General features: G+C 59.0%; 108 protein-coding genes and 1 pseudogene (2 of these 109 running past the window's edge). 19 read left to right on the top strand and 90 right to left on the bottom strand.

All coding sequences use genetic code 11. The features are described from left to right. The 9 genes from sucD to sdhC form a co-directional block, all read right to left on the bottom strand. Positions 1-562, bottom strand: partial view of a succinate--CoA ligase subunit alpha gene (gene sucD / locus BLW70_RS13480; protein WP_008148605.1) — the 5' portion only. 320 nt of this gene lie to the left of the window's left edge; only the first 562 of its 882 coding nucleotides appear in the window; its start codon is at positions 560-562; its stop codon lies off the left edge, out of view. Then, positions 562-1728, bottom strand: a complete 1167-nt coding sequence (gene sucC / locus BLW70_RS13475; RefSeq protein ID WP_008148602.1) for an ADP-forming succinate--CoA ligase subunit beta — start codon at positions 1726-1728, stop codon at positions 562-564. The genes sucD and sucC overlap by 1 nt, the downstream gene beginning before the upstream one ends. Before the next feature lie 200 nt (positions 1729-1928). Continuing rightward, a complete protein-coding gene (gene lpdA, locus BLW70_RS13470) occupies positions 1929-3365 on the bottom strand; it encodes a dihydrolipoyl dehydrogenase (protein WP_074874664.1) in 1437 nt (478 codons plus the stop codon). A gap of 110 nt (positions 3366-3475) precedes the next feature. Next, positions 3476-4696 (bottom strand): 2-oxoglutarate dehydrogenase complex dihydrolipoyllysine-residue succinyltransferase, encoded by a 1221-nt coding sequence (odhB, locus tag BLW70_RS13465; protein ID WP_074874662.1) that lies wholly within the window; start codon positions 4694-4696, stop codon positions 3476-3478. 42 nt (positions 4697-4738) lie between these two features. Further along, the gene (locus tag BLW70_RS13460) at positions 4739-7570 is read right to left on the bottom strand and encodes a 2-oxoglutarate dehydrogenase E1 component (RefSeq protein WP_074874658.1); all 2832 of its coding nucleotides are present in this window, start codon (positions 7568-7570) and stop codon (positions 4739-4741) included. A gap of 262 nt (positions 7571-7832) precedes the next feature. Continuing rightward, positions 7833-8537 carry a succinate dehydrogenase iron-sulfur subunit gene (locus tag BLW70_RS13455; RefSeq protein ID WP_074874656.1) on the bottom strand — a complete coding sequence of 235 codons (705 nt, stop codon included), beginning with the start codon at positions 8535-8537 and terminating at the stop codon, positions 7833-7835. An 11-nt stretch (positions 8538-8548) separates the two neighbouring features. Further along, positions 8549-10321, bottom strand: coding sequence for a succinate dehydrogenase flavoprotein subunit (gene sdhA / locus BLW70_RS13450; protein ID WP_074874654.1), 1773 nt, complete (start codon positions 10319-10321; stop codon positions 8549-8551). Positions 10322-10324: 3 nt separating this feature from the next. After that, on the bottom strand, positions 10325-10693 hold the full coding sequence (sdhD, locus tag BLW70_RS13445) for a succinate dehydrogenase, hydrophobic membrane anchor protein (RefSeq protein WP_007959040.1): 369 nt from the start codon (positions 10691-10693) through the stop codon (positions 10325-10327). Beyond that, the gene (gene sdhC / locus BLW70_RS13440) at positions 10687-11061 is read right to left on the bottom strand and encodes a succinate dehydrogenase, cytochrome b556 subunit (protein WP_074874652.1); all 375 of its coding nucleotides are present in this window, start codon (positions 11059-11061) and stop codon (positions 10687-10689) included. The genes sdhD and sdhC overlap by 7 nt, the downstream gene beginning before the upstream one ends. A 363-nt stretch (positions 11062-11424) precedes the next feature. Here sdhC and gltA point away from each other — a divergent pair, with 363 nt between their 5' ends. Continuing rightward, positions 11425-12714 carry a citrate synthase gene (gene gltA, locus BLW70_RS13435; RefSeq protein WP_008148584.1) on the top strand — a complete coding sequence of 430 codons (1290 nt, stop codon included), beginning with the start codon at positions 11425-11427 and terminating at the stop codon, positions 12712-12714. Positions 12715-13399: 685 nt separating this feature from the next. Here gltA and BLW70_RS13425 read toward each other — a convergent pair. The 3 genes from BLW70_RS13425 to BLW70_RS13415 all read right to left on the bottom strand — a co-directional run bounded on the left by BLW70_RS13425 (position 13400) and on the right by BLW70_RS13415 (position 16512). Then, complete coding sequence (locus tag BLW70_RS13425) at positions 13400-15058, bottom strand: cation acetate symporter (RefSeq protein WP_074874650.1); 1659 nt, start codon at positions 15056-15058, stop codon at positions 13400-13402. Beyond that, complete coding sequence (locus tag BLW70_RS13420) at positions 15055-15366, bottom strand: DUF485 domain-containing protein (RefSeq protein ID WP_017337238.1); 312 nt, start codon at positions 15364-15366, stop codon at positions 15055-15057. The genes BLW70_RS13425 and BLW70_RS13420 overlap by 4 nt, the downstream gene beginning before the upstream one ends. A gap of 294 nt (positions 15367-15660) precedes the next feature. Next, the gene (locus tag BLW70_RS13415; protein WP_074874649.1) at positions 15661-16512 is read right to left on the bottom strand and encodes a glycine betaine ABC transporter substrate-binding protein; all 852 of its coding nucleotides are present in this window, start codon (positions 16510-16512) and stop codon (positions 15661-15663) included. Positions 16513-16812: 300 nt separating this feature from the next. Here BLW70_RS13415 and BLW70_RS13405 point away from each other — a divergent pair, with 300 nt between their 5' ends. Next, entirely contained in the window at positions 16813-18408 is a 1596-nt protein-coding gene (locus tag BLW70_RS13405) for a glycoside hydrolase family 17 protein (protein ID WP_074880544.1), read from the top strand. A 123-nt stretch (positions 18409-18531) separates the two neighbouring features. On the opposite strand, the gene BLW70_RS13400 is transcribed toward BLW70_RS13405, so the two are convergent. Further along, positions 18532-18900 (bottom strand): hypothetical protein, encoded by a 369-nt coding sequence (locus BLW70_RS13400; protein ID WP_074874648.1) that lies wholly within the window; start codon positions 18898-18900, stop codon positions 18532-18534. A gap of 224 nt (positions 18901-19124) precedes the next feature. Here BLW70_RS13400 and BLW70_RS13395 point away from each other — a divergent pair, with 224 nt between their 5' ends. Both BLW70_RS13395 and BLW70_RS13390 read left to right on the top strand, forming a co-directional pair. After that, a complete protein-coding gene (locus tag BLW70_RS13395) occupies positions 19125-20423 on the top strand; it encodes a serine/threonine protein kinase (protein ID WP_074874647.1) in 1299 nt (432 codons plus the stop codon). Next, positions 20416-21204: an MlaA family lipoprotein gene (locus BLW70_RS13390; protein ID WP_074874646.1), complete on the top strand. Its 789-nt coding sequence runs from the start codon at positions 20416-20418 to the stop codon at positions 21202-21204. Before BLW70_RS13395 ends, BLW70_RS13390 begins: the two co-directional genes overlap by 8 nt. Before the next feature lie 63 nt (positions 21205-21267). On the opposite strand, the gene BLW70_RS13385 is transcribed toward BLW70_RS13390, so the two are convergent. Further along, positions 21268-21645: a DUF805 domain-containing protein gene (locus BLW70_RS13385; RefSeq protein ID WP_074874643.1), complete on the bottom strand. Its 378-nt coding sequence runs from the start codon at positions 21643-21645 to the stop codon at positions 21268-21270. A gap of 130 nt (positions 21646-21775) precedes the next feature. Continuing rightward, positions 21776-22690: a DUF808 domain-containing protein gene (locus BLW70_RS13380; RefSeq protein WP_074874641.1), complete on the bottom strand. Its 915-nt coding sequence runs from the start codon at positions 22688-22690 to the stop codon at positions 21776-21778. A gap of 135 nt (positions 22691-22825) precedes the next feature. On the opposite strand from BLW70_RS13380, the gene BLW70_RS13375 reads away from it, so the two are divergent. Continuing rightward, the gene (locus BLW70_RS13375) at positions 22826-23434 is read left to right on the top strand and encodes a TetR/AcrR family transcriptional regulator (RefSeq protein ID WP_074874639.1); all 609 of its coding nucleotides are present in this window, start codon (positions 22826-22828) and stop codon (positions 23432-23434) included. A gap of 137 nt (positions 23435-23571) precedes the next feature. Here the strand turns inward: BLW70_RS13375 and BLW70_RS13370 are convergent, their stop codons facing one another. Together BLW70_RS13370 and BLW70_RS13365 are read right to left on the bottom strand one after the other, a co-directional pair. Beyond that, positions 23572-24030, bottom strand: coding sequence for an REP-associated tyrosine transposase (locus tag BLW70_RS13370; RefSeq protein WP_074874636.1), 459 nt, complete (start codon positions 24028-24030; stop codon positions 23572-23574). A gap of 210 nt (positions 24031-24240) precedes the next feature. After that, on the bottom strand, positions 24241-24681 hold the full coding sequence (locus BLW70_RS13365) for a GlcG/HbpS family heme-binding protein (RefSeq protein WP_074874635.1): 441 nt from the start codon (positions 24679-24681) through the stop codon (positions 24241-24243). Positions 24682-24948: 267 nt separating this feature from the next. Between BLW70_RS13365 and gcl the strand changes: the two genes are divergently transcribed. The 9 genes from gcl to BLW70_RS13320 all read left to right on the top strand — a co-directional run bounded on the left by gcl (position 24949) and on the right by BLW70_RS13320 (position 36158). Then, positions 24949-26724, top strand: coding sequence for a glyoxylate carboligase (gcl, locus tag BLW70_RS13360; RefSeq protein ID WP_074874631.1), 1776 nt, complete (start codon positions 24949-24951; stop codon positions 26722-26724). Between the two features lie 141 nt (positions 26725-26865). Then, positions 26866-27648: a hydroxypyruvate isomerase gene (gene hyi, locus BLW70_RS13355; protein WP_074874629.1), complete on the top strand. Its 783-nt coding sequence runs from the start codon at positions 26866-26868 to the stop codon at positions 27646-27648. Between the two features lie 226 nt (positions 27649-27874). After that, positions 27875-28765, top strand: coding sequence for a 2-hydroxy-3-oxopropionate reductase (locus BLW70_RS13350; protein ID WP_074874627.1), 891 nt, complete (start codon positions 27875-27877; stop codon positions 28763-28765). 163 nt (positions 28766-28928) lie between these two features. Further along, positions 28929-30209, top strand: a complete 1281-nt coding sequence (locus BLW70_RS13345; RefSeq protein WP_074874625.1) for a glycerate kinase type-2 family protein — start codon at positions 28929-28931, stop codon at positions 30207-30209. After that, on the top strand, positions 30199-31614 hold the full coding sequence (pyk, locus tag BLW70_RS13340; protein WP_074874623.1) for a pyruvate kinase: 1416 nt from the start codon (positions 30199-30201) through the stop codon (positions 31612-31614). The genes BLW70_RS13345 and pyk overlap by 11 nt, the downstream gene beginning before the upstream one ends. A gap of 147 nt (positions 31615-31761) precedes the next feature. Beyond that, positions 31762-32676, top strand: a complete 915-nt coding sequence (locus BLW70_RS13335; RefSeq protein ID WP_074874617.1) for an urea transporter — start codon at positions 31762-31764, stop codon at positions 32674-32676. 21 nt (positions 32677-32697) lie between these two features. Then, entirely contained in the window at positions 32698-33522 is an 825-nt protein-coding gene (locus BLW70_RS13330) for an ion transporter (RefSeq protein ID WP_074874615.1), read from the top strand. A 103-nt stretch (positions 33523-33625) separates the two neighbouring features. Continuing rightward, entirely contained in the window at positions 33626-34624 is a 999-nt protein-coding gene (locus BLW70_RS13325; protein ID WP_074880541.1) for a sulfate ABC transporter substrate-binding protein, read from the top strand. A 328-nt stretch (positions 34625-34952) separates the two neighbouring features. Next, positions 34953-36158 carry an MFS transporter gene (locus BLW70_RS13320; RefSeq protein WP_074874613.1) on the top strand — a complete coding sequence of 402 codons (1206 nt, stop codon included), beginning with the start codon at positions 34953-34955 and terminating at the stop codon, positions 36156-36158. A 93-nt stretch (positions 36159-36251) separates the two neighbouring features. Here the strand turns inward: BLW70_RS13320 and BLW70_RS13315 are convergent, their stop codons facing one another. Further along, positions 36252-36656 carry a type II toxin-antitoxin system HicB family antitoxin gene (locus BLW70_RS13315; RefSeq protein WP_056742059.1) on the bottom strand — a complete coding sequence of 135 codons (405 nt, stop codon included), beginning with the start codon at positions 36654-36656 and terminating at the stop codon, positions 36252-36254. Then, positions 36656-36868 (bottom strand): type II toxin-antitoxin system HicA family toxin, encoded by a 213-nt coding sequence (locus BLW70_RS13310; RefSeq protein ID WP_074874611.1) that lies wholly within the window; start codon positions 36866-36868, stop codon positions 36656-36658. Before BLW70_RS13310 ends, BLW70_RS13315 begins: the two co-directional genes overlap by 1 nt. 154 nt (positions 36869-37022) lie before the next feature. On the opposite strand from BLW70_RS13310, the pseudogene BLW70_RS13305 reads away from it, so the two are divergent. Next, a pseudogene (locus BLW70_RS13305) lies at positions 37023-37280 on the top strand (LysR substrate-binding domain-containing protein); the annotation flags it as partial. A 47-nt stretch (positions 37281-37327) separates the two neighbouring features. On the opposite strand, the gene BLW70_RS13300 reads toward BLW70_RS13305, so the two are convergent. The 10 genes from BLW70_RS13300 to ccmA form a co-directional block, all read right to left on the bottom strand. After that, on the bottom strand, positions 37328-37732 hold the full coding sequence (locus BLW70_RS13300) for a hypothetical protein (protein ID WP_074874609.1): 405 nt from the start codon (positions 37730-37732) through the stop codon (positions 37328-37330). Positions 37733-37746: 14 nt separating this feature from the next. Then, positions 37747-38949: a c-type cytochrome biogenesis protein CcmI gene (gene ccmI, locus BLW70_RS13295; RefSeq protein ID WP_074874607.1), complete on the bottom strand. Its 1203-nt coding sequence runs from the start codon at positions 38947-38949 to the stop codon at positions 37747-37749. Further along, the gene (locus tag BLW70_RS13290) at positions 38942-39415 is read right to left on the bottom strand and encodes a cytochrome c-type biogenesis protein (protein ID WP_074874606.1); all 474 of its coding nucleotides are present in this window, start codon (positions 39413-39415) and stop codon (positions 38942-38944) included. Before BLW70_RS13290 ends, ccmI begins: the two co-directional genes overlap by 8 nt. Then, positions 39412-39948, bottom strand: coding sequence for a DsbE family thiol:disulfide interchange protein (locus tag BLW70_RS13285; protein ID WP_074874602.1), 537 nt, complete (start codon positions 39946-39948; stop codon positions 39412-39414). The genes BLW70_RS13290 and BLW70_RS13285 overlap by 4 nt, the downstream gene beginning before the upstream one ends. After that, on the bottom strand, positions 39945-41933 hold the full coding sequence (locus tag BLW70_RS13280) for a heme lyase CcmF/NrfE family subunit (protein WP_074874601.1): 1989 nt from the start codon (positions 41931-41933) through the stop codon (positions 39945-39947). The genes BLW70_RS13285 and BLW70_RS13280 overlap by 4 nt, the downstream gene beginning before the upstream one ends. Before the next feature lie 3 nt (positions 41934-41936). Beyond that, positions 41937-42392, bottom strand: coding sequence for a cytochrome c maturation protein CcmE (gene ccmE, locus BLW70_RS13275; RefSeq protein WP_074874600.1), 456 nt, complete (start codon positions 42390-42392; stop codon positions 41937-41939). After that, on the bottom strand, positions 42389-42565 hold the full coding sequence (ccmD, locus tag BLW70_RS13270) for a heme exporter protein CcmD (RefSeq protein WP_007894243.1): 177 nt from the start codon (positions 42563-42565) through the stop codon (positions 42389-42391). Before ccmD ends, ccmE begins: the two co-directional genes overlap by 4 nt. After that, the gene (locus BLW70_RS13265; protein ID WP_074874599.1) at positions 42562-43317 is read right to left on the bottom strand and encodes a heme ABC transporter permease; all 756 of its coding nucleotides are present in this window, start codon (positions 43315-43317) and stop codon (positions 42562-42564) included. The genes ccmD and BLW70_RS13265 overlap by 4 nt, the downstream gene beginning before the upstream one ends. Before the next feature lie 82 nt (positions 43318-43399). Beyond that, positions 43400-44068: a heme exporter protein CcmB gene (gene ccmB / locus BLW70_RS13260; protein WP_008155797.1), complete on the bottom strand. Its 669-nt coding sequence runs from the start codon at positions 44066-44068 to the stop codon at positions 43400-43402. Beyond that, positions 44065-44700 (bottom strand): cytochrome c biogenesis heme-transporting ATPase CcmA, encoded by a 636-nt coding sequence (gene ccmA / locus BLW70_RS13255; protein ID WP_074874598.1) that lies wholly within the window; start codon positions 44698-44700, stop codon positions 44065-44067. The genes ccmB and ccmA overlap by 4 nt, the downstream gene beginning before the upstream one ends. 197 nt (positions 44701-44897) lie before the next feature. Here ccmA and fliK point away from each other — a divergent pair, with 197 nt between their 5' ends. The 4 genes from fliK (at position 44898) to BLW70_RS13235 (ending at position 49366) form a co-directional block, all read left to right on the top strand. Further along, a complete protein-coding gene (fliK, locus tag BLW70_RS13250; RefSeq protein ID WP_074874597.1) occupies positions 44898-46472 on the top strand; it encodes a flagellar hook-length control protein FliK in 1575 nt (524 codons plus the stop codon). Further along, positions 46469-46798 (top strand): EscU/YscU/HrcU family type III secretion system export apparatus switch protein, encoded by a 330-nt coding sequence (locus tag BLW70_RS13245; RefSeq protein WP_074874596.1) that lies wholly within the window; start codon positions 46469-46471, stop codon positions 46796-46798. Before fliK ends, BLW70_RS13245 begins: the two co-directional genes overlap by 4 nt. Before the next feature lie 146 nt (positions 46799-46944). Then, positions 46945-48669, top strand: coding sequence for a hypothetical protein (locus BLW70_RS13240; RefSeq protein ID WP_074874594.1), 1725 nt, complete (start codon positions 46945-46947; stop codon positions 48667-48669). 49 nt (positions 48670-48718) lie between these two features. Beyond that, a complete protein-coding gene (locus BLW70_RS13235) occupies positions 48719-49366 on the top strand; it encodes a hypothetical protein (RefSeq protein ID WP_074874593.1) in 648 nt (215 codons plus the stop codon). Between the two features lie 89 nt (positions 49367-49455). Here the strand turns inward: BLW70_RS13235 and BLW70_RS13230 are convergent, their stop codons facing one another. The 61 genes from BLW70_RS13230 to flgJ form a co-directional block, all read right to left on the bottom strand. Next, positions 49456-51102 carry a hypothetical protein gene (locus tag BLW70_RS13230; RefSeq protein WP_074874591.1) on the bottom strand — a complete coding sequence of 549 codons (1647 nt, stop codon included), beginning with the start codon at positions 51100-51102 and terminating at the stop codon, positions 49456-49458. 269 nt (positions 51103-51371) lie between these two features. Next, positions 51372-51764, bottom strand: a complete 393-nt coding sequence (locus BLW70_RS13225) for a DUF2802 domain-containing protein (protein ID WP_074874590.1) — start codon at positions 51762-51764, stop codon at positions 51372-51374. Next, the gene (locus BLW70_RS13220) at positions 51765-52250 is read right to left on the bottom strand and encodes a chemotaxis protein CheW (RefSeq protein ID WP_008155806.1); all 486 of its coding nucleotides are present in this window, start codon (positions 52248-52250) and stop codon (positions 51765-51767) included. It abuts the gene before it with no gap. Between the two features lie 88 nt (positions 52251-52338). Continuing rightward, the gene (locus tag BLW70_RS13215) at positions 52339-53211 is read right to left on the bottom strand and encodes a CheW domain-containing protein (protein ID WP_074874588.1); all 873 of its coding nucleotides are present in this window, start codon (positions 53209-53211) and stop codon (positions 52339-52341) included. A 28-nt stretch (positions 53212-53239) separates the two neighbouring features. Beyond that, on the bottom strand, positions 53240-54028 hold the full coding sequence (locus tag BLW70_RS13210; RefSeq protein WP_074874587.1) for a ParA family protein: 789 nt from the start codon (positions 54026-54028) through the stop codon (positions 53240-53242). 42 nt (positions 54029-54070) lie between these two features. Further along, the gene (gene motD, locus BLW70_RS13205) at positions 54071-54961 is read right to left on the bottom strand and encodes a flagellar motor protein MotD (protein WP_074874586.1); all 891 of its coding nucleotides are present in this window, start codon (positions 54959-54961) and stop codon (positions 54071-54073) included. A gap of 15 nt (positions 54962-54976) precedes the next feature. Then, positions 54977-55717 carry a flagellar motor protein gene (locus tag BLW70_RS13200; protein ID WP_074874584.1) on the bottom strand — a complete coding sequence of 247 codons (741 nt, stop codon included), beginning with the start codon at positions 55715-55717 and terminating at the stop codon, positions 54977-54979. Then, positions 55717-56847, bottom strand: a complete 1131-nt coding sequence (locus tag BLW70_RS13195) for a protein-glutamate methylesterase/protein-glutamine glutaminase (protein ID WP_074874582.1) — start codon at positions 56845-56847, stop codon at positions 55717-55719. The genes BLW70_RS13200 and BLW70_RS13195 overlap by 1 nt, the downstream gene beginning before the upstream one ends. Positions 56848-56896: 49 nt before the next feature. Further along, positions 56897-59134, bottom strand: a complete 2238-nt coding sequence (locus BLW70_RS13190) for a chemotaxis protein CheA (protein ID WP_074874580.1) — start codon at positions 59132-59134, stop codon at positions 56897-56899. A gap of 14 nt (positions 59135-59148) precedes the next feature. Next, complete coding sequence (locus BLW70_RS13185) at positions 59149-59937, bottom strand: protein phosphatase CheZ (protein WP_074874578.1); 789 nt, start codon at positions 59935-59937, stop codon at positions 59149-59151. 22 nt (positions 59938-59959) lie between these two features. After that, complete coding sequence (locus tag BLW70_RS13180) at positions 59960-60331, bottom strand: chemotaxis response regulator CheY (RefSeq protein WP_008072643.1); 372 nt, start codon at positions 60329-60331, stop codon at positions 59960-59962. Between the two features lie 167 nt (positions 60332-60498). Next, complete coding sequence (gene fliA / locus BLW70_RS13175) at positions 60499-61239, bottom strand: RNA polymerase sigma factor FliA (RefSeq protein ID WP_074874576.1); 741 nt, start codon at positions 61237-61239, stop codon at positions 60499-60501. Next, on the bottom strand, positions 61236-62066 hold the full coding sequence (gene fleN / locus BLW70_RS13170; protein WP_008001746.1) for a flagellar synthesis regulator FleN: 831 nt from the start codon (positions 62064-62066) through the stop codon (positions 61236-61238). The genes fliA and fleN overlap by 4 nt, the downstream gene beginning before the upstream one ends. 114 nt (positions 62067-62180) lie before the next feature. Next, positions 62181-63509 (bottom strand): flagellar biosynthesis GTPase FlhF, encoded by a 1329-nt coding sequence (flhF, locus tag BLW70_RS13165; RefSeq protein ID WP_074874574.1) that lies wholly within the window; start codon positions 63507-63509, stop codon positions 62181-62183. 11 nt (positions 63510-63520) lie between these two features. Continuing rightward, positions 63521-65650, bottom strand: coding sequence for a flagellar biosynthesis protein FlhA (gene flhA, locus BLW70_RS13160; RefSeq protein ID WP_074874572.1), 2130 nt, complete (start codon positions 65648-65650; stop codon positions 63521-63523). A 268-nt stretch (positions 65651-65918) separates the two neighbouring features. Continuing rightward, positions 65919-67058, bottom strand: a complete 1140-nt coding sequence (gene flhB, locus BLW70_RS13155) for a flagellar biosynthesis protein FlhB (RefSeq protein WP_074874570.1) — start codon at positions 67056-67058, stop codon at positions 65919-65921. Between the two features lie 3 nt (positions 67059-67061). Continuing rightward, on the bottom strand, positions 67062-67844 hold the full coding sequence (gene fliR, locus BLW70_RS13150) for a flagellar biosynthetic protein FliR (protein ID WP_074874568.1): 783 nt from the start codon (positions 67842-67844) through the stop codon (positions 67062-67064). A gap of 3 nt (positions 67845-67847) precedes the next feature. Then, entirely contained in the window at positions 67848-68117 is a 270-nt protein-coding gene (fliQ, locus tag BLW70_RS13145; protein WP_007948918.1) for a flagellar biosynthesis protein FliQ, read from the bottom strand. Beyond that, entirely contained in the window at positions 68114-68872 is a 759-nt protein-coding gene (fliP, locus tag BLW70_RS13140) for a flagellar type III secretion system pore protein FliP (RefSeq protein WP_074874566.1), read from the bottom strand. The genes fliQ and fliP overlap by 4 nt, the downstream gene beginning before the upstream one ends. Beyond that, entirely contained in the window at positions 68872-69330 is a 459-nt protein-coding gene (gene fliO / locus BLW70_RS13135; RefSeq protein WP_074874564.1) for a flagellar biosynthetic protein FliO, read from the bottom strand. Before fliO ends, fliP begins: the two co-directional genes overlap by 1 nt. Beyond that, positions 69331-69789: a flagellar motor switch protein FliN gene (fliN, locus tag BLW70_RS13130; RefSeq protein WP_074880538.1), complete on the bottom strand. Its 459-nt coding sequence runs from the start codon at positions 69787-69789 to the stop codon at positions 69331-69333. It lies immediately after the preceding gene. Between the two features lie 72 nt (positions 69790-69861). Next, positions 69862-70830 carry a flagellar motor switch protein FliM gene (fliM, locus tag BLW70_RS13125; protein ID WP_008151077.1) on the bottom strand — a complete coding sequence of 323 codons (969 nt, stop codon included), beginning with the start codon at positions 70828-70830 and terminating at the stop codon, positions 69862-69864. 9 nt (positions 70831-70839) lie between these two features. Continuing rightward, a complete protein-coding gene (gene fliL / locus BLW70_RS13120) occupies positions 70840-71340 on the bottom strand; it encodes a flagellar basal body-associated protein FliL (protein WP_074874562.1) in 501 nt (166 codons plus the stop codon). Positions 71341-71568: 228 nt separating this feature from the next. Next, the gene (locus tag BLW70_RS13115) at positions 71569-72921 is read right to left on the bottom strand and encodes a flagellar hook-length control protein FliK (RefSeq protein WP_074874560.1); all 1353 of its coding nucleotides are present in this window, start codon (positions 72919-72921) and stop codon (positions 71569-71571) included. Positions 72922-73004: 83 nt separating this feature from the next. After that, positions 73005-73373 (bottom strand): Hpt domain-containing protein, encoded by a 369-nt coding sequence (locus tag BLW70_RS13110; RefSeq protein ID WP_074874558.1) that lies wholly within the window; start codon positions 73371-73373, stop codon positions 73005-73007. A gap of 30 nt (positions 73374-73403) precedes the next feature. Next, positions 73404-75110 carry an ATP-binding SpoIIE family protein phosphatase gene (locus BLW70_RS13105; RefSeq protein ID WP_074874556.1) on the bottom strand — a complete coding sequence of 569 codons (1707 nt, stop codon included), beginning with the start codon at positions 75108-75110 and terminating at the stop codon, positions 73404-73406. 5 nt (positions 75111-75115) lie between these two features. Further along, positions 75116-75415: an STAS domain-containing protein gene (locus BLW70_RS13100; RefSeq protein WP_074874554.1), complete on the bottom strand. Its 300-nt coding sequence runs from the start codon at positions 75413-75415 to the stop codon at positions 75116-75118. 193 nt (positions 75416-75608) lie between these two features. After that, positions 75609-76058 carry a flagellar export protein FliJ gene (fliJ, locus tag BLW70_RS13095; RefSeq protein WP_074874551.1) on the bottom strand — a complete coding sequence of 150 codons (450 nt, stop codon included), beginning with the start codon at positions 76056-76058 and terminating at the stop codon, positions 75609-75611. Positions 76059-76064: 6 nt separating this feature from the next. Next, complete coding sequence (gene fliI / locus BLW70_RS13090; RefSeq protein WP_074874549.1) at positions 76065-77423, bottom strand: flagellar protein export ATPase FliI; 1359 nt, start codon at positions 77421-77423, stop codon at positions 76065-76067. Further along, positions 77413-78213 (bottom strand): flagellar assembly protein FliH, encoded by an 801-nt coding sequence (gene fliH, locus BLW70_RS13085; RefSeq protein ID WP_074874547.1) that lies wholly within the window; start codon positions 78211-78213, stop codon positions 77413-77415. The genes fliI and fliH overlap by 11 nt, the downstream gene beginning before the upstream one ends. Before the next feature lie 7 nt (positions 78214-78220). Further along, positions 78221-79240: a flagellar motor switch protein FliG gene (fliG, locus tag BLW70_RS13080; RefSeq protein ID WP_007894195.1), complete on the bottom strand. Its 1020-nt coding sequence runs from the start codon at positions 79238-79240 to the stop codon at positions 78221-78223. Continuing rightward, the gene (gene fliF / locus BLW70_RS13075; protein WP_074874545.1) at positions 79233-81017 is read right to left on the bottom strand and encodes a flagellar basal-body MS-ring/collar protein FliF; all 1785 of its coding nucleotides are present in this window, start codon (positions 81015-81017) and stop codon (positions 79233-79235) included. Before fliF ends, fliG begins: the two co-directional genes overlap by 8 nt. A gap of 14 nt (positions 81018-81031) precedes the next feature. Beyond that, complete coding sequence (gene fliE, locus BLW70_RS13070; RefSeq protein ID WP_074874543.1) at positions 81032-81361, bottom strand: flagellar hook-basal body complex protein FliE; 330 nt, start codon at positions 81359-81361, stop codon at positions 81032-81034. Between the two features lie 271 nt (positions 81362-81632). Beyond that, the gene (locus BLW70_RS13065; protein ID WP_074874541.1) at positions 81633-83018 is read right to left on the bottom strand and encodes a sigma-54-dependent transcriptional regulator; all 1386 of its coding nucleotides are present in this window, start codon (positions 83016-83018) and stop codon (positions 81633-81635) included. Positions 83019-83023: 5 nt separating this feature from the next. Beyond that, entirely contained in the window at positions 83024-84229 is a 1206-nt protein-coding gene (locus tag BLW70_RS13060; RefSeq protein WP_162493969.1) for a sensor histidine kinase, read from the bottom strand. A gap of 128 nt (positions 84230-84357) precedes the next feature. Continuing rightward, the gene (locus tag BLW70_RS13055; RefSeq protein WP_074874537.1) at positions 84358-85833 is read right to left on the bottom strand and encodes a sigma-54 dependent transcriptional regulator; all 1476 of its coding nucleotides are present in this window, start codon (positions 85831-85833) and stop codon (positions 84358-84360) included. A 171-nt stretch (positions 85834-86004) separates the two neighbouring features. Then, entirely contained in the window at positions 86005-86301 is a 297-nt protein-coding gene (locus BLW70_RS13050; RefSeq protein ID WP_008151048.1) for a flagellar protein FliT, read from the bottom strand. A 10-nt stretch (positions 86302-86311) separates the two neighbouring features. Then, positions 86312-86707 (bottom strand): flagellar export chaperone FliS, encoded by a 396-nt coding sequence (gene fliS / locus BLW70_RS13045; RefSeq protein WP_074874536.1) that lies wholly within the window; start codon positions 86705-86707, stop codon positions 86312-86314. Between the two features lie 126 nt (positions 86708-86833). Then, positions 86834-88276 carry a flagellar filament capping protein FliD gene (gene fliD, locus BLW70_RS13040; RefSeq protein ID WP_074874533.1) on the bottom strand — a complete coding sequence of 481 codons (1443 nt, stop codon included), beginning with the start codon at positions 88274-88276 and terminating at the stop codon, positions 86834-86836. Between the two features lie 82 nt (positions 88277-88358). Then, entirely contained in the window at positions 88359-88727 is a 369-nt protein-coding gene (locus tag BLW70_RS13035) for a flagellar protein FlaG (protein WP_008151040.1), read from the bottom strand. A 72-nt stretch (positions 88728-88799) separates the two neighbouring features. Beyond that, positions 88800-89645, bottom strand: coding sequence for a flagellin domain-containing protein (locus BLW70_RS13030; protein WP_074874531.1), 846 nt, complete (start codon positions 89643-89645; stop codon positions 88800-88802). 248 nt (positions 89646-89893) lie between these two features. After that, the gene (locus BLW70_RS13025) at positions 89894-90160 is read right to left on the bottom strand and encodes a hypothetical protein (RefSeq protein ID WP_074874529.1); all 267 of its coding nucleotides are present in this window, start codon (positions 90158-90160) and stop codon (positions 89894-89896) included. Next, positions 90157-91449, bottom strand: coding sequence for a motility associated factor glycosyltransferase family protein (locus BLW70_RS13020; protein ID WP_074874527.1), 1293 nt, complete (start codon positions 91447-91449; stop codon positions 90157-90159). Before BLW70_RS13020 ends, BLW70_RS13025 begins: the two co-directional genes overlap by 4 nt. An 83-nt stretch (positions 91450-91532) precedes the next feature. Further along, positions 91533-92459, bottom strand: a complete 927-nt coding sequence (locus BLW70_RS13015) for a ketoacyl-ACP synthase III (RefSeq protein ID WP_074874525.1) — start codon at positions 92457-92459, stop codon at positions 91533-91535. Between the two features lie 228 nt (positions 92460-92687). Next, the gene (gene pseI, locus BLW70_RS13010) at positions 92688-93740 is read right to left on the bottom strand and encodes a pseudaminic acid synthase (RefSeq protein ID WP_074874523.1); all 1053 of its coding nucleotides are present in this window, start codon (positions 93738-93740) and stop codon (positions 92688-92690) included. After that, entirely contained in the window at positions 93733-95238 is a 1506-nt protein-coding gene (pseG, locus tag BLW70_RS13005) for a UDP-2,4-diacetamido-2,4,6-trideoxy-beta-L-altropyranose hydrolase (protein WP_074874521.1), read from the bottom strand. The genes pseI and pseG overlap by 8 nt, the downstream gene beginning before the upstream one ends. After that, positions 95235-95930: a pseudaminic acid cytidylyltransferase gene (gene pseF, locus BLW70_RS13000; protein ID WP_074874520.1), complete on the bottom strand. Its 696-nt coding sequence runs from the start codon at positions 95928-95930 to the stop codon at positions 95235-95237. Before pseF ends, pseG begins: the two co-directional genes overlap by 4 nt. A gap of 6 nt (positions 95931-95936) precedes the next feature. Further along, the gene (pseC, locus tag BLW70_RS12995) at positions 95937-97100 is read right to left on the bottom strand and encodes a UDP-4-amino-4,6-dideoxy-N-acetyl-beta-L-altrosamine transaminase (protein ID WP_074874518.1); all 1164 of its coding nucleotides are present in this window, start codon (positions 97098-97100) and stop codon (positions 95937-95939) included. Then, entirely contained in the window at positions 97097-98098 is a 1002-nt protein-coding gene (pseB, locus tag BLW70_RS12990) for a UDP-N-acetylglucosamine 4,6-dehydratase (inverting) (protein ID WP_074874516.1), read from the bottom strand. Before pseB ends, pseC begins: the two co-directional genes overlap by 4 nt. A 30-nt stretch (positions 98099-98128) precedes the next feature. After that, entirely contained in the window at positions 98129-101065 is a 2937-nt protein-coding gene (locus BLW70_RS12985; RefSeq protein WP_074874514.1) for a TIGR00180 family glycosyltransferase, read from the bottom strand. Positions 101066-101116: 51 nt separating this feature from the next. Beyond that, entirely contained in the window at positions 101117-101854 is a 738-nt protein-coding gene (locus BLW70_RS12980) for a cephalosporin hydroxylase family protein (protein WP_074874513.1), read from the bottom strand. 17 nt (positions 101855-101871) lie between these two features. Then, entirely contained in the window at positions 101872-102942 is a 1071-nt protein-coding gene (locus tag BLW70_RS12975) for a class I SAM-dependent methyltransferase (RefSeq protein ID WP_074874511.1), read from the bottom strand. Next, complete coding sequence (locus tag BLW70_RS12970; protein ID WP_074874508.1) at positions 102932-103789, bottom strand: NAD-dependent epimerase/dehydratase family protein; 858 nt, start codon at positions 103787-103789, stop codon at positions 102932-102934. Before BLW70_RS12970 ends, BLW70_RS12975 begins: the two co-directional genes overlap by 11 nt. Further along, positions 103786-105012, bottom strand: a complete 1227-nt coding sequence (locus BLW70_RS12965) for a class I SAM-dependent methyltransferase (RefSeq protein WP_074874506.1) — start codon at positions 105010-105012, stop codon at positions 103786-103788. Before BLW70_RS12965 ends, BLW70_RS12970 begins: the two co-directional genes overlap by 4 nt. Then, the gene (locus BLW70_RS12960) at positions 105009-105569 is read right to left on the bottom strand and encodes a dTDP-4-dehydrorhamnose 3,5-epimerase family protein (RefSeq protein ID WP_074874504.1); all 561 of its coding nucleotides are present in this window, start codon (positions 105567-105569) and stop codon (positions 105009-105011) included. The genes BLW70_RS12965 and BLW70_RS12960 overlap by 4 nt, the downstream gene beginning before the upstream one ends. Further along, the gene (gene rfbG / locus BLW70_RS12955) at positions 105566-106648 is read right to left on the bottom strand and encodes a CDP-glucose 4,6-dehydratase (RefSeq protein WP_074874501.1); all 1083 of its coding nucleotides are present in this window, start codon (positions 106646-106648) and stop codon (positions 105566-105568) included. Before rfbG ends, BLW70_RS12960 begins: the two co-directional genes overlap by 4 nt. Further along, complete coding sequence (rfbF, locus tag BLW70_RS12950) at positions 106630-107403, bottom strand: glucose-1-phosphate cytidylyltransferase (protein ID WP_074874499.1); 774 nt, start codon at positions 107401-107403, stop codon at positions 106630-106632. Before rfbF ends, rfbG begins: the two co-directional genes overlap by 19 nt. A gap of 302 nt (positions 107404-107705) precedes the next feature. Further along, a complete protein-coding gene (locus BLW70_RS12945; RefSeq protein ID WP_074874497.1) occupies positions 107706-111278 on the bottom strand; it encodes a glycosyltransferase in 3573 nt (1190 codons plus the stop codon). A gap of 124 nt (positions 111279-111402) precedes the next feature. Next, complete coding sequence (locus BLW70_RS12940) at positions 111403-112971, bottom strand: flagellar hook-associated protein 3 (protein ID WP_074874495.1); 1569 nt, start codon at positions 112969-112971, stop codon at positions 111403-111405. 13 nt (positions 112972-112984) lie between these two features. Next, positions 112985-115054, bottom strand: a complete 2070-nt coding sequence (gene flgK / locus BLW70_RS12935) for a flagellar hook-associated protein FlgK (RefSeq protein WP_074874493.1) — start codon at positions 115052-115054, stop codon at positions 112985-112987. A 23-nt stretch (positions 115055-115077) separates the two neighbouring features. After that, positions 115078-115343, bottom strand: the 3' portion of a protein-coding gene (gene flgJ / locus BLW70_RS12930; RefSeq protein ID WP_074874491.1) for a flagellar assembly peptidoglycan hydrolase FlgJ. 1036 nt of this gene lie beyond the right edge of the window; 266 of the gene's 1302 nt are visible here — the last part of the coding sequence; its start codon lies beyond the right edge, outside the window; the stop codon is at positions 115078-115080.

Below are 115343 nucleotides of genomic sequence, written 5' to 3'. Positions count from 1 at the left end.
AGTTCGAACCCGGGATCGGGTCACCACCGATCCCGACGCAAGTCGACTGACCGAAACCGGCGTCAGTAGTTTGCTTCACAGCTTCGTAGGTCAGGGTGCCGGAACGGGAAACGATACCGACCTTGCCTGGCAAGTGAATGTGACCTGGCATGATGCCGATCTTGCATTCGCCTGGAGTGATCACGCCTGGGCAGTTAGGACCGATCAGGACTACGCCCAGCTCGTCGCACTTGACCTTGGCATCCAGCATATCCAAGGTAGGAATGCCTTCAGTGATGCAAACGATCAGCTTGATGCCGCCGAAGGCTGCTTCCAGGATGGAGTCCTTGCAGAAAGGAGCTGGAACGTAGATCACGCTGGCGGTGGCGCCAGTGGCAGCTACAGCATCTTTCACGGTGTTGAACACTGGCAGACCCAGATGCTCGGTGCCGCCTTTGCCTGGAGTTACGCCACCCACCATCTTGGTGCCGTATTCGATGGCTTGCTGGGTGTGGAAACTACCTTGCGAACCGGTAATACCCTGGCAGATAACTTTGGTGTCTTTATTGATCAGGACGCTCATTATTTGCCCTCCGCAGCTTTGACAACTTGTTGAGCAGCGTCGGTCAGGCTGGTAGCAGCGATGATGTTCAAACCGCTTTCTGCCAGTACTTTAGCGCCCAGCTCAGCGTTGTTGCCTTCAAGGCGAACAACAACCGGGATTTTCACGCCGACTTCTTTCACTGCGCCGATGATGCCTTCGGCAATCATGTCGCAACGAACGATGCCGCCGAAGATGTTGACCAATACTGCAGCGACGTTAGTGTCGGACAGGATGATCTTGAACGCTTCGGTAACGCGTTCTTTGGTAGCTCCGCCGCCCACGTCGAGGAAGTTGGCTGGTTTGCCGCCATGCAGGTTGACGATGTCCATGGTACCCATGGCCAGGCCAGCACCGTTGACCATGCAACCGATGTTGCCTTCCAGTGCTACGTAGTTCAGTTCGAACTTGGCAGCGTGCGCTTCGCGCGGATCGTCTTGCGACGGATCGTGGAAAGTCTTCAGCTTAGGCTGACGGTACATGGCGTTGGCGTCGATGTTGATCTTGGCGTCGAGGCAATGCAGATCGCCGTCAGCCTTGATCACCAGCGGGTTCACTTCCAGCAGAGCCAGGTCGTGATCCTTGAACAGCTTGGCCAGACCTACGAAGATCTTGGCGAACTGAGCAACTTGCTTGCCTTCCAGACCCAGCTGGAATGCCAGCTCGCGACCCTGGAATGGCTGAGCGCCAACCAGTGGATCGATAGTGGCCTTGAGGATTTTCTCAGGGGTGTCGTGAGCGATTTTCTCGATGTCCACGCCACCTTCGGTGGAAGCCATGAACACGATGCGACGGCTCGAACGGTCAACGACAGCGCCCAGGTACAGCTCTTTAGCGATATCAGTGCACGATTCAACCAGGATCTTGGTGACTGGCTGACCATTGGCATCAGTCTGGTAAGTCACCAGACGCTTGCCCAACCACTGTTGAGCGAATGCTTTGGCGTCTTCTTTGCTGCGAACCAGCTTAACGCCGCCCGCTTTACCGCGACCACCTGCGTGAACCTGGGCTTTGACAACCCATTCGGTCCCGCCGATCTTGTCGCACGCTTCTGCTGCTGCTTCCGGGGTGTCTACGGCGAAACCCTGGGATACTGGCAGGCCGTATTCAGCGAACAGCTGCTTACCCTGATACTCGTGAAGATTCATGCTTATTACCGTCTTCGTTAGGTACTGCGCATTCGGTGCTGCACTTGTTCAAGTGCCGCACCACCTGTGACTGCTGCTTGCGTAGGTGTTCCGGACAACCGGTGAGACTACGCAAGGCTGCGTCCGGCGGACATTCCGCGGTGAGTCTTGCACGCAAGGCTCACGACGGGCCTTCCGCCGTGGTTTCTTATTGTCTTGTCTTAACGCTTCTTGCGGTTGGCGATGTGGATGGCGCCGCCATTCACAGCCAGAGCTGCTTCGTGCAAGGCTTCGGACAGGGTCGGATGGGAGAAAACCATCATGCCCAGGTCTTCCGCGCTGGTGCCGAATTCCATACCGATCGCGCCCTGCTGAACCAGTTCTGCAGCGCTCGGGCCAATCACGTGGACGCCCAATACGCGGTCAGTCTTGGCATCGGCAATGACTTTCACGAAACCGCCGGTGTCGTTGGCTGCCATGGCACGGCCACTGGCTGCGAACGGGAAGGTGCCAACGTTAACTTCAACGCCTTCAGCCTTCAAGGCCTGCTCGGTTTTGCCGACCCACGCGATTTCCGGGTGAGTATAAATAACCGACGGGATCAAATCATAGTTCATCTGGGCTTTGTGGCCCTTGATGCGCTCGACGACCATGATGCCCTCTTCCGAGGCCTTGTGTGCCAGCATCATGCCGCGAACCACGTCGCCGATCGCGTAAACGCCCGGTACGGTGGTGGCGCAGTGATCGTCAACGTGCACGAAACCGCGCTCGTCCAGGGTCACGCCGCAATCAGCGGACAGCAGATCAGTGGTCACCGGACGGCGACCAACGGCTACGATCAGCTTGTCGAAAGTGATGTTCTGTTCGCCGTTGGCATCGGTGTAGTTCACGACTACTTCGTTGCCGTTCACTTTGGAACCGGTAACACGAGCGCCCAGCTTGATGTCCAGACCTTGTTTGGTCAGGGTTTTCAGCGCTTCCTTGGAAACGGCAGCGTCAGCGGCCATCAGGAAGGTGTCCAGCGCTTCAAGAACGGTGACTTCTGCGCCCAGACGGGACCAGACCGAACCCAGTTCCAGACCGATCACGCCAGCGCCGATCACGCCCAGACGTTTTGGAACCGATTGGAATTCCAGCGCGCCAGTCGAATCGACGATCACATTCTGGTCGACCGGAGCCGGCGGAATGTCGATCGGACGCGAACCTGGAGCCAGAATCACGTTCTCGGCTTCAATGATTTCTACCGAACCGTCTGGCTTGGTGACTTCGACTTTCTTGCCGGCCAGCAGTTTTCCGTGGCCCTGGATCGAGGTCACGCCGTTGGCTTTGAACAGGGTGGCAACACCCGACGTCAGGCCTTTGACGATGTTGGCTTTACGGCCGACCATTGCTGGCACGTCCATGGTCACGCCAGCGTGGTTGATACCGTGGATCGCGAAGCCGTCCTGGGCTTCGTGGAATTTCCAGGAGCTGTCCAGCAGCGCCTTGGATGGAATGCAACCGACGTTCAGGCAAGTACCGCCGAGGGCCAGTTTGCCTTCCTTGTCGGTGTATTTCTCGATGCAGGCAGTGGAGAGGCCCAGTTGCGCTGCTTTAATGGCAGCCACGTAGCCGCCAGGGCCCGCGCCAATCACTACCAGGTCGAATTTCTGAGTCATGTGTCATTCCTTCTCGAATCAAACCGGACAGTCCCTTTTGGGGACTGTCGTGGGACGAAGCTGGTCATTACAGGAGGACCGTCCATCACTGGACGGCCCGTGCAACGAAATCAGATATCCAGCAGCAAACGAGCCGGGTCTTCCAGCAGGTTCTTGATGGTAACCAGGAAGGTCACAGCTTCTTTGCCATCGATCAGACGGTGATCGTAGGACAGAGCCAGGTACATCATCGGACGGATAACAACCTGACCGTTGATCGCCATAGGACGCTGCAGAATGTTGTGCATGCCCAGGATGGCCGCTTGCGGCGGGTTGACGATCGGAGTCGACATCATCGAACCGAAAGTACCACCGTTGGTGATAGTGAACGTACCGCCGGTCATCTCGTCCATCGACAGTTTGCCGTCACGAGCCTTCTTGCCGAAGGTGGCGATGCCGCCTTCGATTTCAGCCAGGCTCATCAGTTCGGCGTTACGCAGAACCGGAACAACCAGGCCGCGGTCGCTGGAAACAGCAACACCGACGTCAGCGTAGCCGTGGTAAACGATGTCAGCACCGTCGATCGAGGCGTTGACAGCCGGGAAGCGTTTCAGCGCTTCGGTGGCCGCCTTGACGAAGAACGACATGAAGCCCAGGCGCACGCCGTTGTGGGACTTCTCAAACAGGTCCTTGTACTTCGAACGCAGGGCCATGACTTCAGTCATGTCGACTTCGTTGAAAGTGGTCAGCATCGCCATGTTCGATTGAGCTTCAACCAGACGCTTGGCGACAGTGGCCCGTACGCGGGTCATCGGTACGCGCTTCTCGATGCGATCGCCGGCAGCGAACACTGGAGCAGCAGCGGCAGGCGCAGCAGCCTTGGCAGGCGCGGCAGCCGGAGCGGCTTTCTTGGCAGCTACAGCGGCAACAACGTCTTCCTTGGTCACACGACCGCCTTTGCCGGTGCCGGCAACGGAAGCGATGTTGATGCTGTTTTCTTCAGCCAGCTTGCGAGCAGCCGGTGCAGCAACAGGATCATCTTCGCCTTCAGCGGCTGGAGCAGCAGCTTGTGCAGCGGCAGGAGCAGCGGCAGCAGCTGGAGCGGCAGCAGCGCCGCCCGCTTCGATGGAGCCCAGGACTTCGTCGGACAGAACGGTGTCGCCTTCGTTCTTGACGATAGCGCCCAGCACGCCATCAGCGGTAGCCAACACTTCCAATACGACTTTGTCAGTTTCGATGTCGACGATCAGGTCATCGCGCTTGACGGCGTCGCCCGGCTGTTTGTGCCAGGTGGCAACGGTGCCATCGGCAACCGATTCCGGGAAAGTGGGGGCTTTGATTTCGATAGCCATTATCTGTGGGTCCTTAAATTCGGTTTCAGGTGCGCGAAGGCGTTAAACAGTAAAGGCGTCTTGCAGCAGTTTTTCCTGCTGCTCAGCGTGCATCGATGCATAACCACAAGCAGGTGCAGCAGAAGCATCACGACCGGCGTACTCGAGGAAGAGTGCTTTGTTGTGATTGCCAACGATGCGGCGCATGTGGTGTTGGCTGCAGTACCAGGCACCCTGGTTCATCGGCTCTTCCTGACACCAAACGATATGTTTGAGGTTGGTGTACGGAGCCAGGACTTCGTTCAAGTCGTCCTCAGGGAATGGGTAAAGCTGCTCGATACGCACGATGGCGATGTCATCACGACCTTCGGCACGGCGTTTTTCCAGCAGGTCGTAGTAGACCTTGCCGCTACACAGAACAACGCGCTCGACCTTTTTCGGGTCCAGGGTATCGATTTCCGGGATAACGGTCTGGAACGAACCTTCAGCCAGATCTTCCAGGGTCGAGATCGCCAGTTTATGACGCAGCAGCGACTTCGGCGTCAGGACGATCAATGGCTTGCGCAGCGGGCGAATCACCTGACGACGCAGCAAGTGGTAGATCTGGGCCGGCGTAGTCGGTACCGCCACCTGAATGTTGTGCTCGGCGCACAGCTGCAGGTAACGCTCCAGACGAGCCGAAGAGTGCTCCGGACCCTGACCTTCATAACCGTGCGGCAGCAGCATGGTCAGACCGCAGAGGCGGCCCCACTTGTGCTCGCCACTGGTGATGAACTGGTCGATAACCACTTGGGCACCGTTGGCGAAGTCGCCGAACTGGGCTTCCCAGATCACCAGCGCCTCAGGCGTGGTGGTCGAGTAACCGTATTCGAACGCCAGCACGGCTTCTTCGGACAGGAACGAATCGTACAGGTCGAAACGTGGCTGGCCTTTGTACAGGTTTTGCAGCGGGATGTAGGTGCCCGCGTCTTTCTGGTTGTGCAAGACAGCGTGACGGTGCGAGAACGTACCGCGACCGATGTCCTGACCCGTCATGCGAATCGGGTGACCTTCGAACGCCAGGGTCGCATACGCCATGGTTTCGGCGTAACCCCAGTTGATCGGCAGGCCACCGGCTTGCATCTTCTGACGGTCTTCGTAGATTTTCGAGACCTGGCGCTGAACCACGAAGCCTTCCGGAATTTCCAGCAGCTTGGCGGACAGTTCCTGCAAGGTTTTCAGATCGAAGCGAGTGTCGTGACGTGCGGTCCAGGCGTGGCCCAGATACGGACGCCAGTCCACGAACAACTCTTTGTTCGGCTCTTTGACCAGGCTTTTTACAACATGCAGACCGTTGTCCAGCGCATTGCGATATTCATCGACTTTCGCCTGAACACGCTCTGCGTCCAGCACACCGCCCTGGGTCAGACGATCGGCATACAGCTCACGGGTGGTGCGCTGCTTGGTGATCTGCTGATACATGATTGGCTGTGTGCCGCTTGGCTCGTCGGCCTCGTTGTGGCCACGACGACGGTAGCAGACCAGATCGATCACCACGTCACGCTTGAACTGCATGCGGTAGTCGATGGCCAGCTGGGTCACGAACAATACGGCTTCCGGATCATCACCATTCACATGGAGGATCGGCGCCTGGATCATCTTCGCAACGTCGGTCGCGTACTCGGTGGAGCGCGAGTCCAGCGGGTTGCTGATGGTGAAACCGACCTGGTTGTTGATCACGATGTGCACGGTGCCGCCGGTCTTGAAACCGCGGGTCTGCGACATCTGGAAGGTTTCCATCACCACGCCTTGACCGGCAAATGCCGCGTCACCGTGGATGGAGATCGGCAGGACCTTCTCGCCGGTAGGGTCGTTACGACGATCCTGACGGGCGCGAACCGAACCCTCGACCACTGGAGAAACGATTTCCAGGTGGGACGGGTTGAATGCCATCGCCAGGTGAACTTCACCGCCGGTGGTCATCACGTTGGACGAGAAGCCCTGGTGATACTTCACGTCACCGGAACCCAGCTCGACCTTCTTCTTGCCTTCGAACTCGTCGAACAGCTCGCGCGGGTTCTTGCCGAAGGTGTTGACCAGTACGTTCAGACGACCACGGTGGGCCATGCCGATCACGATTTCCTTGGTGCCGTAGGAACCGGAACGCTGGATCAGCTCGTCGAGCATCGGAATCAGGCTCTCGCCGCCTTCCAGACCGAAACGCTTGGTACCCGGATATTTGGTACCCAGGTATTTTTCCAGGCCTTCGCCGGCGGTGACGCGCTCAAGCAGGTGGCTCTTGATGTCGGCGGAGTACGTCGGACGGCCACGCACGCTTTCCAGACGCTGCTGGAACCACTGGCGCTGCTCGGAATCGGTGATGTGCGTAAATTCAGCGCCGATGGTGCGGCAATATGTCTGCTGCAACGCTTCGTGAATTTCGCGTAGGCTCGCCTCCTCTTTGCCGATGAACAGGTCGCCGGCACGGAAGGTCGTATCAAGATCGGCATTGGTCAAGCCGTAATGATTGATCGACAGGTCTGCAGGTGCAGGACGCTGCCACAGCCCCAGCGGGTCAAGCTGGGCTGCCTGGTGGCCACGCATACGGTAGGCCTGGATCAATCGCAGCACTTCAACTTGCTTCTTCTCGTGCTCACTGCTCACGCTACCGGCGGAAACCGGTTGGGCGCGGCGCTGGTTCTTTGCCAGCAAGACGAAATGATCGCGAATTGTGGAGTGCGAAACATCGGTGGCAGGGTTGCCGTCAGCAGGCAACTTCTGGAAGTAGGTGCGCCACTCTTCTGGCACAGCGTTAGGGTCGTGCAGGTAGAGCTCGTAGAGCTCTTCCACATAGGCAGCGTTACTACCGGATAGGTAGGCGCTGTTCCACATGCGCTGCATCACGCTTTCTTGCATGCTTGGTCACCCTCGGTTAGGGGAACACCACCGGCGTCGACACCGAGCACACTTGCAGAAGTCCGAATGCAGCGACTAAAACAAGCCACTTAGGATCACGCTGATAGTCCGGGTACCAGCCCGGATGCCCCTGCTTGTCTCATTTCTTCAAAATAAGAGCCGCAGCCTTATAAGCTGCTGCTCAGGTTAAGACTACGGCGCCGGTTGAAGCCTGCGCCGTAGCATCTACGGGTACAGCGGTCTTGCGGGTACTACAGCTGAATCACACGCCGCTTTGCAGAAGCATGTTACGAATGTGACCGATGGCCTTAGTCGGGTTCAGGCCTTTCGGGCAAACGTTGACGCAGTTCATGATCCCGCGGCAGCGGAATACGCTGAACGGGTCATCCAGCGAAGCCAGACGCTCGGCAGTCTTGGTGTCGCGGCTGTCTGCCAGGAAGCGATACGCTTGCAGCAGAGCAGCTGGACCCAGGAACTTGTCCGGGTTCCACCAGAAGGATGGGCAAGAGGTCGAGCAGCAAGCGCACAGGATGCACTCGTACAGACCGTCGAGCTTTTCACGCTCTTCAGGGGTCTGCAGACGTTCGATGGCCGGAGCCGGCGTGTCGTTCTGCAGGTATGGCTTAACCTTTTCGTATTGCTTGTAGAAGATGCTCATATCGACGACCAGGTCACGGATAACCGGCAAACCTGGCAGAGGACGAACGATCAGCTTGTTACCTTTTACGACAGCAGATAGCGGCGTGACGCAGGCCAGACCGTTTTTGCCGTTGATGTTCATGCCGTCGGAACCGCAAACACCTTCACGGCAAGAGCGACGATAGGAGAAACCTTCGTCCTGCTCTTTGATCAGGGCCAGCACATCCAGCACCATCAGGTCTTTACCACCGGTATCGACCGAAAATTCCTGCATGAACGGCGTAGCGTCCTGATCAGGGTTGTAGCGATAAACACTGACTTGCAACATGGCGGCCACCCTTAATAAGTCCGAATCTTAGGTTCAAAAGTCGGAACAGTCTTCGGCGAGAAGTTCACAGCACGCTTGGTTACGCGCTTGTCACCCGGGAAGTACAGGGTGTGGCACAGCCAGTTTTCGTCGTCGCGATCTTCGTAGTCTTCACGGGCGTGAGCGCCGCGGGACTCTTTGCGGATCTCAGCGGCGATGGCGGTAGCTTCGGCCACTTCCAGCAGGTTCTGCAATTCCAGCGCTTCGATACGAGCGGTGTTGAACGCCTGGCTCTTGTCGTTGATCTTGACGTTGGCGATACGGCCACGCAGATCAGCCAGTTGAGCAATACCCTTCTGCATGTATTCGCCGGTACGGAACACACCGAAGTAGTTCTGCATGCAGCTTTGCAGTTCTTTACGCAGGGTGGCGACGTCTTCGCCTTCGGTACGCGAGTTCAGAGCGGACAAACGGGCCAGGGCCGTTTCAATGTTGGCGTCGGTGGCGTCGTCGTATTCGATGCCTTCAGTCAGCGCTTTTTCAAGGTGCAGACCAGCCGCGCGGCCGAACACAACCAGGTCGAGCAACGAGTTGCCGCCCAGACGGTTGGCACCGTGAACCGATACGCACGCCACTTCACCCACTGCGAACAGGCCAGGGATGATGGTGTCGACGCCGTCGGCATCCTGGGTGATCGCCTGGCCATGAATGTTGGTCGGAACGCCGCCCATCATATAGTGGCAAGTCGGAACGACCGGAACCGGAGCAACCACCGGGTCAACGTGAGCAAACGTCTTGGACAGTTCGCAGATGCCTGGCAGACGGCTGTGCAGTACTTCCTCGCCCAGGTGATCGAGCTTGAGCAGTACGTGGTCGCCATCCGGACCGCAACCGTTACCGGCGATGATTTCCTTAACCATCGAGCGGGCAACAACGTCACGACCGGCAAGGTCTTTGGCGTTCGGAGCGTAGCGCTCCATGAAACGCTCGCCGTGCTTGTTGATGAGGTAACCACCTTCACCACGGCAGCCTTCAGTAACCAGTACACCAGCGCCGGCGATGCCGGTCGGGTGGAACTGCCACATTTCGATGTCTTGCACCGGCACGCCAGCACGCAGAGCCATGCCGACGCCGTCACCGGTGTTGATCAAGGCGTTGGTGGTGGACGAGTAGATACGACCGGCACCGCCAGTGGCCAGAACGGTGGCCTTGGCGCGAATGTAGCTGGTTTCACCGGTTTCGATGCAGATGGCGATCACACCGACGAATGCGCCGTCCTGGTTTTTCACCAGATCAACAGCGTAGTACTCGTTCAGGAACGTGGTGCCGGCTTTCAGGTTGCCCTGATAAAGCGTGTGCAGCAGCGCGTGACCGGTACGGTCGGAGGCAGCGCAGGTACGGGCAGCCTGGCCACCCTTACCGTAATCCTTCGACTGACCGCCGAATGGACGCTGGTAGATACGACCTTGTTCGGTACGCGAGAACGGCAGACCCATGTGGTCCAGCTCGAACACCGCAGCCGGGCCTTCCTGACACATGTATTCGATAGCGTCCTGGTCACCGATATAGTCGGAACCCTTGACGGTATCGTACATGTGCCAGCGCCAGTCATCGTTCGGATCAGCCGAAGCGATCGCGCAGGTAATGCCGCCCTGAGCGGACACAGTGTGCGAACGGGTAGGGAAAACCTTGGTGATTACGGCAGTCTTGTGACCGCCCTGTGCCAGTTGCAGCGCTGCGCGCATGCCGGCACCGCCACCACCAATAATGATGGCGTCGAAAGAAATCGTTGGAATGTTAGCCATGAATCAGATACCCCAGAGAATCTGCACACCCCAGACGAAGTAAGCGAACATCGCAACGCCGCATACTGCCTGGAAAAGGAAACGTACTGCAGTCGCGGACTTGCCCAGCGCCATTGGCGTCAGGTAGTCGGTCGCGATGGTCCACATGCCGACCCAGGCGTGAGCGCCCAGGGCCACAAGGGCCAGCAGACTGAAGATACGCATCCCGTTGTGGGCGAACAGGCCATGCCATTGGTCATAGCCAATGCCCGGATTCGCTACAAGGTATCCGATCAGGAAGATGAAATAAGCCGCGAGAACGACCGCAGACACACGTTGCGCCATCCAGTCATAAAGACCGGAACGCGAAAGGTTCGTAACGCTGGTTACCATATCCAAACTCCTGCCAGAACGATCAGCACCACGGAAACGGCGATGATAATTTTCGAGCCCAGGCGGCCGCCTTCCAGCGTCTCACCGATGCCCATGTCCATGATCAAGTGGCGCACACCGGCTACCAGGTGATACAGAAGAGCGGACAGGAGGCCCCATGCTACGAACTTGGCCAGCGGGCTGGTCAAGCATGCCTTCACCTCGGCAAAACCTTCCTCAGAATCCAGAGACTTGCCCAATGCATAAAGCATGAAGCCAAGGCCCAGAAAGAGAATGATGCCGGAAACACGGTGAAGAAACGACGTAACGCCGGTGATGGGGAGTTTGATGGTCCTTAGGTCTAGGTTTACAGGTCGTTGGCTTTTCACGGCTTTTTTTTCACACTGAAGAGCCCCTAACAATCAGGGCAAAGTTGTTGGGGAGTGCACTGGTCAGGTAACCACCACCCAGGGATGCGACCCCCAATAAAGCAGGCCCAAAAGCCCCTGGCGGTCGGTGGCCGAGTATAGACAGTTAGGCTACTAATGACAACGCGTTCACCTTCCCCTAATAGCGCATTGCACAAGTCGGATAAAAGGCGTAAATGGCAGGCAATTTCGAGGAAAAAGTCCGGTTAAAGCCTTCTGGAGCAAGACTTTAGGCAAATTGACATTCGAATTTATCTCACTATAGTGGTGCGGGCCCTGCGTGGGGGGTCTGTCTGATGATTTCAAGCATAAATAGGAGGCCACATGGCTGACAAAAAAGCGCAGTTGATCATCGAGGGCGCAGCCCCCGTCGAGCTGCCCATTTTAACCGGCACCGTTGGTCCCGATGTTATCGATGTTCGGGGCCTGACGGCCACGGGCCGTTTCACCTTTGACCCTGGTTTCATGTCGACAGCTTCCTGCGAGTCGAAGATCACCTATATCGACGGCGACAACGGCATCCTGCTGCACCGCGGCTACCCGATCGAACAGCTGGCTGAAAAGTCGGACTACCTGGAAACCTGCTATCTGCTGCTCAACGGCGAATTGCCGACTGCAGAACAGAAGGCCCAGTTCGTCAGCACCGTAAAGAACCACACCATGGTTCACGAGCAGCTGAAGACGTTCTTCAACGGTTTCCGTCGCGACGCCCACCCAATGGCCGTCATGTGCGGTGTAGTCGGCGCCCTCTCGGCCTTCTACCACGACTCCCTGGACATCAATAACCCGCAGCATCGCGAAATCTCCGCGATCCGCCTGGTTGCCAAGATGCCGACCCTGGCAGCGATGGTTTACAAGTACTCGATGGGGCAACCCATGATGTACCCGCGCAACGACCTGACGTACGCGGAAAACTTCCTGCACATGATGTTCAACACCCCGTGCGAGATCAAACCGATCAGCCCGGTACTCGCCAACGCCATGGACAAGATCTTCATCCTCCATGCCGACCACGAGCAGAACGCATCGACTTCCACCGTACGCCTGGCCGGCTCTTCGGGTGCCAACCCGTTCGCCTGTATCGCCGCCGGTATCGCTGCACTGTGGGGCCCTGCCCACGGCGGCGCGAACGAAGCCGTTCTGACCATGCTCGATGAAATTGGCGATGTGTCGAACATCGACAAGTACATCGCCAAGGCCAAGGACAAGAACGATCCGTTCAAACTGATGGGCTTCGGTCACCGGGTTTACAAAAACCGCGACCCACGCGCAACAGTGATGAAGCAGACCTGCGACGAAGTACTGAAGGAACTGGGCATCACCAACGATCCGCAACTCGAACTGGCCATGCGCCTGGAAGAGATCGCCCTGACCGACCCGTACTTCATCGAACGCTCGCTGTACCCGAACGTCGACTTCTACTCGGGGATCATCCTCAAGGCGATCGGCATTCCAACCAGCATGTTCACCGTGATCTTCGCTTTGGCGCGGACTGTCGGCTGGATCTCCCACTGGAAAGAAATGCTCTCCAGCCCGTACAAGATTGGCCGCCCCCGCCAGCTGTACACCGGCTACGAGTCGCGTGACATCACCAAGCTGGAAGACCGCAAATAAGACCTGTCTTGCGATAACGTCTTAAAGTTGCACCGGGAACGGCCTCTATTTATATAGAGGCCGTTTTTGTTTGTGCGATGAACCTTATCGTTCCTACGCTCCGCGTGAGAATGCCGCCGGGAACGCTCCGCGTCCCGCCTTCCGGCGAGTTGAGTCCTACATATTGGTGACGCGGAGCGTCACGGGATGCATTCCCACGCGGAGCGTGGGAACGATCAGTGAGTGAGCGGTGGGGGCTGTTATCTTGCTTTGGCTTTGGCTTTGGCTTTGGCTTTGGCTTTGGCTTTGGCTTTGGCTTTGGCTTTGGCTTTGGCTTTTGATCTGCCCCGTCGGGAGGCCGAGTGGAGGTTCTGCGCAGTGGGCAGCTCGGCATGGATGCCGGGCTAGCCGCCCCCGGCCATGGATGGCCGATGGCGGCGGGCCCACGGAGCAGGACCGGAGCGAGGGCACCCTGAGCCTAGGCGAAGGGCCGTACGTCAGGGGCCAAGCGTTTTGGTTACTTTCCGCCGGGCCGCGCAGGCTCTTCCAAAGTGACCCGCTGTAAGAGCGGAACCATAGGTGGCCGTTACCGAAGAAACGGATATGTATGCAGTCAACAAGGGCCGATAACCGCAAAAAAAAATGCCCCGATCTCTCGACCGGGGCATTTCTGTTTAACGCAGCTTACATGGAGAAGCTCGAAGCCTTAGTGCGAAACCGCCCCACTCGCGCCCAAGCCCGTCTGCGAACGAACGAACTGAGGGAAGAACAGCGCCCGCTCATTAACGCCGGCCGTCGACTTGTCAGTGATCGAGAAGAACCAGATCCCGACAAACGCAATGGCCATGGAGAACAGCGCCGGGTACTCATACGGGAAGATAGCCTTCTCGTGATGCAGGATCTGCACCCAAATGGTTGGCCCAAGGACCATCAAACCAACGGCACTGATCAGCCCCAACCAGCCACCGATCATCGCACCACGTGTGGTCAGCTTCTTCCAGTACATCGAAAGCAGCAGCACCGGGAAGTTACAGCTCGCCGCGATGGAGAACGCCAGGCCCACCATGAACGCGATGTTCTGGCTTTCGAACAGAATGCCCAAGCCGATTGCCAACACACCCAGGCAGACGGTGGTGATTTTCGAAACGCGAATCTCGTCCTTGTCGTTGGCCTTGCCCTTCTTGATCACGCTGGCGTAAAGGTCGTGAGACACAGCCGTAGCGCCGGCGAGCGTCAAACCAGCCACTACAGCCAGGATGGTTGCGAACGCTACAGCCGAGATGAAGCCCAGGAAGATACTGCCACCCACCGCATTGGACAGGTGCACCGCCGCCATGTTGTTGCCGCCCAACAGCGCGCCAGCAGCATCTTTAAAGGCAGGGTTGGTGCTGACCAGCAAGATCGCGCCGAAGCCGATGATGAAGGTCAGAATGTAGAAGTAGCCGATGAAGCCGGTTGCATACAGCACGCTCTTGCGAGCTTCTTTCGCGTCACTCACGGTGAAGAAGCGCATCAGAATGTGCGGCAGGCCAGCGGTACCGAACATCAGCGCCAGACCAAGGGAGAATGCCGAGACCGGATCTTTCACCAGGCCGCCCGGGCTCATGATGGCTTCACCTTTAGGGTGAACCTTGATCGCCTCGGAAAACAGCAAGCTGAAGTCGAAGTTGACGTGCTTCATGACCATCAGCGCCATGAACGAAGCACCGGACAGCAGCAACACAGCCTTGATGATCTGCACCCAGGTGGTCGCCAGCATGCCGCCGAACAACACATACATGCACATCAGGATACCGACCAGGATTACGGCAACGTAGTAGTCGAGACCGAACAGCAGCTGGATCAGCTTGCCGGCACCGACCATTTGCGCGATCAGGTAGAACGCCACCACCACCAGCGAACCGCAAGCGGACAGCGTGCGGATCTGGGTCTGCCCAAGGCGGTAGGACGCCACGTCGGCAAAGGTGTATTTACCCAGGTTACGCAGGCGCTCGGCGATCAGGAACAGAATGATCGGCCAGCCCACCAGGAAGCCGATCGAGTAGATCAGGCCGTCGTAACCGGAAGTGAACACCAGAGCGGAAATACCCAGGAAGGACGCCGCCGACATGTAGTCACCGGCGATTGCCAGACCGTTCTGGAAGCCGGTGATCTTGCCACCCGCCGCATAGTAGTCAGCCGCCGAATTGTTGCGCTTGGAAGCCCAGTAGGTGATGCACAGGGTCAGGCCAACGAACGCGACGAACATCAGGATCGCGGAAACGTTGAGCGGTTGTTTGTGCACTTCGCCGGTCAGGGCTTCACCTGCCCAGGCGCCAGGTGCAAAGGCTGCGATGCTCAATAGAGCCATTAGACGCCGGATCATTGCTGAGCCTCCTTGAGAATCGCATTGTTCAGGTCATCAAATTCGCCATTGGCGCGTCGTACGTAGATTGCAGTCAGGATAAAGGCCGAGAGAATCAGCCCGACACCAATCGGTATTCCCCAGGTAATCGAAGACTCGGGGCTGATTTTTGCTCCCAGAATATGCGGCCCGTAAGCAATCAAAAGGATGAATCCGGAGTAAAGCCCAAGCATGATCGCCGAAAGAATCCAGGCGAACCTTTCTCGCTTACTAACCAGCTCCTTGAAGCGCGGGCTGTTTTGAATCGAGAGGTAAATGCTGTCGTTCATTGTTTTTATCCTCGCAGCACAGATGAAGTTGGAACGTTATCCACTCTATGCGGCTACGGAACTGGTTCCAGACGACCTTAGTATTAGAACGACATGACGGTTATGCCATTCTCCAGTCTGCATCAAACACTGTGGGAGCGAGCCTGCTCGCGATAGCGGTGTGTCAGTCAACTTCAATATCGACTGATACACCGCTATCGCGAGCAGGCTCGCTCCCACAAAGGAAAACAAAAGGCCGCTTGGCGGTTATGCCAAGCGGCCTTGAGAAGTGCTGACCAGACGCGTCAGCTCAAATCATTTAGTCCAATCTGCAACGCGTTCCGGGTGCTTGGCGACCCAATCCTTGGCGGCGGCTTCAGGTTTGGCACCATCCTGAATGGCCAACATGACTTCGCCGATTTCGTCTTTCGACGCCCACTGGAAGTTCTTCAGGAACTTGGCAACTTCCGGAGCCTTGGTTGCCAGTTCTTTGCTGCCGATGTTGTTTACAGTTTCTGCCGCGCCATAAACGCCTTTCGGGTCGTCCAGGAAGCGCAGTTTCCACTTGGCGAACATCCAGTGCGGCACCCAACCGGTGACAGCAATGGATTCGTTTTTCTTCTCGGCACGGGTCAGCTCGGCAATCATGCCGGCGCCGGAACTGGCCTTGAGTTGGTAACCGGTGAGATCGTAGTCCTTGATGGCCTGTTCGGACTTGATCATTACGCCCGAACCGGCGTCGATGCCGACGATGCGATTTTTGAAGCTGTCGTCGGTTTTCAGATCGGCAATACTTTTGGCTTTGACGTACTCCGGCACGATCAGGCCAATTCTTGCGTCCTTGAAGTTCGGACCGTAATCGACGACCTGGTCCTTGTTCTTGGTCCAGTATTCACCATGAGTCACAGGCAGCCACGCAGACATCATGGCATCGAGTTTGCCAGTGGCCACACCCTGCCACATGATCCCGGTGGCAACTGCTTGCAGTTTCACGTCATAACCGAGTTTCTGCCGGATCACTTCAGCAGCCACGTTGGTCGTGGCAACACTGTCCGACCAGCCGTCGACATAACCGATAGTCACTGCCTTGCCTTCGGCGCTGGCCAAAGTAGAGCTGATCGCCAGCACCAAAGCGGCACCTGCGCCCAAGAGTCGTCGCATCTTCATCGTTACTTCCCCGAAAGTGCTGCGCTCGACGGATGCCGAGTCGCGTCAACGTATTGTTATAGTGCACAGCGCGCCCATCACGCCCACCGCAAACTCATCCGAACATCAGCGCGATTTATCTATGAAAGCACTGACGCGTCGATAATCAACCTCAGGACAATGACGACCTTCTCTGCCAGCGACCTCAAGGCATCGAGAAACGACATCAGAACGCCATTAATCTAGACCACCGAAAGTCCGCCCGCCAATCCGCCCAAACTTTGCATGTCAAAAGTATGCAGGCCACCAGCCATGCCGCAAATGAAGGTAACATGCGCGGCTTTGCTCCCAGACGGCCTGACCATGCCCGCGACATCCCGCTTTCCTTTTTTTGCTTATCTATTCGCCTGCCTGCTGGGGCTTTTTGCCCTGGGTGGTTTCTGGTATGGCCTCGGTAAACCGGTGGTTCTGCCAGACGTGGCCAGTGCGACGCACAAGCTGCAATGCGCCTCCTACACCCCGTTCGACAAGGACCAATCACCGTTTGATCAGCCGTTCAAGCTGCGCCCCGAGCGCATGGACGCCGACCTCGCACTGCTGGCCAAAAGCTTCGAGTGCATCCGCACTTATTCCATGACCGGCCTCGAGGCCCTGCCCGACCTGGCGCGCAAGCACGGGCTGAAGCTGATGATCGGCGCCTGGGTCAACAGCAACGCGGTGGACACCGCCAAGGAAGTCGACCTGCTGATCGCCTCGGCCAACGCCAACGCGGACGTGGTGACCTCGGTGATCGTCGGCAATGAAACCCTGTTGCGCAAGGAAGTCACGGGCGCGCAACTGGTCAAGCTCATCAGTAAAGTCAAAAGCCAGGTCAAGCAACCCGTCACTTACGCGGACGTCTGGGAGTTCTGGCTCAAGCACCCGGAAATCGCCCCGGCGGTGGATTTCCTGACTATCCATTTGTTGCCGTACTGGGAAGATGACCCTTCGAATATCGACGCGGCCCTGCAGCATGTGGCCGAAGTACGTCAGGTATTCGGCAACAAGTTCGCCCCCAAGGACGTGATGATTGGTGAAACCGGCTGGCCCAGCGAAGGCCGTCAGCGTGAAACCGCCCTGCCGAGCCGGGTCAATGAAGCCAGGTTCATTCGTGCTTTTGTCATCATGGCGGAGCAGCAAGGCTGGCATTACAACCTGATCGAAGCCTTCGACCAGCCATGGAAACGCGCCAGCGAAGGTGCGGTCGGTGGTTACTGGGGGCTGTTCGATGCCGATCGCCAGGACAAGGGCGTGCTTGCCGGTCCGGTGTCGAACGTACCTTACTGGTCGCAGTGGCTGGCGGTGGGTGGTTTGATTTTCCTTGGCACGTTGATCCTCGGCGGCCGTGTACGCAGCACTCGCGCCGCGCTGGTTCTGCCGCTGCTCGGTGCGCTGGCCGCTTGCTCGATTGGCGCCTGGGGTGACCTGGCCCGTATCACCACGCGGTTTACCAGTGAATGGTTGTGGGTCGCTTTGCTGACGGCGTTGAATGTGTTGGTGCTGGCCCATGCGGCACTGACCCTGAGCCCTCGGGCCGGTTGGCGCGGACGGGCGTTCAATGCGCTGGAACGTCGGGCAGGCTGGCTGCTCGCGGTGGCCGGGTTTGCAGCTGCGGTGACCATGCTGGAGCTGGTGTTAGACCCGCGTTATCGCAGCTTCCCGAGCGTCGCGTTCATCCTGCCGGCGCTGGTTTATCTGTGCCGCCCGGTCAGTGTGCCGCGTCGGGAGATTGCCCTGTTGACCTTCATCATCGGTGCCGGCATTGCGCCGCAGCTTTACGGTGAAGGCTTGCAGAACCAGCAGGCCTGGGGTTGGGCGCTGGTGAGTGTATTGATGGTTGCAGCGTTGTGGCGCAGTTTGCGGGTTCGCAAGGGGTAATCCTCTGCGCAGCTACTGGCCTCATCGCGAGCAAGCTCGCTCCCACAGGGTTCTTCAGCGAATACAGAATTTGTGTACGACAAAGATCCCTGTGGGAGCGAGCTTGCTCGCGATGGCTGACTGTCAGACGCTGCGGGAAGCCCGGACCAGACGCAATCCAGCAAGCACCACCGCAAAAACAGCCAACGTCGTGTTGTACAACGCCAACGCCGGCAACCCGAACACCAGCGCCAGCACCGCCAACCACCACCCTGCCCGGCCCGGCAGCACAAACCCGATAACGGCTGCCGCCAATGCCGCGAAGCCCAATACCTTGAAGTGAATCATCAAGCCCAGGCTCGAACGAACCTGGCATTCCCAGCGGCTTGCTTCGTCCACGCAGATGCCGACCCATTGAGCATCCTCCATGAAGCCATACCGCGCGCCATAACTGGCGGCCAGCCATAACGGCAGGAGAACGAGCAGCAGAATCACAGGCAGACGGCGGGACATGAAGCACTCCAATCAACGAAATCGGCGGCCAGCTTAATCTCCCGCCAGCGCTAAGCAAGCGCATGTGACAGATAATTGGTCACGGAATCACTGCAAAGTGTATCGTCCAGCTACTATTACCCCGAAATTAGGCCTGATTGGTGCCGACTCATGGCACTTTGGCGCAAACCCCGTGGTCATAGCCTGCGAACTTCATTCGGCACCTTTCTCTAAGGGATCTAGTCATGCTCCGTTCCTTGCGCTTCGCCGCCTTGTTTGGCGGCCTTATTTTGAGTGCGTCCGCACTGGCGGTGGACATCGACGCCGCCAGTTATGGCTACCCCTTGACCAACCCGTTCGAGGCGACCATCGCAACGACACCGCCGGACCTTCGTCCGGAGTTGCCGCTGGACGACGACATCGATCAGCAAACCCGTAGCGTCAGGTTGCGCCCGGAGCGTGAATTCGATTTGCCGGACAACTTCTGGCCAGTGAAGAAACTCACCTACCGCATCGCCACCCAGGATAAAGCCGCTCCGCTGATTTTCCTGATCGCCGGCACCGGCGCGCGCTATGACAGCACCCATAACGAATACCTGAAGAAGCTCTACTACAAGGCCGGCTACCACGTGGTGCAACTGTCGTCGCCCACCAGCTTCGACTTCATGAGCGCCGCCTCACGCTTTGCCACACCCGGTATCACCAAGGAAGATGCCGAAGACATGTATCGGGTGATGCAGGCCGTGCGGGCACAAAACCCGAATGTCGACGTTACCGATTACTACCTGACCGGCTATAGCCTGGGCGCACTGGACGCAGCGTTCGTCGCGCATCTGGATGAAACCCGTCGCAGCTTCAACTTCAAGAAAGTCTTGCTGCTCAACCCGCCGGTCAACCTCTACACCTCGATCACCAACCTGGACAAGCTGGTCCAGACCGAGGTCAAGGGCATCAACAACAGCACCACGTTTTATGAGCTGGTGTTGGACAAACTGACCCGCTACTTCCAGCAGAAAGGCTACATCGACCTCAACGATGCGCTGCTCTACGACTTCCAGCAGTCCAAGCAGCACCTGAGCAACGAACAGATGGCCATGCTGATCGGCACTTCGTTCCGCTTCTCGGCAGCCGACATTGCCTTCACCTCGGACCTGATCAACCGTCGCGGCCTGATCATTCCACAGAAATTCCCGATCACCGAAGGCACTACCCTCACGCCGTTCCTCAAGCGCGCGCTGCAGTGCGACTTCGATTGCTACATCACCGAGCAAGTCATCCCTATGTGGCGCGCCCGTACCGACGGCGGCAGCCTGCTGCAACTGATCGACCAGGTGAGTTTATATGCACTCAAGGATTACCTGCGCGACAGCCCGAAAATCGCCGTCATGCACAACGCCGACGACGTGATTCTCGGCCCTGGCGACCTGGGTTTCCTGCGCAAGACCTTTGGTGATCGCTTGACCGTTTACCCACTGGGCGGCCATTGCGGCAACCTTAATTACCGCGTCAACAGCGACGCCATGCTGGAGTTTTTCCGTGGCTAAATACCTCCTGCTTATCGCAGCGCTACTCTGCGCAGGCGTCGCCAATGCCGACAACAGCAAAGCCAACGCACCGGTTGTGATTGACAGTGATGGCTTCAAGGAGCCGCTGAGCAAACTCAAATTCAACCCGGGACTGGATCAACGCGAGTTCGAACGCTCCACGCTTAACGCACTGAACGTCTACGACCCGTTGGAAGAGTGGAACCGCCGCGTCTACCACTTCAACTACCGCTTCGACCAATGGGTGTTCCTGCCAGTGGTCGACGGCTATCGCTACATCACGCCGAGTTTCCTGCGCACTGGCGTGAGCAACTTCTTCAATAACATTGGTGACGTGCCGAACCTGTTGAACAGCTTGCTGCAGTTCAAGGGGCAGCGTTCGATGGAAACCACCGCGCGCCTGCTGCTCAACACCACCGTCGGCATCGCCGGCCTGTGGGACCCGGCCACCGCCATGGGGCTGCCGCGCCAGAACGAAGACTTCGGCCAGACGCTGGGCTTCTACGGTGTACCGGGCGGCGCCTACTTCGTGTTGCCAATCCTCGGCCCATCGAACATCCGCGACACTGGCGGCCTGGTGGCGGACTTCAGCGCAGAATCGGCAATCAACTTCCTGAACGTCGCCGAGGTCAGCTCCAACCATCCTGAAGTCTTGATCTTGCGTTCCATCGACAAGCGCTATCAGACCGGCTTCCGCTATGGCCAACTGAACTCGCCGTTCGAGTACGAGAAAGTGCGCTACGTGTACACCGAGTCGCGCAAGTTGCAGATCGCCGAGTAATTCATCGGCAACAAAAAAGGCCATTCGATGCGAATCGAATGGCCTTTTTTTGAGCTAGGTCAGTTACCCATGAACAACTTGCGATTCCTTCGGATCCGCCCCGTAGTCATTTTCACCCTTATTTCCCCGTGTCCCCATTGAAATCAAAAACATGATAAATCCAATGAGAGGGATGATTAGCCAGAAGAAGTTGAGCCCGCTTTTGTTCAGGTCATGATACCGCCGCCAGGTAATCGCCAATCGAGGGCAAGCAGAGCAAAGCGCATAAACGGTGTAGATCAACAGATAAGCTCGCTCCCCCAACAACCCCAACCAAATCCCGATACCTAGCCAAAATGCAATTAAACAGTTATCAACGAGAAAAAACATCCAGAACTCTTTCCTGCTCGCTCTGCCTCCAAACGTTGCGTATTTCTTGAAAGCTTGCAAATACCACTTCATCCCTAAACCCCTTCACAATCAGAAAACCCATTCCGGCCATTACATCCCAAATAGGGAGGTGAAGTTTACGAGAACATCAAAAATGGGCTTGTAGGAACAATCTGAAAGAAATGTGGGTGTCTAGATTTTCTTAACCTTTCACAGCTTTCCAGAGCTTGCTGGCAACCATCACACCCGCCAACACCGCCGCCCCCGCCATAATCCCCGCCACCGCATTCAGCAATGTCGGCACGATAAACCCGGCACCGCCCGCCCCTGCGCTGACGCTCTCAATCCAGTGATGAACCACCGGCACGCCGTGGGTGAGAATCCCGCCACCCACCAGGAACATCGCCGCCGTGCCGATCACCGACAGGCTTTTCATCATGTACGGCGCCGCACGCAGAATCCCGGCGCCGATGCTTTTGGCCATCTGACCAGGCTTCTGGGTCAGCCACAAACCGAGGTCGTCGAGTTTGACGATGCCCGCCACCAGGCCATACACGCCAATGGTCATGACGATGGCGATGCCCGACAGCACGATGACTTGCTGGGTCAGCGAAGCATCCGCCACGGTACCCAGAGTGATCGCGATGATTTCCGCCGACAGAATGAAGTCCGTACGGATGGCCCCCTTGATCTTGTCTTTCTCGAACGCCACCAGATCGACCGCCGGATCAGCCACGGCTTCGACCAGCTCAGCATGTTCGGCCTGATCTTCAGCCTTGCTGTGCAGGAATTTGTGCGCCAGTTTTTCGAAACCTTCGAAACACAGGTAGGCGCCACCGACCATCAACAGCGGCGTGACCAGCCACGGAATGAACGCACTGATGGCCAAGGCCGAGGGCACCAGGATCAGCTTGTTCAGAAACGAGCCCTTGGCCACCGCCCACACGACCGGGATTTCCCGCTCGGCGCGCACGCCGGAAACCTGCTGGGCATTGAGCGCCAGATCGTCACCGAGCACGCCGGCAGTCTTCTTGGCGGCCATTTTGGTCATCAATGCCACGTCGTCGAGTACCGCGGCAATGTCGTCGATCAGCAACAGCAAACTGCTTCCTGCCATGAATCAGGTTTCCTTCGAATAGTGAATGCTGCGCAGCATAGCGCGGCCGAACGTGCTGCGGGGCATTCTTGAGCGCCGCGCGAGGCCGGTGCTACCATGCGCAACCGCCAGCACAGGCAAGGAACCACCTGGTTTATGAGCACTATCCGCGAGCGCAACAAAGAACTGATCCTGCGTGCCGCCAGCGAAGAATTTGCCGACAAGGGCTTCGCTGCGACCAAAACCAGTGACATCGCAGCCAAGGCGGGATTGCCCAAGCCCAACGTCTACTACTACTTCAAATCCAAGGAAAACCTCTACCGCGAGGTCCTGCAAAGCATCATCGAACCGATTCTGCAGGCCTCGACACCGTTCAACGCCGACGGCGTGCCCAGCGAAGTGCTGAGCGGCTACATCCGTTCGAAAATCCGCATCTCCCGCGACCTGCCCTTCGCCTCCAAGGTGTTTGCCAGCGAAATCATGCACGGTGCCCCGCACCTGAGCGCTGATCTGGTTGAACGGCTCAACGGCCAGGCCAAGCACAACATCGACTGCATCCAGACCTGGATCGACCGCGGCCAGATCGCCCCGATCGACCCCAACCACCTGATGTTCAGCATCTGGGCCGCGACCCAGACCTATGCTGATTTTGATTGGCAGATTTCCGCAGTGACCGGTAAAGCGAAGCTGGATGAGGCGGATTACGAGGCGGCGGCGCAGACGATTATCCGGTTGGTGCTCAAGGGGTGTGAGCCGGACCGGTAGACCGCGGCGCACCCTTCGCGAGCAAGCCCACTCCCACACGATCTGTGGTGACACAAAAGGTGTGAGCCCTCTCGAAACCTGTGGGAGCGGCGGTGCGGCGATCCGACTTGCCCGCGATGGCGGCGACTCGGATTTGATCAAAGCCAAATAGCATCCCACAGCGGATAGTCGCCCAGGTGTTCTACGAGCCCTGCCCGCAATGGGTTGGCTACAACGTACCGTGCCATCTTCACCAAGTCTTCCTCTCGCCTCAATGCCCGATCGTGATAGCCCTGCTGCCAGAGTGGCCCATTTCTATTACTGGAAAGGTTCACCTCTCGAGTACTCAATGACTTGGTTTGGCGCATCAGATTGCTGAGCGAACATTTTTCCAATTCGACCAGCCAGTGGAAGTGATCAGGCATAACTACCCAAGCCAGTGAATTCACTAACCCCAGATGTTGTGCTTGGCGAAATTGATGAACGACCAGTCTGCCAAAAGCAAAATCCTTAAAAACCGGTTCACGATCAAGTGTATTGGTGGTCAGCAAATAAACTCGATTGGGCTCGGCATAGCGGCCCGTTCGTAAGCGATGTGAAGCGGGTAAATCAGGCATTCCATTACCTCTCTCATGATTGGTTCATGAAAGGCTAGACCTGGAAATGCCGGGTGGTGATGCAGACTTTTAGCTGGATGTGTCTGGTAGATAGCTATCGCGGGCAAGCCCGCTCCCACAGGGCTGTTGGTGTACACAAAATATGTGAACGCCGTCGATCCTTGTGGGAGCGGGCTTGCCCGCGATAGCAATGGGTCAGGCACTACAAAATCAAGCAGTCACCCCCGCATCCGCCAGCAACCCCGCCGCCTCGATCGCAGTGATCGCACATTGCTCATCAACATCCGAAAGATCCCCGCTGATACCGACAGCCCCCAGCACGTTCCCGTCCTGATCCCGAATCAACACCCCACCCGGTGCCGGCACCACACTGCCCTGCCCCAGACTGTTCAAAGCGGCGATAAACGCCGGGCGTTGTTGTGCGTCCAGTGCCAGCAGGCGTGAGCCTTTACCCAGGGCAATGGCGCCCCAGGCTTTGCCGATGGCGATCTGCGGGCGCAGCAGGCTGGCGCCGTCTTCACGCTGCAGGGTGACCAAGTGTCCACCCGCATCCAGTACCGCGATGGTCAATGGAGCCGCCGAGATTGCACGCCCTGCGGAAATAGCCTGATTGGCCAGGTTGACTGCGACTTTCAAGGTTAAAGCGCTCATGGTGCCGTCCTCATTTTGTTATAGGGAAAGCTGCTGGACTGCGTTTTGTTCGACAGTCCGATGCAACAAATAGAACACAATGAGTTATTTTTTTGTATACAATAATTCTCGAAAAACGCCACATGCGACGAAAAGCCACAGTAGATTGGGCTTCCGACGAATGAAACGGCCGCTTGAGAAAATGGATTGACCTGCGCCGTCCGCCGTGAATACACTCTGCGCAAAGCCACTTGTATACAATTACAAAACGTAAGAGGCACCAAAACCATGAGCAAAATGAGAGCAATCGAAGCCGCCGTTCTGGTGATGCGCCGTGAAGGGGTTGATACCGCTTTTGGCATCCCGGGCGCCGCGATCAACCCGCTGTACTCCGCCTTGCAGAAGGTCGGTGGCATCGATCACGTCCTCGCTCGCCACGTTGAAGGCGCCTCGCACATGGCCGAGGGCTACACCCGCACCAAGGCCGGCAACATCGGCGTGTGCATCGGCACTTCGGGACCTGCCGGTACCGACATGGTCACCGGGCTCTACAGTGCCTCGGCCGACTCGATCCCGATTCTTTGCATTACCGGCCAGGCTCCCCGCGCGCGGATGCACAAGGAAGACTTCCAGGCCGTCGACATTACCTCGATCGTCAAGCCAGTGACCAAATGGGCAACCACCGTCATGGAACCGGGCCAGGTGCCTTACGCGTTCCAGAAAGCCTTCTACGAAATGCGCTCCGGCCGTCCAGGCCCGGTGCTGATCGATCTGCCGTTCGACGTGCAGATGGCTGAAATCGAATTCGACATCGACGCCTATGAACCACTGCCGCTGGCCAAGCCAACCGCGAACCGCGTGCAAATCGAGAAGGCCCTGGCCATGCTCGATCAGGCCGAGCGTCCGTTGCTGGTGGCCGGCGGCGGCATCATCAACGCCGACGCCAGCGAATTGCTGGTGGAATTTGCCGAGCTGACCGGTATTCCGGTGGTTCCGACTTTGATGGGCTGGGGCACCATCCCGGATGATCACCCGTTGATGGTCGGCATGGTCGGCCTGCAAACCTCGCACCGCTACGGCAACGCGACGATGCTCAAATCCGACCTGGTACTGGGTGTCGGTAACCGCTGGGCCAACCGTCACACCGGTTCGATCGACGTTTACACCGAAGGCCGCAAGTTCATCCACGTTGACATCGAACCGACCCAGATCGGCCGCGTGTTCACCCCGGACCTGGGCATCGTTTCCGATGCCGCTGCCGCCCTGACCGTGTTCATCGAAGTCGCTCGCGAATGGCAAGCCGCCGGCAAACTGAAAAACCGCAGTGGCTGGCTGCAAGACTGCCAGCAGCGCAAGTCCAGCCTGCAGCGCAAGACTCACTTCGACAACGTGCCGGTCAAGCCGCAACGCGTTTACGAAGAGATGAACCAGGTGTTCGGCAAAGACACGTGCTACGTCAGCACCATCGGTCTGTCGCAGATTGCCGGCGCGCAGTTCCTGCACGTCTACAAACCGCGTCACTGGATCAACTGTGGTCAAGCCGGTCCGTTGGGCTGGACCATTCCGGCAGCGCTGGGTGTGGTCAAGGCCGATCCGACCCGTAAAGTGGTAGCGTTGTCGGGCGACTATGACTTCCAGTTCATGATTGAAGAACTGGCGGTGGGCGCGCAGTTCAAGCTGCCGTACATCCACGTGGTGGTGAACAACTCGTACCTGGGGCTGATTCGTCAGGCTCAGCGCGGTTTCGACATGGACTACTGCGTGCAGCTGTCCTTCGACAACTTGAACGCTCCGGAACTCAACGGTTACGGTGTCGACCACGTCGCGGTCGCCGAAGGCCTGGGCTGCAAGGCGCTGCGTGTATTCGAACCGAGCCAGATCCAGCCTGCCCTGCGCAGGGCTCAGGAGCTGATCGAAGAGTTCAAGGTGCCGGTGATCGTTGAGATTATTCTGGAACGTGTGACCAACATTTCCATGGGCACCGAGATCAACGCCGTCAACGAATTCGAAGACCTGGCGCTGGTCGGCAACGATGCGCCAACGGCGATTTCGTTGCTTGATTAAGTTGACCTGATACCTGTAGCAGCTGCCGAGGTACGAGGCTGCGTTGCGTGTCCGCAGGACCGCTCGGGGGCCGCTTCGCAGCCCAACGCAGCCTCGTACCTCGGCAGCTGCTACAGGCACCTATTTTTACGGGAGACCACCATGCCGCGTTTCGCAGCCAACTTGTCCATGCTGTTCACCGAGCAGGATTTTCTTGCCCGTTTTGAAGCTGCCGCCAAGGCGGGCTTCAATGGTGTCGAATACCTGTTCCCTTACGATTTCAGCTCCGCCGAGATCAAAGCCAAGCTCGATGCCAATGGCTTGACCCAGGTGCTGTTCAACCTGCCGGCCGGTGACTGGGCCAAGGGCGAACGCGGTATCGCGTGCCTGCCGGACCGGGTTGAAGAGTTCCGCGCCGGTGTCGATCTGGCGATTGCCTACGCGAAAGTGTTGGGCAACACCCAGGTCAACTGCCTGGCCGGTATCCGTCCACAAGGCGTCGACGATGCCACCGTGGAAAAAACCTTCGTCGCCAACCTCAAGTACGCCGCCGACAAGCTGCAAGCGGCGGGCATCAAACTGGTGATGGAAGCGATCAACACCCGCGACATCCCGGGTTTCTACCTCAACAACACGGCGCAAGCCCTGTCGATTCGCGAACAGGTCGGCAGCGCCAACCTGTTTCTGCAATACGACATCTACCACATGCAAATCATGGAGGGCGACCTGGCCCGCACCATGGCTGCGCACCTGGGCGAGATCAACCACATCCAGTTGGCCGATAACCCTGGGCGCAACGAACCGGGCACCGGTGAGATCAACTACCGCTTCCTGTTCGAACACCTGGACCGCATCGGTTATGAGGGTTGGGTTGGCTGCGAATACAAGCCGCTGACCACCACTGAAGCGGGCCTGGGCTGGCTCAAAACCCACAACGCAATCTGACGCAGATCCCTGTGGGAGCGGGCTTTTGTGGTGAGGGGATTCATCGAATCGTCGCACCGCCCCGTTCGGCTGCGAAGCAGTCGTAAAACCAGCAAATGCGTTCTATCTGACCGACCGCGAAAAAACAATTGGGGCCGCTTCGCGACCCAACGGGGGCAAGCCCCCTCGCCACAAAGAGCTCATCGGTCCAGCGCCGGGAGCCACACAAAAACAAGAGGACTTTCTCATGGCTAAAATCGGATTTATCGGCACCGGCATCATGGGCCACCCAATGGCATTGAACCTGCAAAAAGCCGGTCACAGCCTGTTCCTGTCGGCGCACCACGACGCTGCACCTGCTGACCTGATTGCCGGTGGCGCCGTCGCCCTGGCGAACCCGAAAGAAGTCGCGCAAGAAGCCGAATTCATCATCGTCATGGTGCCGGATACCCCGCAGGTCGATGACGTGCTGTTCCGCGCCGACGGTGTTGCGGCCGGTGTTGGCAAGGGCAAGGTCGTGATCGACATGAGCTCGATCTCACCAACCGCCACCAAAGCCTTCGCCGCCAAAATCAATGAAAAAGGCGCTCAGTACCTCGACGCGCCGGTGTCCGGCGGTGAAGTCGGCGCCAAGGCCGCGACGCTGAGCATCATGGTCGGCGGTGAGGCCGATGCCTTCGAACGCGTTCTGCCACTGTTCCAGGCGATGGGCAAGAACATCACCCTGGTCGGCGGCAACGGCGATGGTCAAACCGCCAAAGTAGCGAACCAGATCATCGTGGCGCTGAACATCCAGGCCGTGGCCGAAGCCCTGCTGTTTGCATCAAAAAACGGTGCCGATCCGGCCAAGGTGCGCGAAGCACTGATGGGCGGCTTCGCCTCCTCGAAGATCCTCGAAGTGCACGGCGAACGCATGATCAAAGGCACCTTCGACCCAGGCTTCCGCATCAGCCTGCACCAGAAGGACCTGAACCTGGCCCTGGCCGGCGCACGCGAACTGGGCATCAACCTGCCGAACACCGCCAACACCCAGCAAGTGTTCAGCACCTGCGCGGCCATCGGTGGCAGCAACTGGGACCACTCGGCGCTGATCAAGGGCCTGGAACACATGGCGAATTTCTCGATTCGCGATAAGTAACACCCGCCTGTGCTGATCGTTCCCACGCTCCGCGTGGGAATGCAGCCCGGGACGCTCCGCGTCCCTGCCGAAGCGGACGCGGAGCGTCCATTGAGGCATTCCCACGCAGAGCGTGGGAACGATCATCTGCGTAAACCAAGAACAAAAAGATTGGGAGCCCGCCATGTCGGTCAATCCGCAACAATTCCTGCGCGAGCTGTTTGCCACAGCCATCGACGCGGCCCATCCGCAGCAAGTCCTCGAAGCCCATTTGCCCAAAGATCGCAGCGGTCGGGTGATCGTCATCGGCGCCGGCAAAGCCGCCGCGGCCATGGCTCAAGTGGTGGAGCGTTGCTGGCAGGGTGAAGTATCGGGTCTAGTGGTGACGCGTTACGGTCACGGCGCTCCGTGTGAAAAAATCGAAGTGGTCGAAGCCGCTCACCCGGTGCCTGACGCTGCCGGTCTGGCGGTGGCCAAACGCGTGTTGGAACTGGTCAGCAACCTGACTGAAGACGACCGTGTGATCTTCCTGCTCTCGGGCGGCGGCTCTGCCCTGCTGGCGTTGCCCGCGGCCGGCATCACCCTGGCCGACAAGCAGTCGATCAACAAAGCCCTGCTCAAATCCGGCGCCACCATCGGCGAGATGAATTGCGTGCGCAAGCACCTCTCGGCGATCAAGGGCGGCCGCCTCGGCAAAGCCTGCTGGCCTGCCACTGTTTATACCTATGCGATTTCCGATGTACCGGGCGACCTCGCCACGGTCATCGCCTCCGGCCCCACCGTGGCCGATCCGAGCACTTCCGGCGAAGCCCTGGCGATCCTCAAGCGTTACGCCATTGAAGTCCCGGCCTCGGTGCGCAACTGGCTGCAGAGCCCGGAGTCAGAGACGGTCAAACCCGGCGACCCGAGCCTGGCGCGCAGTCACTTCCAACTGATCGCCCGTCCGCAGCAGTCGCTTGAAGCCGCTGCGGTGAAAGCACGGCAGGCCGGTTTCAGCCCGCTGATACTCGGCGACCTGGAAGGCGAATCCCGCGAAGTGGCCAAGGTTCACGCCGGCATCGCCCGTCAGGTTGTGCTGCACGGTCAGCCATTGGCGGCGCCCTGCGTGATCCTCTCGGGCGGTGAAACCACGGTCACCGTACGCGGCAATGGCCGTGGCGGACGCAACGCCGAATTCCTGCTCAGCCTGACCGACAGCCTCAAAGGCCTGCCCGGCGTCTACGCGCTGGCTGGCGACACCGATGGCATCGATGGCTCCGAAGACAATGCCGGCGCAATCATGACTCCGGACAGCTACGCCCGCGCCGCCGCCCTCGGCCTGAGCGCCAGCGACGAGTTGGACAACAACAATGGCTACGGCTATTTCGAGGCGCTGGAAGCGCTGATCGTCACTGAACCGACCCGCACCAACGTCAACGACTTCCGTGCCATCCTGATTCTCGAGAGCCCTAAAAATGACGCCTGACAAGAAGGTTAAAATCCTCGCCACCCTCGGTCCTGCCACTCACGGGATCGACGACATCCGTGAGCTGGTGCAGGCCGGGGTCAACATCTTTCGCCTGAACTTCAGCCACGGCGATCACGCCGACCACGCTCAGCGCTATCAGTGGATTCGTGAAGTCGAGCGCCAGCTGAATTATCCGCTGGGCATTCTGATGGACCTGCAAGGTCCGAAACTGCGGGTTGGCAAATTCGCCGAGGGCAAGGTGCAATTGCATCGCGGTCAGGCGCTGCGTCTGGACCTGGACCCGACGCCGGGGGATGAGCGCCGGGTCAACTTGCCTCACCCGGAAATCATCGCGGCGCTCGAACCGGGCATGGACCTGCTGCTGGACGACGGCAAGCTGCGTCTTCGCGTGGTGACCAAGTACTCCGACGCCATCGACACCACGGTGCTGAATGGCGGCGAGCTGTCGGATCGCAAAGGCGTGAACGTGCCGCAAGCGGTGCTGGACCTGAGCCCGCTGACCGCCAAGGACCGTCGCGATCTGAGCTTCGGCCTGGAGCTGGGTGTGGACTGGGTCGCGCTGTCGTTTGTGCAGCGCCCGCAAGACATCCGCGAGGCGCGCGAACTGATCGGCGACAAAGCGTTTTTGATGGCCAAGATCGAGAAGCCTTCGGCCGTGACGCAACTGCGCGAGATCGCCGAATTGAGCGATGCGATCATGGTTGCTCGCGGTGACCTGGGCGTGGAAGTGCCGGCCGAAAGCGTGCCGCAGATTCAGAAAAACATCATCAGCATCTGCCGTCAGCTCGGCAAACCGGTGGTGGTGGCGACGCAGATGCTCGAGTCGATGCGCTTCTCCCCTGCCCCGACCCGTGCCGAGGTGACCGATGTTGCCAACGCCGTGGCCGAAGGTGCGGATGCGGTGATGCTGTCGGCGGAAACCGCGTCCGGTGAGTACCCGCTGGAAGCCGTGCAGATGATGAGCAAGATCATTCGTCAGGTAGAAAATGGTCCGGACTATCAGGCGCAACTGGACGTCAGCCGGCCCAAGGCTGAGGCGACGGTTTCCGATGCGATCAGCTGCGCGATTCGCCGCATCAGCAATGTGCTGCCGGTGGCGGTACTGGTGAATTACAGCGAATCCGGCACCTCGAGTTTGCGGGCGGCGCGGGAGCGGCCAACGGTGCCGATCCTCAACCTGACGCCAAACCTGCAAACCGCTCGCCGGTTGACGGTGGCCTGGGGCGTGCATTCGGTGGTCAATGATCGGCTGCGGCAGGTGGATGAGGTGTGCTCAACGGCGCTGGAGATTGCCCAGGCGCAGGGCATGGCCAAGCGTGGCGACACCTTGTTGATCACCGCGGGTGTGCCGTTTGGGCAGCCGGGGTCGACTAACTCCTTGCGTATCGAGACGTTGATCTAGAGCGCCCATACCGGCCTCATCGCCAGCAGGCTGGCTCCCACATTGGTTTTGTGCCGATCACGGAATCAATACTGAACTGAGATTCAGTGTGGGAGCCAGCCTGCTGGCGATGCGGGCGACTCGGTTTCACTGTCTTTCAGAACTGCCATGCCTGCCAACCACTTCAACACCCACTGCCCCGATTGGGCGACTGCCCTGCTCAACGGTTTCAGTCAGATCTTCCTCCAGCGCCATCCGCTGTGCGGTCTGCTGTGCCTGTTGGCCATTCTGTTCACCGCGCCCACCCTGCTCGGCGGTGCATTGCTGGGCGGTGTCGCCGGGTTGCTCACCGCGCAACGACGTGGCTATGCCAAGGCCGATCGACAGGCCGGGCTCTTCAGCTACAACGGTGTCTTGCTCGGTTTACTGCTGAGCCTCTACTTCCCCTGGTCCGCGCTGTTACCGCCGCTGATCATCGCTGTCGGCGGCCTGAGCGCGATGGTCACTCAGCAATGGCTCAAGCGCGTGCGGATCAGCCAATACCTGCCTGCCTATACGGCACCTTTCGTGGGATTGGGCTGGTTGTTGCTGTGCTTCGCCACGCCCTCGACAACTGCGCACGTGATCGAAATCAATACGCTGAACATGCTCGCCGCACCACTCAAAGGCCTCGGCCAGGTGATGTTCCTCGGTCATCCACTGGCCGGTGCGATGATTGCCACGGGTTTGCTGATCGCTGATCGCCGCGCATTCTGCTGGGCGTTGTTGGCGTCTGTCGCAGGCATGGGCTGGAGCATGCTGAATCACGACTTCTACACCGCATTGATCGGCCTCGGTGGCTATAACGCCGTACTCGCCGCCCTCGCCTTCAGCTCGCAGCGCCAGAAGCCTTGGCTGCCGCTCATCGGTATTGCATCAGCGCTGTTGCTGACGCCGGTGTTTGCCGCCATCGGTCTGCCAACGCTGACCGCGCCGTTCATCCTTTCCTGCTGGCTGATCCGCACGGTGGTTCAAATGCTCGGCAAGCCCCCTGTCACCCGTGCGCCTTGCACTCTGGAGGAGAATCAACCTAGGCTTCGCTGATCATTGGTTCAGGCGGTATCCATGGACAGCAACAGAAACTGGCGTGAAGAGCTTTACGTCATGGTTTTCCAGAGCGACACCAAGGCCGGGCGGCGCTTCGACGGCATACTGCTGTTGATCATTCTCGCCAGCATTGTGATCGTGATGCTCGACAGCATCGATTCCATTCACCAGAACTACGCCAATGTGCTGGCGTACATCGAGTGGGGCTTTACGGTTATCTTCGCCATCGAATACGGCCTGCGACTGTACTGTTCGCCCAAGCCGTTGCGCTACGCGTTCAGCTTCTATGGACTGGTGGATTTGCTGGCGATCGTGCCCGGCATTCTTGCGCTGTATTACGCCGATGCGCAGTACCTGCTGATTATCCGGATCATTCGGATGCTGCGGATTTTCCGCGTGCTCAAGCTGAGCCCGTACCTCAAGCAAGCCAACTATCTGATGTCCGCATTGCGCGGCAGCAAGCAGAAGATCGTGGTGTTTCTCGTCAGCGTCTGCACCCTGGTGACAGTGTTCGGTACGCTGATGTACGTGATCGAAGGCCCGGAGCACGGTTTCACCAGCATTCCCAAAGGCATCTATTGGGCTATCGTCACGCTGACCACCGTGGGCTTCGGCGACATCGTGCCGAAAACGCCGCTGGGCCAGGTGATTTCGTCGCTGGTGATGATCACCGGTTACTCGATCATCGCCGTGCCGACGGGAATTTTCACCGCCGAACTGGCCAACGCGATGCGCGGCGAACAACTGCAACATGACTGCCCGGTGTGCAAGAAAAACAACCACGAACATGGGGCGGCGTTCTGCTCGCGATGCGGGAATGCGTTGTTTAAGAAAACGGAATAAGCAAAGCACTTTTTAATCTTTAAAGGACTATGCGAGCCCCGTTATAGTCGCTGGCAATTTGCCTCACTTTTAAATAAAAACTTTTATGAACAAGGACTGCGCAGTGAAAAAACTCTTTGGCGCCTCACTTCTGGCCGCGGGCCTGGCACTGTCCAGCATGGCTCAGGCTGCACCGACTCTGCTTAACGTTTCCTATGACGTGATGCGCGATTTCTACAAGGACTACAACACTGCCTTCCAGAAACACTGGCAAGCCGAGCACAACGAAAACATCACCCTGCAGATGTCCTTCGGCGGCTCCAGCAAACAGGCGCGTTCAGTGATCGATGGCCTGCCGGCTGACGTCATCACCATGAACATGGCCACCGACATCAACGCCCTGGCGGACAACGGCAAACTGGTCCCGGATAACTGGGTCACACGCCTGCCGAACAACAGCGCGCCATTCACCTCGGCCACCGTGTTCATCGTCCGCAAAGGCAACCCGAAAGCCCTGAAAGACTGGCCTGACCTACTCAAGGACGGCGTGCAGGTGATCGTGCCAAACCCGAAAACTTCGGGTAACGGCCGCTACACCTACCTCTCGGCCTGGGGTTATGTGCTGAAAAACGGTGGTGACGAAAGCAAAGCCAAAGACTTCGTCGGCAAGCTGTTCAAACAAGCACCAGTGCTCGACACCGGTGGCCGCGCCGCCACGACGACCTTCATGACCAACCAGCTGGGTGATGTGCTGGTGACCTTCGAAAACGAAGCGGAAATGATTGCCCGTGAATTTGGTCGTGATCAGTTCGAAGTCATTTACCCAAGCGTCTCCGCCGAAGCCGAGCCGCCCGTGTCGGTGGTCGACAGAACCGTCGACAAGAAAGGCACCCGTGCGGTTGCCGAGGAATATCTGAAGTACCTGTGGTCGCCGCAAGGTCAGGAGATTGCGGCGGCGAACTACCTGCGTCCGCGTGATCCGGCGGTGCTGGCCAAGTACACCGATCGTTTCCCGAAAGTGGATTTCCTGTCGGTGGAGAAGACCTTTGGTGACTGGCGAACGGTGCAGAAGACTCACTTCAATGATGGCGGGGTCTTTGATCAGATCTACAGCGGCCAGTAATTGCTGAAGCCAATGAAAAAGGCGACCTGGGAAGGTCGCCTTTTTTGTCGCTCGTGTTCGCTGAAGATCCCCTGTGGGAGTGAGCCTGCTCGCGATGACATTTATCCATTCGATAAATGGGTTGCCTGACACGCCGCTATCGCGAGCAGGCTCACTCCCACAGGATTTGCGCCAAGCAGTTACATCGGCGACAAACGTCAGGATCTTGCAGCACATCCTCTGTCGCTCATTCCGCAACGGAATAATTGCTATCACTCCAAACCCTCTTCCGCCGTACGCGTCAGCCCTTTAGCCTGCGCGCATTCTCTTTTGCTCAGCGAGACCCGTTATGAACCCAGCGAACCCAGTGCCCCAGGGCACCGCGACAATGACCCGAGGCATGGTGCTGCTGTTTGCCTTCTGCTGCGGCGCCATCGTTGCCAACATCTACTACGCCCAACCGATCATCGGCCTGATCGCGCCGGACATCGGCTTGACCAGCACCATGGCCAGCCTGATCGTTTCGTTGACTCAGATCGGTTACGCATTGGGTCTGTTCTTCCTGGTGCCGCTGGGTGATTTGCTGGAAAACCGCCGATTGATGATCATCACCACCGTGGTGGCGATTGCCAGCCTGCTGGGCGCGGCGTTCACCGATCAGCCCAACGTGTTTTTGCTGATCTCGCTGCTGGTGGGGTTCAGTTCGGTGTCGGTGCAGATCCTGATTCCACTGGCTGCACATTTGGCGCCGGAAGAGTCTCGGGGCCGTGTGGTCGGCGGGATCATGGGCGGTTTGCTGTTGGGGATTCTGTTGGCGCGACCGGTGTCGAGCGTGGTGGCCGACCATTTTGGCTGGCGTGCGATGTTTGTGATTGCAGCGGTATTGATGGCGGCGATCAGCCTGGTATTGGCGCTGACGATTCCCAAGCGTCAGCCTGATCACAGCGCTTCTTATGGTCAACTGCTGGGGTCTTTGTGGACCCTGTTGCGTCAACAACCGGTGTTGCGTCAGCGGGCGTTTTACCAGGGTTGCATGTTCGCCAGCTTCAGCCTGTTCTGGACCGCTGTGCCACTGGAACTGGCGCGCAATCATGGCTTGTCGCAAACCCAGATCGCGATCTTCGCCCTGGTCGGGGCTATCGGCGCCATCGCCGCCCCCATTGCCGGTCGACTGGCTGATGCCGGCCACACCCGCATCGCCTCGTTGCTGGCCCTGCTGTTCGCCAGCCTGAGTTTTCTGCCCGCCTTCATCCATCCGGTCTACAGCGTCATTGGCCTCGCGGTCACCGGCGTGGTGCTTGATTTCTGTGTGCAGATGAACATGGTGCTCGGTCAACGCGCGGTCTACGCCCTCGACGCCAAAAGCCGCAGCCGCCTGAATGCGCTGTACATGACCAGCATATTCATCGGTGGCGCATTTGGCTCCTCGGTGGCCAGTGCGGTGTATGAACACGGCGGCTGGTTGTGGATTGTGATTGTGGGTAGCGCATTTCCTTTGTTGGCATTGCTGCGGTTTTTGAGTGTTTCGCAAAAGCGTTCGCTGGCGACGGCGTGAAGCTTTAAAAGCATCGCGGACGAATCGGATCGCCGCACCGTCTCGCGCCTATGGGACCGAGGTTGCCTGCGATGGCTGTGTGACTGACATCACTCAGTGCCGAACCAACTTCTCCATCGCCGCATCTGCCAGAAATGAAGAGCGGCTTTTGACATTGTGCTCGCGCACATAACGATCGATACGCTGAATCACATAGCCGGGCAGCGTCACATTGACCTTCTCGGTTTTGCCCATGTACGGCGCGATGTCCAGCTCCAGCATGCCCCAGCCCATGTCGGCGAAGTCCGGATTCCCACGGTGGGCAGCAGCAGAGGTAGGCATGGGAATCGACTCCCCGTCAGCCGCAATCTCCTGAAGCATGATGTGGGCAATCTCGACCGCCGCGTTGTAGGCGTCTTCAAACGTATCCCCGGCCGTTACGGCGCCTGGAATATCGGGGATCTGAATACCGATGGCGGTGTTCTCGTCGCCCCACTCGATACAGATTGGATATTGCATTATGGATCTCCTGCATGACTGGCTCCCGGGCAATACAACCCGGCTCGCCTCCTGATGCTTTTGACCGTCCCGATCGGCAAATCCTTTTTCGGATGAGGGACGGGTATCGTGTACGGGTTGTATCGGTGTTTGAAGAGGTGATGACTGCCGGTAATCCGATCCAGTATCCAGCCGGCCTCCTCCAACTCCTTGATCAATAGCCTGCTCTGCACCAATAGCCTCCTTGCTCAGGCCCAAACAAAAGTAACCCTAGAGTTATCTTTACTCAAGCACAAAAATCCGCAACGCGACGCTTGGTTGTTTTACAGGGTGTGATTGCGGACGGCGGCATACTTTCCAAGAATGAACACTTTCACTCAGCTAGAAGTGATCATCAACGGCCGAGTCAGCGTCAACGCCGCCGAAGGTCTGCGCGCAGCCGTGCTCGCCCATCAAGGGCTGACCATGGCGTCCGAATGGATGTTTGCCCCGTAACTGGCCAACGGCGCGGTCAGGGAGGTAATGAAGGATTGGACGTTGCCGAATCAGGACCTTTGGGCGGTGTTTCCCACGGGCAGAATGGCCAGCGCAAAGGCTCGGGCGTTTGTGGAGTATGTGCAGGGGTTGCTGACAAAGGAGGTCTGAAAAATGCACAAAAAACAAAACGGCGATCCAAGGATCGCCGTTTCTGTTTACTGCCCGAATTGTCGTCCCAACCCGCCCGGCACGCCCTGGATGTCGGTCTCTTCCCATGGCCCGTTCGGGCTGATCGACCGGCTCCAGCCGTTATTCCAGCGGTAGTACGTGCGCTGGCGGTAGAAGGTGTTGGTCTGATCATCGAGAACGTACACGCCGAGCTTGGCGTCCCAATGGCTGTTGCCACCCGGTGGCGGCGCGAAGCTGGCGGAGGTGCGTGGCAGCGGTTTGGCGGGCTTGGCCGGAATGTTCGGTTTGCTCGGAGTCGGTGTCGGGGACGGCGTCGGGCGCGGCTGCGACGGCGGGATCGGTGGCAGCCGTTCAGGCTGCTGCGGCTGGACCACGCAAGCGCTTAACCCCAAAACCATACTGAGCAGGGTGATACGAGCGATGGTGGTCATAGTGGCGATTCCTGTCATTTGTCCGGGCTGTCGATGGTCAGTGTTTGCTGCGCTGTGGTGCTGCTGGCCAGAGGCTGGCTGCGACCGATCCATTCGCCGGCAGTGGGTTTGCCGGCGCGGGAGATGCGCGCAACCAGTTGGACTTCAGGGAAGTTCGACAGTTTCAACTGCGGCATCATTGCATCGGCGTCGCCCAGCTCGACGGTCGCCGGCAAGTCGGCCACGGTCAGACGCTTAGCGGCCAATGGCGCAGGAGGCCCTGCGGTGGCGCGGGCGAAGATGAAGACGCTGTCGCCCGGCTGAACCTTGGCTTTCAGCTCGGGTGCCAGGTCCACTCGCACCTTGAGCACTGCCGCCACCTTGGCAGCCGGCGCCTGGGCCACCTTGCCGCCGCTGGCTTCAAGTTTCTCTGTGGCCCGAGTGATGCCGCCTTGCAGCGCGGCGCGGGAACCGTCTTCCGGCGGCAGTTGCACCAACAGGCGATTCCAATAGTCGATGGCGTCCTGATAACGCTGGCTTTCAAAGGCAGCGATACCGAGCAAGCCAAGGCTGGTGACTTCTTTCGGATCGGCTTTGAGCGCTTCGTCGGTCAGGGCCTGGACCTTGTCCGACCACTTCTTGCCGTCGGCGAAGTACTGGGCCTGCGCCCATTGACCCAACAGCTCCGGCTGACGACCGGCCAGGCTCACCGTGCGTTCGAAGATCTTCGCCGCGTCGCCAGGGCGATCCTGAGCCATGTACGTGCGACCGAGGAAATACAGGCCTTCAGCCGAATCCGGCTGAGCCGCGACCGCACGTTCCAGGCGACGGGTCATCTCTTCCATCGACTGCGGCGCCTGGGAGAATTCACGGGTCAGTTCGACCTTGTCGCTCGCCCCAAAATGCAGATAGAGGCCAAGACCCAACACCGGCACCAGAATCGCCGCCAGCAAGGGCCATGGTTTGCCCAGGCGGGACACCCGAGGCGCCTCGACGCCTTCAGTGTCGGCGAGCAATTCACGGGCAGCTTCGGCGCGACCGGTGTCCATTTGCGTGGCGTCGAGAACACCCTCTTCCTGCTGAGTCTGCAACTCAGCCACACGCTCCTGATACAGCGCGACGTTCAGCGCCGTACGGTCCTCTTCAAGCTGGGCGCGACGACCACGCAGAACGGGAATCAGCAGAAAACTCAGGGCAACCAGAAGCAGCAGACCTGCAGCGAGCCAGAAATCAATCATTCTTGGTTTTATCCAACAGGTGGTCGAGGCGCTCACGCTCCTCGGCAGAGAGCTCATCCTTGGTGTCAACGCGTTGCACGCGACGACGCCGGACGATCACGGCGATGATCACAAAACCGCCCAGCAGCAGGCCGGCAGGGCCGAACCAGAGCACAGCAGTCTTGGCGTTCAGAGCAGGCTTGTAACGGACGAAATCACCGTAGCGGTCGACCATGAAGTCGATGATCTGCTGGTTGTCCTTGCCCTCGCCGAGCATGCGAAAAATCTCTTTGCGCAGGTCGGCGGCGATCGGTGCGTTGGAATCGGCAATGTCCTGATTCTGGCACTTGGGGCAACGCAGCTCTTTGGTCAGCTCGCGAAAACGCTCGCGATCACCTTCTTTGGCGAATTCGTAAGTGTCGATGGCTGCGTGTGCCACGCCGGCCATGCTCAAACCCAATAACGCGGCGGCTATCCAGCGCTTCATGGCTTGGCCTCATCAACCAGCGCCTGATACTTGGCCGCCAGTTTTTCACGCCAGACCTGTTCGTCGATCACGCCAACGAACTTGTCGCGGATGATGCCCTTGGCGTCGATGAAGAAAGTTTCCGGGGCGCCATAAACGCCGAGGTTCAAACCCAAAGTGCCTTCGTCGTCACGGATGTCCAACTGGTACGGATTGTGGAATTCCGCCAGCCACTTCAAGGCGTCAGCGTTGATGTCCTTGTAGTTGATGCCGTAGATCACCACGCCTTTCTCGGCCAGTTTGTTCAGCACCGGATGCTCGACCCGGCAGGAAATGCACCAGGTGCCCCAGACGTTAACCAACGCTGGTTTACCCAAAATATCGTCCCGGGTCAGGGTTTTGTCGCCCTGCACCGCCGGCAGGGAAAACTCCGGGAACGGCTTGTTGATCATCGCCGAGGGCAACTCGGCCGGGTTCAGGAACAGACCGCGATAAAGGAAAACCGCCACCAGCAGGAAAATCGCCAGGGGCAACAGCATCAACCAACGTCTCATGCCGTGGCTCCCGTCATGCCCAGCGCTTCACGCACACGGCTGTTCACCTTGACCCGGTAACGGCGATCCAATGCCGCGAGCAACCCGCCCAAACCGGTGAGCAAACCACCGAACCAGATCCAGCGCACGAACGGTTTGACGTGAACGCGCACAGCCCAGGCGCCATCGCCCAACGGCTCGCCGAGTGCAACGTAGAGGTCGCGGGTGAAACCGGCGTCGATCCCGGCTTCGGTCATCACCGAGTTCTGCACGGTGTAGAGGCGTTTTTCCGGGTGTAGCACGCTGATTTCCTTGCCGTTGCGGATCACCCGAACGGTGCCTTTGTCGGAGGTGAAGTTCGGGCCTTCGAAATGCTTGGCGCCTTCGAATACGAACTGGTAACCGCCCAGGTCCATGGACTCACCCGGCGCCAGACGCAGGTCGCGCTCGGCACTGTTCTGGCTCGACAGCACGACGCCAAGGGCACACACGGCGATGCCGAGGTGGGCGACCTGCATGCCCCAATAACTGCGGGTCAGGGTCGGCAGGCCTTTGATCAGGCCTTTGTGGCGAGTCTTGTCGAAGATGTCACGCACACCGGCCAGCAATACCCAGGCAGCGAGCATGAACGTCGCAATCACTGCCCAGTTGAAATCGCCATAAGCGACACCGGCGACCACGGCCAGCGCGGCGCTGCCGAGCAACACCGGGGTCAGCATGCTCATCAGCCATTTGACCGGGGTGTCTTTCCAGCGCACCAACATGCCCACCGCCATCACCACCATCAGCAAGGCCATCAACGGAATGAACAGTGCGTTGAAGTACGGCGGGCCGACCGACAGCTTGGCGCCCGTCATTGCATCGAGGATCAGCGGATACAACGTGCCCAGCAGGATCATCGAGGCCGCCACCACCAGCACCAGGTTGTTACCCAGCAGCAGGGTTTCCCGGGACCAGAGGTTGAAGCCAACGTGGCTCTTCACCACCGGAGCGCGCAGGGCAAACAACGTCAGCGAACCACCGACCACAAACAGCAGGAAGATCAGGATGAACACGCCGCGCTCGGGGTCGGACGCAAAGGCGTGAACCGAGGTCAGCACGCCGGAACGCACCAGGAAGGTCCCCAGCAGGCTCAACGAGAAGGCAGCGATGGCCAGCAACACGGTCCAGCTCTTGAACACGCCACGTTTTTCCGTGACCGCCAACGAGTGAATCAGCGCCGTACCCACCAGCCATGGCATGAAGGAGGCGTTTTCCACCGGGTCCCAGAACCACCAGCCGCCCCAGCCGAGTTCGTAGTACGCCCACCATGAACCGAGAGTGATACCGATACCGAGGAAGGCCCAGGCGACGATGGTCCACGGACGGGACCAGCGAGCCCATGCCGCATCAAGCCGACCGCCCAGCAGTGCAGCGATGGCGAAAGCGAAGGCCACGGAGAAACCGACATAACCCATGTACAGCATCGGCGGGTGAACGATCAGGCCGATGTCTTGCAGCAGTGGGTTGAGATCGCGACCGTCCGTGGGAATCTGCGGAAGGATGCGGGCGAAAGGGTTCGAGGTGAGGATCAGGAACAGCAGGAAACCGGTGCTGATCATGCCCATCACCGCCAGCACGCGAGCCAGCATCACTTGCGGCAACTGCCGGGAGAACACCGACACCGCGAAGGTCCAGCCGCCGAGGATCAACGCCCACAGCAGCAACGATCCTTCGTGCGCGCCCCACACAGCGCTGAACTTGTAGTACCACGGCAAGGCACTGTTGGAGTTGCTGGCAACGTAGGCGACGGAGAAATCGTCGGCCATGAAGGCGTAGGTCAGGCAACCGAAGGCGAACAACAGAAACGCGAATTGCCCCCAGGCGGCCGGCTGGGCCAGGCTCATCCACAAGCGATCACCACGCCAGGCACCGAACAACGGCACCACGGCCTGAACCAGCGCGAAACACAGCGCCAGAATCATGGCCAGGTGGCCGAGTTCAGGAATAAACAGTCCGGACATCATCGATCAACCCTCCTTCGCGGGCGTTGGAGCAGATTGACCACTGTCTTTCAAAGCCTTGGTCACTTCCGGCGGCATGTACTTTTCATCGTGCTTGGCCAGCACTTCGTCGGCCACCACCACGCCGTCGGCGTTGAGCTTGCCCAGGGCAACGATGCCCTGCCCTTCGCGGAACAGGTCCGGAAGGATGCCGCGATAAGTGATGGTCACGGATTTACTGAAGTCAGTGACGACGAATTTCACGTCCAGCGAATCGCCGGAACGTTGCAGCGAACCTTTTTCGACCATGCCGCCAGCGCGGATGCGCGTGTCTTGCGGGGCTTCGCCGTTGGCGATCTGGGTCGGGGTGTAAAACAGATTGATGTTTTGCTGGAGGGCGCTCAGGGCCAGGCCGACGGCAGCGCCGACACCGACCAGGATCGCGAGAATGATGATAAGACGCTTTTTGCGCAGCGGATTCACTTGCCGTTCTCCCGGCGCAGACGACGCGCCTCTTGTTGCAGATACCGCTTGCGGGCCAGGATTGGCGCCGCCACGTTGAGGGCCAGCACCGCCAGGCTGATGCCATAGGCGGACCAGACATACAGGCCGTGATGGCCCATGGCGAGAAAGTCGCCGAATGAAGCGAAACTCATCGAGCGACCTCCAGACTGTTCTGCACTTCGGCCTTCACCCAGCTCGCCCGGGCTTCGCGCTTGAGCACTTCAAGGCGCATGCGCAGCAGCAACACCGCGCCGAAGAAACAGTAGAACCCCAGCGCCGTCAGCAGCAGTGGCAGCCACATCTCGACGGGCATTGCCGGTTTTTCGGTGAGGGTGAACGTCGCGCCCTGGTGCAGCGTGTTCCACCACTCCACCGAGTATTTGATGATCGGGATGTTGATCACGCCGACAATCGCCAATACCGCGCAGGCCTTGGCGGCACTGTCACGATTGCTGATCGCGTTGCCCAGCGCAATAAGACCGAAGTACAGAAACAGCAGAATAAGCATGGACGTAAGTCGTGCATCCCAGACCCACCACGAACCCCAGGTCGGTTTGCCCCAGATCGCGCCGGTAACCAGCGCCACGGCGGTCATCCAGGCGCCGATGGGCGCGGCGCATTGCAGGGCGACGTCGGCCAGTTTCATCTTCCACACCAGCCCGACGATGCCACAGATCGCCAGCATCACGTAGATGGACTGGGCCAGGATGGCAGCCGGAACGTGGATATAAATGATGCGAAAGCTGTTGCCTTGCTGGTAATCCGGCGGCGCAAAAGCCAGGCCCCACACGACACCAACGCTGATCAGCAGCAACGCCGCGACACTCAGCCACGGCAGCAGTTTGCCGCTGATGCCGTAAAACCATTTGGGCGAGCCAAGCTTATGAAACCAGGTCCAGTTCATTACTGTTTCCATCACGGTTGCTGCTCGCCATCACGAAGCAGCCAAAAAGGGTCTTTACTGGTTAAAAAATAACCAGACCTCATTATTCGCCGACGCTGATCTTCAGGCCAGCAGCGATTGCAAAAGGTGTCAGGGTTATCGCCAGGGCGGTCAGGCTACCAAGCCACAAGAGATAACCGGTCGCCGGCATGCCCTGCAATGCCGCCTGCAAGGCGCCACTGCCGAGAATCAACACCGGGATGTACAACGGCAGAATCAGCAGCGCCAGCAACAGGCCACCGCGCTTCAATCCCACCGTCAGGGCCGCGCCCACCGCACCGAGCAGGCTCAGCACCGGTGTACCCAGCAACAAGGAAAGCAGCAACACCGGCAGACAGGCGGTTGGCAAACCGAGCATCAATGCCAGTAATGGCGCGAGCAAAACCAGTGCCAGGCCAGAGAAGGACCAGTGTGCCAGTACCTTGGCCAAAACCAGAAGAGGCAGGGGGTGCGACGAAAGGACCCACTGTTCAAGCGATCCGTCTTCGAAATCACTGCGGAAAAGCCCGTCCAGCGAGAGCAAAACCGATAAAAGCGCTGCTACCCAGACCAGTCCCGGAGACAAGGTTTGCAACAATTGAGACTCGGGGCCGACCGCCAGCGGGAACAGGGAAACGACGATCGCGAAGAATACGAGCGGATTGGCCAACTCCGCCGGACGGCGGAACAACAATCGGGCTTCACGGGCGACCAACAGGCCGAAAACACTCATACGGCCCAATTCCCCAAGTCAATGTCGCGATAGCCGGCCGGCATCCGGGTCAGCGTGTGGTGAGTGGTCAAGACCACCATGCCGCCGCGCTCGCAGTGTGCGGCCAGATGTTCTTCGAGTTGCGCCACGCCTTGTTTGTCGAGCGCGGTGAATGGCTCATCGAGGATCCATAGCGGCGGGCTTTCCAGGTACAACCGCGCCAACGCGACCCGGCGTTGCTGCCCGGCAGACAGCGTATGGCAAGGAACATCCTCGAACCCCCGCAGTCCCACAGCCGCCAGCGCTTGCCAGATCGCCTCCTGGGAGGCAGGTTGATGCAAGGCGCACAGCCAACTCAGGTTTTCTTCCGGCGTCAGCAAATCCTTGATCCCGGCGGCATGGCCGATCCACAGCAGGTTGCGCGCCAGCTCAAAGCGTTGCTCGTTCAATGGCTGGCCGTTGAGCAGCACCTGGCCGGCAGTCGGCTGCATCAGCCCGCAAAGCAGGCGTAAAAGGCTGGTCTTGCCGCTGCCGTTGGGGCCGCTGATTTGCAACATTTCGCCACTGGCCAGTCTCAATTCGAGATTTTCGAAGAGCAGCCGAAGGTCTCGCTCACAGGCGAGGGCAACGGTTTGCAGGACTGGACTGGTCAAGAGATCACGGGCCTTTTGGGTTCAAGTCGGCAGTGGAGCAGCCGTTAAAGATATGCAGGATAAATGCATTGGCGGCCCGTTCTAAGGAGCTGGATCAAGTATTTGAAATGTTTTCAGCGCCCCGGATACAACGGGGCGGCATTATACATGCCATGCCCTACTCTAAAGAGGGCAATTTCCTCAGGTTGTGACCGCGTATGACAGGCGAAATGAACATCCTTCCGCTCCCGCAAACCACGCCCGCGACTTCGCGACCGCTGGTGGTGAGTGGCGACCTGCTGAAGTTACTGACGCCGATGGAGGGCCTGATCACGGCCGGTCAGACCGCCAAGGCCGAAGTGCTGTCGCTCAAGCAGGCGGATCAGACCTTTCAACTGTTGCTCAAGGTCACCCTCGACAGCGGCCGTCAGACCACGGTCCAGGCCACCAGCAGCCAACCACTGCCTCAGGGCACCAGCCTGGCGATCACTCAGCCGTCGGCGAGTAATCTGGCCGTTACCGTGCAACAGGCCATCGCCTCCAGCGTCGCCACGCTCACTCGTATCGACACGACACAACTGCCCGTCGGCACCCTGCTGCAAGGCAAAGTGCTGACCTCTCAGGTGTTGCCACAGGTGCCGGGCCAGCCGACGGTGTTTCGCTCGATGGTGAGTTTGCTCAACACCGCGTTGAGCGGCAGCACCCTGAACATCGACAGCCCCACGCCCCTGCGCATCGGCACCTTGCTGAGCGCGCTGGTGCAGGACACCCAGACATTGAAGTTCGTGCCGTTGAGCAGCCGCCAGGAGCAATTGGCGGTGAGCCAACAACTGGTCAGCCAACAGAGTCGTCAAGGCTCGCTGGATGGCCTGCTCAAACTCCTGCAAAACCTGCCGCCCTCGAACCAGACGTCCAGTGACCTTCGTGCCGCCGTCGACAAGTTGCTCGCCGGCCTGCCCGATGTTCAACAACTCAGCACGCCAAAGGGGCTGGCCCAGGCACTGGCCAATAGTGGGCTGTTCCTTGAAGCCAAATTGCTCAGCGGTCAGAACCCGGCGCTGGCCGCGGACATGAAAGGTGATCTGCTCAAGCTGATCGCACAATTGACCCCAAGCCTGCCGGCCAACACCAATCTCAACGCGATCATTGCCGCCAACACCCTGGCCCAGGCCATGCCGAACTTCGTGCGCAGTGCCCTCGGCATGCTCGGTCAGGTCAGCGCCAAACCGCAGCCAACCAGCTTCCCGCTGCCCGAGCGCCTGCTCAAAAGCTTGGACGGCGAAGGCGACCTCGAGCACTTGCTGCGTTTGGCAGCCGCGGCGGTTTCACGCCTGCAAAGCCATCAACTGTCGAGCCTGGAACAGACCGGCGTCACTGACGACGGTCGGTTGATGAGCACGTGGCAACTGGAAATCCCGATGCGCAATCTGCAGGACATCGTGCCGTTGCAGGTCAAGTTCCAGCGCGAAGAAGCACCCGAGAAAGAACAACAAAACGAACGCCGCGACGAGCGCGAACCCAAACAACAATTGTGGCGAGTGGACCTGGCGTTCGACATGGAGCCCTTGGGCCCATTGCAGATTCAGGCACAACTGATCAAAGGCAGCCTGTCCAGCCAGCTCTGGGCCGAACGCCCGTACACCGCCAGCCTGATCGAAAGTCATCTGGCCGAACTGCGCCAACGACTGCTGGCGTCCGGCCTGAATGTCGGCGATCTCGATTGCCACCTCGGCACACCGCCACAAGGCCCTCAAACCCGCCTCGAACAACGCTGGGTCGACGAAACCGCATGAAAAACCCCAACACCCCGCGCCAGGCCGTCGCCCTCAAATACGACGGCAGCCACGCCCCTACCCTCACGGCCAAAGGTGACGAAGCACTGGCCGAAGCCATCCTGAAGATTGCCCGCGAATGCGAGGTGCCGATCTACGAGAACCCCGAGTTGGTGAAACTGCTGGCGCGGATGGAATTGGGGGAGAGTATTCCGGAAGAGTTGTATCGCACGATTGCCGAGATTATTGCGTTTGCGTGGAATCTGAAGGGTAAGTTCCCGGCAGGGCATGATCCGGATACGCCGATGGTGGAGAAGGACATTACTGATCCCGGGGATGATTACTGACTCCAACTACACCTGAGTCAAGACTATTCTCCGCTATTTACCGCTCGTCGCGACTGTCAGATATGACAGTTGCGCAGAAACTCGCCGCTGTCGCCAGATGGGCCAACAGCGTCGACTCCCGGCGCTGCCCCAAACGGAGCGCTCCGATGAACTTAACCGTCAAAGCTGACGAGGACTCTGCGGACAGCAGTGTGCTGGCCCTGGGAGCCCCTCATATTCCCAAATGGGTTTCACCAATGGATGGCGATGAGGGTTACCACGGCGGCATTGGCGCTGAAGCCCTGAAAACCGATCTGCTCGTTATCGTTGATCCCTGGCTTAGCAGCGCGATAGGCCAAAGTTGCGCTCTCTTCTGGGATGACGACGTAAGCCCGATCCACACGGAAGTTATCGATACACCCGAAAAGCTCACCGAGCCTCTTCTATTTCATGTACCGGCAAGTCAAATCATGGATGGAAGCGCGTTCCCGGTTTTCTATCGTGTCATACGCTCCGGTGGTAACGAAGCCGACTCGTTCAAACTCAACGTTCTGGTCAAACGCTCTCTGCCGGGAGGCGAACTCGACAAACCCGAACCTCTCGGTCATCCCGGACTGCGTTACACCTTCATTCCAGATATCAAGGACGGCGTCGATGGCGAGATGGCAAAGCAAGGTGTTGCCATGCGTATCGAGCCCTATCAGCACATCACCGTGTTCGACCGCATCGTCGCGCGATGGGGGAAGGAAGAACAGGTGATCCACTATCCGGTCACACCTGAACAAATCAGCGATCCACAAAACCATCCGATTCTGATCATGTTCGATGAACAATTGATCAAGCGTGCGGGTGATGGCAAGCATTTGATCACTTATCAGGTAATCGACCGCTGTGGAAACCGTCCACATGCCTATGCCCCTTGGGCAATTCCCACTGAAGTCAGCGTCAATGTGAATCGCATACCCGCACCAACCGTAACAGGTGAGCAAGCTGGGGTGCTGGATCCTGCTTACGTCTCGAACGTTCAGGTTGTCGCTTCTGGTATCGGGCTGGCCGCTGGCGACAGCGTAAGCGCTCACTGGCAAGGGCGGATAGAGCGCGAGACAACAGCCAAGACCTACTCAGGAAGCGGAACGCTGGAGTTTCCGATACCGATCATCTGGGCCAATGAAAGCGACCAAAGCTCTGTCAGTGTCACCCTGCGCGTGGTACGTGCGGGCGCAAAACCTGTTTCCGAGTCTAAATCCTTCATGATCAAAACCACGATCAGCCTGAAGCCCCCCAAGGTTCTGGAGGCCTATGGCGCACAAGGCGATCGTTTGAAAATGTCCGATATCTATGAGGCCAGACACGTCACGGTTCAAATTCAACAATATGTGGGAATGGCTGTGGGGCAGACCATTCGTGTCCGCTGGGCATCTGCGCGGAAAATCTATGACAGCGCGATCACGACCGTGACGGCCGTCGGCACAATGGAGTTCCTCATTCCCCGCATGGAAGTGGTGGATTCAATCGGCAGTACTGTTCCCGTCAGTTTCACGGTACGTACCTTTCCCAGCGGCCCCCTGCACCGTTCTGATCCGCTACGGCTGGATGTTGATGCTCAAGCATTTGTCCTGCCCCCGCTACGAATCACCTCCGACCAATCCACAGTCACTGTCCGTTATCCGGCAATGGCCACCGGATACCACGCGCGCGTCCGCCTGGATGGAGTTTCTACTCGTTATACGCAATGGCAAGACATGAAAACTGGTGTTACCGCAGAGTTTTCAATCTTGGAAAGCTGGATAGCTGAAAACAAGGGGAAAACCGTGTTGATCAATTACAGCGTCAATCGACCCGGTATAGCCGAGCAGAGCCAGTTCTCTCAAGTATTAAGAGTAGAACTATAACCCGCGTCACCCATTGACTACTCACTAGAACTCTAAAGGAGTTAAAGACATGACCGCTGAGCTGAAAACATTTAATCTTGTCGCACCCAAGGTTCTTGAGGCCTCTGGCGCTGACGGAAAACGCTTGAACTTCAACGATGTCTATAACAGCACCCACGTCAATGTCCAAGTGCCACATTACGTGGGCATGCTCAATGGACATGAAGTGAGGGTACGCTGGACAAATGGTCGCTATAAATATGATAGCGAGACATTGACCGTCGGCACCCCGGGCCTTCTGAACTTCAAAATCCCTCGACTTGAAGTGATCGATTCAATTGACTCCCTTGTGACGGTCAACTACAGCGTTCGCCTCAATCCAGATGTGCCGCTGATTATTTCGAAATCACTGTCCTTAAATGTTGACGAGCAAGTATTCGACCTCCCCGAACCCAGACTTTCCGCTGACAGGCAGAAGGTGACCGTAAAGTTTTTGAATATGACACCCGGCTACACTATCAGGATCAGGTGGCACGGAGTGGTAATACGGGACACCGAAAGCCAGGCAATTCAGAACAGCTCATCAATGGCCTTCGATATTCCAGCAAACTGGATAAAGGAGAACACTGGGAAAACCGTATTAATCAACTACAGCGTTCGCCGTTCAGGATCGAACGATAACCTGATGTTGTCTCGTTTGCGGCGCATCACTTTTTGAATAATCTCTGGTAAGAGCGAAAGACACAGAATGCAGATCAAGTGCATTCTGTGCCTTTACATTTCGAACAATGCAATCAGCCGTCGAGATCAACCTCCAAACAGTTCCACGACCTGATCACCCTCGTGATAACTGAATGCCGAAGTAGCACCTGCTGACAAATCCACCCTGATAACAGGAAGCAGATCACCTGTCATATTGAAATAATCTTGCTGCATATACTTGGCACCGGTCACCCCGGCACCACCACCTTGATGCTGCAGATAAAAAAATGCATACAGTGGTAGTTTTTTTGGAATGTCTTGCGGCCACAGCGAAAGAATTATTTCATTGTGATACTGCCGCTCCTCTGCTGGCGGCTCAAATTGGCCTCGTGCCTGAAGGCTGATTGCAAACTGCTCTACACTTGAAGTAAAGCCACATTGGTTTTTATTTCTGTTTGAAAAGTACCCGCCTCCCGCCACTGACCGATAATGCACTTTCCATTGTTCAAGCGTAGTTACCCCCTCATCCGGGCAAGAGCGACTCTTTGTCGGATAAGAACTGTGAGCCCCACACCCTCCCACGCCCGCTCGATACCAACTCGCCGCATCGGTAGGAAAAGAGCAAAGCACGCTAATTGGATAAGTACCCAACCGTTCGGCAGTAGCAAAGTCTTTGAAAATAAATCCGTGCAGGTCACCCCAAGCCAGATTGGTTATCCCTAGATCTCTACGCAGATAGGAAAATGGCACTCCTGCCTTATTGATCGCTGTAGGGCTTGGGTTCCAGGAGTGATACGAAGGTTTCGCACCAGTGGTACGAACAATTACACCACTGCAATAATACGCCGCTTTTCCGCTGCAATTATTTGATAGGTTGTTGTATCGAACATTCAGCCTTTCCGCTACCAGTTGGCCAAACCTCTGATCTTTCGCATCAAAACTGAATATATTCTTGTCTGCCGCAGCAATATCCATCTTGACAATAGGCACATACAAGGACGTCTCAAGGTAGTACTCACGTTGAAATTTTTGTGCGTCCGCCAACTTCGCTGGCGTAGACGCATCATAAAACACCGCTTCTACAGGAAGATTTTCAGGTTTGCTCTCATCCCACGTCTGAACCAGAACCTCAGTGGGCTTGGCCGTCCAGGCAGCGTCCACAAGTTTGTGCGCCTCAAGACTGGCTTTGAACTGAGCCGCGACAACCGTACTTAGAGAGCACTGATTCTTTGGCAGAGAACTGTGTTCCTTGAAGTTTTTCAACCAGGCCGCCGCCGTTGTTGCGGGAACTGCCAACTTTGCACAATTGGCAAGGTCCGCGCTCGCTTGCTCAACCTTAGGTGCGAACCCGCATCCGTGATCTGCTCGCACATCAAGTGATTCGGTTGGAAAGGGGAAAATACAACGCAGGTTCAGCGCTTTGCCTACTGCCAGGGCCGAAGTCTGATCTTTCAGGATAAAACCCGATTTTCTACCGCCATTAAGCGAAGTACTGCCTATGTCAGAGCGAATATAGGTAAACGCCACCGACCCTAATGTCGTCGCCTTCGAGCCATAATCCCAAAACTTGAAAAACGTACTGTAATCCACTGCCCGCAAGAGAACACCGGAGCAATGATAAGCGGGCGTAGCATTTGAGCACTGCACTACATTACTGTTGTATTTGGCGTTCAAATCCGTGATCAGCGCCTGTCCGGACATGGCTTGAACATGTGTAACGCAACAAAATATCAAAATAATCAAAGTTCTCATCTGGACAGTTCCGCTTGAGAGAGAAATTAATCTCAAGTCTCTGCTGCCCCAAGCACGCTTTTCTACTGTCAGAAATAACAGTCTCGACGAACGGCGCTCTGGATGATCTGACGTTGCTTGATTATTTAGTGAACCGATGGGAGGAGTTTAAGTCTGCATCAAATACAAAAAAGATCGCAGCCTCGTTGCACTCGACAGCTCCTACAGGGTGTACACCATCCCAATGTAGGAGCTGTCGAGTGCAACGAGGCTGCGATCTTTTGATCTTCTCAGTTCTTGTGCAACTTACTCATCAACTCCGCCTCAGCCTGGGTCAAGCCGCAGGACTGAGTCAGTTCATCGACGCTCGCACCCATACCGACCAGTTTTGCCGCCTGGGCAAACGACAGGCTCGACGGATCGCGCTGTTCCAGTTGAGCCAGTTTGTCCGGCAACGGGCCAACCACCGCGCGCAGTTCGTGCAGGTCTTCACCCATGCGCACATTGCCGCTTTGGTAGTCCTCGACACGCCGGGCCAGGTCCTTGATGCGCTGATCGCGCAGCGCATCGCCCTGGGCCTGTTGCGCAGCGATCAGTCGTTGGCCTCGTATGTACGCCAGAAACATCGCCAGCGTGCCTGCCCAAAAGAGGAACAGGACAATGACCGCAACCTCAAGAATCAATCAGATGTTCTCCAGGTCCGACCATTCTTCTTCGCTCATCATCTTGTCCAGCTCGACCAGGATCAGCAATTCGTTGTTCTTGTTGCACACGCCCTGAATGAACTTGGCGGATTCTTCGTTACCGACGTTCGGCGCGGTCTCGATTTCCGACTGACGCAGGTAAACCACTTCGGCCACGCTATCGACCATGATCCCGACCACTTGCTTGTCGGCTTCGATGATGACGATTCGGGTGTTGTCGCTGATCTCGGCATTCATCAGGCCGAAGCGCTGGCGGGTGTCGATCACGGTGACCACGTTGCCGCGCAGGTTGATGATGCCCAGCACGTAGCTCGGGGCACCCGGGACCGGGGCGATCTCGGTGTAACGCAGGACTTCCTGAACGCGCATCACGTTGATGCCGTAGGTTTCATTGTCCAGTTTGAAGGTTACCCATTGCAGGATCGGATCTTCAGAACCTTTTGCATTCGTCGCTTGATTACTCATACCCTGACCCCTCGAAAAACCGCTTCTGGCGGTGTGTGTTCTGTAGGCGGCATTCAACAATGCCGTCGCATACTTGTTATGTCGGCAGCTATGTCGGTTTGTGTAGCGGCTTGCTGCCGCTCATGTGCTTTGCCCCGCCGCTGGCGATCAACTCGGCCAGGGCGGAAACGTCCAGCAGCGCACACATGTGCTCAATCACCGTGCCGGCGAGCCATGGCCGCTGACCTCGGTGACTTCTCCATTTGATTTCGTTCGGGTCCAGGCGCAACGAGCGGCTGACCTGATGCACCGCCAGCCCCCATTCGTAGCCCTGAACCGAAATAACGTATTGCAGGCCCTGACGGAAATCGTCGCGGTAACGGTCGGGCATGACCCAACGCGCGGTGTCCAATACTTTCAGGTTGCCGGCCTGGCTCGGCAGGATCCCGAGGAACCATTCCGGCTGACCGAACAGCGGTGTCAGCTCGTGGCCGGCCAACGAATAAATCGAACCCAGACACACCAGCGGCACCGCCAGGGTCAGCCCGGCGACGTCGAACAACAGGCATTCGAACGGCTCGGCAGCCCAGGACGGGCGACCATCGGTTTCCACGGGTGGCGGCGTATTGCTCGGTGGCCGGTGGACTTCGACCACCGGTGGCACCAAGGCTTGCAGCAGCGGTGCGATGGTCGAGACCGGCGCGAGAAGCGGCGCTGGTGTTTCGATCACGGCTACCGGTGCTTTCGCCACCGACGCCGCAACCACGGCGGGTTTCTGCGCATCGCGAGCCTGCTCTTCAAGAACCGCTGCCTGGAACTCGTCCAGCGCCGCTTCAACTTCGACCGCTTCGACAACCTCAATGACTTCAACCAGTGCTTCGACTTCCAGCGGCAACTCTTCAGTCGCCTCCATCAGCAAGCTGTCCAGATAAGACTGGAGAGCCAGTTGCGGGCGCGAGGTGACCTTCACCGGCCGGTTCATGCGCGCACCACCGTAGGAGCTGTGTTCATCAGGCCACCGTCGGGACAAGTTGTGCGGCCAGCAAATGCTTGAGCAACGCGCGATAAGCCAGCACCCCACGGCTCTTGCCGTCGAACTGCGAAGGCGTCACGCCGGCACGGCTGGCGTCGCGCAAGCGGGTATCGACCGGGATGTAGCCCTGCCAGATTTCTTCCGGGTACTTGTCGCGCAATACTCGCAGCGTGCTGAGAGAAGCCTGCGTGCGGCGGTCGAACAGGGTCGGCACGATGCTGAACGGCAGCGCCTGTTTACGCGAACGGTTGATCATCGCCAGGGTATTGACCATGCGTTCCAGGCCTTTGACCGCCAGGTGTTCAGTCTGCACCGGAATGACCAATTGCTGGCTCGCCGCCAAGGCATTGACCATCAGCACGCCAAGCAACGGCGGGCTGTCGATCACGGCGTAATCGAAGTCCTGCCAAAGTTGCGCCAGGCTCTTGGCAATCACCAGGCCCAAGCCGCTCTGTCCCGGCGACTGGCGCTCGAGGGTAGCGAGTGCGGTGCTTGATGGCAGCAGGGAAATACTTTCGTGGCTGGTGGGCAACAGCAACTGACCGGGCAAACCTTGCGGCACACTGCCCTTGTGCAGGAACAGGTCGTAGCTGCTGTGTTCCAGACTGTCGGGGTCGTAACCGAAGTAGCTGGTCATGGAGCCGTGGGGGTCGAGATCGACCACGACCACGCGCTTGCCCGCCTCGGCCAGTAAACCGGCTAAAGCGATAGAGGAAGTGGTTTTACCAACACCACCCTTTTGATTGGCAACGGCCCAGACTCTCATTCGGATTGTTCCTCCCGGTCGAAATGCCGACCGAGAAATAGCTCAACGTATTAATGCGGGTGACGGAGAATTGACGGCACTCTCTCGTCCCGGCGACTTGACCGGGGTCGGTGCAGTTTGTGTGCCAGCACGCTTCAACGCGGCATCCGGTTTCGCATTGGCCGTTCCGGTACCCGTGAGGCTGCGGCGCACATCAAGATTTCGTGACACCACCAGCACCACGCGACGGTTACGCGCCCGCCCCTCGGCAGTGGCGTTGTTGGCTACTGGCTGGAACTCGCCGTAACCCACCGACGCCAGGCGACCGGGGTTCACACCCTGCATCGCCAGCATGCGCACGATGCTCGCCGAACGGGCCGAGGACAGCTCCCAGTTGGTCGGGTATTGCGCGGTGCGGATCGGTTGATCGTCAGTGAACCCTTCGACGTGAATCGGGTTGTCGAACGGTTTCAGAATCGCCGCAACCTTGTCGATGATGTTGAACGCGATGTCGCTGGGCATGGCGTCACCGCTGCCGAACAACAGGCTGGAATTGAGTTCGATCTCGACCCACAACTCGTTGCCGCGAATGGTCATCTGGTTGGAGCTGATCAGGTCGCCGAACGCCGCGCTGATGTCATCGGCGATGCTTTTGAGCGGATCGCTGGCACCCGCGATTCCGGCGTCGACCTGCTCGGCGTCTTTAACCAGCGGCTTGGCCGGGGTCACGGTCTGCGGTCGCTCGTCACCGATCGGGATCGGCTTGAGGGCGCGGTCGGAGTCGGTAAAGACCCCGATCAACGCTTCGGAAATAACCTTGTACTTGCCTTCGTTGATCGAAGAGATCGAGTACATCACCACGAAGAAAGCGAACAGCAACGTAATGAAGTCGGCGTATGAAACCAGCCAGCGTTCATGGTTTACATGTTCTTCAGGTTGCCGACGACGAGCCATAGTCCATTACCCCCATCAATCCATGAAGCCTTGAAGCTTCAACTCAATAGAGCGAGGGTTTTCACCTTCGGCGATCGACAGAATGCCTTCCAACAACATTTCGCGATAACGCGACTGCCGCAAAGCAACAGCCTTGAGTTTGGCGGCAATCGGCAGCAGCACCAGGTTGGCACTGGCCACGCCATAGATGGTCGCGACGAAGGCCACGGCAATGCCGCTACCCAGTTGCGAGGGATCGGCCAGGTTGCCCATGACGTGGATCAGGCCCATCACCGCACCGATGATGCCGATGGTCGGCGCGTAGCCGCCCATGCTTTCGAAGACTTTGGCGGCTTCGATGTCGCGGCTTTCCTGGGTGTAGAAATCCACTTCCAGAATGCTGCGAATCGCTTCCGGCTCCGCGCCGTCCACCAGCAGTTGCAGGCCTTTGCGCGAGTAGTTGTCAGGTTCGGCGTCGGCCACCCCTTCCAGACCCAGCAGGCCTTCCTTGCGTGCGGTCAGGCTCCAGTTGACGACGCGATCGACGCCACCGGCGAGGTCTACGCGAGGTGGAAACAGGATCCAGGCCAGAATCTGCATGGCGCGTTTGAAGGCGCTCATCGGTGACTGCAGCAGCGCCGCACCGACGGTTCCGCCGATAACGATCAACGCCGCCGGGCCGTTGGCCAGGGCGCCGAGGTGGCCGCCTTCAAGGTAGTTGCCGCCAATGATGGCGACGAACGCCATGATGATCCCGATGAGGCTTAAAACATCCATCAGATACAAGCCTCGACCAAATGCTTGCCAATATCGTCCAGGCTGTACACCGCGTCGGCGAGTTCGGCTTTGACGATGGCCATCGGCATGCCGTAGATCACGCAGCTGGCTTCATCCTGCGCCCAGATTGCACTGCCGCCCTGTTTGAGCAGACGTGCGCCTTCACGACCATCGGCGCCCATGCCGGTCAATACGACCGCCAGAACTTTGTCACCGTAAGACTTGGCCGCGGAACCGAAGGTGATGTCCACGCACGGCTTGTAGTTCAGGCGTTCGTCGCCCGGCAGGATTTTCACCGCGCCACGGCCGTCGATCATCATTTGCTTGCCACCCGGCGCCAGCAACGCCAGGCCCGGACGCAGGATGTCGCCATCCTCGGCTTCCTTGACGCTGATGCGGCAGAGCTTGTCCAGACGCTCGGCGAAAGCCTTGGTAAAGGCCGCCGGCATGTGCTGGATCAATACGATCGGTGCGGGGAAATTGGCCGGCAACTGGGTCAGCACCCGCTGCAAGGCAACCGGGCCGCCAGTGGACGTGCCGATGGCGACCAGTTTGTAGGCTTTGCGTTTCGGCGCTGGCGACGACGAGGCTGGCGCAGGGGTACGCGCCGGAATCGGCGCCGGTGCCGGACGCGCAGGCGCGCTGCTGCCGTAGCTGCTGACGCTCGAAGGTGCAGGCGTCGGGGCGGGTGCGGCTACAGGTGCCGGAGCGCTGTAGGTGTTGGCGCGACGGTTACTGCGCGAGATGCTGAGAATCTTTTCGCACAGCAGTTGCTTGACCTTCTCCGGGTTGCGGGAGATGTCTTCGAAATTCTTCGGCAGGAAATCCACCGCGCCAGCGTCCAGCGCATCGAGGGTTACCCGAGCGCCTTCGTGGGTCAGCGAGGAGAACATCAACACCGGGGTCGGGCAGCGCTGCATGATGTGCCGCACTGCCGTGATGCCATCCATCATCGGCATCTCGTAGTCCATGGTGATCACGTCTGGCTTGAGGGCCAGCGCCTGATCAATCGCCTCTTTTCCGTTGGTCGCCGTGCCGACGACCTGGATATTCGGATCCGCTGAAAGAATTTCCGAGACGCGGCGGCGGAAAAACCCCGAATCGTCCACCACCAGGACTTTAACTGCCATAAACACTCCGTTAGGCGGAGCGAGGCTCAGTCGCCCCGCCCCACCAGAATCAAATACGCCGTGCGGCGTAACGCTTGAGCATGCTCGGAACATCGAGAATCAGCGCAATGCGGCCGTCACCGGTGATGGTGGCGCCGGACATGCCCGGGGTTCCCTGGAGCATTTTGCCCAATGGCTTGATGACCACTTCTTCCTGGCCCACCAGTTGATCGACGACGAAGCCGATCCGCTGAGTGCCCACCGAAAGGATCACCACATGGCCTTCGCGCTGCTCTTCGTGAGCGGCGGAACTGACCAACCAGCGTTTGAGGTAGAACAATGGCAGCGCCTTGTCCCGCACGATCACCACTTCCTGGCCGTCCACCACGTTGGTGCGCGACAGGTCGAGGTGGAAGATCTCGTTGACGTTCACCAGCGGGAACGCAAACGCCTGGTTGCCCAGCATGACCATCAGCGTCGGCATGATCGCCAGGGTCAACGGGACCTTGATGACGATCTTCGAGCCCTTGCCCTTGGTCGAGTAGATATTGATGGTGCCGTTGAGCTGGGCGATTTTGGTTTTCACCACGTCCATGCCCACGCCGCGTCCGGAGACATCGGAAATTTCGGTCTTGGTCGAGAAGCCCGGCGCGAAGATCAGGTTGAAGCAATCGGATTCGCTGAGGCGATCCGCCGCATCCTTGTCCATCAGGCCTTTCTTCACGGCAATGCCGCGCAGAACGTCGGCGTCCATGCCCTTGCCGTCATCGGAGATCGACAGCAGGATGTGGTCGCCTTCCTGTTCAGCGGACAGGATCACCTTGCCGCTGCGCGGCTTGCCCATCGCTTCACGCTCGGCCGGCTCTTCAATACCGTGGTCGACCGAGTTGCGCACCAAGTGGACCAGCGGGTCGGCCAGGGCCTCGACGAGGTTCTTGTCGAGGTCGGTTTCTTCGCCGACCAGTTCCAGGTTGATCTCTTTCTTGAGCTGGCGAGCCAGGTCGCGAACCAGACGTGGGAAGCGCCCGAAGACCTTTTTGATCGGTTGCATCCGGGTCTTCATGACCGCGGTTTGCAGGTCGGCCGTGACCACGTCGAGGTTCGACACGGCCTTGGACATGGCTTCGTCGCCGCTGTTGAGGCCCAGACGGACCAAACGGTTACGCACCAGTACCAACTCGCCGACCATGTTCATGATTTCGTCGAGACGTGCGGTATCGACGCGCACGGTGGTCTCGGCTTCGCTGGCCGGTTTTTCCGCTGGCGGCGCAGACGCGGCACGAGCCGGGGCCGGGGTAGCAGCAGGCTTCGGCGCTTCGGCTTTAGGCTCGGGCGCTTTGGCGACAGGTTTCGCTGCAGCGGCAGGAGCCTTGGTGACAGGTGCCGAAACAGCGGCGCCAGTGCCGACTTCAGTGAACTTGCCTTTGCCGTGCAATTCGTCGAGCAGCGATTCGAACTCGTGATCGGAGATCAGATCGCCGCCAGCCGCTTTTGCGGTAGGCGCAGCCGGGGCCGGGACCGCAGCAATGGCCGACTCCAGCGCATCAACGGCAAAGTTGCCCTTGCCGTGCAGTTGATCGAGCAGTGCTTCGAACTCGTCGTCGGTGATATCGGAGCTGTCGCCTGGCGCTTTCGGGGCAACCGGTGCGGCTGGCGCCGAGGCTACCGCATCGACCGCGAACTGGCCTTTACCGTGCAGTTGATCGAGCAACGACTCGAACTCGGCATCGGTGATTTCGTCGCTGCCCGCTGCATTGCTGCTCGGCGCTGGCACAACTGCCGGGGCTTCTGCCTGAGCCTTGACGGCGTTCAGCGAGTCCAGCAGTTGTTCGAATTCGTTATCGGTGATGTCACCCGACTCGCTCTCGGCGGCAGGTTCTTCCACCACGTCGGCGACCGGTGCCGTTTCATCGGCGGTTTTCGGCTCGGCCAAACGGGCCAGTGCCGCCAGCAATTCTGGTGTGGCAGCCGTGATCGGGCTGCGCTCGCGGACTTCGGTGAACATGCCGTTCACCGCATCCAGCGCTTCGAGAACCACGTCCATCAGTTCCGAGTCGACGCGACGCTCACCCTTGCGCAGGATGTCGAACACGTTCTCGGCGATGTGACAGCACTCCACCAGCTCGTTGAGCTGGAGGAAGCCGGCGCCTCCTTTTACAGTGTGAAAACCGCGAAAAATTGCATTGAGCAAGTCCGCATCATCAGGTCGGCTTTCAAGCTCGACCAGCTGTTCGGACAGTTGCTCTAGAATCTCGCCGGCCTCAACCAGGAAATCCTGAAGGATCTCTTCATCGGCGCCGAAGCTCATGTGTAGGGGTGCTCCTAGAATCCAAGGCTGGAAAGCAAATCGTCTACATCGTCCTGACCGGACACAACGTCTTCTCTTTTATCGGCATGAATCTGCGGACCTTCACCCTGAGAGAGATGTTTTTGCGGATCTTTTTCTGCCAGCATCGCTTCACGGTCATGTTCGATGCCCGCAAAGCGGTCCACCTGACTGGCCATAAGCACGAGCTTGAGCAGGTTGCTTTCAACTTCGGTGACCAGTTGGGTCACGCGCTTGATCACCTGACCGGTGAGGTCCTGGTAATCCTGAGCGAGCAGAATGTCGTTGAGGTTGCTCGACACAACGCGATTGTCTTCGCTGCTGCGTGTCAGGAAACCGTCGACTCGCCGAGCCAGCTCGCGGAACTCTTCAGCCCCGACTTCGCGACGCATGAACCGTCCCCAATCGGTGCTCAAGGCCTGGGCTTCGTTGCTCAGGCCGTTGACCAGCGGCGTGGCGTTTTCCACCAGGTCCATGGTGCGGTTGGCCGCGGCTTCGGTCAGCTTGACCACATAACCCAAGCGCTCGGTGGCATCCGTGATCTGCGAGACCTCCTCGGCTTGCGGCATGTTCGGGTCAATCTGGAAATTGACGATCGCACTATGCAGCTCGCGAGTGAGCTTGCCCACTTCCTGATACAGGCCACGGTCACGGGTCTGATTGAGCTCATGGATCAGTTGCACAGCGTCGCCGAACCTGCCTTTTTCAAGGCTTTCGACCAGTTCGACCGCGTGTTTTTTCAGGGTCGATTCGAAATCGCCCTGTGAAGACTCGTTATGCTCCATAGCTCCCCCGTGGCGAAGTGGATCAACCGATGCGTTCGAAAATCTTTTCGATTTTGTCTTTCAACGCCTGGGCCGTGAAGGGTTTGACCACATAGCCGTTAACACCGGCCTGGGCCGCTTCGATGATCTGCTCGCGCTTGGCTTCAGCGGTGACCATCAGCACTGGCAGGTGCTTGAGCTTTTCATCCGCGCGTACGTGACGCAGCAGATCGATGCCGGTCATGCCAGGCATGTTCCAGTCCGTTACCAGAAAGTCGATGCTGCCGCTGTTGAGGACCGGGATCGCAGTGATGCCATCGTCAGCCTCGACCGTGTTGGTGAACCCAAGGTCACGCAACAGGTTTTTTATGATCCGCCGCATCGTTGAGAAGTCATCAACGATGAGGATTTTCATGTTCTTGTCCAATTCGACCTCCAAGCAGTCTTAAACGCGCCCAGCACCTGGACACGCCATTTCAATCAATCCGGCAATGCACTCGATGACTGTCTGGAGCACAACAGATCGTGACCGGCAAGGTTCAACACCCCACCAGCCGCGTTCGCAGTGCCCCCACACTGCCTTCAGCGCGCTCGCCACTCCCCCAAACGCCCCCGCAAACGGGCCGCGCACTGGCTATGTAACTGGCTGACCCGCGATTCGCTGACCCCCAGGACCTCACCGATTTCCTTGAGGTTCAGCTCTTCGTCGTAGTACAGCGCCAACACCAGTCGCTCACGCTCCGGCAAATTGGCAATCGCGTCCGCCAGCGCCGCCTGGAAGCGTTCATCTTCCAGATCGCGTGACGGCTCCAGATGTGCACTCGCGCCATCCTCGTGCAGCCCTTCGTGTTCGCCGTCCTGCAACAGATCGTCGAAACTGAATAACCGGCTACCCAGGGTGTCGTTCAAAATCCCGTAATAATCGTCGAGACTCAATTGGAGTTCGGCCGCAACTTCGTGATCTTTAGCGTCACGGCCGGTTTTAGCTTCAATCGAGCGAATGGCGTCGCTGACCATCCGGGTATTGCGGTGGACCGAACGTGGCGCCCAGTCCCCCTTGCGTACTTCGTCGAGCATCGCGCCGCGGATTCGAATGCCCGCGTACGTCTCGAAACTCGCGCCTTTGCTGGCGTCGTATTTGGTCGACACTTCAAGCAGGCCGATCATCCCGGCCTGGATCAGGTCTTCGACCTGGACACTGGCCGGCAGACGCGCCAGCAAGTGGTAGGCAATGCGTTTAACCAGTGGCGCGTAACGCTCGATCAGCTCGTACTGCGCGTCACGTGCCGACTTCTTGTAAAGGTTGTAGCCACCGGCTGTCATAGCACAGGTCCTGCGGTCTGTTGCACGAGGCGCTCGACGAAAAACTCCAGGTGCCCACGCGGGTTGGCAGGCAGCGGCCAGGTATCGACCTTCTGGGCAATGGCCTTGAACGCCAGTGAGCACTTGGACCGCGGGAAGGCTTCGTAGACGGCGCGCTGCTTCTGCACAGCCTTGCGCACACTTTCGTCGTAAGGCACCGCGCCGACGTATTGTAAGGCGACGTCAAGGAAGCGATCCGTGACCTTGGTCAACTTGGCGAACAGGTTGCGCCCTTCCTGCGGGCTCTGGGCCATGTTGGCCAGGACGCGGAAGCGGTTCATGCCGTAATCGCGGTTCAGCAGTTTGATCAGTGCGTAAGCATCGGTAATCGAGGTCGGTTCGTCGCAGACCACCAGCAAGACTTCTTGCGCTGCGCGGACGAAACTGACGACCGAGTCACCGATGCCCGCCGCGGTGTCGATCACCAGCACGTCGAGGTTGTCGCCGATATCGCTGAACGCCTGGATCAGGCCGGCGTGCTGGGCCGGGCTCAAATGAACCATGCTCTGTGTGCCGGACGCGGCCGGAACGATGCGGATGCCGCCAGGGCCCTGCAACAGTACGTCGCGCAGCTCGCAGCGGCCTTCGATCACGTCGGCCAACGTACGTTTGGGTGTCAGCCCCAGCAGGACGTCGACGTTCGCCAGCCCCAGATCGGCGTCCAACAGCATGACGCGCCGACCGAGCTCAGCTAGAGCCAGGGACAAGTTCACTGACACGTTAGTCTTCCCGACGCCACCTTTGCCGCCGGTCACCGCGATCACCTGTACGGGATGCATGCTGCCCATGAATTTCTTTACCTTGTCTTACTTAGACGGAGGCCACATTACTGGCTGCGCGTTCATTAACTGAACAATGCATGGCAGGCCATCGATGTAGGTACAAAAACTGTCATTAGTACCTCAGCCCACCTGCTTGGTCGGGCTGTGGTAAATATCAGCGAACATGTCAGCCATGGCTTCTTCGCTGGGTTCTTCTTGCATTTGCACGCTTACGGCGCGACTGACCAACTGATGACGACGCGGCAGATGCAAATCATCCGGGATCCGCGGGCCATCGGTCAGGTAGGCCACCGGCAATTCATGACTGATGGCCAGGCTCAACACCTCGCCCAGACTTGCCGTTTCATCCAGTTTAGTCAGGATGCAGCCAGCGAGCCCACAACGCTTGTAACTGTGATAAGCGGCCGTTAGAACCTGTTTTTGGCTGGTGGTTGCCAAAACCAGATAATTTTTCGATTTGATGCCACGACCGGCCAGGCTTTCGAGCTGCATGCGCAGTGCCGGATCGCTGGCCTGAAGGCCCGCGGTATCGATCAGCACCACGCGTTTGCGCAGCAAGGGCTCCAGCGCCTGTACCAGTGACTGCCCCGGATCGACGTGAGTCACCGACACATTGAGGATCCGGCCCAACGTCTTGAGTTGTTCCTGAGCACCAATACGGAAACTGTCCATGCTGACCAGCGCGATATTCTGCGCGCCGTACTTGAGCACGTAACGGGCCGCGAGCTTGGCCAGGGTAGTGGTCTTGCCCATGCCGGCAGGACCGACCATGGCAATCACGCCGCCCTCCTCCAGAGGCTCGACTTCCGGTGTGGCGATCATCCGCGCCAGGTGTGCCAGCAACATGCGCCAGGCCTGACGAGGTTCTTCAATATCGGTAATCAGCGCCAGCAAATCGCGCGACAACGGGCCGGACAGGCCGATGCGTTGCAGGCGACGCCAAAGATTGGCCTGGGCCGGACGGCTGCCTTGCAGCTGATTCCAGGCCAGGGAGCCGAGTTGCACTTCCATCAGTTCGCGCAGGCTGTTGAGCTCGAAACGCATCGAGTCGAACGCCCGTGGGTCAACGCCACCAGAGGCTGGTGCCGCAACCGGTGCAGGACGATGGGGTTCGGTGTACGTCGGTTCGATCAGCGGCTCGGCGGCGGTCAGTGGCAGGCCGGCGAACAATTGGCGATTGGTGGACTTGTCGCTCTCGCCATCGCTGCGCAGGCTCAGTTCGGCCTGGGCGGTGACGATCCGCGACTGGGTCTTGCGCAGCTCGTCTTCGAGTTCCATGTTCGGAACGCGCGGGGCCAGCGCCGACAACTTGTAATCCAGGGCAGCCGTCAGCTCGACACCACCGGCGATCCGGCGGTTGCCAATGATGGCGGCATCAGCGCCCAGCTCATCACGAACCAGTTTCATGGCCTGACGCATATCGGCGGCGAAAAAACGCTTAACTTGCATAAACCACTACCTCAGCCGTTGGGCCCTACTGTCGCAACGATGGTCACTTGCTTGTTGTCAGGTATTTCCTGGTAAGCCAACACATGCAAACCCGGGACTGCCAATCGGCCGAATCGCGACAGCATCGCGCGAACCGGACCGGCGACCAGCAGAATCACCGGTTGACCTTGCATTTCCTGACGCTGCGCCGCGTCGATCAACGAACGTTGCAGTTTCTCAGCCATGCTTGGCTCCAGCAGAACACCCTCTTCCGAGCCTTGTCCTGCCTTCTGAAGACTATTGAGCAATATTTGTTCCAACCTTGGCTCCAGGGTGATCACTGGCAGCTCGGAGTCAGTGCCTACAATGCTTTGGACGATTGCACGGGATACGCCGACGCGCACCGCGGCCACCAGCGCGGCAGTATCTTGACTCTTGCTGGCGTTGTTGGCGATGGCCTCGGCAATGCTGCGGATATCGCGAACTGGCACCTGTTCGGCCAGCAACGCCTGCAATACTTTGAGCAGCTGCGACAGCGACACCACGCCCGGCACCAGTTCTTCAGCCAGTTTTGGCGAGCTTTTGGCCAGCAATTGCATGAGTTGCTGCACTTCTTCGTGACCGATCAACTCACTCGAATGCTTGTAGAGAATCTGGTTCAAGTGGGTTGCCACTACCGTACTGGCATCGACCACGGTGTAACCGAGGGATTGGGCCTGGGCACGCTGGCTGATTTCGATCCAGACCGCCTCCAGGCCGAAAGCCGGATCTTTGGCGGTAATGCCGTTGAGCGTGCCGTAGACCTGGCCCGGGTTGATCGCCAACTCGCGATCCGGGTAAATCTCCGCTTCGGCCAGGATCACCCCCATCAGGGTCAGGCGGTAGGCACTTGGCGCCAGGTCGAGGTTGTCACGGATATGCACGGTCGGCATCAGGAAGCCCAGATCCTGGGACAGCTTCTTGCGCACGCCCTTGATTCGCGCCAGCAATTGACCACCCTGATTACGGTCCACCAAGGGAATCAGTCGGTAGCCGACTTCCAGGCCGATCATGTCGATCGGCGTGACGTCATCCCAGCCAAGCTCCTTGGTTTCCTGAGCGCGAGCCGGCGATGGCAGCAATTCCTGCTGACGCTTGACCTCTTGCAGGGCCTGTACCTTGACCACGTTCTGCTTCTTCCAGAACAGGTACGCGCCGCCCGCCGCCAGGGCTGCCATGCTGAGAAAGGAAAAGTGCGGCATGCCCGGCACGAGGCCCATCACCGCCATCAAACCCGCCGCCACCGCCAACGCTTTGGGCGAGGCGAACATCTGGCGATTGATCTGCTTGCCCATGTCTTCCGAGCCGGAAGCACGGGTCACCATGATTGCCGCAGCTGTCGATAAAAGCAGTGATGGCAATTGCGCCACCAAACCGTCACCGATGGTCAACAAGGCGTACACCCGACCGGCATCGCCGAAGGTCATGCCGTGCTGGAAGATACCGACCGCCATGCCGCCGATCAGGTTGATGAACAGAATCAGCAGGCCGGCAATGGCGTCACCGCGAACGAATTTGCTGGCACCGTCCATGGAACCGTAGAACTCGGCTTCCTGGGCCACTTCCATCCGGCGCAGCTTGGCCTGGTTCTGGTCGATCAGACCGGCGTTCAAGTCGGCGTCGATCGCCATTTGTTTACCAGGCATCGCATCGAGGGTGAAACGCGCGCTCACCTCGGAAATCCGTCCGGCACCCTTGGTCACCACGACGAAGTTGATGATCATCAAAATCGCGAAGACGACGATACCGACCACGTAGTTACCGCCGATCACCACCTCGCCGAAGGCCTGGATCACCTTACCGGCGGCGGCATGGCCGTCCTGACCGTGGAGCATCACCACCCGCGTGGAGGCCACGTTGAGCGCCAGTCGCAACAGGGTCGCCACCAGCAGGATGGTCGGGAACACCGCGAAATCCAGCGGCCGCAACGCGTAAACACAGACCAGCAACACGACAATCGACAACGCGATGTTGAACGTGAAGAACACGTCCAGCAGGAACGGCGGCACCGGCAACATCATCATCGCCAGCATGACCAGCAGCAACAACGGCACACCCAGATTGCCTCGACTCAGGTCGGCAACGTTTGTGCGTGCAGTGTTGAATAACTGAGAGCGATCCACCGGTTTTCCCCGTTCCTTTAAAGCAAACTTTTTGACGCCTGAAGTGGGCGCAGAGCGGCTACTGCAAGAAGCCTTCCAACTTTTGCAGAGGCGGGAAATAGAGGGGTTTATCAAGGAATTTGCAGTGCCTGGTCCGGCCGCTCAACGCCTGTAGCAGCTGTCGAGCCTGCGAGGCTGCGTCCGAGGACGAAGTCCTCGCCAGAGTTTCACGGCTGCTGCGCAGCCGAACGCAGCCTCGCAGGCTCGACAGCTGCTACACGCGCCTCTCTCAGGTGTCGCGCCGCAGGTCGGGCGGAATCGGCAGGTCGCCCTTTAGCGGATCCGGGCGCTTACCCTTGCCGGCACGGTGCTGGCGGATCTGGTAGACGTAAGCGAGCACCTGGGCGACAGCAAGGTAGAGCCCGCCAGGGATTTCCTGATCAAGCTCGGTGGAGTGGTAGATCGAACGCGCCAGTGCCGGCGACTCAAGCAGCAGCACTTCGTTGGCCACCGCGATTTCACGGATTTTCAAAGCCAGGAAGTCGCTGCCCTTGGCAATCAGCATCGGCGCCCCACCCTTGTCCGGGTCGTACTTGAGCGCTACGGCGTAGTGGGTCGGGTTGGTGATGACCACATCGGCATCGGGGATCGCCGCCATCATCCGGCGCTGGGACATTTCGCGCTGCAACTGGCGAATGCGCTGTTTAACTTCTGGCTTCCCTTCCTGATCCTTATGCTCGTCACGTACTTCCTGCTTGGTCATCAGCAGTTTCTTGTGGCTTTCCCAAAGCTGCACCGGCACGTCCACTGCGGCGATGATGATCAGCCCGCAGGCCATCCACAACGTGCTCCAACCCACCAATTGCAGGCTATGGATGATCGCCATGTCCAGTGGCTCATGAGCGATGCGCAGCAAATCGTCGATGTCCGAGGACAACACGGCCAATGCCACGAACAACACGATGAAAAACTTGGCCAGCGCCTTGAGCAACTCCACCAACGCTTTGGTCGAGAACATCCGTTTCAGGCCCGCGCCGGGGTTCATACGGCTGAACTTGGGCGCCATGGAACCCGCTGCGAACAGCCAGCCGCCGAGAGAAATCGGCCCGATCAACGCCGCCAGCAGCAAGGTAATCATTACCGGCTGAATCGCGAAGAGGGCAATCTGCCCCGAATGCAGCAGGTAAGTGCCCATGGAACGCTGATCCAGAATCACCTCCCGCGAGAGCGAGAAATTCATACGCATCAGCTCCATCAGATCCTGGGCCAGGGCTCCGCCAAAAATCAGCAATCCACCGGCGCCGGCAAGCATGACGGCCAAGGTATTTAGTTCCTTGGAACGCGCGATCTCGCCCTTCTCGCGAGAATCCTTCTTGCGTTTCTCGGTGGGGTCTTCTGTTTTGTCCTGACCGCTTTCGCTCTCAGCCATGACTCAGCGCGCCCGTGCCAGTTCGCGTAACAACTGCAAGGCCTCGGAGGCCAGCGGTTGATACTGATTGATAATGTCCGCCAGCCCGACCCAGACGATGAACAGCCCGAGCACCAGTGTCAGCGGGAAGCCGATAGAAAAGATGTTCAACTGCGGCGCAGCCCGGGTCATCACGCCAAAGGCGATGTTGACCACCAGCAACGCGGTGATTGCCGGCAACACCAGCAACAGCGCAGCACCGAGGACCCAGCCGAGCTTGCCGGCCAGTTCCCAGAAATGATTGACCATCAACCCGCTACCGACCGGCAACGTAGTAAAGCTTTCGGTAAGGACTTCGAACACCACCAGGTGGCCGTTCATGGACAGGAACAACAGCGTCACCAGCATGGTGAAGAACTGCCCGATCACCGCCACCGAGACACCGTTGGTGGGATCGACCATCGAAGCGAAACCCATACCCATCTGAATGGAGACGATCTGCCCGGCGACCACAAAGGCCTGGAAGAACAGTTGCAAGGAGAATCCCAGCACGGCACCGACGAGGATCTGCTCGGCAATCAGCAGCAAACCGCTCAAGTCCAGCGCATTGACCGGCGGCATCGGCGGCAGGCCGGGAGCGATCACCAATGTAATCGCCAAGGCGAAATATAGGCGCACTCGCGTAGGCACCAGGGTCGTGCCGAAAACCGGCATGACCATCAGCAAGGCGCCGATACGAAACAGCGGCAGCATGAACGTCGCCACCCAGGTACTGATCTGGGTATCGGTCAGCTGGAGCAGCGACATGGTTTAACCGATGACCTGAGGAATACTGCCGTACAACTGCAGGATGTATTCCATGAAGGTCTGCACCAGCCACGGACCGGCGACGATCAACGTCACCAGCATCACCAGCAGACGCGGCAGGAAGCTCAGGGTCTGTTCGTTGATCTGGGTCGCGGCCTGGAACATCGCCACCAACAGGCCCACAAGCAAACTCGGAATCACCAGCACGGCAACCATCATGGTGGTCAGCCACAGCGCTTCCCGGAAGATGTCTACCGCAACTTCTGGCGTCATGGCGATACACCGCCGAAGCTGCTCGCCAGGGTGCCGATGATCAATGCCCAGCCATCCACCAGCACGAACAGCATGATCTTGAATGGCAGGGAAATGATCAGCGGCGAGAGCATCATCATACCCATGGCCATCAGCACACTGGCCACGACCAGGTCGATGATCAGGAACGGAATGAAGATCATGAAACCGATCTGGAACGCGGTTTTCAGTTCGGACGTGACAAACGCCGGAACCAGAATCGTCAGCGGCGCCTGATCCGGCGACGCGATATCAGTGCGTTTGGACAAGCGCATGAACAACTCCAGATCGCTGCTGCGAGTCTGGGCGAGCATGAAGTCCTTGATCGGCACCTGCGCCTTGGCCACGGCGTCTTGAGCGGTGAGTTTCTCCGCCAGATACGGCTGCAAGGCATCCTGATTAACCCGGTCGAATACCGGCGCCATGATGAACAGGGTCAGGAACAGCGCCATGCCCGTGAGGATCTGGTTCGACGGCGTCTGTTGCAGGCCCAGGGCCTGACGCAGGATCGAGAAGACGATGATGATCCGGGTGAAACTGGTCATCAGCATGACGAATGCCGGGATAAAACTCAGCGCGGTCATGATCAGCAGGATTTGCAGGCTGACCGAATACTCCTGAGCACCCTCGGCATTGGTACCCAGGGTAATCGCCGGGATCGACAACGGATCGGCGGCGAACGCCAGTGGCGCGGCCAGCATCAGCGCCAGCGTCAAGATGATGCGTAGCGCACCCATTACTTCTTATCCTTATGATCCTTGCCCATCAGCTCCATCAGGCGCTGGGCAAACTCGGGGGTCGCTTTCTCAGTAATGCCGGGCACTTGCACCGGCTCCTTGAGCACGTGCAGCGCGGTGATGGTGCCGGGGCTCAAGCCAAGCAGAATCTGCTCGTTGCCGACCTGCACCAGCATCAGACGGTCACGCGGGCCGAGTGCGCGGGAACCGATCAGCTCGATCACCTGCCCTTTGCCGGCCGGCCCGGCCTGCTGGACCCGGCGCAGCAACCAGGCGAGGAAGAAGATCAACCCCAGCACCAGCAGCAAACCGAACACCAACTGCGTCAATTGCCCGGCCACACCGCTGCTGACCGCCGGTGCGGCGGCGCTGGCAGCCGTCGCCACCGGCTCGGCAGCCATAACGCTGAACGGCAAGGCCAGCGCCAACCCTGGCAACCCCCCCAGAACCTTTTTCACTCAGCGCAACTTCTTGATGCGTTCGCTTGGGCTGATCACGTCGGTCAGGCGGATGCCGAACTTCTCGTTGACCACCACTACTTCGCCGTGGGCGATGAGCGTGCCGTTGACCAGCACGTCCAGCGGCTCACCGGCCAGGCGATCGAGCTCGATCACCGACCCCTGGTTGAGTTGCAGCAGGTTGCGGATGTTGATATCGGTGCTGCCGACTTCCATGGAAATCGACACCGGGATATCGAGAATCACGTCCAGGTTCGGACCGTCGAGGGTAACCGGTTCGTGGTTTTTCGGCACGCTGCCGAACTCTTCCATCGGCAGACGGTTGGACGGCGAACTGGCGGCGTCGGCGGCCAGCAAGGCGTCGATGTCGTCCTGCCCGGCGTCGCCGGTTTCTTCCAGGGCCGCAGCCCATTCATCAGCCAGCGCCTGGTCGTCCTGGGTGTTTATATCGTTAGCCATCAATTTGTCCTCGGCGGGCATCCCTTCAATCAGGAGCCGTCAGTTAAAAGCACAGGGGGTTGGGAGCGCCGGTCAGCGGCGCTCGATCGGCTCGATCACTTGCAACGCGAGGTTGCCTTTGTGCGACCCCATCTTGACCTTGAACGCAGGCACGCCGTTGGCGCGCATGATCATCTCGTCCGGCATCTCGACCGGGATAATGTCGCCCGGCTGCATGTGCAGAATGTCCCGCAGGCGCAACTGGCGACGGGCAACCGTGGCACCGATCGGTACGTCAACGTCCAGCACGTCCTGACGCAAGGCGTTGACCCAGCGTTCGTCCTGATCGTCGAGGTCCGACTGGAAGCCGGCGTCGAGCATTTCGCGCACGGGTTCGATCATCGAGTAGGGCATGGTCACGTGCAGGTCGCCGCCACCGCCATCGAGTTCGATGTGGAACGTCGACACCACAATCGCTTCGCTCGGGCCGACGATGTTGGCCATGGCCGGGTTCACTTCCGAGTTGATGTACTCGAAGTTCACTTCCATGATCGCCTGCCAGGCTTCTTTCAAATCGACGAAGGCCTGTTCCAGCACCATGCGCACTACACGCAATTCGGTGGGGGTGAATTCACGCCCTTCGATCTTCGCGTGTCGGCCGTCGCCGCCGAAGAAGTTGTCCACCAGTTTGAACACCAGTTTGGCGTCGAGGATGAACAACGCAGTGCCGCGCAACGGTTTGATCTTGACCAGGTTGAGGCTGGTCGGCACGTACAGCGAGTGCACGTATTCGCCGAACTTCATCACCTGCACGCCACCGACGGCAACGTCCGCCGAGCGGCGCAGCATGTTGAACATGCTGATGCGGGTGTAACGGGCGAAACGTTCGTTGATCATTTCCAGGGTCGGCATGCGCCCACGGACGATGCGATCCTGACTGGTCAGGTCGTAGCTTTTGACGCTGCCGGGTTCAGCAGCGGTATCGGTCTGTACCAGACCATCGTCGACGCCATGCAACAGCGCATCGATCTCATCCTGGGACAGCAGGTCCTGCACGGCCATGTCGTGTTCCTACTGCAGTACGAAATTAGTGAAAAGCAACTGTTCGATGACCACTTTGCCGAGTTCTTTCTGCGCCACTTCCTGGACGCTGGCCGTGGCTTTCTGACGCAACATTTCCTGGCCGACCGGCGATGCCAGCGTGGCGAAATCCTGTCCCGAGAACAGCATGACCAGGTTATTGCGGATGACGGGCATGTGGACTTTGAGCGCGTCCAGATCGGCCTGATTGCGACCCTGCATGGTGATGCTCACCTGCATGTAGCGCTGACGACCGTTCTGGTTGTAGTTGGCCACGAAGGCCGGAGCCATGGGCTCGAAAATCGCTGGCTGCTTGCCGACCGGGGCGGTTTCAGCCGCGTCGGCAGGTTTGCTCTGGGCGCTGTGCATGAAGAACCAGGTTGCTCCCACGGACAAACCGATCGCCAGCAGCAGGGCCACCACGATCACAATGATCAGCTTGAGTTTGCCTTTGGTTGCGGGGTCTTTTACTGCTGCTTCGCTCTTCGCCATGCCAATAATCCGTCACTATTCGGGTTTTCACAGTCGCACGGCAAGGCAAGAGCAAGTGTTATGCCAGAAGCGTCTGTAGGGAGATGGGTGACGGCAATCTGAAGCACACCACAAACCACTGTGGGAGCGAGCCTGCTCGCGATGGCGATGTAACAGTCAACGAGATGTTGAATGTTATCGCCTCATCGCGAGCAGGCTCGCTCCCACAGGGTTTGATGCCTGATTTGATCAGGCGTAGTAGTCGACGGCGCTAGAGCCGATGACGCTGGTAGCCGCAGGCGCCACTTCGGCAATGGTTGGGGTGAGCTCGCCATCCATCGAATCAAGGCGACCGCCACTGGCACTGGTGCGCCCACCCTGACTCTGTTGAGCCTGATCCTGGCCTTGCTGCGACCCGCGGGACTGGTCGGACACATTGACGTCGACCTGGCCCATGCCCTGTTGCGCAAACATGTCACGCAAGCGATGCATCTGCCCGTCCAGCGCTTCACGGACGCTTGGATGGGCACTCATGAATGTCACTTGAGTCTGCTGATCCGGAACCATGTTCACCCGAATGTCCAGCCGCCCCAGCTCCGCCGGTTGCAACTGAATGTCGGCGGCCTTGAGATTGGCACTGGACAGGTACATGACCCGGTTCACGACTTCTTCGGTCCAGCCGCTCTGATGCATGGCGATCGGCTGGTTCACCGGCAATGCGTTGGCGGTTTTCGGCGTGGCCGCCTGGGTCAGTGCCGCCAGACGGTTGGCGAAATCGTCGACCCGGGTATCGCTACTGGCGGATTTCAGATCCTTGAGACCGTCATCGATAAGACCACTGAAGGCCTTGTCGCCGTCCTGGCCGGTGCTGTCCTTGTCGGCTTGCACATCGAGCATGCTCGCCATGCCGGCGGCGAAGTTCTGCGCCGAGGTCGACTCGCCGTCGGCCTGAGCCTGGGCCGAGGTCGGTGCCGCTGTTGGCTGGGCCTGACTCGCCGCCGAAATATGGCCGCCCTGCTCCATGGCCATGCGCACGGCGGGCAGTGCGTCAAGGGGATCGGCTTCGGGATCGAAATCGGTGTCAGTGCTTGCAACGACCGGAGTCGTTGCCGCCGTCACAGCCACCTCGACCTGCGGTGGTGGGGTGACCACAACGGGCGGAGCGGCCGGTAGCGGCATTGGCGCCGCGGGCTGTACTGCCTGCATTAACGCAGGATCCAGCGTCGGGTCAACAGGCGCGGCATCAGCGACCGGCGTTTGCACAGCCTCCGCTCCTTCATCGCTGGCGGCCTCGTCGTCAGCCTGCGCCGGTTTATCGGCGGGCAAGGATTTGCCGCTATCGGCAACCGCCGGTTCCGGAGCGGCAGACTTGTCGTTGCTGACGTCTTTTTTATCGGGGCTGTCCGGCGCTTTATCGTGTATCGGCCTGGCCGATCCATCACCCACCGCAGAGGGTTTGTTCCGGGCTTGATTGGCGTAGACCTGAGCGAAGCTGGATGCCTTGTCCCCAGGCTCAGCGGCCAGCGCCGGTGTTTTGGCGGAGGCGGCTTGAGTCTTGGCCTGCGCGGCGGCCTGAAGGAGCATATTGGGGGTAACGGGCATGGAACGGTCTCCGCTGCACTGGGATCGTAGGTACAGTTGACGGAGATTATTGCAAAGGTCGCGCCAGGTTTGAGTGACTGGCGCTAAAAGCGCCGAACGGTCTCATTGCCAGAGATCGAGCGCTGACGCTCTGCTTCATAGAGCGGCCGGACAAACGCAAATTCGTCATCAATTTCGTCTACCAGCTTTTCAATGCCGGCGAGGCTTTTTTGCTTGGCGCGCTGCTCCAGCTCATGGCACAACTCAGCCAGGTGAATGGCGCCCATGTTGCTGCTGCTGCCCTTGAAGCTGTGGGCGGCATTCATGAGTTGCGCGGCATCTTCAGCCTTGCGCAAGATGCGTAAACGCTCTTCGGAGTCGGCGAGAAAGGTATCCAGCAACATCGGATACTCATCCTCCATCACCTCTTGCAGCGCGTTCAGTATGTCGCGGTCCAGATGTGTGTCAGCCACTTGCTCACTCCTTGATCAAGAATGCGTGGATTATGCCAGAGCCTCCCAGAAAAACTCCACGCGGGCACTTCGGCCATCATCGGACCAACTCGCGTTGTGGCCCAGTTGACGGATAAGACTGACGCCACGTCCCGACAGACGGACACCGTCGACGGGGCGTTCCATTACTCGTGCGACATCGAAACCCTTGCCACTGTCTTCAATCCGAACAATCAGACACCCGCCCTCGCCCTTGGGTGTTACCTGCAAATGCACCCGCACATAGCCGTCCTGCAACGCGTCCAGGCGTGTATTGCGTTGTTGATAATAGCGGGTGAAACCCGAGGCATCGCGCTTGAGACTTGAATCCAGCCCCAGCACCCCATGCTCCAGGGCATTGGAATACAGTTCGGCCAAAACACTGTAGAGCGCCCCGCTCTGAGCCCGCAGACCGTGGACCTCGAGCAGCAATTGCAGAAGAAACGGCAGCGGATTGAAGCGTTTGAGCGTGGCGGCGCGAAATTCGAAACTCACTGACCAGTCCAGCGGGCAGGACTGACCACTGTCGGAATACACCAGCGCCGGCGGGCTCAGTTGTGCCGCCTCCAGCAGACTGACCTCGACCATGCTCACGTCATCACGGGCCTCGCCGCGAAAGTCCCGCAACGCCTGCTCGATCTCTTCGAACAGTTCATCAGGCTGACGATTGGCCGCAAACACCTGCTGCAACCGCTCCACTCCAAACAGCTGTTCGTTGGCATCGCAGGTATCGATCACTCCGTCGGACAACAGGAAGACCCGATCCCCGACCGCCATCGGAAACACCTCGGTGCGGTCATCGAAGGAATGCGGGCTCAACACGCCGAGCGGCAAATGCCGAGCCGCCAGCGGCGTTCGCTCGCCGCTGGCGATGCTGTGCAGGTAACCGTCCGGCATTCCGCCGTTCCAGACCTCCACCGAGCGGCGCTGAAAACTCAGGCACAGCATCGTTGCACAACAGAACATGTCCACCGGCAGGATGCGCTTGAGCTTGGCATTCATCTCGCGCAGGGTTTCGGACAGGCCGTAACCCTTGGCGGTCATGCCATAGAAAACTTCAGCCAAGGGCATGGCACCGACTGCGGCCGGCAAACCGTGACCGGTAAAATCGCCGAGCAGCACGTGCATGTCGCCGGCCGGGGTGAACGCGGCCAGCAGCAGATCGCCGTTGAACAACGCATAAGGCGATTGCAGGTAGCGAATATTCGGCGCACTCAAGCAGCCGGAGTGAGCCACCTTGTCGAACACGGCCTTGGCCACGCGCTGTTCGTTGAGCAGGTACTCGTGGTGCCTGGCGATCTGGTCACGCTGTTGCAACACCGTGGCCTGCAATCGTCGCAAGCGGTCCATCGCCTTGATCTTGGCGCCGAGGATCACCTGGTTGTAGGGCTTTGCCAGAAAGTCGTCACCCCCGGCCTCCAGACAGCGGGCCAGCGCTTCGCTTTCGGTCAGCGAGGTGAGGAAGATGATTGGCACCAGGGTTTCCCCGGCCAACTCCTTGATCTGCCGGGCCGCCTCAAAACCGTCCATCACCGGCATCATCGCGTCCATGAGCACCAGTTGCGGTCGTTGCTGGCGAAACGCTTCAACGGCTTCGGCACCGTTGGCGGCCGTCAGCACCTCATGCCCCTGGCGACGAACGATGGTCGACAGCAGCATGCGATCGGCCGCGCTGTCTTCGGCGATCAGGATCGTCAGCGGTTCGAACGGCGACTGCATGCCGTTCAACTGATGTCGAACAGTTTGTCGAAGTTGGAGATGGCGAGGATCTTCTTCACATCGGTACTACTGTTAACGACGCGAATATCGGAATTGTCGCCACCAGCGTGATCACGCAGCAAGAGCAACATGCCCAGCGCCGAACTGTCGAGGTAGGTCGCTTCTTTCAAGTCGACGACAACTGCGGAGAGTTTCTTGTCCTCATAGGACTCACGAAATTCCTGATGCTTGGCGAAATCGAATCGTCCCTTGACCGATATCGTCAGCTTTTGCCCATCTTTTGAGACTTCTGTAACGACTGACATTTAACGGCTTCCTTGTCATTGGTGAACGTACGTGTACAAGGTTTAGCACTTGGCAGGGATGGGGGCAAGGCTGGTAAGTGGCGCAATCCTGGAGGACGTCTTCGCGGGCGAGCGCAGGATCGGTGTTGTTCACGCTGCAAAACCCGCAGGAGCGAGGTTTGCCCGCGAAGAACGATGACGCGGTCCAGCTGATTCAATACGGATCCTGACGCGGCAACCGCTGGGACAGCTCATCCAGCAGCTTTTGCTCACGCCGGTCTTCCAGCCGCCGTGCCTCATCCAGGTAGCGCAACACCAGTTTGCGCAAGCCTTCGACCCGGGCAAACGCCTGCTGCCAGGATTCCCGTGCCTTGTTCAGGTTGTTTTGATGCCATACCAGGCTTTGCCGCTGCTGGTCGATGGCGGTCCCCAGTTGCGCCAGGAAGCCTTGATAACCCAGCAACCATTGGCCCGACACGCCACTGCTGCCGCGCACGATCCACTGCTCCTGGTAATCGAGACGAAAGGCTTCGAGGTCGGCGAGCTTGCTTTCGGCCAGACGGACCTGCCCCTGAAAGTGCCCCAGACGCAGGACCGCGGTTTTCTCGGCCTTTTCGGCCATTTCGACCACGGGGGCCAGGCGCGAGGCTCGGCTCTGGGCCATGACCGGTTAGCCGCCGGCCGCGGGAGCGAAAATCGTGCCCAGATAGGCTTCGCTTTCGCCCAGGCTGATGCTGTCGTTCAGGCCCTGGCGCAGGTATTTCACCAACTGCGGTTGCAGCGAGATCGCCAGGTCGGTTTCCCGATCGCCACCCGCGACGTAGGCGCCGACGCTGATCAGGTCTCGACTCTGCTGATAACGCGACCACAGCTGCTTGAAATACTGGGCGCGCATCATGTGTTCGGGCGTAACCACAGACGGCATGACCCGGCTGATCGACGCTTCGATATCGATGGCCGGGTAATGGCCTTCCTCGGCCAGGCGCCGGGACAGCACGATGTGCCCGTCGAGCACGCCTCGTGCGGCATCGGCAATCGGGTCCTGCTGGTCATCGCCTTCGGACAGTACGGTGTAGAACGCGGTGATTGAACCGCCGCCCTTCTCCGCGTTACCGGCCCGCTCCACCAGTTTCGGCAGTTTGGCGAACACCGATGGCGGATAGCCCTTGGTCGCTGGCGGCTCGCCAATGGCCAGGGCGATTTCTCGCTGGGCCTGGGCGAAACGGGTCAGCGAGTCCATCAGCAACAGGACGTTCTTGCCCTTGTCACGGAAATACTCGGCGATTCGCGTGCAGTACATCGCAGCGCGCAGGCGCATCAGCGGCGCATCGTCCGCCGGGGAGGCCACCACGACCGAACGCTTGAGGCCTTCTTCACCGAGGATGTGCTCGATGAATTCCTTGACTTCACGACCCCGCTCACCAATCAGCCCGACGACGATGATGTCGGCCTCGGTGAAACGGGTCATCATCCCCAGCAGGACACTCTTGCCCACGCCAGTACCGGCAAACAGGCCAAGACGCTGACCGCGACCGACCGTCAACAAACCGTTGATGCTGCGAATGCCCACGTCCAGCGGCTCGCTGATCGGTTCGCGCTTGAGCGGGTTGATGGTCGGGCCGTCCATCGGCACCCAGTCTTCGGCCTTCATCCCGCCCTTGCCGTCCAGCGCGCGACCGGCGCCATCGAGCACCCGCCCGAGCATGCTCATGCCCATTGGCAGACGGCCGGTATCGGCCAGAGGAACCACACGGGCACCGGGAGCGATGCCGGCAACGCTGCCGACCGGCATCAAAAACACCTTGCTGCCGGAAAAGCCCATGACTTCGGCTTCGACCTGCACCGGGTGATAACTGTCGTCGTTGATGACCATGCAGCGGCTGCCCATGGCGGCGCGCAAGCCCTCGGCTTCGAGGGTCAGGCCGACCATGCGCAGCAAGCGGCCTTCCAGGATCGGCGCGCCTGCAAGCTCCGTGGCCTCGGCGTAGCTGCCGAGGCGCTTGGCGAAGCTGGTGCGATCAAGGCGCATCGGGAGCGTCCGGTTCAGGTTCGACCGCTGGCTTGTCGCTGATCGGCAGTTCCAGGCTCAGATCCGGCTCGGCCGGGTGCAAGGCCTGTTCGTGCAACTGATCGAAGAGCTTGTCCATGACCCGCGCAACGCGGGTTTCGACCGTGGCATCGATGCGACTGTGTTCAGTCTCGACCCGGCAACCACCGGGCAACAATGCCTCGTCCTCGACGATGCGCCAGGTTTCTTCATGGCGTTCGCGCAGGGCTTTGACCTGTTCGAAATCTTGCGGATTGATGTACAGCCGCACATTGCCCACGCCCAGCGGCAAGAGCTTGAGGGCCTCGCGCATGACGTGTTCGATCTGCGTTGAGTCGATGGCCAGTTCACGCTGAATCACCTGTTTGGTGATGTGCTGCACCAGATCGACCAGGGACTTTTCGATCTGGGTGTCCTGCTCGGCGATAGGCTCGAACAAATGCCCCATCAGTTGCTCCAGAGCGGCAATCTTGGCGGCCAGGGCCACCTCGGCTTCCTGGCGGACCTTGAGCGTGGTGCTGTGAAAACCTTCTTTTTCGCCCGTGGCGAAGCCTTCGTTGTAGGCCTCCTGGCGAATGCTTTCGAGCTCTTCGAGGGTCAGTGGCTGGACTTCCTCCAGCGGCACTTCTTCCATTTCCGGCGGTTCGGGCTCAGGTTCCGGCTCGGGTTCCGGCACGAACGGGTCGAAGCTGGGCAGCGACCAGACGTCGAAACCACCGACGTCCTTGCCGCGGATCAGGTCGGTGTTGGACTCATCATGTTTGGACGACATAGTGACCTTAGATCATCTCTTCGCCGCCCTTCCCGCCGAGAACGATTTCTCCGGCTTCGGCCATACGGCGGGCAATGGTGAGGATTTCTTTCTGCGCGGTTTCCACGTCGCTGACGCGCACCGGGCCTTTGGCCTCGAGGTCGTCGCGCAACAGTTCGGCCGCCCGCTTGGACATGTTCTTGAAGATCTTCTCTTTGACGCCTTCGTCCGAACCCTTGAGGGCCAGCACCAGCACGTCGGAAGACACTTCGCGCAGCAACGCCTGGATACCGCGATCGTCTACATCGGACAGGTTGTTGAACACGAACATGAGGTCTTCGATCTGACCGGACAGGTCTTCGTCGACTTCGCGGATCGAGTCCATCAACTGACCTTCGATCGAGCTGTCGAGGAAGTTCATGATATCCGCCGCACGCTTGATGCCACCCAGGGTGGTGCGCGAAGCATTCGAGTTGCCGGAGAACTGCTTCTCGAGTATCTGGTTGAGTTCTTTCAGGGCTGCCGGTTGCACGGTGTTCAAGGAAGACACCCGCAGGATGATGTCCAACCGGACCTTATGGTCGAAGTTGCCCAGCACTTCACCGGCCTGGTCCGGATCGAGATAAGCCACCACGATCGCCTGGATCTGCGGGTGCTCGTAACGGATCACGTCGGCGACGGCGCGCGGTTCCATCCACTTCAGGCTGTCGAGGCCACTGGTGTTGCCGCCCAGCAGGATGCGGTCGATCAGGCCGTTGGCCTTGTCTTCGCCCAGGGCCTGGGTGAGCATTTTGCGCACGTAGTCATCGGAGCCGACGCCGAGGCTGGTCTGGTCGCCGACGATGTCGACGAACTCGCTCATCACCTGCTCGACCTGCTCGCGGTGCACGTTACCCATTTGGGCCATGGCCACGCCCACACGCTGGACCTCTTTGGGCCCCATGTGGCGCAGCACTTGGGCAGCATCGGTGGAACCCAGGGACAGCAGCAGAATCGCGGCTTTGTCGACCTTGGTCAGTTTGGCGGCAACGGCTCGGTTATCACTCATCTGCGTTAATCCACTCTTTCACGACCTGGGCCACGCGACCCGGATCTTCTGCCACCAGACTCTTGATTGCGTTCAACTGTGCGTCATAGCCTTCGCTCGGGCTCGGCAGCAGAATGCTGGTCGGGCCACCGAGGCTGACGCGGTCGTTGGCCAGTTCGCCGTCCAGGCCGCCCATGCCACCCAACTCGACGTCGCTGCCGATGCCCAGATGTTTGTCTTTGCCGCCGCCGGTGATGTTGTTGAGCACCGGACGCAGCACACCGAACACCAGCACCAGGATGAACAAGACTCCCAGCACTTGCTTGACGATGTCCCAGAACCAAGGCTGGGAGTAGAACGGAATTTCGGCAATCACTTCACCGCGCTCGGCGGAGAACGGCATGTTGATCACGCTGACGCTGTCGCCACGGCTGGCGTCGAAGCCGACGGCGTCCTGTACCAAACGCGTGAAGCGCGCCAATTCATCGGCGGTCCATGGCGCACGGGTGGTTTCGCCGTTGGCCGCGTTGATCTTGACCTGGTCATCCACCACCACCGACACCGACAGGCGATTCAAACGGCCCTGCTGTTGTTTGGTATGGCTGATGGAACGGTCGAGCTCGAAGTTCTTGGTGGACTGCTGGCGCTTGTCCGCCGGGTACGGAGCCAGCATCGGCTGGCCGGTGGCCGGGTCCATGATTTGCTGACCGTTGGCATCCAGCAGTGGCTGGCCTGGCTGCACCATGCCGGCCGACGCGGTAGCGCCACCGGTGGTTTGCGGTGCGGAAGCCGGCGCGGGCGGCTGGTTGCTCAGGGCACCCGGCACACCTTGCGGGCCATTGCTGGCGGTACGTTGTTCGTTGACCGACTGCTCGCTGCGCAACGCCGGTTGATCCGGGTTGAATTGCTCAGAGGTCGACTCGACAGCGCTGAAATCCACATCGGCCGAGACTTCGGCTTTATAGCGATCGTTGCCCAGCACCGGTTGCAGAATGTTATGCACGCGCTGAGTCAGCATGCTTTCCATGCGACGGCTGTAATCGAATTGCTTGCCGGCCATGGTCAGCTCGGAATTCTCCGCCTGATCCGACAGCAGGTTGCCTTTCTGGTCGACAACCGTGATCTGGGATTTGCTGAGTTCGGGAACGCTGGTGGCTACCAGGTTGATGATCGCCAGTACCTGGCCAGGCTCCAGCGAGCGGCCGGAGTACAGTTCCACCAGAATCGAAGCGCTCGGCTTGCGCTCGTCACGCACGAACACCGAACTTTTCGGAATCGCCAGGTGCACGCGGGCACCCTTGACGTTGTTCAGGCTGGAGATGGTGCGAGCCAGTTCGCCTTCGAGGCCGCGACGATAACGGGTCGCTTCCATGAACTGGCTGGTGCCCAGGCCCTGGTCCTTGTCGAGGATTTCAAAACCGATGTTGCCATCGCTGGGAGTGACACCAGCGCCCGCGAGTTTGATTCGCGCACGGGACAGGTCATCGGCCTTGACCAGCAAGGCACCGGAGTTCGGTTCAACGGTATAGGGAATGTCGGCTGCGGCCAGGGTATCCATGACCTGTTTGGCGTCCATACCGGCAAGGCTGCCGTACAGAGGCCGGTAATCCGGCTGCTGGGACCACAACACCACGGCAAAGCCAATCGCCACGCTCGCAGCCAGGCCGACCAACAGGCCCACCTGACGCAACATGGTCATCTCGGAGAGGTTTTCCAGGAAGGACAACCCGAACAGCGGCGGCTTGCCGTCTATTGGAGTGGCCTTGGCCGGAACATTATCGGCGGCTGCTTCTGCCATGACTCAAATCGTCCTTAAACCGGCATCTGCATGATGTCTTGGTATGCCTGAACCAGCTTGTTGCGTACTTGGGTCAACGCTTGAAAAGACACGCTGGCCTTCTGCGAGGAAATCATCACGTCCGTCAGGTCGACGCCGCTCTTGCCGATCTCGAAGGCACTGGCCAACTGACTGGACGCCTGTTGGGTGTCGTTCACTTTATTGACGGCCTGACCGAGCATGTCGGAAAAGCTGCTGCCACTCATTTGAGGAACAGCGGCAGTCGATTTCGACGCAGACATGGCATCCATTTGCATGGACCGCATGTCCAACATCAATCGATTAAATTCAATACCTTGGCTCATGGTCTACTCTCTCTGGCGACCCGCAATTTTTTGACACTCACTCGGCGGGTAGTGAGGTGTTAGCAACAAGGGTGCCAGCTCCGTGGCCGCTCCAAACAAAAGCCCAGACTTTTCAAGTCGTCATGCAATCTGTAGCAGCTGGCGAAGCCTGCGTCCGGCTGCGCAGCAGTCGTAAACCTGAACATGCGGTCTTTCTGAAACACCGCGCGGGATGATTTCACGACTGCTGCGCAGCCGGACGCAGGCTTCGCCAGCTGCTACCCAAATCGGATCAGGTGGCGAACAGGTACGCTTCCACGTCCATTCCGGCGTCGCGCATTTGCGCCAGCTTGTAGCGCAGGGTGCGCGGGCTGATGCCCAAGCGCTCGGCGGCCTCTTTGCGGCGGCCGCGCTCAGCGCGCAAGGTGTCGATGATCATCTGGAATTCACGGCGCCGCAGGTCATCGCCGAGGGCGCCCGCCGATTCGGCGTCGACTTCGACTGCGCGCACAGGCATGGGCGCCAATGTCGGCAACGGCGCGCACGCCACAGGCCCGGCCAGACAGAAATCCTCAGGCTGAATCAATCCGCCCTGCTGCAGGATTAGCGCCCGCTGAATCGCGTTGTCCAGCTCACGCACATTCCCCGGCCATGGATAACCGATCAGACACGCCTCGGCCTCGGGCGACAGCTTTGCCGCGGCATGCTTCATTTTATTGACGTACTTGGCCAGAAGGCGCTCGGCCAATGGCAGGATGTCGGCGGTTCGTTCACGCAACGGACGCCAGGCCAGTGGGAAAACCGACAGGCGATAGTAAAGGTCTTCCCGAAAACGCCCCGCAGCCACTTCACCGGCCAAGTCTCGGTTGGTGGTGGCGACCACTCGAATGTCCAGCGTGATCGGCTTGCGTGCGCCGACTCGTTCGACTTCGCGCTCCTGCAATACCCGCAGCAACTTGGCCTGCAGACCCAGGGGCATTTCGGAGATTTCATCGAGCAGGATCGTGCCGCCATCCGCCTGCTCGAACTTGCCGGCCTGCGCTGCGATGGCGCCAGTGAACGAACCCTTTTCGTGACCGAACAAGGTGGCTTCGAGCATGTTGTCCGGGATCGCTGCACAGTTGATTGCAATGAACGGCTGACTGGCGCGGTGAGAGTGCTGATGAATGTAACGCGCCAGCACTTCCTTGCCGGTTCCAGACTCGCCGGAGATCAACACCGTGGAATCACTGCGCGCCACCCGTGCGGCCAATTCCAGCAATTGCGCACTGGCCGGCTCGAACGCTACAGGCCCTTCGCCTTCGGTCGCCCCGAGGCTGCCCAGCGCATGCCGCGCCACCAGATCGAGCAAGGCTTTGGGCTCGAATGGCTTGACCAGATAATCCGCCGCGCCCTGACGCATGGCATCGACCGCCCGCTCGACAGCACCGTGAGCGGTCATCAGCAACACCGGCAGCTGCGGCTGACGAGTGCGCAGCAATCCGAGCAGTTGATGGCCGTCCATGCCCGGCATGTTGACGTCGCTCAGCACCAGGTTGAACGCCTCGGCACCAACCGCTACCAGCGCCTCTTCCGCCGAGCCGACAGCTTTGAAATCGTGACCGGCGAGCAACAGCGTATCGGCCAGTGCTTCGCGTAGCGCGCGGTCATCCTCGACCAGTAAAACCTTGATTGCCATGTCCTTCACTCCGCGCCCTGAGCGCTGGGCTTTTCACCCGAAAAAAGTGGCAGGATCACCTGCGCACACGTGCCGCGACCGAGCCGCGAGTGCAGCTGCAATTGTCCTTGATGAGCACGCGTCACTGCCTTGACCACGGTCAGGCCGAGGCCGGTTCCGGTGGTTTTAGTGGTAAAGAAGGGTTCACCCAGACGCGCCAGCACCTTCGTATCGATGCCACTACCGCTATCGCTGACCGCGACACGCAGGTTGTTGTCACGGGTATAGAAATGGACTTTCAAACGCACATCGCCGGCGCTGGCCTGGATGGCGTTCTCGATCAGGTTCAGGATCGCCCCGACCAGCGTGTCGCGATTGCACAGCAACTCGCCCGAATGACTGTCGCATTGCCAGCGAATCGGCAGATCCTGGACATGGGTCAATGCGGCCGCCTGTAGCGACTGCATCAGCATATTAGGCGTGACGCGATCGGTCAGCGGTAGCTCGCCGCGTGCAAACACCAGCATGTCGCGAACTTGATGTTCCAGTTCGTGCAAGCGCTCTTTCAGGCGCCCGGCAAAACGTTGCTGGGTCTCGACCGGCAACGCCTGCTCAGTCAGATGACTGGCGTAGAGCAAGGCGGCGGACAAGGGAGTACGAATCTGATGAGCCAAGGACGCGACCATGCGACCGAGCGACGACAGACGTTCGTGGCGGGCCAGCTGATCTTGCAGATGACGGGTTTCAGTCAAGTCGTTGAGCAACACCAACTGCCCGGGCTCGGCATCCAGCGAGCGAGTGGAGATCGACAAACGCCGACCGTCCTTGAGCGAGATTTCGTGACCGTCGTCTTCACGGGGCGCAAAGCAGCGGGCAATGACATGACGCCACAGTTCGCCTTCAAGGGGCAGACCGAGCAGCTCGCAGGCAGCGGGGTTGGCTTCGCGCACGATGCCTTGGGCGTCGATGACAATGACGCCGCCGGGCAACAGATCAAGGAGGTTTTGCAGCCGGTTGGCCAGGCGTTCTTTTTCCGCCAGCTCCTGCATGCGCTGGGCACTGACCACCGCCAGCTCACCCTTGAGCTCGGTGACCCGGGCTTCGAGCATGCTGTAGGAATCGGTCAATTGGCTCGACATCTGGCTGAACAGTGCAAACGCCTGCTCAAGGCCAAGCCGGCTCGCCTGCTCTACGGACGACGGTTGTCCCGGAGCATCAGGGACAGAAGACATCTGGGCGGCTTGGGGCATCGGGCTCTCTCGCTTGGCTGACCGTCAGTGAAACGGAACGTTGCGAGGGATGTAGCAATACCCGTGCCTAAAAAAAACCGCCTACAAATGAAGGACTTGAAAAACAGGCGTCAATCATCCGCCTGTTCATCACCGTCACGACGGCTCATACCGTACTTGCGCATCTTTTCCACTAGTGTGGTGCGACGAATACGCAGCCGCTCTGCCGCGCGCGCCACAATGCCATTGGCATCATCCAACGCCTGCTGAATCAGCCCTTGCTCCAGACCACCGAGGTAGTCCTTCAGGTCCAGACCTTCCGGCGGCAGCATGGCGCCTGCAGAGAAGTCCGGAGTATGACCGTTGATGGCCACGCGCTCTTCAAGATCGCTGCGAAAGCTGTCGACCAGTTGCTCATCTTCGTCGTCGACATAGCGGAATTTCTTCGGCAACTCGACCACGCCGATCACCCCATACGGATGCATGATCGCCATGCGTTCCACCAGGTTGGCGAGTTCACGGACGTTGCCCGGCCAGCCGTGGCGGCACAGCGACATGATCGCTGCCGAGTTGAAACGGATCGAACCACGCTTCTCGTGTTCCATGCGCGAGATCAACTCGTTCATCAGCAGCGGAATGTCTTCGACACGCTCGCGCAGAGGCGCCATTTCGATCGGGAACACGTTCAGGCGGTAGTACAAGTCTTCGCGGAAGCTACCGACCTCGATCATGCTTTCGAGATTCTTGTGGGTTGCCGCGATGATCCTCACATCGACGCTCTGGGTCTTGTTGCTGCCCACGCGCTCGAAGGTGCGCTCCTGCAATACGCGCAGCAACTTGACCTGCATCGGCAGCGGCATGTCGCCGATTTCATCGAGGAACAGCGTGCCGCCATTGGCCAGCTCAAAACGCCCGGCGCGGCTGGTGATTGCCCCGGTGAAGGCACCCTTCTCGTGGCCAAACAGTTCGCTTTCCAGCAATTCGGCCGGGATCGCCCCGCAGTTGACCGGCACGAACGGCGCGTCACGACGCTTGGAGTGATAGTGCAGGTTACGCGCGACCACTTCCTTGCCGGTCCCGGACTCACCGAGGATCAGCACACTGGCGTCGGTGTCGGCGACTTGCTGCATCATCTGACGGACGTGTTGAATCGCCCGACTGGTGCCGACAAGACTGCGGAAAAGATTGGGCTCACGGTGACGGCCGCGCTCGCGGGCCTGGTCGTACATCTCGCGATAGACCTGGGCACGGTGCAGGGAGTCGAGCAATTTGCTGTAGCTGGGTGGCATTTCGAGGGTCGAAAGCACTCGGCGACGCTGGTCTTCAGGCAAGTCAACGGAAGAATTATCGCCCATTAACAAAACCGGAAGGAACTCATCCCAGGTTGAGAGTGTCTTTAGCAAGCCCACAAGTGCACCAGGAGCATTGACCGTCCCGATGAGGACACAGATTACTTCACGACTTGATGACAATGAGCCGACAGCCTGCTGCCAGTCATGGCTACCGCAGGGTAAATTTTCTTCGCCAAGAAAATTTAAAATCACCGCCAGGTCGCGGCGGCGGACGCTATCGTCATCAATCAGCAGAATTTTGGTTTCACGCCACATGCAATAGCAACTTCCCTAGTCAACTCAATGCCCAAAATGAGGGGGCAAGCTAGACGCTTGCAGACACGTTATGCCTGTAGACGCCTGAAATCTGGTAGCAGCCACTAGTTAAGTCAAAAAACCGTGCACAGTCAAATTTATGGCGCACTATGTTTGGATTAACCGGGGTTTTTAACCGAACAGATGGTAAACCTTTGCCGCGCTCTGTGCTTGGTGGATCTGCGACATCTCATCAACTATCGCTTGCCGCTCCCCCGTAGCCGCCTCAAGAAGCTGTTTATACACCCCCAACAACTCCTCAAGATTGTCGCGTAACGCGGCCTCGTCCACCGAAGCTTCACTCAAGACGTCTTCCATGCAGGAACGGCAAGCCAGGTCCAACTCACCAATGGCTTCCCAGTTACGCTCGGCCAAAGCACCGACCAGGCCTTCACGGGTTTGTTCGATTCGCTGCAATACAAGACTCATGGTGATCTCCTTAAAACTGCGGACCCGGCGCGGCGATAGCATCCCAGCCGTCTTTGACGGTGCGAAGCAAATCGGCGACTTCGTCGAGAATTTTTGGATCGGTTTTGACGTTGGCTTCCGTCAGGCGCTTCATCATGTAGGAGTACAGCTTGTCCAACTCACCTACGGACTCGACAGAATTCTCCAGGTCCAGACCTTCACGCAAGCCGCCAATGATGCCGATCGCCTTGCCGATGAAAATGCCTTTATTGGGGATATCCTTGCGCTCCATGGCCCCCCTGGCCTGAGCGATGCGGTCCAGACCGCCTTCCATAAGCATTTGCACCAGGCGATGGGGACTGGCTTCGGAAGTCTGGGCCTGAGCACCAATCTTCTGGTACTGCCGAAGGGCTAACATCGGGTTCATGCTGTACCTCATCAAAACTCTGTGATTCGTATAACCAGTGTATCGACACGGCGTCAAAATTCTTTAGACCCAACAAAAAAAAGCCCGACAAGCGGAATCCGCTGCCGGGCTTTTGGCGTTTATGCACTATGAGGCGTTTTTCTGCGCGTTCATCGCCTCGAACATCGAGGTAATGTTGCTGGCAGTGGCCTTGAGTTTGCCCACCAGAGAATCCATGTCGTTGTACTTCTTGGTCAGCACGGCCGTCAGCGTCTCGATACGGCGATCCAGAGCTAGCTGCTGGTTGGCCAGATTCGACTTGGCCTTGGCCAGGTTGGTCGAGCGGGCATCGAGGATACCCTCACTGCCAGTGACCGTGTATGGGGTAATTGCATCGTTCATGCGCGTCAACAGGCCTTTGGCGGCATCGCCAGTCGCCGTCGGATCACCCAGGAACAGCTTCTGAACCTCACCACCGAGCTTCTGGGTGTCCATCGCAGTCGTGAACTTGGCGCTATCGAAATCCAGCGCACCGGTTTTCTGATTGGTGGTGATACCCAATTGCGACAGAACAGTAAGTTTGTCACCCGCACCGGTAGTGACCAACGGCGAACGAATCGATGCCAGAATGCCACGCGCCAACGGGTCACCGGTCAGTGCAGCAGGAATGGTCGGTTTGCCGTCGTCATCCAGGGAAGGCTTGGTCAGCGCATTAACACTGGTCACAACCTGGTTATAAGCATCAACGAAAGCTTGAATGGATTTTTTCAGACCATCACTGTTCGGGCCGACCGTTACCGTCGTGGTTGCATCACCACCGGCGACCAGATTCAGGGTCAAGCCGGAAATGGCCGCGTCAACCTTATTGCTTTTGCTGGTCAGCGCGAGCCCATCCACGGTGAACTTGGCGTCCACCGCGAATTCGCCGATGGCACCCGCCGAAGTAGCTGTCGGTGTTGCACCCATTTGCTGGCCGGCATTGATCTCCAGACCCGCGATACCGCTGAGGGTGATATCGGAACCGGCACCGGTCACCGTGGACCCCATCACCAGACGCGAGCCAAACGAGTCGGTCACGATGTTGGCACTGAAGCCGTTGGCGCCCTGCTGGGTGTTAATCGCATCGCGAACCGACTGTAACGTCGCGCCTGCCGGAATGGTTACAGAACTGGAAACGCCGTTTTGCGTGATATTGAGCGTGCCGCTCGCAATGGCACTGCTGGTACCGCCAGCAAAGGCTGCGGTAGCTACTTTGGACGAGGTCGCAAGATTAGAGACCTTGATCACGTAAGTGCCGTTGACGGCCGTGTTGCTGGCTACAGCGGTCAATACTTTCGCGTCAGCAGAGGTGGCGTTGTAACCCAGGAATTGCGGAGTTTGCGTATTGCCCAGATTCTTGATTGCAGTCTGGAAGTTCGCCAGGACACTTTTGAGGCTACCGATACCGGAAATCTGCGCGGTGTTGGTGGTCGTCTGACGGTCGATCTGGTTCTGCTTGGCTGCTTTGTCGGCATTGACCAAGGCTTTGACAATAGCACCGGTATCAAGGCCAGAGCCTAAACCCGTGCCCGGTAGAATTGGACTTGCCATGCATATCTCCCTTCAGTGTGTCGCCGGTCTTTTGACCACTACAACGTCCAAAAGAACATAGCAACAATATTCATGCCAGCTGTCAGGCTTTCGCGCTGAACAACAGGCTGCTTGCATCATTCAAACTATTGGCCAGCCGCAGGACTTCTTCATTGGGGATTTGGCGAACCACCTCACCCGAGTCACTGGCAATAACCTTGACGATTACTTTGCCTGAAGGCTCGTCAATCGAGAACTCCAGATTGCGCTTGACCGACTGAACGAACTTTTCAATTTCCTGAACGGCCATCTTGAGTTTGTCCCGCTCGGATACCGAGTCTTGCTTTTGTTCATCCTTGACCGGCGCCACCACAAGGGCATCGGCTCGAGGCTTTTCCACCGGCTTGTCAGCAACGGTCGTCGCCGGCTTCGCAGCAGGATAAGACAAGTTCAGCTTCACGCTCATATCCATGTCCATTACCTCTTAAACTGAAAAAGCGAGAGAGCACGTATACGCACTCCCCCGCCAAAACTCATCCGGCTATTACTGAAGCAGTTTCAGTACAGCGGATGGCAGTTGGTTGGCCTGAGCCAGAACTGCGGTGGAAGCTTGTTGCAGAGTTTGTTGCTTGGTCAGCTGTGCAGTTTCAGCAGCGAAGTCGGTATCTTGTACGCGGCTCAGTGCAGCACTGGCGTTTTCGTTGATGTTTTGCAGGTTGGAAATGGTAGTCGAGAAACGGTTCTGAGCAGCACCCAAGTCAGCGCGGGTGGCGTTGATGTTTGCCAGAGCAGCGTCGATAGCCGAGATCGAAGCGTCAACGTTGGTGTGGTTGGAAGTGTTGTCCAGACCGGAGATAACGGTACCGGTCATGCCCAGGGCGCTGGCGTCGAAGCTGGTCGCCAGGGTCAGAGTGATCTGGTTGTCGGAAGTAGTGTTCGAACCTACCTGGAACTCCATCGCACCAGCAGAACCGTCGATCAGTGCCTTACCGTTCAGGTTGGTCGACTGAGCGATACGGGTCAGTTCAGCGATCGACTGTTGGTATTCTTTGTCCAGAGCGGTACGGTCAGCAGTGCCGTTGGAATCGTTTCGCGATTGCAGTGCGATTTCACGCATACGCTGCAGAATGTTGCTCGACTCTTGCAGAGCGCCTTCAGCGGTCTGAGCGATCGAAACACCGTCGTTGGCGTTTTTGATAGCCATGTTCTGACCACGGATCTGCGAATTCATACGAGTAGCGATCTGCAGGCCGGCGGCGTCGTCTTTGGCGCTGTTGATTTTCAGGCCGGAAGAAAGACGGGTCATCGAAGTCGACAGAGCGTCGGAAGCACGGTTCAGGTTTTTCTGAACGTTCAGCGAAGTAGTGTTGGTGTTTACTGTCAAAGCCATGACGAATTCCTCGTTGGTTGGGTACTGCGGCTTCCGGCCCTGGCAACCGCCGGGTATGGCCTAGAGAACCTTCGTAATAGTTATCGTCGCCAATGCAGGTTGCTTTAGGGGATTTTGAAATTTTTTTGCCATCACCCTGCCACCCCCTTTAAAACAAAGGCCTAGCGACGACCCAACCACCAAAAAATGACGCCAGAGAACTGCCGAAAAACCTCCTTACAACCCCGCTCCCGCTGATCTCCTATGGATTACGCGGAATTGACAGCCAGCAACAAATCGACCAGTTCGTATTCAAGGTAGTCCGCCAGCGCCAACCAGTCCTGTCGTTCCTGACTATCAAGCAGGCAGGTCAGCAATGCCATCCACCGGACCGCAATCTGGCTGTCTGCCCCGCCGACCCGCGACTGCACTCGCTCCGCTACCTCGACCATGACCAGCGCAGCCTCGACATCCCTTCCCAGGCGAAACAATGCTGAACATTGTCGGGCCTGATCAACGAGTAACACTTCGCTCATTGACTGAACTCCGGATGAAATGTCGTGCCGGCAATCATCGCCCCGGCTCGACTGCTGTTGTAGAAGGCTACGTGTGGATGCGCAGCGATATAGCGCTCCAGCTCACACAGGTAGCTGCGGAAGTTGAGCTGGGTTTTGATTCGTTGTCCGAGACCGTCGAGCACCCAGTGTTTGGCCGCCCCCAGTTGTGGCCCCAGGTCGCCATCGTCCCAGCACGCATGGGTCTTGTCGTTTGGAAAGGCAAAGTCGGCACCGAACAGGGTGATCTGCACCGCGCCCATCTTCACCGCCAGGTCCACCGCCGGATGAATCACGCTGCCACCGACATACAGCTCGCCTCTCGGTAACTGCTGCCGCATGTGTTGATAAATTGGACTGGCGGAGTAACCGACATACCGCACCCCCTGCCAGGCTTTCAGCACTTGTGGATCGACCATGGGCATGTATGCCAGGGCAATGTCCGTCGTTCCTTCAGGCGGCAGGTGCCGGGTCGAGATGCGTTGATCGATACTGACGACGATGTCGGGACGGATGCCGTGATCAAGCAACGGCCGGTAAGCGGTATCGACACAAATGAACAACGGTCGCACCGCCTGCTCGCGGATCGCCCGCAAGCGATCGAAGTGCAACTCCAGGCTCGGCCCGGTGGCGATCACGAACACTTCCTGCCCTGGCCGCGTACCGAACAGCCGGGCGACATCATCATCGGCCTGGACCAGGCTCAGACTCGCCTGTAAGCGCTCGACGATGTCAGGAGCCTGAGGATCAAACTCACTGTTATTGAACATCAAGTGGGTTTCGCTGATCAGGCGATCGCGGATCTTGGCATTGAAGTCATCCGCCAATACCAGCTCGGACGGCAAGGCGAAAAACGGCAGCTGGATTTCCGCCAGATCGCCGGCGTACATCAGCTCGACCCGCGGATCGCTGAGCCACTGCTGCTGATCCAGCAGTTGCAGCACCAGCGCAAACACTGCGCCGTTGAGGATGTGCACATACAAGTGTTCAAGCCCGGCGCGCGCCAGCAACTCCATTTGCAGATCGCCAAGCCCGGCGCCGTAGACATGCACCACGGGGCTGTCGATCGGCAGGCTGTCGGCCTGAAGCCTGGCCTCGCGGGTGCGGTCATGGCGGCTGGTCAGTTGAATGCCATCGATGCTCAGCGTCGAGCCCAGGCCTTCCACCAGTTCAGCCTGCAACAAGCTTGTGTTCTCAACCAGCAAGCGCGCAGACAACATCGGCCAGCGGCGCTGTATGACGTCGACGTTGCGCTCAAAGAACTCGCTCATGGAGCCTCGCTTTTCATTCGGGCAAAAAAATAGCGCTCAAGGTTACACCTTGAACGCTTTTTTTGTGCCTGGCTTTTGAAAGATCAAGGGCGATAGATGATCGCCGAACCCCACGACAGACCCACGCCGAAACCGCTCAATGCGACGCGCTTCCAGGCGGAGTCCATGACATGTTTTTCCAACAGCAACGGAATGCTCGAGGACACCGTGTTGCCGGTCTCGACCATGTCCTTGATGAACTTCTCCGGCTCGCCTTCGAAGCGTCGCGCCACGGCATCGACAATCGCTGCACTGCCCTGATGGATGCAAAAGGCATCGATATCATCAGCGGTCAGTTGCGAATCGGCCAGCAACTCGTGCAAATGCGCCGGGACTTTAAGCAGCGCAAAATTGAACACCTGACGGCCGTTCATGAAGAACACCCCATCCGTCACCTTCAGGTGCGGCGCACCGGAACCGTCGGTGCCGAACTTGGCCTTGCCCAATTGCCATGGCGCGTTTTCGCCCATCCAGGTTGCAGTGGCGGCATCGCCAAACAGCATGGTGGTATTGCGGTCTTCCGGGTCGACGATCTTCGAGTAAGGATCAGCGGTGATCAGCAGGCCATTCTTCAAGCCTGCGGCTTCCATGAAGCCCTTGATGGCGTAGATGCCGTAGACGTAGCCGGAGCAGCCCAGGGAAATATCGAACGCGGCCACGGTAGTCGGCAGGCCCAGTTTGTCCTGAACAATGGCTGCGGTGTGCGGCAGGCCTTCTTCGTCGCCGTTCTGCGTGACAACGATCAGCACATCGATGTCATCACGTTTCAAGTCAGGATTGTTGGCGAACAGCGCATTGGCTGCTTCGACACACAGGTCCGAGGTTTCCTGCCCGGCGTCTTTACGCGGCAGGAAGGCCGAACCGATTTTGCCCAGGATGAATTCTTCATCCTTTTCGAATTTTGCACCTTGTGCGTAATTGTCCACGCCGGCTACAGGAACGTAGCTCGCAATGCTTTTTATGCCAATCATTACGGCTTCCCAATAATAAACAGCCCAATACCACCGCTCGTAATGATTCGAGGGGCGCCGACAAACGGATAAAAACGTCGCCTCACCGAGGCGACGGCGGGAAGAATATAAGGCTATCACCGGGTCAAAAAGACACCAGGCGCCACCTCCCCGATTTATACAATACAGTGAAGATGCGCGTTATGACTCGCAGGTCACTCTATTTTGCCGAATCAGCGCCACAAGGGGTTATTCGACCAACGACCAGTCCAGCGGCGTTCCGCGTGGGATGGCCAGACGGGCACGGCGGCCCAGAAGCGTTTCCGTGTGTTTGGGAGCCAACCCCAGCCCCGGACGAATGGCTCGCAGATTAGCGACAGTAAAGGGTTCGCCGGCAGCCATGTCCTGAGTCACGTAGAGCGAGCGGCGGTACACCAGGGACTTGCGCTCGGCGTCCGTCACACCGTAATGCACATGGCCCATGGCCTGCCACGCGCGTTCGGTTTCTATCACAAGACAGGCGAGCTCCGCCGGTTCCAGCGAAAAACTGGCATCCACACCACCGGCGGAACGGTCGAGGGTGAAATGTTTTTCCACCACCGTCGCCCCCAGCGCCACCGCGGCGACAGACACTCCAACACCCATGGAGTGATCGGACAGGCCAACTTCGCAGCCAAACAATTCACGCAAGTGAGGAATCGTCCGTACGTTGCTGTTGGCAGGCGTCGCGGGGTAAGTACTGGTGCACTTGAGCAACACCAGATCCTTGCAACCGGCCTCGCGGGCGGCACGTACGGTTTCATCGAGTTCAGCGATGCTGGCCATGCCGGTAGAAATGATCAATGGCTTGCCGGTCGCAGCGACCCGACGAATCAATGGCAGGTCGGTATTTTCAAAGCTGGCGATCTTGTAGACCGGTACGTCGAGGCTTTCGAGGAAGTCCACCGCGGTGTTATCGAACGGTGTGGAGAACGCGAGCATGCCCAGTTCTTTGGCCCGGGCGAAAATCGGCGCGTGCCATTCCCACGGTGTATGGGCCTTCTCGTACAACGCGTACAGCGAAGAACCGGCCCAGAGGCTGTTAGGGTCCTTGATGAAGAACTCACCTTCGGACAGGTCCAGGGTCATGGTCTCGGCGGTGTAGGTTTGCAGCTTCAGGGCATGCGCTCCGGCCTTGGCCGCGGCTTCGACGATCTGCAGCGCCACATCAAGGGACTGGTTATGGTTGCCACTCATCTCGGCGATGATGAACGGCGGCGCATCGGCACCGATGGAACGATTGCCAATCTTGAAGCTAGTCATTGCGGTGATCCTTCAATATGCGCGTGAACACGCAAGCACGCTGGGTGAATCCTGCTTCGCGAAACTGCTTCAGCGACGGCTGATTCGCCGGCAACACTTGAGCGGTGATGGCCTGCAGTTGCGGCCAGTGGGTGGTCACGAAGGCTTCGCCCCGCGCCAACAGCGCCCTGCCCCACCCTAGACCGAGGCGGTCTTCAAGCAGGTAAATCGAGACTTCGGCTTCAAGTCCGTCCAGGTCATAACGCAGTACCCCGACCGGGCCATCATCCGCCTCGGCGATCAACAGTAATCGCCCCGGGTTACTCAAGCTCGCCGCCAGCCAGTCTTGATGCCGTTGCCAATCGATGACCTGCGTGTCCAGCGACCAGTGCCGCACCGACTCGGCATTGCGCCCCTCGAACAGCAGCTGCGCATCGTCCAGAGACGCCTTGCGAACCTGCAGTACCGCACCGGCGAGCGCTGCCGCAACCCGCTGCGCACCCCGCCCATCGACCAACTGACGCGAGTGTTCGGCCAGACTTTGGCGTAACCCCTGATTGCCCGCGAGAAAAGCAATGGCCTGACGCAACTGCTCGACACTGACGTGCTCGCCGGGGCCCAGATACACATGGGAACCTGAGGTCGCCATGCTTTCGCCGTTGGCCTGCTGATTATTCGAGACCGCGATGCAGATCGTCGGCAGCCCCATGGCCGCCCGCTCCCAACTGGTGCCACCGCCGGCACCGACAAACAGGTCGGCCTCGGTCATCAGTCGGTAAAAGTCGCTGACAAAACTGTGCAAGCACCAGTTCGGACGACTCGCCGCCAAGGCCTGCATCTGTGCCCAGGCCGGGTTATCGGCACCGGCGACGAAATCGACTTCGAGCTCATGCAACTCCGCCATTGCCAGCATCGCGTGGTGGGTTTGCATCGCCGCATCGAAGCCACCGAAATTCACCAGCACCCTTTTGGCCTTGGGTTTGATTTCGATAGCCGGGCAACAGAACTCATCGCGCAGCAGGGCAAAACGTGGACCGAGCAAAGTCTGGCAGCCAGGTGCTAGCAGCGAAGCATAGGCTTGTGGCGTACCCGACAAGTTCTGGTTGAGCAGCAAATCAACGCTGTAGGTGCGCGTGGCGAGGTCGTCCACAGCGGCAATCCTTGGCGCCCAGCGGCGGGCCGCGGTCTGCCAATGATGATCGAGGCCGTAGTGGTCGACGATGACCCAATCGAAGACCGGATGATTGCTCAGCGCGTGCCCAAGTGCGGCGATGTCCGCCTGCCAAGGCAGCAAGGATTCGATTGCCTGCTGCGGATCTTCATCAGGGTAACGAGCCGCCAGGGCGAAGACTTCAAAGCCCTCGGCTTGCAGTGCATCCAGTCGATGGCCCGGCAACAGGCGGCAAGCGAAGGCCACCTGCGCACCTTGCTTGCGTAAAACTCTGGCCAGGGTCAAACAGCGAGCAATGTGGCCGCTGCCAATGGTCGGCGACGCATCGGCGCGGATCAGCACTCTCATTGCAGCTCTCCGCCAGCTTTCAATGCGGCATAGAGGTATTCGGCACGCTTCCAGTCTTCAAGGGTGTCGATGTCCTGCACCAGATGCCGCGGCAGAATCACCGGAAGGCTCGCCGGAGAAAACAGCACATCGCCGCGCAACCAGGCCTCTGTGCGCCCCCAATAGAACTGGCCGGCATCCTGATAGGCTTCAGGTAAATCCTGGGAGCGGGTATTGCGAAACTCCGGGTAGAGCGAGGTCAAGGCACCCTGCTCGTCGAGGGTCAAGGCACGTTGCACCGGGAAGCCGAAACCGGTCACGGAAAAAGCGAAGGACTTGTCCGGATGCTGCACCAGCAATTCATGCCCCTGACGCAGATACTTCGCCTGCAACAGCGGCGCGGTGGCGTAGATGCAACAGACGTAGTCGAAGATCGGTAATTGGCTCAGGGCATGCACGATCACTGCAGCTGTCCCGGTGAAATCATCAGCCAGTTCGACCGGCCGCACGAACGGCACCTGCGCGCCATGAGCCCGGGCGACGTCGGCAATTTCTTGGTCATCCGTACTGACGACGACTTGATCGAACAACCCGCAATCGAGCGCCGTACGGATCGAACGGACGATCATCGGTACACCGTCGAACGGTTTGAGGTTCTTGCGCGGGATTCGCTTGCTGCCACCGCGGGCCGGAATGATTGCAACGCAGCTCAAGTGTCACTACTCCTCAAGAACCAGCCGACGCAGTTGCTCGACCACGAAGTCCTGTTGTTCATCGCTCAGCAAAGGAAACATCGGCAGGCTGATGGCCTCGGCGTAATAACGCTCGGCCTGCGGGAAGTCACCTTCGGCAAATCCCAGCTCGCGATAGTACGGCTGCAAATGCAGCGGAATATAGTGCAGGTTCACTCCGATCCCGGCTGCCCGCAACCCTTCGAACACCTGCCGATGGCTGAGGTTGATCCGATCAGGTTGCAACCGCACCACGTACAGATGCCACGCCGACTCGGCTTCGGGCTGCGCACTGGGCAAGGTCAGCGGCAGGTACGCCAGCAATCGGTCATACCGCGCCGCCAGTTCACGACGACGCTCGATGAAGCCATCGAGCTTGTTCAGTTGTGACAAACCGAGCGCCGCTTGCAGATCGGTGATCCGGTAGTTGAAGCCCAATTCCACTTGCTGGTAGTACCAGGGACCGTGACTGGGTTCAGTCATCTGCTGCGGATCGCGGGTCATGCCGTGGCTGCGCAAGCGTTGCAGGCGCCCGGCCAATTCCGGGCGATTGGTCAGGACCATGCCGCCCTCGGCACTGGTGATGATCTTCACCGGGTGAAAACTGAACACCGTCATCGCCGCAAATTCGCCGCAGCCCACCGGACGCCCGGCATAGGATGCGCCGACCGCGTGGGACGCGTCCTCGATCACCGTAAAGCCATAGCGTTCGGCCAACTCGGCGATCATGCGCATGTCGCAGCTCTGACCGGAAAACGCCACGGCCACCAGAACCTTCGGCAGCGTGCCGTCACGCTCGGCAGCTTCAAGCTTCGCCGCCAGCGTGTAGGCGTCGAGATTCCAGGTCAGCGGATCGATGTCGACGAAGTCCACTTCGGCGCCGCAATAGCGACCACAATTGGCCGAAGCCAAAAAGGTGTTCGGCGTGGTCCACAACCGGTCTCCCGGGCCGAGCCCGGCAGCTAGACAGGCAATGTGCAACGCGGCGGTGGCATTGCACACCGCCACCGCGAAATCAGCCTGACAACGCTCGGCCATGGCCTGTTCGAAGCGTTCAATGGTCGGCCCTTGTGTCAGCCAGTCGGACTGCAACACGGCGACCACCGCATCGATGTCTGCCTGATCGAGGCTTTGCCGACCGTAGGGAATCATGCCGACAGCTCCGCGTGCAGATCTGCGATCTGGCCGACCGACAGGAAGTGCGGGTTGGTGTCGGAGCGGTACTCAAAATCCTCGCTCACAGGCGTGCCCTGCTCGCCCAGTTTGTCGACAGCAAAATCCACGTCGACGCTGGTGAAACGAATCGACGGTTGAATCGTGTAGTGATCATCGAACTCCAGGGTCATGCGCGCGTCGTCCAGCGGGACCATCAGCTCATGAAGTTTTTCTCCCGGACGAATGCCGACGTTCCTGTGCGGCAAATGTTCAGCCATGCCCAACGCCAGATCGACGATACGAATCGACGGGATCTTCGGCACAAACACTTCACCACCGTGCATGCGCGCAAAGCTGTCGAGCACAAACTGCACACCGTGATCGAGGGTGATCCAGAAACGCGTCATGCGTTCATCGGTGATCGGCAGCTCCGTGGCGCCCTCGGCAATCAGCTTGCTGAAAAACGGCACCACCGACCCCCGCGAGCCGGCGACGTTGCCGTAACGAACCACCGAAAAACGGGTGTTCTGGTCACCGGCAATGTTGTTCGCGGCGACGAACAATTTGTCCGACAACAGCTTGGTCGCGCCGTATAGGTTGATGGGGCTGGCCGCCTTGTCGGTGGACAGCGCGACGACCTTTTTCACGCCGTTATCGATGGCTGCGGCAATGATGTTTTCCGCACCGTTGACGTTGGTACGAATGCATTCGGTGGGGTTGTATTCTGCCGCCGGCACTTGTTTCAGTGCCGCGGCATGCACCACGTAATCGATACCGCGCATGGCCTGACGCAAACGCTCGGCATCACGCACATCGCCGAGGAAGTAACGCATGCACGGCGCGTTGAAGGTCTGTTGCATCTCGTACTGCTTGAGCTCATCGCGGGAGAACACCACCACACGCTTGGGCTGATATTGCTCCAGCAACCGGCGGATGAAATTGCGCCCGAACGAGCCGGTGCCGCCAGAGATGAAAATCGATTTACCGTTGAACATGCCTTGAGTCCTTTTACCTGTCAGTCAGGCTTATGCGAGCAACTGCGCCCAGTTGACACTGGCAGCGTCGCCAAGAGTAAAGCCCTTGCCGGTCAGGGAAAGATTCGGGTTGTAGGCCGCGTCCTGAGCGAAGCGCGCCTGCCACTTGTCACGCAGGGCAGCTGCCGCCTGCGGGTCATCCGGCAAAGTGCCGGGGTGGGCGATTTGCACTTGCGGCGTCCATACGGTCAGCAACCCGGCATCGACGACTTTCAGGCAAAAGTCGACATCGGCATACGCTTGCTCGAAATGCTCTTCATCCAGCCCGCCCAGTGCGTCGAACACCTCCTTGCGCACCATCAGACAAGCGTCGGAAACTGCCGAATAATTCTGCTCGACCAGCAGTCGATGCATATGACCCGGTGCGTCTTTTTTCTCGCCAATGAACGCAGAAGCCACGCCATCTTCCAGTCCCAGAATCAGACCGGCGCCGGTCACGCTGCCCTCGTGATCAACCAGTTTGGCCCCCACCACACCCACTTCAGGACGCTGAGCCTGATTGAGCAAGGCTTCGACCCAATTGGCATTGACCACCTCGGCGTCTTCTGCGAGCAGTACCAGATACTCACCTTGCGCCTGCGCGACGGCCTGGTTGAGCAGTGCCGACGAGCTCACGCGCCGCTCGTTCTTGATCAGGCGAATCCGCCCGCCGCCGTTTTGCTCCAGACTGTCGAGCCACGTCAGCAGATCGGCTGACTGACTGTGATTGTCAGCGATGATAATTTCGTTGTTCTGATAGCGCGTGCGCTGCAATACGCTCACCAGGCAGCGCTGCAATTGCTCCTGACAGCCTTCACTGCGTACGATGATCGACACCTTCGGACGCCCGGCGTGGCGGTAGTCGATCCGCAAGCCACCAAATACCTCAGCGCTCACCTGTGCCTGATAGCCACGGGTTGCCAGGTGGCGCACCAGAGTCTGACGTTGGTGCTCGTTCGGTGCCATCTCCACTGCCGGGGTGATGAGCAATGGTTCGGCCAAATGCGCCAGACCCGCCAGCCCGCCAGTTTCGATCAGGCGCAGCAGCAGGTCGAATTCCAGGGCATCGCTGAACTCGCGGGCATAACCGCCGACATCCACCAGCACCTCGCGTCGGAACAGCCAATGCCGGGCGGTCAACGCCGGCAGACTTTGCAGCAGGTCGAGGTTGAAGTCCGGACGGAAAACTTCGGTCAATGTGCCGTTGCTACGGCGATGAATCTCATCCATCGCCACCGCACGGCAACCTTCGGCGTTCTGCAACTCAAGGCTGGCACGCAGGAAGCCGGCAGACGTGAACTCATCGCCGGCCTCGGCCAACAGCAGCCAGTCCGACGTCGAGCGCTGGGCAATCTGGTTCAGTCTATCGACGTAGTTGCTTGCACTGACCTTTACAAAATGCACAGTATTTTGTTCGGTGGTGACCTGGGGCAAATCACCGGTGGTGAAGACCACCACCTTAAAGGCGCGGAAAGCGCTTTCCATCAGGCTGTCAAAGGTGGTCTGCAACTTGTCCATGTCGGCTTCAAGATCCAGCAGCAGAATGCCGAACTGAGGCCCGCCCTTATTGGCCGCCAGATGTTGATTGATTTTCCGTACTGCCGTGTCGTTCGGCTGGCGAGCCTGCAACCAGTTCAACAGCCGGCCGGAGGGCATACCGTCCAGCAACTGACGGCTGTCGTAGGTCGGTACGCTGTCGAGGCGGGCAATCCAGTCCGTCAATATTTTCGCATCGGTGCTCTCGCCCATGTCCAACAGTTGCTGCACCAGTTTTTGCACAACCCTACGGTTGAATGCGCCCAACTGTACGGCATGCAGCAAACGGTTCTGGATGGTCTCGGACGTGTCATTGGAATAGATCCGCTGCAACGTGTGCTGCTGAAGTAACGCACCTTCCATTTCTTCCAGCTGCAAGCGTCCGGCAGGCATCGCATGGAGCAGGAATTCGCACTCGGTCAGTTGATCGAAAAACGCCTGGTTGTAGAACGGCATCTCGACATACTGATGAGGCCCGAATGCGCGCTTCGGGCCGATGGTGGGGTCTTTCCAGTAGGACTCGAAAATCGGCTCGATCGTCAATGCATTGCGCGCGGCCAGGCTGTCGGCCAGCGCCTGGAAACTTTGCAGGGCGAACTCTACGGTCTGCACCTGGTTCAGGTCGCTGATGCCGGTCGGCAGCGTGGCGAGGAAACCGGCAAAGCGCTCACGCTCGGCGACGGAGCGGGCGTCTTTGAAACTCAGGACGTGAATGATTTCGGTATTGTGATCCGAACGACCGTAGTTGACCTCCCGCACCACATAAGGCGTCGGCAGAATCCGCGCCTTGGCCCGCGCGAGCATGTAGTACACGTGACCGATTTCCTGCCACTCGAAAATCGTGCCCTCCGGCATGGCCGCGTACCAGTCCTGCAACAGCGAAGTACGGTGCACCGCATAGAACGGCGGAATGTACTGGCCCATGTAGTCGAGCACACGATCCTGCGCGCGATCGGCGCTGTAATCCTCTTTCACCTTCTTGTCGCGACGGTAGTACTGCACATAATTGGAGTGCGTCAGGTACATCAGGCAGTAGCCGTGGCACATGCCGTAATCGGGATTGGCCTCGAGGAAGTTCACAGACTCGGTCAATGCATCGTGCAGCAGGAAGTCATCGTCGGCGGCCAGCACCATGTACGGTGTGGTGACCTGGCTGGCACCATACGCAAGCTTTTGTTGAAAACCCGTGTAGGTGAACTGAGGCAAATGGCGATAGTCGACCGACGGGAAGTCGGCCGCGAGGCGCTCATCGCCCTGCACGGACGAATCCAGCACCAGCACCTTGGCGGAGTAGCTGCTGTAGTACTGCAAGGCACGTCGCAGGAACGCACTGCGGTTGTGGGTGATAACCACCACCGTGAACAGCTCGTTCAGCGGTGTCACGTTGGTTTGAGTGTTGCTTTGAACCTGCATTTTCCTATCCCCACAACCGGCCAATCGCCAAGAACCTGAAACCACTTTTGATTAACGAACGCGACGTAGGTAGCCGTCCGGCGCCACGGTGATCAGCAGCTTGTTTTGCAGTGGCTGGTCAATTTCGAAGTCCTTGTTCTCTTCCAGGTACTTCCATACCGCAGTCTTCGGGTTGTCGCCCGGGCCCCATGGACGATCCGGGAAGAAGTCGGCCGGCATGTCTTCAACCACGGTGTCCATCACCACGCAGTAGCTGTCCACCGAAACCAGTGGCGCATAGAGACGCAATTCTTCAAGCACGTGGTCGTGGGTGTGGTTGGAGTCCAGCACCAGAATGACTTTCTTGCCTTCGGCCGCAGCGCGGACTTTGGCGGCGATGGCCGGGGCGATGCTCGAACCCTCGATCATCGAAATGCGCTTGCTCATCGGGTGGCTCTCGATGGCTTCGCGGTTGTGCGCACGAATGTCGAGATCGATGCCCAGCACTTCGCCGTGGCCTTGCAGCTCCAGCAACGATGCGTAGTAGATGATCGAACCGCCATGGGCGATACCGCATTCGATCACCAGGTCCGGTTTGACCTGCCAGATGATCTCTTGCATGGCCATCATGTCTTGCGGCAACTGGATGATCGGACGGCCCATCCACGAGAAGTGGTAGCTGTATTTGTGCCTGGCCGATTCATTGAAAAAATCCCGGGCCAGGCCGGTGAGTTTCTGGTCATCGCCCTGACGCGCGATTTCTGCCTGGCATTCGGCTTCGAAGGCTTTGTTGATGCTGTTGTCGGTCATTTCAAAATTCTCAATGGTCACTGGAACGAAGCGTTGTCGACGGCGTGATAGACGTAGCGTCCACCAGTCATCCGCTTGATCTCTTCGAGGTAGTTGGAGTTCATCACAAACAGATTGGCGCCTTCGGGCAGAGCCTCCATGGCCTCTTGTGGAGAGGACACCCGCACACCGCTCAGCGGCAGATAACGGCCCTGCTTGGCCGGATTGATATCCACCACGCGGTCCACTGCCACACCGGCCCGTTGCAGGAACAGTGAATAGATCACGCCTTTGGACGATGCCCCCCAGATCGCCGAACCTTGTTCGGGGTCGGCCTGAATAATCTGCACCGCACGTTCAAGGCTACGGGTGAAACCTTCGGGCAGGTCCAGGCGCGGCACCGGGTGTTCCGGGGTCAGGCGCAAGGTCGAAAGATCCGCAACGATGTACAGGTATTGGCCACCGAACAGGTGACCGGCCTCCTGCACGGTGCCGAACATCCGGCGCAGGTCATCGAGGCGGAAGTAATTGACGTGCTCGTAGAACAGGTCGAACCAGGCGCGGTGCTCGATAATCCAGTCGAAGCACGGCACTTCGATGTAGATCTGCCCGCCCTGATTGGCCTCGGCGATCTCGGCAAGAAAGCTCACCGGATCCTGAATGTGTTCGAGCACATGACGCAGCACGATGGCGTCCGCCGCCAGACCCAGCCCGCGCGTGAACGGGGCCTTGATCACGTCGACATTGTCGCCTTCGTACGCCGGGTCGATGCCGGTGATGGCATAGCCCTGACCTTTCAGGAGTTCGAGAAAGTAGCCTTTGCCGCAGCCGACTTCGATCAGTTCCTGGCCCTTGAAGTGCCGGGCAATGATGCCTTCGACATCGCTCAGGTGCTTCTGGAACTGGACCGAATGCGCCTGCTCATTTTGGTAGTCGGCGTCGTAGCTGAGCGTGTCGGCATCGAAGGCCTGGTTGAAGATCAACCCGCTCTGCTCATCCTGTACCAACACCATGTCGGCAGAGGCCGAAGCCCTGGCCGATTGCGGGTCGGCGAAGGTGCGATTCTGCAACACCGGCAGGTCGGCGACCCGATACAACTCATGCCTCATGCTCTGCTCCCAGTAGCTGTTGCAAGCGGTCCGCCACGCCCCAGAACGCCATCGGTTCATGGGTCGGGTATGGGTAGTGACCGAGGTTCAAACTGATCGATGCGTCACGTTCACGCAGCCGCTGCTCGACCAGCGCTCTGACCGATATCGGCTGGCCGCTGGAACAATTGATCACGCCATTGAAGTCCCGCTGTTGCAGGATCGCCGCGAGATAACCGGCGGCAGTCTCGATGGCCAGGTAATCGCGCAGTTGCTCACCGGCCGACATGTTGAAACGTTCGTCGCCGGCATCGATCGCCCGATCCAGCGCTGCCAGCAAACTATTGGGGTTCTGTCCGCTGCCGTGCAGGTAAAACAGCCGCGCCCATTGCAGGGTGAATGACTTCTCGCGCTGCAAGTTTTCGAGGAACACGCGCAAGGTGTTCTTTGCCAGCCCATAAGGGTTGCTTGGCTGCGGCGCGGACTGCTCGCTGAGCGACCCACTCTGCATGCCGTATTCGAAACAGGTTCCGGTGACCAGCACCTGCGACACGCCCGCCTCGACCGCGCCCTTGATGAACCGGTAGTCAGCCATCAGGTTGTGCTCGAAATGGAACAGTGCCTGATAGTTCGGCAACCCCGGCCAGGCCAAATGCGCCAAGGCATCGACACCCGTGGTCAGCTTGGCGATGTCCAGGTCAGCGGCGTGAATATCCGCGGCGATGAACTCCACCGCATTGATCCACGGCATGCTCGCGGCAGTCTCGGCATTGCGCGCCACGGCGCGAACTTCGCAACCACGAGCAAGCAAGGCCGCGACCAGATGCCGGCCGACAAACCCGGTGGCGCCGGTCACGAGCACTTTCACAGGACGGTCAACTCGGGCACGGCGATCACGAAACGGCCATCCCACTGACGCACCCGGGCCAATTGTTGACTGACTTCATGCAGCAAATTCCACGGCAAGACCAGCACGTAATCCGGTTTCTCGATGTCGATCTGCGCCGGCGAAACGATCGGGATACGACTGCCCGGCAGGTACTTGCCCTGCTTGTGCGGGTTGGCATCGGCGACCCAGGCCAGCAAGTCCGGTTTGACCCCTGCGTAGTTGAGCAAGGTGTTGCCCTTGGCAGCGGCGCCGTACCCGACCACACGCTTGCCGTCGGCTTTGGCCTGCAACAGGAAGCGCAGCAGTTCGTGCTTGATGTGTTCGGCGGCGGGCGCGAGGGTTGCGTAGTACTCGGGGGTTTTTACACCGGCATCGAGCTCGGCTTGCAGTTGCAGTTGAACCGCTGGCAGGACTTCGCGGCGCACACCATCGACGCGCTGAACGAACACGCGCAGCGAACCGCCGTGGGTCGAGAGCTGACTGACATCGAACACTTCCAGACCGTTGCGCTCGCACAGCGTTTGCACGGCGGTCAGGGACAGGTAGGAATAGTGCTCGTGATACAGCGTGTCGAATTGCTGCCCTGCCATCAGGGTCAGCAACTGCGGAAATTCAAATGTCGCCACGCCCGTCGGCTTGAGCAAAGTAGCGAAACCGCAGAGGAAATCATTGATATCCGGCACGTGGGCCAGCACGTTGTTGGCCGCCATCAGGTCGGCGGCCCAGCCTTCGTTTGTCAGCTGCAACGCGGTATCGCGGCCGAAGAACAGCTCGCGGATTTCCAGGCCTTTTTCCCGAGCTGCTTGCGCGGTGCTGCGGGTCGGCTCGACGCCCAGGCAAGGGATGCCGCGCCCGGCCACGTACTGCAACAAGTAACCGTCGTTGGCGGCGATTTCCACCACACGGCTGTCAGCCGTCAGATCGAAACGCTCGACCATCTCGCCCACATAGCGCTCGGCATGGGTCAGCCAGGTGCTGGAAAACGAACTGAAGTAGGCGTACTCGGCGTCGAACAGGCTGTCGGCGCTGGTGTAATCCTCGGTCTGCACCAGCCAGCATTGCTGACACACTGCAACCTTCAGCGGCACCCATTGCTCGGATTGTTCCAGCTGATCGGCGCGCACGTAGGCATTGGACGGCGGCGAAGTGCCCAGATCAATCAGCGGCAAGGCCAGCGGCGTTGCGCAACCACGGCAGTTCATACACGCACTCCAGCGAAGTGTTCATCGAGCACGGGATGGCTGGAATCCCTGGCCGACAGATTATTGACAGGCAACGGCCAAGCAATCGCCAGCCGTGGATCGTTCACCGACAAACCGCCCTCATGCGCAGGCGTGTAATCAGCGCTGTGCAGGTAAAGCAATTCGGCGTCATCGGTGAGGGTTTGGAAACCATGGGCAAAACCGGCCGGGATCAACAGGCTGCGGCCATCGCCAGCACGCAGGTGTTCGGCGTGCCAGTGCAGAAAGGTCTCCGAGTCCGGGCGTAAATCCACCGCCACGTCCCAGACCTCACCACGCAGACACGTGATCAATTTGGCTTCCGGTGCGCTGGCGTTCTGATAATGCAGACCCCGCACACTGCCCCGCTCACGGGTGCAGGAATGGTTGATCTGGCGGATATGAAACGGCTGGCCGAAGGCGCTCAGGCTGCCTTCGCAGAACAGCCGCGCAAAGTGCCCACGCTCATCTTCGAAGCGTTTGTGCTGCACGCTGAACAGTCCGGCCAGCGGCAATGACTTCAACAGAAACTCGCTCACAGCGCGCCTCGGTACAGGTTCAACTGGCCCAACGTGATGGCGCGCATGTCGTCGCCGTTTTGCCAGGCCAGGTGCCAATCGAGGGTATGGGTCAGGCATTGCTGCAACGACCAGCGCGGTTGCCAGGCCAACAGTTGACGGGCGCGGCTGCTGTCGAGGCGCAACAGACCGGCCTCATGCAAATCGCTCGGTTCGATGCGCAATCCGCGCGCTTGTGGCCAGCGGTTGGCGAGCAGTTCGACCACTTCGCCAACGCTGCACATGTCCGCTTCGCTCGGGCCAAAGTTCCAGGCACCGGCAAACCCGGGACCTTTTTCATAGAGACCGGCGGCCAGTTGCAGGTAACCGGCCAACGGTTCCAGAGCGTGCTGCCAAGGGCGCACGGCTTGCGGGTAACGCAGGGTCACCGGCTCATCCGCCGACCAGGCCTTGAGCACATCAGGGATCAAGCGTTCTGGAGCGAAGTCACCACCGCCCAGCACGTTGCCGGCCCGGGCCGTGGCCAACGCCAGACCGTGTTCGGCATAGCGCTCGGCCGGGAAAAACGAAGCGGCATAGGACTGGGCCAGCAACTCGCAGCAGGCCTTGCTGCTGCTGTAAGGGTCGTGGCCGCCGAGGGCTTCGTCTTCGCGGTAGGGCCACAGCCATTCCTTGTTCGCGTAAACCTTGTCGGTGGTCACCAGCACGCAGGCACGCACGCCACCGACCTGACGGATCGCTTCGAGCAGGTTGAGGGTGCCCATGACGTTACTGGAATAGGTCCCGAGCGGATCGCGATAGGCTTCGCGCACCAGTGGCTGGGCCGCCAGGTGCAGGACGATTTCCGGCTGCGTTTCGGCGATCAGCTCCAGCAATGCGCCGAGGTCACGCAAGTCGCCGCGCTGATCATTGATGCCCTCGTGCACCCGGGCCAGTTCGAACAGGCTCGGTTCGGTCGACGGGTCGAGGGCAAAACCGCTGACTTGCGCGCCCAGGCTTTGCAGCCACAGGGTCAGCCAACTGCCCTTGAACCCGGTGTGGCCGGTCAGCAGAACGCGTTTGCCACGCCAGAATTCCGGGCTCAGTCCCATTGCTTCCATGGGGCCTCCCCGCTCTGCCACAGCGCTTCGAGGTAGTTCTTGTCGCGCAGAGTGTCCATCGGGTGCCAGAAGCCTTCATGCTCGAAGGCCTTCAATTGTTCGTCCCGGGCCAAACGGGCCAATGGCTCGGCTTCCCAAGTGGTGTCATCACCGCCGATGTACGAGAGCACTTTGGGCGAAAGCACAAAGAAACCGCCATTGATCCAGCCACCGTCACCACGGGGCTTCTCGGTGAAACCGAGCACCTGATCGCCGTGACGCTCCAGGGCACCGTAACGGCCCGGCGGTTGTACGGCGGTGACGGTCGCCAGACGACCGTGGGTGGTGTGGTAGTCCACCAGTTGACGGATATTGATATCGGAGACGCCGTCGCCGTAGGTAAAGCAGAAGGCCTCTTCATCCTTGAGGTAACGGCCGGCGCGCAGCAAGCGGCCACCGGTCATGGTTTCCTCGCCGGTGTCGATGAGAGTGACGCTCCACGGCTCGCTGTAGTTCTGATGCACGTCCATGCGGTTGTTGCGCATGTCGAAGGTGACGTCGGAGGTGTGCAGGAAGTAGTTGGCGAAGAAGTCCTTGATGGCATAGCCCTTGTAGCCAAGGCAGATCACGAAGTCATGAATCCCGTGGGCGGAATACTGCTTCATGATGTGCCAAAGAATTGGCTTACCGCCGATCTCGATCATTGGCTTGGGCTTGAGGTGCGACTCTTCGCTGATGCGCGTGCCCAGGCCACCCGCCAGAATTACTGCCTTCATCGTCTCCCCTCTTGTTCTTCACAGAGCTCGGCCAAGCTATTTCAAGCTTTTGCGTGCTGTCTGGCTAAAACACTCTGCCGTGTCAGGCGGCGGCGTACCGGCCGCAAGCGCTCGTTTTATGGCGATATGAGGGGGACTTGCAGGAAACGCGCCAGCTCATGAATCCAAATAGCAGGCACAAAAAAGGGACGAATCCGGATCATGCAGACCGGGTTCGTCCCCAAGCGTAAAGCGGGCACCTTCAATCCCGTAGCAGGAGAAAGGCGTCTGATTCAGGTATGCAGGTGTACATCCATGCCCGATCAGTCAGGCAACCAGCCCTCGTCCCAGTAGTTGAGATTGTTGCCCTTGAGCATGTAATCGCGCAGCACTTCCTCACGCAGCGCATCGCCCATGCGATAGCTCGCATCAGGGTCGGACAGGTGCATGCGGATTGCCTCGAGCCATTCCTCGGTGCTGTTGCTCACGACCTTGGTGCAGGGCAGATAGCCGCGATAGGCTTCAGTGTCGGTGCAAATCACCGGGTAACCGCAGGCGCCGTACTCCAACAGACGCAGGTTGCTCTTGCAGTCGTTGAAGATGTGGAACTCCAGCGGTGCCAAGGCCAGATCGAGGTTCAGGCTGGCCAGTTTGGCCGGATAGGCCTCCAGGCCGATGCTGGGATGGAACTCATGGACAAATGGACGCAAAGCCGGCGGACACATGCCGAAGAACACCCATTCGACTTCGTTGGCAAGCAGGCGTACCACGTCCGCAATGATCGCCAGGTCTCCATCATGACTCGTCCCGCCACCCCAACCCACGCGAGGCTTGCGAGAGGTGCGGCGCTGACTGGTGAGCCCGGTCCAGAGATGCGGCGCAAGCATGTTCGGGACCACCCGGATATCGTGATGCATGTCCCGCAAAGCGTCGGCCAAGGGCTGGGTCGAGACCACAACCCGGTCACACAGCCCTATGCCACGGCGCACTATTTTATCGACCCCGACCTCAGCCTTGCGCAGGTGCGCGTTCTTCTTCGGGACATCAATCACATAATCGTCAAGTTCAAAGATGCGCAAAGCGTGCGAGCAGTTTTTGACTCGCTCAACCTCATCGACCGCATTCTGGCTATAGCGGCCCTGCAGCACGATCACGTCGGGGGAGCACCGTTCCAGGTCAATGTCTGTCGGCGTGTGATAACTCAGATGCCCCACCACGCGCCCGGCCGCCTCCAACTCACGGAACGGCTGGGCAACCCGGTAATGGCCCACTGCGGTGGTATTGATTGGAATCGCCAGAATCTTGGGCAAAAGCTGACGCGAGAACGGGTCCCAGCCATCCTTGAATCCCGGCTCCAAACTGAAGTTGCTGGTGCCCAGACTCAGATTAGGGTTGTAGGCCGGATCCCTGGCTATCACTGGCAACCATCGCTGGTAAAAGCTTTTCTGCTCGGCCTGCAACACCCTGGGAGCGGGAATGAAGGCAGAGGATGGAACCACTCGCATCAATTCGGCGTAGGGAGTCCACACCACCAGGTATCCGCTTTGCTTCACACGCAGGCAAAAGTCAGCGCCATTGAGTGCTTGCGCCAGATTCTGCTCGTCCAGGCCGTGCAGATCATCAAAAACCTTCTTGCGCACAAGCAGGCAATCGATGCCCACGGCACTGAAATTCTGTACGGTCTGCTGGCGCTGCATGTAACCGGACGTGTTGAGCAACTCACCACGATTGGGAACACCGACCGCCCCCCGCAACCCCAGTACCTGGGCCGTGCCCTCGATACGCCCTTGCGGACTCACCAGCCGACCGCCGACCACTCCGACTTCCGGACGCTGAGCGTGATTGAGCAACTCGTCGAGCCAATCAGGGCTCACAACGATACTGTAGGGACTGAGAAACAACAGATAGTCGCCACGGGCGTGGCCGGCAGCGAAGTTCTGCACTGCAGCCAGATTGTCACCATGATCACAGTGCAACACCCGAAGTTTGTCACTGCCCATTTGCTCCATGGCCGACAGCCAGTTGCAGGCATCAACGGCAGTACTGCCGTTGTCGACAATGAGAACTTCATAGCGTTGGCAGGCGGTTTTCTCCAACAGACTTTCGACGCAACGCTCCAGGGAACCCAATTCATCGCGGGTCGCAATGACGATCGAAACCATGGCCGGCTCATCATGCAGGTAGTCCACACGATTGATCATCGGCTGATTGCCAGGGCGAATCCGGTGTGGTGCACCGAGCCGCTGCAGGTGCGCGGCCAGCACGCGAGGGTTCTGCTCGATAATCTGCGGCTGCGTGAGCCACTGGGAGAGACACAGAGCAGATTCCACGAGAACTTCAGCGATGTGCCCAATCGCATGTGGCCCGTTACTCTCCACCAGTCGCCAGACCAGATCATGCACACCCAGCTCGCCAAAACCGTGTTGCATGCCACCCAGCTCGATCATCCGCTGCCGCTGCAGGGCCAGCACGCGGCCGACATAGGGATAGCTGCGCATCAGATCCAGGTTGAAGTCGGGCTTGAACACCGGCTCGACCGAGACGTCATCACGCAATCCGCCCTCGTCACTGTAGAGGCAGCGCACGTCAGGCATTTCCACCATGCGCTCTGCCAGTAACAGTAAAGCCAGTTCATTCAAGCGATCGCCCGCGCGAACCAGATAGATCCAGTCTGCGTTATCCAACTGGGCCAGCAGGCGATTGAACTGGGCAACCGGTTCATCATCCAGACGTATATGACGCACACCGTCGAATGGCGCGTGCTGTAATTGGGACAGCACTACCACGTGCTCGGCGGCGTAGGTCTGATGACGAATGCTCTTGAGCGTCTCTTCCAGCGCCGGAACATCGCCTTCGCTGTCGAGAACAATCGGCACGATGCGCGGACGCCAGCTCCAACCCTGCAAACGGGCGTCGAGCAAACGTTGCTGGGCCGGTTTCAAACGACGGCACGACAGCCATTCCCGGTACATGTCGACAAAGCTGTCGCTCTTGACGCCTACCCGGGTGTGCACCATCGTTTGAATGAAGCCCAGTTGCCGTCCCAGCGCGGTTTCTTCCCAGGCATAGGCGTGCCCCTCAGTCGCATCGGCCAGTGCCAGATAACGTACCCAGCCCGGCGCAGGCGCCGGCTCACCACTGCGCAAGGCAAGCATTTGCTTGAGCCAGTCGAGTTCGGTCATTACCGCAGCCTTGACTGGTGTCTGATCGCTCAGCCGCGCCGGATGCAAACGCTCAAGGCTCAACACCTGACCCACCACCACCAGATTGCCACGCCGTAGCAGGCAGGCAAACAAGGCGAAGTCCAGACACGCGATAAAGCCTTCGCCAATCTGAGTCAGGGCCGGCAAATATTCCAGCGCATGCCGGGTTCGCAACAACGCCCCGCTGAGGCCAGTGAGAAAATTGACCAGACTGCTTTCCAGAATGCCCAGCAGATCCTCACCCTTGAACAAGGTGACTCCCGTGGAAAAACAGCAATTTTCCACACGGTCAGAAAGCAGGATGTAATCACCGTCGTAAAACTGCCGCTGGCCGGTCACCAGGTTGACGTCTTCGTGGTCGATGAAGCCGACGATCTGCTGAGTGATGCATTCAGGGAGTAGCTGGTCGTCGTCGCACAGTAACTTCAGATAGTCACCGCTGGCCTCTTGCGCACAGGCCATGAGGTTGGCCTGAAAACCCAGGCGCTGCGGATTGCGCACATAGCGCAGGCGAATCGAGACAGGCACCTCGCAGGCATCGACGATCTCACGGATCTCGTTGCCACAACTGTCATCGCAGACGATTACTTCAAGATTGGCGTAGGTCTGATTCAGCGCGCTTTGCAGTGCCGTCTGGAAGAACTGCGGTTTGAAGGCGGGGATGGCGATGGTGACAAGAGGAGCTGGTTTCACGGCGAGGGAACTCTCGAGCGGCGGGACCTCACTCTAAACAAGGAGAGTTCCCGGAACCGCTGAAAAAAGACGGTTTGCACTCAGCAGTCTTAAGCCCCCGCGACAACATCGCGAGGGCCTTGACTCAGACTTTGTTGAACAACCCCAACTGAGCAATTTTGCTGAACGCCAGTTGCGAGGCTTGAAGCATGGTTTGCTGCAGCGTCAGACGGGTCATCACTTCGGCAGGGTCCGAATCACGAATCGCACCCTGCGTCTGCGTATTGGCCAGTGCCAGGCTCTGGTTGATGTCAGTCTGGGTGACCAATGATGCGCCGCGACCACCCACGGAGCTGAGACCTGACGCCAACTGGTCGATGCCACTGGACAAGTTGCCAACACCCGAGCCGATTGCCGCGTTCAGTTTCTGAATGGCTATCGGATTATTGTTGGTCGGCGTCGACAGTGCTGTTTTGAGCTGACTGACAGTGTCCAGAACGTTTTGCGTCTGGTGAGTGTTGACCGCAACGGAAAACTGATCTCCCGCCGCCGGTGTACCGGCCAAAGTAAAGGAGACACCTGACGCTGTTGCTGTGGAACCCGCCATTGTGCCGCTGGAAACCGGTGTGCTGTTAGCGGTCAAAGGCGAGGCATACAAATCGTAATTCGTGGCACTGGTGAACTTGAGGATCGCGCCGCCACCCGGAAAACTGGCGTGGTAGTCGGCGCTATTGGTGACCGCCGTCCCGGTGACCAGCGCCGCCGAGGGGTTACCTGGGCTGCGGGACGCATTGAAGCTGTCCGGCTTGGCAGCCAGGGTGAAACTGTGTCCGGTGATCACCGTGCTCGGAACGTCACCCGCTTGCAGGTTAATGTTCAACTTCAGATCGACGCCACGGAAGTTGACAGTCTGCGTGGCCGCCCCACCGGTGGAACTGAACACACCGTTCTGACTGGCCTCGGCGGTGACATCGTTACCCAGCGAGTCTGTGATTTGCAGCTGCGTATCGCTGACGAAATTCACCGTGTACGGTTCGCCACTGCGGAATTTTGCGTTGTAGGTAACGTCGGAGCCCACCTGACCGTTGGAAAGCACCACACGACCGTCATCGACGGCTGGCGAGGTCATTGCAGTCTGGGTGCGGCTGGTGTTGATGGCTTGCTGGAACACGTCCCAACCGGTGCTGTTGGTGGCCATCGACTGGGTATCGCCAATCGGCAGATCCAGCGTGACCTGATCACCGTTGTAGGTGTAGCTGCCATCGGTATTACGCGAGAACGGTGCGATATCGCCCTTGGATCCGGAGAAGATGTATTTGCCGTTCTCGTCCTTGGTGTTCATCAGGCTCAGCAGCTGCTCTTCGATCTGACCCAGTTCAGAGGCGTTGGCCTGGCGGTCAGCGTCGGTATAACCGGCGTTGCCCGCGCCCAGGGCTAGTTCCTTGGCGCGCTGCAGCACGTTGTTGATGCTGGTCATCACCGCTTCGGTCTGGCCGAGCGTGCCTTTGATGGTGGTCATATTGTTCGAGAACTGATCCAGCATCGAAGCCTGCTGACCCAATTGCAACAGACGCGAGGCGCCGACCGGATCATCGGCTGCGGTGTTCACGCGAACCAGGCTGCTGGCCTCTTCGCTGCTCTTGACCACGTTGGCGAAGTTCTTCTGATAGTTCGCAGCCGAGGACTCGTAAAACTGGGCGGTAGAAATGCGCATGGGCTACGACTCCTTAAATGCTGTTGATCAAAGTGCTGAAGATTTCCTGCGCAGCCTTGATGATCTGCGAAGAGGCGGTGTAGTACTGCTGATACTTGACCAGGTTGCCGGTTTCCTCATCGAGGTCGACACCCGAAAGCGAGTCGCGCGCACCCTTGGCGTTTGCCAGGATGGCTGAGGTCGCGGCGCTGTCGAGCTTGCCCTGGGCGGCCTTGGAGCCAACGCCTTCGACCAGTTTGCCGTAAGCGTCGTTCAGGGAAATGCCTTTGCTGGCGGAGCCGGTGTCCACGGTCTGCGCGGTCTGCAAGCCGGCCAGTGCGGTGCCGTTACGGTTGTCCAGGCTGCCCGGCTGACTGAGCGAGACGTTGATCCCGGCGCCGTTGCTCGGGGAGCCGGCGATGGTCATGCTGAAGGCCGCGGTGTACTGAGTGGCAGGCGCAGGCGGGATCGGCGCACCTGTGGAATCCTTGAGCGGAATGCTCAAGTTCAAGGTGTTGCTCTCACCTGGCTTGATGGTGCCGCTGCTGATCACCCCACCCTTGGCATCCAGGAACTGGTAGGCCTGGCTGGTGCCGTCGGCGGACACCGCACCAAAGACAACCTTGGCCGGCGTGGAATTTTTCAGGCCGTTCTGCATCGCGGTTTTGGTGGCCGCGTCGTAGATATCGAATTGGGTGGTCAGGGTCGGTTGACCGCTGGCCGGAATGGTCAGGGTGCCATTACCGCTGCCGCTCGCCGCGATGGATGCACCCAACGGTGCCGCGATGGCCAGACGTTTGGAGTCGGTCATCTCGGTCTTGATATTGGCCGCCGCATTGCGGGTCGGGGTGATCTTGAAGGTATCGCCAGCAGCCGCGGTGCCACCGGTCAGCTTCAAGGAGAACCCCTCGATCACCGGCGCCGGTGTGGTCGTCGTGCTGTAGCTGCCGCCCACAGGCGTATTGTCTGGCAGGCGCTGCACGGTGTAGTCGGTGGCGCTGGTGAACGTCACCTTGTAATCGTTGATGGTCAGCTTGCCAGTGTCTTCGATGCTGACATCGAAGTTGCCCGAACCCACGCTGTTATTGCCGGAGGCGATGCTGCGCTGAGCCATTTGCGCAGCACTGTTGATGCTGTTGAACAGGTTTGAACCGAAGTCACCGTTCTTGTCGATGCCCTGGGCCTGGATGCTGTTCATCTGATCGGCGACGACCAGGGCGACGCGACCCAGTTCGTTCATGGCCGGGTCGAGCACGGTGCTGCGATAGCGCAGCAAACCGCCGATTTCGCCACCGGTCATGATCGACGTGATATCGATGGTGCTCGAACCACGATTGAGTTGCAGCGCCAAGCGGTTCGGGTCGTCTTTGCCCGGCACGACTTCGAGTTTGTTGACGGTGTTGCCCATGACCAGCGGCTGGCCGCTGCCCAAGTAGATATCGACGTTACCTTCACGCTCGACGATCTGCGCGCCGGTAAAGGTCGAAAGCTGGCGTACGGTCTCGTTACGGGCGTCGAGCAGCTCGTTCGGCATGCCACCGGAGCTGGAAATTTCGGCAATCTTCTGGTTCAACTGCGCCACGGTGGCGGCCAGTTTGTTGACCTGATCGGCCATGTTCGTCAGGTTGCCATTGATGTTCGCGTTCTGCTCGTTCAACTGGCTGGACACCGAATTGAAACGATTGCTCAAGGCCTGGGCATCGCTGAGCAGCAACTGGCGTGAAGCGTCGTCACCCGGCTTGGCGTTGACGTTCTGCACCGAGGCGAAGAACTTGGTCAGTGCGCCATTGAGGCCGGTGCTGGTGTCCGACAGCAGTTTGTCCAGCGGCGTGACCTGGCCCAGGTACGCGGCCGAATCGCTGTTGAGCGAAGTGGTGGTCTGCAGTTGGGCGTCAAGGTAGCTGTTGTACACCCGACGTACATCGGCCAGGGTCGTGCCGGTGCCGATGTAGACATTGCCGAACTGCTGCGAGGCTTTGGTGCCCTGCACGGTCTGCTGACGCGAGTAACCCGCGGTATCGACGTTGGCGATGTTGTTACCCGTCGTCATCAACGACGATTGGCTGGCTGACAGCCCCGACATCCCGATGTTGAGCAAACTCATGGTTCAGACCTTATAGCTTATGCCTATAGAGGCGTGGTGGTAGCGCCCGCCGCAGCGTAGTTCTGGTAACTCGTCATCTGCTTGGCTATCTGCGAAATCTTGCTTGCGTAGTCCGGGTCGGTTGCATAACCGGCCTTTTGCAACTCGCGCACAAACTGTTCTGGGTTATCGGCCGACTTCACAACATCTTGATAGCGATTGTTGGTTTGCAGCAGCGTCACAAGGTCATGGAAGCTGTCCTTGTAAGAGTCATAGGAACGGAACTGCGCCGTCTCCTTGACCATCTCGC

The organism is Pseudomonas frederiksbergensis (assembly GCF_900105495.1).
GTDB classification, from domain to species: domain Bacteria; phylum Pseudomonadota; class Gammaproteobacteria; order Pseudomonadales; family Pseudomonadaceae; genus Aquipseudomonas; species Aquipseudomonas frederiksbergensis.
The sequence above is the reverse complement of the archived record's forward strand: the minus strand, read 5'-3'. Positions and strand labels throughout refer to the sequence as shown.

Excerpts from the sequence above, each read along its gene's own strand:
- sucC (WP_008148602.1), bottom strand. The coding sequence starts at position 1,728 with ATGAATCTTCACGAGTATCAGGGTAAGCAGCTGTTCGCTGAATACGGC.
- lpdA (WP_074874664.1), bottom strand. The coding sequence starts at position 3,365 with ATGACTCAGAAATTCGACCTGGTAGTGATTGGCGCGGGCCCTGGCGGC.
- odhB (WP_074874662.1), bottom strand. The coding sequence starts at position 4,696 with ATGGCTATCGAAATCAAAGCCCCCACTTTCCCGGAATCGGTTGCCGAT.
- BLW70_RS13460 (WP_074874658.1), bottom strand. The coding sequence starts at position 7,570 with ATGCAAGAAAGCGTGATGCAGCGCATGTGGAACAGCGCCTACCTATCC.
- BLW70_RS13455 (WP_074874656.1), bottom strand. The coding sequence starts at position 8,537 with ATGTTGCAAGTCAGTGTTTATCGCTACAACCCTGATCAGGACGCTACG.
- sdhA (WP_074874654.1), bottom strand. The coding sequence starts at position 10,321 with ATGGCTAACATTCCAACGATTTCTTTCGACGCCATCATTATTGGTGGT.
- sdhD (WP_007959040.1), bottom strand. The coding sequence starts at position 10,693 with ATGGTAACCAGCGTTACGAACCTTTCGCGTTCCGGTCTTTATGACTGG.
- gltA (WP_008148584.1), top strand. The coding sequence starts at position 11,425 with ATGGCTGACAAAAAAGCGCAGTTGATCATCGAGGGCGCAGCCCCCGTC.
- BLW70_RS13425 (WP_074874650.1), bottom strand. The coding sequence starts at position 15,058 with ATGATCCGGCGTCTAATGGCTCTATTGAGCATCGCAGCCTTTGCACCT.
- BLW70_RS13420 (WP_017337238.1), bottom strand. The coding sequence starts at position 15,366 with ATGAACGACAGCATTTACCTCTCGATTCAAAACAGCCCGCGCTTCAAG.
- BLW70_RS13415 (WP_074874649.1), bottom strand. The coding sequence starts at position 16,512 with ATGAAGATGCGACGACTCTTGGGCGCAGGTGCCGCTTTGGTGCTGGCG.
- BLW70_RS13405 (WP_074880544.1), top strand. The coding sequence starts at position 16,813 with ATGAAGGTAACATGCGCGGCTTTGCTCCCAGACGGCCTGACCATGCCC.
- BLW70_RS13400 (WP_074874648.1), bottom strand. The coding sequence starts at position 18,900 with ATGTCCCGCCGTCTGCCTGTGATTCTGCTGCTCGTTCTCCTGCCGTTA.
- BLW70_RS13395 (WP_074874647.1), top strand. The coding sequence starts at position 19,125 with ATGCTCCGTTCCTTGCGCTTCGCCGCCTTGTTTGGCGGCCTTATTTTG.
- BLW70_RS13385 (WP_074874643.1), bottom strand. The coding sequence starts at position 21,645 with ATGAAGTGGTATTTGCAAGCTTTCAAGAAATACGCAACGTTTGGAGGC.
- BLW70_RS13380 (WP_074874641.1), bottom strand. The coding sequence starts at position 22,690 with ATGGCAGGAAGCAGTTTGCTGTTGCTGATCGACGACATTGCCGCGGTA.
- BLW70_RS13375 (WP_074874639.1), top strand. The coding sequence starts at position 22,826 with ATGAGCACTATCCGCGAGCGCAACAAAGAACTGATCCTGCGTGCCGCC.
- BLW70_RS13370 (WP_074874636.1), bottom strand. The coding sequence starts at position 24,030 with ATGCCTGATTTACCCGCTTCACATCGCTTACGAACGGGCCGCTATGCC.
- BLW70_RS13365 (WP_074874635.1), bottom strand. The coding sequence starts at position 24,681 with ATGAGCGCTTTAACCTTGAAAGTCGCAGTCAACCTGGCCAATCAGGCT.
- gcl (WP_074874631.1), top strand. The coding sequence starts at position 24,949 with ATGAGCAAAATGAGAGCAATCGAAGCCGCCGTTCTGGTGATGCGCCGT.
- hyi (WP_074874629.1), top strand. The coding sequence starts at position 26,866 with ATGCCGCGTTTCGCAGCCAACTTGTCCATGCTGTTCACCGAGCAGGAT.
- BLW70_RS13350 (WP_074874627.1), top strand. The coding sequence starts at position 27,875 with ATGGCTAAAATCGGATTTATCGGCACCGGCATCATGGGCCACCCAATG.
- BLW70_RS13345 (WP_074874625.1), top strand. The coding sequence starts at position 28,929 with ATGTCGGTCAATCCGCAACAATTCCTGCGCGAGCTGTTTGCCACAGCC.
- pyk (WP_074874623.1), top strand. The coding sequence starts at position 30,199 with ATGACGCCTGACAAGAAGGTTAAAATCCTCGCCACCCTCGGTCCTGCC.
- BLW70_RS13335 (WP_074874617.1), top strand. The coding sequence starts at position 31,762 with ATGCCTGCCAACCACTTCAACACCCACTGCCCCGATTGGGCGACTGCC.
- BLW70_RS13330 (WP_074874615.1), top strand. The coding sequence starts at position 32,698 with ATGGACAGCAACAGAAACTGGCGTGAAGAGCTTTACGTCATGGTTTTC.
- BLW70_RS13320 (WP_074874613.1), top strand. The coding sequence starts at position 34,953 with ATGAACCCAGCGAACCCAGTGCCCCAGGGCACCGCGACAATGACCCGA.
- BLW70_RS13315 (WP_056742059.1), bottom strand. The coding sequence starts at position 36,656 with ATGCAATATCCAATCTGTATCGAGTGGGGCGACGAGAACACCGCCATC.
- BLW70_RS13300 (WP_074874609.1), bottom strand. The coding sequence starts at position 37,732 with ATGACCACCATCGCTCGTATCACCCTGCTCAGTATGGTTTTGGGGTTA.
- ccmI (WP_074874607.1), bottom strand. The coding sequence starts at position 38,949 with ATGATTGATTTCTGGCTCGCTGCAGGTCTGCTGCTTCTGGTTGCCCTG.
- BLW70_RS13290 (WP_074874606.1), bottom strand. The coding sequence starts at position 39,415 with ATGAAGCGCTGGATAGCCGCCGCGTTATTGGGTTTGAGCATGGCCGGC.
- BLW70_RS13285 (WP_074874602.1), bottom strand. The coding sequence starts at position 39,948 with ATGAGACGTTGGTTGATGCTGTTGCCCCTGGCGATTTTCCTGCTGGTG.
- BLW70_RS13280 (WP_074874601.1), bottom strand. The coding sequence starts at position 41,933 with ATGATGTCCGGACTGTTTATTCCTGAACTCGGCCACCTGGCCATGATT.
- ccmD (WP_007894243.1), bottom strand. The coding sequence starts at position 42,565 with ATGAGTTTCGCTTCATTCGGCGACTTTCTCGCCATGGGCCATCACGGC.
- BLW70_RS13265 (WP_074874599.1), bottom strand. The coding sequence starts at position 43,317 with ATGAACTGGACCTGGTTTCATAAGCTTGGCTCGCCCAAATGGTTTTAC.
- ccmB (WP_008155797.1), bottom strand. The coding sequence starts at position 44,068 with ATGAGTGTTTTCGGCCTGTTGGTCGCCCGTGAAGCCCGATTGTTGTTC.
- fliK (WP_074874597.1), top strand. The coding sequence starts at position 44,898 with ATGACAGGCGAAATGAACATCCTTCCGCTCCCGCAAACCACGCCCGCG.
- BLW70_RS13245 (WP_074874596.1), top strand. The coding sequence starts at position 46,469 with ATGAAAAACCCCAACACCCCGCGCCAGGCCGTCGCCCTCAAATACGAC.
- BLW70_RS13240 (WP_074874594.1), top strand. The coding sequence starts at position 46,945 with ATGAACTTAACCGTCAAAGCTGACGAGGACTCTGCGGACAGCAGTGTG.
- BLW70_RS13235 (WP_074874593.1), top strand. The coding sequence starts at position 48,719 with ATGACCGCTGAGCTGAAAACATTTAATCTTGTCGCACCCAAGGTTCTT.
- BLW70_RS13230 (WP_074874591.1), bottom strand. The coding sequence starts at position 51,102 with ATGAGAACTTTGATTATTTTGATATTTTGTTGCGTTACACATGTTCAA.
- BLW70_RS13220 (WP_008155806.1), bottom strand. The coding sequence starts at position 52,250 with ATGAGTAATCAAGCGACGAATGCAAAAGGTTCTGAAGATCCGATCCTG.
- BLW70_RS13215 (WP_074874588.1), bottom strand. The coding sequence starts at position 53,211 with ATGAACCGGCCGGTGAAGGTCACCTCGCGCCCGCAACTGGCTCTCCAG.
- BLW70_RS13210 (WP_074874587.1), bottom strand. The coding sequence starts at position 54,028 with ATGAGAGTCTGGGCCGTTGCCAATCAAAAGGGTGGTGTTGGTAAAACC.
- motD (WP_074874586.1), bottom strand. The coding sequence starts at position 54,961 with ATGGCTCGTCGTCGGCAACCTGAAGAACATGTAAACCATGAACGCTGG.
- BLW70_RS13200 (WP_074874584.1), bottom strand. The coding sequence starts at position 55,717 with ATGGATGTTTTAAGCCTCATCGGGATCATCATGGCGTTCGTCGCCATC.
- BLW70_RS13195 (WP_074874582.1), bottom strand. The coding sequence starts at position 56,847 with ATGGCAGTTAAAGTCCTGGTGGTGGACGATTCGGGGTTTTTCCGCCGC.
- BLW70_RS13190 (WP_074874580.1), bottom strand. The coding sequence starts at position 59,134 with ATGAGCTTCGGCGCCGATGAAGAGATCCTTCAGGATTTCCTGGTTGAG.
- BLW70_RS13185 (WP_074874578.1), bottom strand. The coding sequence starts at position 59,937 with ATGGAGCATAACGAGTCTTCACAGGGCGATTTCGAATCGACCCTGAAA.
- BLW70_RS13180 (WP_008072643.1), bottom strand. The coding sequence starts at position 60,331 with ATGAAAATCCTCATCGTTGATGACTTCTCAACGATGCGGCGGATCATA.
- fliA (WP_074874576.1), bottom strand. The coding sequence starts at position 61,239 with ATGACAGCCGGTGGCTACAACCTTTACAAGAAGTCGGCACGTGACGCG.
- fleN (WP_008001746.1), bottom strand. The coding sequence starts at position 62,066 with ATGGGCAGCATGCATCCCGTACAGGTGATCGCGGTGACCGGCGGCAAA.
- flhF (WP_074874574.1), bottom strand. The coding sequence starts at position 63,509 with ATGCAAGTTAAGCGTTTTTTCGCCGCCGATATGCGTCAGGCCATGAAA.
- flhB (WP_074874570.1), bottom strand. The coding sequence starts at position 67,058 with ATGGCTGAGAGCGAAAGCGGTCAGGACAAAACAGAAGACCCCACCGAG.
- fliR (WP_074874568.1), bottom strand. The coding sequence starts at position 67,844 with ATGTCGCTGCTCCAGCTGACCGATACCCAGATCAGTACCTGGGTGGCG.
- fliQ (WP_007948918.1), bottom strand. The coding sequence starts at position 68,117 with ATGACGCCAGAAGTTGCGGTAGACATCTTCCGGGAAGCGCTGTGGCTG.
- fliP (WP_074874566.1), bottom strand. The coding sequence starts at position 68,872 with ATGGGTGCGCTACGCATCATCTTGACGCTGGCGCTGATGCTGGCCGCG.
- fliN (WP_074880538.1), bottom strand. The coding sequence starts at position 69,789 with ATGGCTAACGATATAAACACCCAGGACGACCAGGCGCTGGCTGATGAA.
- fliM (WP_008151077.1), bottom strand. The coding sequence starts at position 70,830 with ATGGCCGTGCAGGACCTGCTGTCCCAGGATGAGATCGATGCGCTGTTG.
- fliL (WP_074874562.1), bottom strand. The coding sequence starts at position 71,340 with ATGGCGAAGAGCGAAGCAGCAGTAAAAGACCCCGCAACCAAAGGCAAA.
- BLW70_RS13115 (WP_074874560.1), bottom strand. The coding sequence starts at position 72,921 with ATGCCCGTTACCCCCAATATGCTCCTTCAGGCCGCCGCGCAGGCCAAG.
- BLW70_RS13105 (WP_074874556.1), bottom strand. The coding sequence starts at position 75,110 with ATGCAGTCGCCGTTCGAACCGCTGACGATCCTGATCGCCGAAGACAGC.
- BLW70_RS13100 (WP_074874554.1), bottom strand. The coding sequence starts at position 75,415 with ATGTCAGTCGTTACAGAAGTCTCAAAAGATGGGCAAAAGCTGACGATA.
- fliJ (WP_074874551.1), bottom strand. The coding sequence starts at position 76,058 with ATGGCCCAGAGCCGAGCCTCGCGCCTGGCCCCCGTGGTCGAAATGGCC.
- fliI (WP_074874549.1), bottom strand. The coding sequence starts at position 77,423 with ATGCGCCTTGATCGCACCAGCTTCGCCAAGCGCCTCGGCAGCTACGCC.
- fliH (WP_074874547.1), bottom strand. The coding sequence starts at position 78,213 with ATGTCGTCCAAACATGATGAGTCCAACACCGACCTGATCCGCGGCAAG.
- fliG (WP_007894195.1), bottom strand. The coding sequence starts at position 79,240 with ATGAGTGATAACCGAGCCGTTGCCGCCAAACTGACCAAGGTCGACAAA.
- fliF (WP_074874545.1), bottom strand. The coding sequence starts at position 81,017 with ATGGCAGAAGCAGCCGCCGATAATGTTCCGGCCAAGGCCACTCCAATA.
- fliE (WP_074874543.1), bottom strand. The coding sequence starts at position 81,361 with ATGAGCCAAGGTATTGAATTTAATCGATTGATGTTGGACATGCGGTCC.
- BLW70_RS13065 (WP_074874541.1), bottom strand. The coding sequence starts at position 83,018 with ATGGCAATCAAGGTTTTACTGGTCGAGGATGACCGCGCGCTACGCGAA.
- BLW70_RS13060 (WP_162493969.1), bottom strand. The coding sequence starts at position 84,229 with ATGTCTTCTGTCCCTGATGCTCCGGGACAACCGTCGTCCGTAGAGCAG.
- BLW70_RS13055 (WP_074874537.1), bottom strand. The coding sequence starts at position 85,833 with ATGTGGCGTGAAACCAAAATTCTGCTGATTGATGACGATAGCGTCCGC.
- BLW70_RS13050 (WP_008151048.1), bottom strand. The coding sequence starts at position 86,301 with ATGAGTCTTGTATTGCAGCGAATCGAACAAACCCGTGAAGGCCTGGTC.
- fliS (WP_074874536.1), bottom strand. The coding sequence starts at position 86,707 with ATGAACCCGATGTTAGCCCTTCGGCAGTACCAGAAGATTGGTGCTCAG.
- fliD (WP_074874533.1), bottom strand. The coding sequence starts at position 88,276 with ATGGCAAGTCCAATTCTACCGGGCACGGGTTTAGGCTCTGGCCTTGAT.
- BLW70_RS13035 (WP_008151040.1), bottom strand. The coding sequence starts at position 88,727 with ATGGATATGAGCGTGAAGCTGAACTTGTCTTATCCTGCTGCGAAGCCG.
- BLW70_RS13030 (WP_074874531.1), bottom strand. The coding sequence starts at position 89,645 with ATGGCTTTGACAGTAAACACCAACACTACTTCGCTGAACGTTCAGAAA.
- BLW70_RS13025 (WP_074874529.1), bottom strand. The coding sequence starts at position 90,160 with ATGAGCGAAGTGTTACTCGTTGATCAGGCCCGACAATGTTCAGCATTG.
- BLW70_RS13020 (WP_074874527.1), bottom strand. The coding sequence starts at position 91,449 with ATGAGCGAGTTCTTTGAGCGCAACGTCGACGTCATACAGCGCCGCTGG.
- BLW70_RS13015 (WP_074874525.1), bottom strand. The coding sequence starts at position 92,459 with ATGATTGGCATAAAAAGCATTGCGAGCTACGTTCCTGTAGCCGGCGTG.
- pseI (WP_074874523.1), bottom strand. The coding sequence starts at position 93,740 with ATGACTAGCTTCAAGATTGGCAATCGTTCCATCGGTGCCGATGCGCCG.
- pseG (WP_074874521.1), bottom strand. The coding sequence starts at position 95,238 with ATGAGAGTGCTGATCCGCGCCGATGCGTCGCCGACCATTGGCAGCGGC.
- pseC (WP_074874518.1), bottom strand. The coding sequence starts at position 97,100 with ATGATTCCCTACGGTCGGCAAAGCCTCGATCAGGCAGACATCGATGCG.
- pseB (WP_074874516.1), bottom strand. The coding sequence starts at position 98,098 with ATGTTCAACGGTAAATCGATTTTCATCTCTGGCGGCACCGGCTCGTTC.
- BLW70_RS12985 (WP_074874514.1), bottom strand. The coding sequence starts at position 101,065 with ATGCAGGTTCAAAGCAACACTCAAACCAACGTGACACCGCTGAACGAG.
- BLW70_RS12980 (WP_074874513.1), bottom strand. The coding sequence starts at position 101,854 with ATGACCGACAACAGCATCAACAAAGCCTTCGAAGCCGAATGCCAGGCA.
- BLW70_RS12975 (WP_074874511.1), bottom strand. The coding sequence starts at position 102,942 with ATGAGGCATGAGTTGTATCGGGTCGCCGACCTGCCGGTGTTGCAGAAT.
- BLW70_RS12965 (WP_074874506.1), bottom strand. The coding sequence starts at position 105,012 with ATGAACTGCCGTGGTTGCGCAACGCCGCTGGCCTTGCCGCTGATTGAT.
- rfbG (WP_074874501.1), bottom strand. The coding sequence starts at position 106,648 with ATGGAAGCAATGGGACTGAGCCCGGAATTCTGGCGTGGCAAACGCGTT.
- rfbF (WP_074874499.1), bottom strand. The coding sequence starts at position 107,403 with ATGAAGGCAGTAATTCTGGCGGGTGGCCTGGGCACGCGCATCAGCGAA.
- BLW70_RS12940 (WP_074874495.1), bottom strand. The coding sequence starts at position 112,971 with ATGCGCATTTCTACCGCCCAGTTTTACGAGTCCTCGGCTGCGAACTAT.
- flgK (WP_074874493.1), bottom strand. The coding sequence starts at position 115,054 with ATGAGTTTGCTCAACATCGGGATGTCGGGGCTGTCAGCCAGCCAATCG.